This is a genomic window from Rhizobium sp. K102, from assembly GCF_022385315.1.
GTDB classification, from domain to species: domain Bacteria; phylum Pseudomonadota; class Alphaproteobacteria; order Rhizobiales; family Rhizobiaceae; genus Rhizobium; species Rhizobium croatiense.
In genome coordinates this window covers 287,833-400,790 of the sequence record NZ_CP092435.1, presented here as the reverse complement: position 1 = coordinate 400,790, position 112,958 = coordinate 287,833, and the positions used below count along the sequence as shown (strand labels likewise).

At 61.4% G+C, this 112,958-nt stretch carries 106 protein-coding genes and 7 pseudogenes (2 of these 113 only partly in view); 59 read left to right on the top strand and 54 right to left on the bottom strand.

Annotated elements, in window-relative coordinates; all coding sequences use genetic code 11:
- The 7 genes from MHI61_RS05835 to MHI61_RS05805 form a co-directional block, all read right to left on the bottom strand.
- A protein-coding gene (locus MHI61_RS05835) for a Ku protein (protein WP_239789578.1) crosses the window boundary here: on the bottom strand, positions 1 to 485 show its 5' portion. Its footprint begins 415 nt before the window's first position; 485 of the gene's 900 nt are visible here — the first part of the coding sequence; its start codon is at positions 483 to 485; its stop codon lies off the left edge, out of view.
- A 229-nt stretch (positions 486 to 714) separates the two neighbouring features.
- Positions 715 to 1,773, bottom strand: a complete 1,059-nt coding sequence (gene ugpC, locus MHI61_RS05830; RefSeq protein WP_239789577.1) for a sn-glycerol-3-phosphate ABC transporter ATP-binding protein UgpC — start codon at positions 1,771 to 1,773, stop codon at positions 715 to 717.
- Positions 1,774 to 1,777: 4 nt separating this feature from the next.
- Positions 1,778 to 2,608 (bottom strand): carbohydrate ABC transporter permease, encoded by an 831-nt coding sequence (locus MHI61_RS05825; RefSeq protein WP_183843764.1) that lies wholly within the window; start codon positions 2,606 to 2,608, stop codon positions 1,778 to 1,780.
- A gap of 4 nt (positions 2,609 to 2,612) precedes the next feature.
- A complete protein-coding gene (locus MHI61_RS05820) occupies positions 2,613 to 3,548 on the bottom strand; it encodes a sugar ABC transporter permease (protein ID WP_239789576.1) in 936 nt (311 codons plus the stop codon).
- Between the two features lie 206 nt (positions 3,549 to 3,754).
- A complete protein-coding gene (locus MHI61_RS05815; protein WP_239789575.1) occupies positions 3,755 to 5,014 on the bottom strand; it encodes a sugar ABC transporter substrate-binding protein in 1,260 nt (419 codons plus the stop codon).
- A 33-nt stretch (positions 5,015 to 5,047) separates the two neighbouring features.
- Positions 5,048 to 6,217, bottom strand: coding sequence for a PLP-dependent transferase (locus MHI61_RS05810; protein WP_239789574.1), 1,170 nt, complete (start codon positions 6,215 to 6,217; stop codon positions 5,048 to 5,050).
- Positions 6,214 to 6,936 carry a FadR/GntR family transcriptional regulator gene (locus MHI61_RS05805; protein WP_239789573.1) on the bottom strand — a complete coding sequence of 241 codons (723 nt, stop codon included), beginning with the start codon at positions 6,934 to 6,936 and terminating at the stop codon, positions 6,214 to 6,216. Before MHI61_RS05805 ends, MHI61_RS05810 begins: the two co-directional genes overlap by 4 nt.
- Positions 6,937 to 7,141: 205 nt before the next feature.
- Here MHI61_RS05805 and MHI61_RS05800 point away from each other — a divergent pair, with 205 nt between their 5' ends.
- On the top strand, positions 7,142 to 8,209 hold the full coding sequence (locus tag MHI61_RS05800) for an acyltransferase (RefSeq protein ID WP_239789572.1): 1,068 nt from the start codon (positions 7,142 to 7,144) through the stop codon (positions 8,207 to 8,209).
- A 494-nt stretch (positions 8,210 to 8,703) separates the two neighbouring features.
- Here the strand turns inward: MHI61_RS05800 and MHI61_RS05795 are convergent, their stop codons facing one another.
- The 8 genes and pseudogenes from MHI61_RS05795 to MHI61_RS05755 form a co-directional block, all read right to left on the bottom strand.
- Complete coding sequence (locus tag MHI61_RS05795; protein WP_239789571.1) at positions 8,704 to 10,362, bottom strand: iron ABC transporter permease; 1,659 nt, start codon at positions 10,360 to 10,362, stop codon at positions 8,704 to 8,706.
- 55 nt (positions 10,363 to 10,417) lie between these two features.
- Positions 10,418 to 11,410, bottom strand: a complete 993-nt coding sequence (locus MHI61_RS05790) for a Fe(3+) ABC transporter substrate-binding protein (RefSeq protein ID WP_239789782.1) — start codon at positions 11,408 to 11,410, stop codon at positions 10,418 to 10,420.
- 291 nt (positions 11,411 to 11,701) lie between these two features.
- Positions 11,702 to 12,034: a hypothetical protein gene (locus MHI61_RS05785; protein WP_239789570.1), complete on the bottom strand. Its 333-nt coding sequence runs from the start codon at positions 12,032 to 12,034 to the stop codon at positions 11,702 to 11,704.
- Between the two features lie 26 nt (positions 12,035 to 12,060).
- Positions 12,061 to 12,603, bottom strand: a complete 543-nt coding sequence (locus tag MHI61_RS05780) for an ATP-binding cassette domain-containing protein (protein WP_239789569.1) — start codon at positions 12,601 to 12,603, stop codon at positions 12,061 to 12,063.
- A 255-nt stretch (positions 12,604 to 12,858) separates the two neighbouring features.
- Positions 12,859 to 12,999 (bottom strand): hypothetical protein, encoded by a 141-nt coding sequence (locus tag MHI61_RS05775; protein ID WP_239789568.1) that lies wholly within the window; start codon positions 12,997 to 12,999, stop codon positions 12,859 to 12,861.
- Positions 13,000 to 13,438: 439 nt separating this feature from the next.
- Positions 13,439 to 14,074 carry an adenylate/guanylate cyclase domain-containing protein gene (locus tag MHI61_RS05765; protein WP_239789567.1) on the bottom strand — a complete coding sequence of 212 codons (636 nt, stop codon included), beginning with the start codon at positions 14,072 to 14,074 and terminating at the stop codon, positions 13,439 to 13,441.
- A 235-nt stretch (positions 14,075 to 14,309) separates the two neighbouring features.
- Positions 14,310 to 14,861: pseudogene (locus MHI61_RS05760) on the bottom strand (cytochrome c).
- 78 nt (positions 14,862 to 14,939) lie between these two features.
- Positions 14,940 to 15,049 (bottom strand): annotated as a pseudogene (locus MHI61_RS05755) (four-helix bundle copper-binding protein); the annotation flags it as partial.
- A gap of 36 nt (positions 15,050 to 15,085) precedes the next feature.
- Here MHI61_RS05755 and MHI61_RS05750 point away from each other — a divergent pair.
- Positions 15,086 to 15,399, top strand: a pseudogene (locus MHI61_RS05750) (cytochrome b/b6 domain-containing protein); the annotation flags it as partial.
- Here MHI61_RS05750 and MHI61_RS05745 read toward each other — a convergent pair.
- Positions 15,382 to 15,822: a YqaA family protein gene (locus MHI61_RS05745; RefSeq protein ID WP_239789781.1), complete on the bottom strand. Its 441-nt coding sequence runs from the start codon at positions 15,820 to 15,822 to the stop codon at positions 15,382 to 15,384. The pseudogene MHI61_RS05750 and the gene MHI61_RS05745 sit on opposite strands and share 18 nt — an antisense overlap.
- Positions 15,823 to 15,971: 149 nt before the next feature.
- Here MHI61_RS05745 and MHI61_RS05740 point away from each other — a divergent pair, with 149 nt between their 5' ends.
- From MHI61_RS05740 to MHI61_RS05705, 8 genes are all read left to right on the top strand, one after another.
- Positions 15,972 to 16,379 carry a hypothetical protein gene (locus tag MHI61_RS05740; RefSeq protein WP_239789566.1) on the top strand — a complete coding sequence of 136 codons (408 nt, stop codon included), beginning with the start codon at positions 15,972 to 15,974 and terminating at the stop codon, positions 16,377 to 16,379.
- 92 nt (positions 16,380 to 16,471) lie between these two features.
- Positions 16,472 to 16,699: a hypothetical protein gene (locus MHI61_RS05735; RefSeq protein WP_239789780.1), complete on the top strand. Its 228-nt coding sequence runs from the start codon at positions 16,472 to 16,474 to the stop codon at positions 16,697 to 16,699.
- Positions 16,696 to 18,162, top strand: coding sequence for a TolC family protein (locus tag MHI61_RS05730; RefSeq protein WP_239789565.1), 1,467 nt, complete (start codon positions 16,696 to 16,698; stop codon positions 18,160 to 18,162). The genes MHI61_RS05735 and MHI61_RS05730 overlap by 4 nt, the downstream gene beginning before the upstream one ends.
- A 14-nt stretch (positions 18,163 to 18,176) precedes the next feature.
- Positions 18,177 to 19,523, top strand: coding sequence for a copper oxidase (locus MHI61_RS05725; RefSeq protein WP_239789564.1), 1,347 nt, complete (start codon positions 18,177 to 18,179; stop codon positions 19,521 to 19,523).
- A gap of 34 nt (positions 19,524 to 19,557) precedes the next feature.
- Entirely contained in the window at positions 19,558 to 20,037 is a 480-nt protein-coding gene (locus MHI61_RS05720; protein ID WP_239789563.1) for a plastocyanin/azurin family copper-binding protein, read from the top strand.
- Between the two features lie 22 nt (positions 20,038 to 20,059).
- On the top strand, positions 20,060 to 20,347 hold the full coding sequence (locus tag MHI61_RS05715; protein ID WP_239789562.1) for a copper-binding protein: 288 nt from the start codon (positions 20,060 to 20,062) through the stop codon (positions 20,345 to 20,347).
- A gap of 55 nt (positions 20,348 to 20,402) precedes the next feature.
- A complete protein-coding gene (locus MHI61_RS05710) occupies positions 20,403 to 20,861 on the top strand; it encodes a DUF411 domain-containing protein (RefSeq protein WP_239789561.1) in 459 nt (152 codons plus the stop codon).
- 150 nt (positions 20,862 to 21,011) lie between these two features.
- Positions 21,012 to 21,587, top strand: a complete 576-nt coding sequence (locus tag MHI61_RS05705; RefSeq protein WP_239789560.1) for a hypothetical protein — start codon at positions 21,012 to 21,014, stop codon at positions 21,585 to 21,587.
- Between the two features lie 173 nt (positions 21,588 to 21,760).
- Here the strand turns inward: MHI61_RS05705 and MHI61_RS05700 are convergent, their stop codons facing one another.
- Together MHI61_RS05700 and MHI61_RS05695 are read right to left on the bottom strand one after the other, a co-directional pair.
- The gene (locus MHI61_RS05700) at positions 21,761 to 22,576 is read right to left on the bottom strand and encodes an endonuclease/exonuclease/phosphatase family protein (RefSeq protein WP_239789559.1); all 816 of its coding nucleotides are present in this window, start codon (positions 22,574 to 22,576) and stop codon (positions 21,761 to 21,763) included.
- Positions 22,577 to 22,670: 94 nt separating this feature from the next.
- Complete coding sequence (locus MHI61_RS05695) at positions 22,671 to 24,134, bottom strand: phosphatidylserine/phosphatidylglycerophosphate/cardiolipin synthase family protein (RefSeq protein ID WP_239789779.1); 1,464 nt, start codon at positions 24,132 to 24,134, stop codon at positions 22,671 to 22,673.
- A gap of 165 nt (positions 24,135 to 24,299) precedes the next feature.
- On the opposite strand from MHI61_RS05695, the gene MHI61_RS05690 reads away from it, so the two are divergent.
- The 4 genes from MHI61_RS05690 (at position 24,300) to MHI61_RS05675 (ending at position 28,806) form a co-directional block, all read left to right on the top strand.
- A complete protein-coding gene (locus MHI61_RS05690) occupies positions 24,300 to 24,941 on the top strand; it encodes a UdgX family uracil-DNA binding protein (RefSeq protein ID WP_239789558.1) in 642 nt (213 codons plus the stop codon).
- 142 nt (positions 24,942 to 25,083) lie between these two features.
- On the top strand, positions 25,084 to 25,359 hold the full coding sequence (locus MHI61_RS05685; RefSeq protein WP_239789557.1) for a DUF2934 domain-containing protein: 276 nt from the start codon (positions 25,084 to 25,086) through the stop codon (positions 25,357 to 25,359).
- Positions 25,360 to 25,680: 321 nt separating this feature from the next.
- Positions 25,681 to 25,860 (top strand): hypothetical protein, encoded by a 180-nt coding sequence (locus MHI61_RS05680; RefSeq protein WP_239789556.1) that lies wholly within the window; start codon positions 25,681 to 25,683, stop codon positions 25,858 to 25,860.
- Between the two features lie 222 nt (positions 25,861 to 26,082).
- A complete protein-coding gene (locus MHI61_RS05675; RefSeq protein ID WP_239789555.1) occupies positions 26,083 to 28,806 on the top strand; it encodes a response regulator in 2,724 nt (907 codons plus the stop codon).
- Here MHI61_RS05675 and MHI61_RS05670 read toward each other — a convergent pair.
- A pseudogene (locus MHI61_RS05670) lies at positions 28,778 to 29,141 on the bottom strand (hypothetical protein). The gene MHI61_RS05675 and the pseudogene MHI61_RS05670 overlap by 29 nt on opposite strands.
- A 174-nt stretch (positions 29,142 to 29,315) precedes the next feature.
- Between MHI61_RS05670 and MHI61_RS05665 the strand changes: the two are divergent.
- Genes MHI61_RS05665 through MHI61_RS05655 form a run of 3 tightly spaced genes read left to right on the top strand, consistent with a single transcriptional unit; the run spans position 29,316 to position 30,709 of the window.
- A complete protein-coding gene (locus tag MHI61_RS05665) occupies positions 29,316 to 29,630 on the top strand; it encodes a hypothetical protein (protein ID WP_040111419.1) in 315 nt (104 codons plus the stop codon).
- Between the two features lie 56 nt (positions 29,631 to 29,686).
- Complete coding sequence (locus tag MHI61_RS05660) at positions 29,687 to 29,977, top strand: DUF3175 domain-containing protein (protein ID WP_064685727.1); 291 nt, start codon at positions 29,687 to 29,689, stop codon at positions 29,975 to 29,977.
- Positions 29,978 to 29,983: 6 nt separating this feature from the next.
- The gene (locus tag MHI61_RS05655) at positions 29,984 to 30,709 is read left to right on the top strand and encodes a glutathione S-transferase (RefSeq protein ID WP_239789554.1); all 726 of its coding nucleotides are present in this window, start codon (positions 29,984 to 29,986) and stop codon (positions 30,707 to 30,709) included.
- 9 nt (positions 30,710 to 30,718) lie between these two features.
- On the opposite strand, the gene ligD is transcribed toward MHI61_RS05655, so the two are convergent.
- The 6 genes from ligD to MHI61_RS05625 form a co-directional block, all read right to left on the bottom strand.
- Entirely contained in the window at positions 30,719 to 31,597 is an 879-nt protein-coding gene (gene ligD, locus MHI61_RS05650; protein WP_239789553.1) for a non-homologous end-joining DNA ligase, read from the bottom strand.
- Complete coding sequence (locus tag MHI61_RS05645; RefSeq protein WP_239789552.1) at positions 31,594 to 32,601, bottom strand: DNA topoisomerase IB; 1,008 nt, start codon at positions 32,599 to 32,601, stop codon at positions 31,594 to 31,596. The genes ligD and MHI61_RS05645 overlap by 4 nt, the downstream gene beginning before the upstream one ends.
- A 15-nt stretch (positions 32,602 to 32,616) precedes the next feature.
- Complete coding sequence (gene glgX / locus MHI61_RS05640; protein WP_239789551.1) at positions 32,617 to 34,773, bottom strand: glycogen debranching protein GlgX; 2,157 nt, start codon at positions 34,771 to 34,773, stop codon at positions 32,617 to 32,619.
- A gap of 99 nt (positions 34,774 to 34,872) precedes the next feature.
- On the bottom strand, positions 34,873 to 35,667 hold the full coding sequence (locus MHI61_RS05635) for an SDR family oxidoreductase (RefSeq protein ID WP_239789550.1): 795 nt from the start codon (positions 35,665 to 35,667) through the stop codon (positions 34,873 to 34,875).
- 363 nt (positions 35,668 to 36,030) lie between these two features.
- Positions 36,031 to 37,248, bottom strand: coding sequence for an MFS transporter (locus MHI61_RS05630; RefSeq protein ID WP_239789549.1), 1,218 nt, complete (start codon positions 37,246 to 37,248; stop codon positions 36,031 to 36,033).
- A 127-nt stretch (positions 37,249 to 37,375) separates the two neighbouring features.
- Positions 37,376 to 37,858, bottom strand: coding sequence for a GNAT family N-acetyltransferase (locus MHI61_RS05625; RefSeq protein ID WP_239789548.1), 483 nt, complete (start codon positions 37,856 to 37,858; stop codon positions 37,376 to 37,378).
- Between the two features lie 446 nt (positions 37,859 to 38,304).
- Between MHI61_RS05625 and MHI61_RS05620 the strand changes: the two genes are divergently transcribed.
- A complete protein-coding gene (locus MHI61_RS05620) occupies positions 38,305 to 39,120 on the top strand; it encodes a transglutaminase-like domain-containing protein (RefSeq protein ID WP_239789547.1) in 816 nt (271 codons plus the stop codon).
- A 187-nt stretch (positions 39,121 to 39,307) separates the two neighbouring features.
- Here the strand turns inward: MHI61_RS05620 and pcaF are convergent, their stop codons facing one another.
- The 3 genes from pcaF to MHI61_RS05605 are packed head-to-tail and all read right to left on the bottom strand — an operon-like array spanning position 39,308 to position 41,917.
- Complete coding sequence (gene pcaF, locus MHI61_RS05615; protein WP_239789546.1) at positions 39,308 to 40,513, bottom strand: 3-oxoadipyl-CoA thiolase; 1,206 nt, start codon at positions 40,511 to 40,513, stop codon at positions 39,308 to 39,310.
- 10 nt (positions 40,514 to 40,523) lie between these two features.
- Positions 40,524 to 41,213 (bottom strand): CoA transferase subunit B, encoded by a 690-nt coding sequence (locus MHI61_RS05610; RefSeq protein ID WP_239789545.1) that lies wholly within the window; start codon positions 41,211 to 41,213, stop codon positions 40,524 to 40,526.
- Positions 41,210 to 41,917, bottom strand: a complete 708-nt coding sequence (locus MHI61_RS05605) for a 3-oxoacid CoA-transferase subunit A (RefSeq protein WP_239789544.1) — start codon at positions 41,915 to 41,917, stop codon at positions 41,210 to 41,212. The genes MHI61_RS05610 and MHI61_RS05605 overlap by 4 nt, the downstream gene beginning before the upstream one ends.
- Before the next feature lie 258 nt (positions 41,918 to 42,175).
- Here MHI61_RS05605 and MHI61_RS05600 point away from each other — a divergent pair, with 258 nt between their 5' ends.
- From MHI61_RS05600 to MHI61_RS05520, 17 genes are all read left to right on the top strand, one after another.
- The gene (locus MHI61_RS05600) at positions 42,176 to 42,934 is read left to right on the top strand and encodes an IclR family transcriptional regulator C-terminal domain-containing protein (RefSeq protein ID WP_239789543.1); all 759 of its coding nucleotides are present in this window, start codon (positions 42,176 to 42,178) and stop codon (positions 42,932 to 42,934) included.
- A 209-nt stretch (positions 42,935 to 43,143) separates the two neighbouring features.
- Positions 43,144 to 44,070 (top strand): ArsR family transcriptional regulator, encoded by a 927-nt coding sequence (locus MHI61_RS05595; RefSeq protein WP_239789542.1) that lies wholly within the window; start codon positions 43,144 to 43,146, stop codon positions 44,068 to 44,070.
- A gap of 210 nt (positions 44,071 to 44,280) precedes the next feature.
- The gene (locus tag MHI61_RS05590) at positions 44,281 to 45,789 is read left to right on the top strand and encodes an alpha-N-arabinofuranosidase (RefSeq protein ID WP_239789541.1); all 1,509 of its coding nucleotides are present in this window, start codon (positions 44,281 to 44,283) and stop codon (positions 45,787 to 45,789) included.
- 214 nt (positions 45,790 to 46,003) lie between these two features.
- On the top strand, positions 46,004 to 47,908 hold the full coding sequence (locus MHI61_RS05585; protein ID WP_239789540.1) for an ABC transporter substrate-binding protein: 1,905 nt from the start codon (positions 46,004 to 46,006) through the stop codon (positions 47,906 to 47,908).
- Positions 47,909 to 48,025: 117 nt separating this feature from the next.
- Entirely contained in the window at positions 48,026 to 49,030 is a 1,005-nt protein-coding gene (locus tag MHI61_RS05580; protein WP_239789539.1) for an ABC transporter permease, read from the top strand.
- Between the two features lie 3 nt (positions 49,031 to 49,033).
- Entirely contained in the window at positions 49,034 to 49,891 is an 858-nt protein-coding gene (locus tag MHI61_RS05575) for an ABC transporter permease (RefSeq protein ID WP_239789538.1), read from the top strand.
- A 1-nt stretch (position 49,892) separates the two neighbouring features.
- Entirely contained in the window at positions 49,893 to 50,882 is a 990-nt protein-coding gene (locus tag MHI61_RS05570) for an ABC transporter ATP-binding protein (protein WP_239789537.1), read from the top strand.
- Entirely contained in the window at positions 50,879 to 51,691 is an 813-nt protein-coding gene (locus MHI61_RS05565) for an ABC transporter ATP-binding protein (RefSeq protein WP_239789536.1), read from the top strand. The genes MHI61_RS05570 and MHI61_RS05565 overlap by 4 nt, the downstream gene beginning before the upstream one ends.
- 96 nt (positions 51,692 to 51,787) lie before the next feature.
- A complete protein-coding gene (locus tag MHI61_RS05560) occupies positions 51,788 to 52,135 on the top strand; it encodes a helix-turn-helix domain-containing protein (RefSeq protein WP_239789535.1) in 348 nt (115 codons plus the stop codon).
- Positions 52,128 to 52,631, top strand: coding sequence for an SRPBCC family protein (locus MHI61_RS05555; protein ID WP_239789534.1), 504 nt, complete (start codon positions 52,128 to 52,130; stop codon positions 52,629 to 52,631). Before MHI61_RS05560 ends, MHI61_RS05555 begins: the two co-directional genes overlap by 8 nt.
- 263 nt (positions 52,632 to 52,894) lie before the next feature.
- Positions 52,895 to 55,504, top strand: a complete 2,610-nt coding sequence (locus tag MHI61_RS05550) for an AMP-binding protein (protein WP_239789533.1) — start codon at positions 52,895 to 52,897, stop codon at positions 55,502 to 55,504.
- Positions 55,505 to 55,612: 108 nt separating this feature from the next.
- Positions 55,613 to 58,615, top strand: coding sequence for an AAA family ATPase (locus tag MHI61_RS05545; protein ID WP_239789532.1), 3,003 nt, complete (start codon positions 55,613 to 55,615; stop codon positions 58,613 to 58,615).
- A 130-nt stretch (positions 58,616 to 58,745) separates the two neighbouring features.
- Positions 58,746 to 59,906 (top strand): YcaO-like family protein, encoded by a 1,161-nt coding sequence (locus MHI61_RS05540; protein ID WP_239789531.1) that lies wholly within the window; start codon positions 58,746 to 58,748, stop codon positions 59,904 to 59,906.
- A complete protein-coding gene (locus MHI61_RS05535) occupies positions 59,827 to 60,660 on the top strand; it encodes a TfuA-like protein (RefSeq protein WP_345774851.1) in 834 nt (277 codons plus the stop codon). The genes MHI61_RS05540 and MHI61_RS05535 overlap by 80 nt, the downstream gene beginning before the upstream one ends.
- Before the next feature lie 42 nt (positions 60,661 to 60,702).
- Positions 60,703 to 61,923 carry a hypothetical protein gene (locus tag MHI61_RS05530; protein ID WP_239789530.1) on the top strand — a complete coding sequence of 407 codons (1,221 nt, stop codon included), beginning with the start codon at positions 60,703 to 60,705 and terminating at the stop codon, positions 61,921 to 61,923.
- A 19-nt stretch (positions 61,924 to 61,942) separates the two neighbouring features.
- Positions 61,943 to 62,416 carry a hypothetical protein gene (locus tag MHI61_RS05525; RefSeq protein WP_239789529.1) on the top strand — a complete coding sequence of 158 codons (474 nt, stop codon included), beginning with the start codon at positions 61,943 to 61,945 and terminating at the stop codon, positions 62,414 to 62,416.
- Positions 62,417 to 62,445: 29 nt separating this feature from the next.
- The gene (locus MHI61_RS05520) at positions 62,446 to 62,799 is read left to right on the top strand and encodes a hypothetical protein (RefSeq protein ID WP_239789528.1); all 354 of its coding nucleotides are present in this window, start codon (positions 62,446 to 62,448) and stop codon (positions 62,797 to 62,799) included.
- Positions 62,800 to 62,833: 34 nt separating this feature from the next.
- Here the strand turns inward: MHI61_RS05520 and MHI61_RS05515 are convergent, their stop codons facing one another.
- The 3 genes and pseudogenes from MHI61_RS05515 to MHI61_RS05505 form a co-directional block, all read right to left on the bottom strand.
- Positions 62,834 to 63,730 carry a GGDEF domain-containing protein gene (locus MHI61_RS05515; RefSeq protein ID WP_239789527.1) on the bottom strand — a complete coding sequence of 299 codons (897 nt, stop codon included), beginning with the start codon at positions 63,728 to 63,730 and terminating at the stop codon, positions 62,834 to 62,836.
- Positions 63,731 to 63,908: 178 nt separating this feature from the next.
- Positions 63,909 to 66,025 (bottom strand): annotated as a pseudogene (locus MHI61_RS05510) (carboxy terminal-processing peptidase).
- 510 nt (positions 66,026 to 66,535) lie between these two features.
- Complete coding sequence (locus MHI61_RS05505; RefSeq protein WP_096769658.1) at positions 66,536 to 66,781, bottom strand: hypothetical protein; 246 nt, start codon at positions 66,779 to 66,781, stop codon at positions 66,536 to 66,538.
- A gap of 38 nt (positions 66,782 to 66,819) precedes the next feature.
- Between MHI61_RS05505 and MHI61_RS05500 the strand changes: the two genes are divergently transcribed.
- The 4 genes from MHI61_RS05500 to MHI61_RS05485 all read left to right on the top strand — a co-directional run bounded on the left by MHI61_RS05500 (position 66,820) and on the right by MHI61_RS05485 (position 69,406).
- Positions 66,820 to 67,140, top strand: coding sequence for a hypothetical protein (locus MHI61_RS05500; RefSeq protein ID WP_239789526.1), 321 nt, complete (start codon positions 66,820 to 66,822; stop codon positions 67,138 to 67,140).
- A gap of 448 nt (positions 67,141 to 67,588) precedes the next feature.
- A complete protein-coding gene (locus MHI61_RS05495; RefSeq protein ID WP_239789525.1) occupies positions 67,589 to 68,362 on the top strand; it encodes a hypothetical protein in 774 nt (257 codons plus the stop codon).
- A 472-nt stretch (positions 68,363 to 68,834) separates the two neighbouring features.
- On the top strand, positions 68,835 to 69,101 hold the full coding sequence (locus MHI61_RS05490) for a DUF1488 domain-containing protein (protein WP_222140704.1): 267 nt from the start codon (positions 68,835 to 68,837) through the stop codon (positions 69,099 to 69,101).
- A 38-nt stretch (positions 69,102 to 69,139) separates the two neighbouring features.
- On the top strand, positions 69,140 to 69,406 hold the full coding sequence (locus MHI61_RS05485) for a BON domain-containing protein (RefSeq protein ID WP_239789524.1): 267 nt from the start codon (positions 69,140 to 69,142) through the stop codon (positions 69,404 to 69,406).
- Positions 69,407 to 69,528: 122 nt separating this feature from the next.
- Here MHI61_RS05485 and MHI61_RS05480 read toward each other — a convergent pair whose 3' ends face one another.
- From MHI61_RS05480 to MHI61_RS05470, 3 genes are all read right to left on the bottom strand, one after another.
- Positions 69,529 to 69,852 carry an ATPase inhibitor subunit zeta gene (locus MHI61_RS05480; RefSeq protein ID WP_239789523.1) on the bottom strand — a complete coding sequence of 108 codons (324 nt, stop codon included), beginning with the start codon at positions 69,850 to 69,852 and terminating at the stop codon, positions 69,529 to 69,531.
- On the bottom strand, positions 69,849 to 70,139 hold the full coding sequence (locus MHI61_RS05475) for a hypothetical protein (protein ID WP_239789522.1): 291 nt from the start codon (positions 70,137 to 70,139) through the stop codon (positions 69,849 to 69,851). Before MHI61_RS05475 ends, MHI61_RS05480 begins: the two co-directional genes overlap by 4 nt.
- An 865-nt stretch (positions 70,140 to 71,004) precedes the next feature.
- Positions 71,005 to 71,220 (bottom strand): hypothetical protein, encoded by a 216-nt coding sequence (locus tag MHI61_RS05470; protein WP_096477652.1) that lies wholly within the window; start codon positions 71,218 to 71,220, stop codon positions 71,005 to 71,007.
- A gap of 614 nt (positions 71,221 to 71,834) precedes the next feature.
- On the opposite strand from MHI61_RS05470, the gene MHI61_RS05465 reads away from it, so the two are divergent.
- The 3 genes from MHI61_RS05465 to MHI61_RS05455 all read left to right on the top strand — a co-directional run bounded on the left by MHI61_RS05465 (position 71,835) and on the right by MHI61_RS05455 (position 73,131).
- Entirely contained in the window at positions 71,835 to 72,053 is a 219-nt protein-coding gene (locus MHI61_RS05465) for a hypothetical protein (RefSeq protein ID WP_239789521.1), read from the top strand.
- Positions 72,054 to 72,163: 110 nt separating this feature from the next.
- On the top strand, positions 72,164 to 72,472 hold the full coding sequence (locus tag MHI61_RS05460; protein WP_239789520.1) for a hypothetical protein: 309 nt from the start codon (positions 72,164 to 72,166) through the stop codon (positions 72,470 to 72,472).
- 347 nt (positions 72,473 to 72,819) lie between these two features.
- Positions 72,820 to 73,131, top strand: a complete 312-nt coding sequence (locus MHI61_RS05455; RefSeq protein WP_239789519.1) for a hypothetical protein — start codon at positions 72,820 to 72,822, stop codon at positions 73,129 to 73,131.
- Between the two features lie 52 nt (positions 73,132 to 73,183).
- Here the strand turns inward: MHI61_RS05455 and MHI61_RS05450 are convergent, their stop codons facing one another.
- A complete protein-coding gene (locus tag MHI61_RS05450) occupies positions 73,184 to 74,464 on the bottom strand; it encodes a CHAD domain-containing protein (protein WP_239789518.1) in 1,281 nt (426 codons plus the stop codon).
- A 205-nt stretch (positions 74,465 to 74,669) separates the two neighbouring features.
- Between MHI61_RS05450 and MHI61_RS05445 the strand changes: the two genes are divergently transcribed.
- Positions 74,670 to 75,200, top strand: coding sequence for an NUDIX hydrolase (locus MHI61_RS05445; RefSeq protein WP_345774850.1), 531 nt, complete (start codon positions 74,670 to 74,672; stop codon positions 75,198 to 75,200).
- Positions 75,201 to 75,424: 224 nt separating this feature from the next.
- On the opposite strand, the gene MHI61_RS05440 is transcribed toward MHI61_RS05445, so the two are convergent.
- From MHI61_RS05440 to MHI61_RS05430, 3 genes are all read right to left on the bottom strand, one after another.
- Entirely contained in the window at positions 75,425 to 76,105 is a 681-nt protein-coding gene (locus tag MHI61_RS05440) for an NmrA family NAD(P)-binding protein (RefSeq protein ID WP_345774849.1), read from the bottom strand.
- 111 nt (positions 76,106 to 76,216) lie between these two features.
- Positions 76,217 to 77,110 carry an arginase family protein gene (locus tag MHI61_RS05435; protein ID WP_239789517.1) on the bottom strand — a complete coding sequence of 298 codons (894 nt, stop codon included), beginning with the start codon at positions 77,108 to 77,110 and terminating at the stop codon, positions 76,217 to 76,219.
- An 18-nt stretch (positions 77,111 to 77,128) separates the two neighbouring features.
- Complete coding sequence (locus tag MHI61_RS05430; protein ID WP_239789516.1) at positions 77,129 to 77,506, bottom strand: VOC family protein; 378 nt, start codon at positions 77,504 to 77,506, stop codon at positions 77,129 to 77,131.
- 222 nt (positions 77,507 to 77,728) lie between these two features.
- On the opposite strand from MHI61_RS05430, the gene MHI61_RS05425 reads away from it, so the two are divergent.
- Entirely contained in the window at positions 77,729 to 78,289 is a 561-nt protein-coding gene (locus MHI61_RS05425) for a GNAT family N-acetyltransferase (RefSeq protein ID WP_239789776.1), read from the top strand.
- A gap of 115 nt (positions 78,290 to 78,404) precedes the next feature.
- On the opposite strand, the pseudogene MHI61_RS05420 reads toward MHI61_RS05425, so the two are convergent.
- Positions 78,405 to 80,367, bottom strand: a pseudogene (locus MHI61_RS05420) (elongation factor G).
- A gap of 589 nt (positions 80,368 to 80,956) precedes the next feature.
- Between MHI61_RS05420 and MHI61_RS32770 the strand changes: the two are divergent.
- From MHI61_RS32770 to MHI61_RS05405, 4 genes are all read left to right on the top strand, one after another.
- A complete protein-coding gene (locus MHI61_RS32770; RefSeq protein ID WP_345774848.1) occupies positions 80,957 to 82,555 on the top strand; it encodes a hypothetical protein in 1,599 nt (532 codons plus the stop codon).
- Complete coding sequence (locus tag MHI61_RS32765) at positions 82,531 to 83,418, top strand: AAA family ATPase (RefSeq protein ID WP_345774847.1); 888 nt, start codon at positions 82,531 to 82,533, stop codon at positions 83,416 to 83,418. The genes MHI61_RS32770 and MHI61_RS32765 overlap by 25 nt, the downstream gene beginning before the upstream one ends.
- A complete protein-coding gene (locus MHI61_RS05410; protein ID WP_239789515.1) occupies positions 83,415 to 84,713 on the top strand; it encodes an McrC family protein in 1,299 nt (432 codons plus the stop codon). The genes MHI61_RS32765 and MHI61_RS05410 overlap by 4 nt, the downstream gene beginning before the upstream one ends.
- 142 nt (positions 84,714 to 84,855) lie before the next feature.
- Entirely contained in the window at positions 84,856 to 85,155 is a 300-nt protein-coding gene (locus MHI61_RS05405; RefSeq protein WP_239789514.1) for a hypothetical protein, read from the top strand.
- A gap of 96 nt (positions 85,156 to 85,251) precedes the next feature.
- On the opposite strand, the gene MHI61_RS05400 is transcribed toward MHI61_RS05405, so the two are convergent.
- The 6 genes and pseudogenes from MHI61_RS05400 to MHI61_RS05375 form a co-directional block, all read right to left on the bottom strand.
- A complete protein-coding gene (locus MHI61_RS05400; RefSeq protein ID WP_239789513.1) occupies positions 85,252 to 86,622 on the bottom strand; it encodes an alpha-glucosidase/alpha-galactosidase in 1,371 nt (456 codons plus the stop codon).
- A gap of 24 nt (positions 86,623 to 86,646) precedes the next feature.
- Complete coding sequence (locus MHI61_RS05395; RefSeq protein ID WP_222140685.1) at positions 86,647 to 88,314, bottom strand: ABC transporter ATP-binding protein; 1,668 nt, start codon at positions 88,312 to 88,314, stop codon at positions 86,647 to 86,649.
- Between the two features lie 10 nt (positions 88,315 to 88,324).
- Positions 88,325 to 89,461, bottom strand: coding sequence for an ABC transporter permease (locus MHI61_RS05390; RefSeq protein ID WP_239789512.1), 1,137 nt, complete (start codon positions 89,459 to 89,461; stop codon positions 88,325 to 88,327).
- Position 89,462: 1 nt separating this feature from the next.
- Positions 89,463 to 90,470, bottom strand: coding sequence for an ABC transporter permease (locus tag MHI61_RS05385; RefSeq protein WP_040111638.1), 1,008 nt, complete (start codon positions 90,468 to 90,470; stop codon positions 89,463 to 89,465).
- Between the two features lie 176 nt (positions 90,471 to 90,646).
- Positions 90,647 to 92,735, bottom strand: a pseudogene (locus MHI61_RS05380) (ABC transporter substrate-binding protein).
- 125 nt (positions 92,736 to 92,860) lie between these two features.
- Positions 92,861 to 94,327, bottom strand: a complete 1,467-nt coding sequence (locus MHI61_RS05375; RefSeq protein WP_239789511.1) for an alpha-glucosidase/alpha-galactosidase — start codon at positions 94,325 to 94,327, stop codon at positions 92,861 to 92,863.
- 244 nt (positions 94,328 to 94,571) lie between these two features.
- Here MHI61_RS05375 and MHI61_RS05370 point away from each other — a divergent pair, with 244 nt between their 5' ends.
- Positions 94,572 to 95,414, top strand: a complete 843-nt coding sequence (locus MHI61_RS05370) for an AraC family transcriptional regulator (RefSeq protein ID WP_077995015.1) — start codon at positions 94,572 to 94,574, stop codon at positions 95,412 to 95,414.
- A gap of 24 nt (positions 95,415 to 95,438) precedes the next feature.
- Here MHI61_RS05370 and MHI61_RS05365 read toward each other — a convergent pair whose 3' ends face one another.
- Positions 95,439 to 96,500: a methyltransferase domain-containing protein gene (locus MHI61_RS05365; RefSeq protein WP_239789509.1), complete on the bottom strand. Its 1,062-nt coding sequence runs from the start codon at positions 96,498 to 96,500 to the stop codon at positions 95,439 to 95,441.
- A gap of 198 nt (positions 96,501 to 96,698) precedes the next feature.
- On the opposite strand from MHI61_RS05365, the gene MHI61_RS05360 reads away from it, so the two are divergent.
- The 6 genes from MHI61_RS05360 (at position 96,699) to MHI61_RS05335 (ending at position 101,234) form a co-directional block, all read left to right on the top strand.
- The gene (locus tag MHI61_RS05360) at positions 96,699 to 97,016 is read left to right on the top strand and encodes an XRE family transcriptional regulator (RefSeq protein ID WP_239789507.1); all 318 of its coding nucleotides are present in this window, start codon (positions 96,699 to 96,701) and stop codon (positions 97,014 to 97,016) included.
- On the top strand, positions 97,017 to 97,277 hold the full coding sequence (locus MHI61_RS05355; protein ID WP_010032482.1) for a hypothetical protein: 261 nt from the start codon (positions 97,017 to 97,019) through the stop codon (positions 97,275 to 97,277).
- Between the two features lie 11 nt (positions 97,278 to 97,288).
- The gene (locus tag MHI61_RS05350; RefSeq protein WP_009987796.1) at positions 97,289 to 97,528 is read left to right on the top strand and encodes a hypothetical protein; all 240 of its coding nucleotides are present in this window, start codon (positions 97,289 to 97,291) and stop codon (positions 97,526 to 97,528) included.
- Between the two features lie 260 nt (positions 97,529 to 97,788).
- Positions 97,789 to 100,350, top strand: a complete 2,562-nt coding sequence (locus tag MHI61_RS05345; protein WP_239789506.1) for an FAD-dependent oxidoreductase — start codon at positions 97,789 to 97,791, stop codon at positions 100,348 to 100,350.
- Positions 100,351 to 100,515: 165 nt separating this feature from the next.
- Positions 100,516 to 100,899, top strand: coding sequence for a type II toxin-antitoxin system RelE/ParE family toxin (locus MHI61_RS05340; RefSeq protein ID WP_097606618.1), 384 nt, complete (start codon positions 100,516 to 100,518; stop codon positions 100,897 to 100,899).
- Positions 100,896 to 101,234 (top strand): helix-turn-helix transcriptional regulator, encoded by a 339-nt coding sequence (locus tag MHI61_RS05335; RefSeq protein ID WP_097606619.1) that lies wholly within the window; start codon positions 100,896 to 100,898, stop codon positions 101,232 to 101,234. The genes MHI61_RS05340 and MHI61_RS05335 overlap by 4 nt, the downstream gene beginning before the upstream one ends.
- Before the next feature lie 62 nt (positions 101,235 to 101,296).
- On the opposite strand, the gene MHI61_RS05330 is transcribed toward MHI61_RS05335, so the two are convergent.
- Complete coding sequence (locus tag MHI61_RS05330; protein WP_097606620.1) at positions 101,297 to 102,034, bottom strand: phosphatase PAP2 family protein; 738 nt, start codon at positions 102,032 to 102,034, stop codon at positions 101,297 to 101,299.
- 159 nt (positions 102,035 to 102,193) lie between these two features.
- Between MHI61_RS05330 and MHI61_RS05325 the strand changes: the two genes are divergently transcribed.
- The gene (locus MHI61_RS05325) at positions 102,194 to 102,739 is read left to right on the top strand and encodes a hypothetical protein (protein WP_239789505.1); all 546 of its coding nucleotides are present in this window, start codon (positions 102,194 to 102,196) and stop codon (positions 102,737 to 102,739) included.
- An 8-nt stretch (positions 102,740 to 102,747) separates the two neighbouring features.
- On the opposite strand, the gene hutH (MHI61_RS05320) is transcribed toward MHI61_RS05325, so the two are convergent.
- The 5 genes from hutH (MHI61_RS05320) to MHI61_RS05300 all read right to left on the bottom strand — a co-directional run bounded on the left by hutH (MHI61_RS05320) (position 102,748) and on the right by MHI61_RS05300 (position 107,425).
- Entirely contained in the window at positions 102,748 to 104,238 is a 1,491-nt protein-coding gene (hutH, locus tag MHI61_RS05320) for a histidine ammonia-lyase (protein WP_239789503.1), read from the bottom strand.
- Positions 104,235 to 105,011 (bottom strand): ATP-binding cassette domain-containing protein, encoded by a 777-nt coding sequence (locus tag MHI61_RS05315; protein WP_040111353.1) that lies wholly within the window; start codon positions 105,009 to 105,011, stop codon positions 104,235 to 104,237. Before MHI61_RS05315 ends, hutH (MHI61_RS05320) begins: the two co-directional genes overlap by 4 nt.
- A gap of 25 nt (positions 105,012 to 105,036) precedes the next feature.
- Entirely contained in the window at positions 105,037 to 105,741 is a 705-nt protein-coding gene (locus MHI61_RS05310) for an ABC transporter permease subunit (protein WP_239789501.1), read from the bottom strand.
- Positions 105,742 to 105,751: 10 nt separating this feature from the next.
- A complete protein-coding gene (locus tag MHI61_RS05305; RefSeq protein ID WP_239789499.1) occupies positions 105,752 to 106,477 on the bottom strand; it encodes an ABC transporter permease subunit in 726 nt (241 codons plus the stop codon).
- Between the two features lie 105 nt (positions 106,478 to 106,582).
- On the bottom strand, positions 106,583 to 107,425 hold the full coding sequence (locus tag MHI61_RS05300; RefSeq protein WP_239789497.1) for a transporter substrate-binding domain-containing protein: 843 nt from the start codon (positions 107,423 to 107,425) through the stop codon (positions 106,583 to 106,585).
- A 191-nt stretch (positions 107,426 to 107,616) separates the two neighbouring features.
- Between MHI61_RS05300 and hutC (MHI61_RS05295) the strand changes: the two genes are divergently transcribed.
- On the top strand, positions 107,617 to 108,372 hold the full coding sequence (gene hutC, locus MHI61_RS05295; protein WP_239789496.1) for a histidine utilization repressor: 756 nt from the start codon (positions 107,617 to 107,619) through the stop codon (positions 108,370 to 108,372).
- Between the two features lie 31 nt (positions 108,373 to 108,403).
- Here the strand turns inward: hutC (MHI61_RS05295) and hutC (MHI61_RS05290) are convergent, their stop codons facing one another.
- Together hutC (MHI61_RS05290) and MHI61_RS05285 are read right to left on the bottom strand one after the other, a co-directional pair.
- Positions 108,404 to 109,126 carry a histidine utilization repressor gene (gene hutC, locus MHI61_RS05290; protein WP_239789495.1) on the bottom strand — a complete coding sequence of 241 codons (723 nt, stop codon included), beginning with the start codon at positions 109,124 to 109,126 and terminating at the stop codon, positions 108,404 to 108,406.
- Between the two features lie 61 nt (positions 109,127 to 109,187).
- Positions 109,188 to 110,534, bottom strand: a complete 1,347-nt coding sequence (locus MHI61_RS05285; protein ID WP_239789494.1) for a formimidoylglutamate deiminase — start codon at positions 110,532 to 110,534, stop codon at positions 109,188 to 109,190.
- A gap of 122 nt (positions 110,535 to 110,656) precedes the next feature.
- Between MHI61_RS05285 and hutI the strand changes: the two genes are divergently transcribed.
- Complete coding sequence (hutI, locus tag MHI61_RS05280; RefSeq protein WP_239789492.1) at positions 110,657 to 111,919, top strand: imidazolonepropionase; 1,263 nt, start codon at positions 110,657 to 110,659, stop codon at positions 111,917 to 111,919.
- On the top strand, positions 111,916 to 112,958 hold the 5' portion of the coding sequence (hutH, locus tag MHI61_RS05275; protein WP_239789490.1) for a histidine ammonia-lyase. 493 nt of this gene lie beyond the right edge of the window; only the first 1,043 of its 1,536 coding nucleotides appear in the window; its start codon is at positions 111,916 to 111,918; its stop codon lies off the right edge, out of view. Before hutI ends, hutH (MHI61_RS05275) begins: the two co-directional genes overlap by 4 nt.

Sequence of the window (112,958 nt, the reverse complement as noted above, 5' to 3'; positions counted from 1 at the left end):
AGCCCTTTGCCAAGGGGGCGGATGAGAAGCGTCCGCAAACGCCGAAACAGCACCGTCCGGGCGATGGCCGCGACCTTGGCCTTCTTCATGCCATCCCTCAGAAGCTTGAAAGCGTCGCTGCCCATGGTGTCGGGGGCCAGATAATAAGGCTTGTCGAAATAGACGTCGTCGACCTCGTCCCAAGGAATAAACGCCTCCACCTTCAGCGTTTTGTCGCTTTCGGGAACGGCGGCGGCGACCTCCTCGGGCTCGAGGACAACGTAGCGGCCATCTTCGATCTCGAAACCTTTGACCTGGTCCTCGCGTTCGACCGGATCGCCGGTCTCACCGTCCACGAATTCTCGGCGCACCCGATTGCCGGTCTTCCTGTTCAGCGTGTGAAACGCAATCCGCTCGGATGTGGAGGCGGCGGTGTAGAGCGCCACGGGGAAAGCGACCTCCCCGAACTTGATAAAGCCTTTCCAATTCGCTCTCGGGGCAACCATTTCGCACGCGCTCCCTGCCGCAACCAGTGCGAGTCAACCGAAATCACTTTACGATTGGTTCCGAATCAAAACGAATCAAATTTCAATAGCTTAGCCAAAATGATTCACGCGCTTTCCGAGTCTCGGTCATCCCCTTGAATCTGATCGATCTTTTTCACGCCGGCTGCTTTATACGACGGGAACAACAAGGAGATAGGCAGCCTGAGGAGCAGTTTTGATCCTCGACTGCTCAATCGACGCGTCGTCCTTCGTCATCGAACACATGCAGATATTGTGGCGGGAAGGCGACGTTGACCTTCGGCCCGGCCTTCAGCGCTTCGCGATCCAATGTGAAGATCTTGAAGGGCAGGCCGTGCAGGGCCAGGTGCAGGATAATGCCGAAGCCGGTGGGCTCGACGAGCTCCACATCGGTGGCAAGCCCCGCCCCGTCATTCGTCATCAGCACATGCTCCGGCCGGATGCCGAGCGTCACCTTGGCTCCATCCGCCAGCGGCAGCGGCTTTGCAAGCGGCACGATCGTACCGTCCTTCAGCCTCACACCACCTGCTTCATAGGTCGCGTCGAGGAAATTCATCCCCGGCGAGCCGATAAAGCCGGCGACGAATAGGTTGGCGGGGCGGTCGTAGAGTTCCAGGGGGCTGCCGACCTGCTGGACGACGCCGCCATGCATGGCGACGATCCGGTCGGCCAGCGTCATCGCCTCGATCTGGTCATGGGTGACATAGATCGAGGTCGCCTTCAGCTCCCCATGCAGTTTCTTGATTTCGGCGCGCATCTGTTCGCGCAGGCGCGCATCGAGATTGGACAGCGGCTCGTCGAACAGGAAAGCCTTCGGCTGGCGGACGATGGCGCGGCCCATGGCGACGCGCTGGCGCTGGCCGCCGGACAGCGCCTTCGGCCGTCGTTCGAGCAACGGATCGAGGCCGAGCTTGGCCGCGGCGGCGGAGACGGCGCTGGCGATCTTCTCCTTCGCCGTTTTCCGGAGCCTCAGGCTGTAGCTCATGTTGCCGGCGACGTTCATATGCGGATAGAGCGCGTAGGACTGGAACACCATGGCGATGTCGCGATCCCTGGGATGCCGTTCGTTCACTCTGGCGCCGGCAATGCGGATTTCACCTGATGTGACATCTTCGAGCCCGGCGATCATGCGCAACAGCGTGGACTTGCCGCAGCCGGAGGGACCGACCAGCACGACGAATTCGCCGTCCCGGATCTCAAGGTCGACGCCGTGCAGCACCTGCACATGGCCATAGGCTTTGCGGATATTCTGGATATCGATCGATGCCATTTGTTTAACCCTTGACCGCGCCGGCCGTCAGGCCCTGGACGAGATAACGCTGGATGAGCAGGAAGAAGAGGCCGGCCGGAATGAGCGCCATGACGCCCGCCGCCATCATCTGCCCGAAATCCACCGAGAATTTCGAAACGAAGGTGAGAAGCCCGACCGGGAAGGTCGCCGCGTCGTTGCCGTTGATCAGCATCAGCGCAAAGAGCAACTCGCTCCAGGCGGCCGTGAAGACGAAGCCGAGCGTCGCGGCGATGCCGGGCAGCGTCAGCGGCAGAATGATCTGGCGGAAGGCGGTGAACTGCGTGGCCCCGTCGATCATCGCCGCCTCTTCCAAATCCCTGGGGATGCCGTCGAAGAAGGACTGCATCAGGAAGGTGGCGAAGGGCACGTTGAAGGCGGTGTAGACGATGACCAGCCCGGTCAGGCTGTTGGTCAGATGTAAGGGCGACAGGATCTTGAAGATCGGCGCGACCAGCATGACGAGCGGAAACATCTGGGTCAGCAGCATCAGCGCGACGATCCAGTATTTCGCCCGGAAATTGAAGCGCGACAGGGCATAGCCGGAGAGCGAGGCGCAGACCGTCACGGTCACTGCCGTCGAGGCCGAAACGATCAGACTGTTCTTGAAGAAGGTCGGAAAGGCGCTGTGCTGCAGCACGAAGGCATAATGATCCCAGCTCGTGCGCGACGGCCACATGCGCACGCCCTCGCTATAGAGCAGGTCGTTCGGCGTCACCGAGACCTTGAGCAGCCAGAACAGCGGGAAGAGCGCGAAGGCGATGTAGCAGAGGATCGCCAGGCGGTGCGCGATGGTGGGAAGGATGGATCGTCTCATGGTCTCAATCCTTGTTCAGCAGCGTCTGCCTGAGCAGGATGATCAGCATCGAATAGGCAAGCAGCAGCACCAGCAGGACCAGCGCGATCGCCGAGGCATAACCGAAATCGAGCCGCTTGAACGCGGTCGTGAAGATGTAGCTCGCGACGATTTGCGTCCGGTCGGCCGGCCCGCCATTGGTCATGACGACGATGAGATCGGCGAAATTGGAGATCCAGACAGTGCGCAGAAGCACTGTGATGGCGATGGTCGGCGCCAGAAACGGCAGGGTGATCGAGCGGAAGCGCTGGAACCAGCCGGCGCCGTCGATCGACGCCGCCTCATAGAGATCGCGCGGGATCGCCTGCAGGGCCGCCAGCAGCGTGATGGCGAAGAAGGGAATGCCCCACCAGACATTGGCGATGATCGGCCCCCACATCGCATAATTGGGATCGGACAGGATATTGCCCGGCTCATGCATCAGCCCGAGGGCGAAAAGCCAGTGCGGGATCGGTCCGATAACAGGATTGAACAGCCAGGCCCAGTTGAGGCCGGCGAGAAAGGACGGCACGGCCCACGGCAGGAAGACCAGCGCCTGGGCGATCGCCCTGCCCTTAAACGGCTTGTCGAGCAGCAGCGCCAGGATGAGCCCGAAGACGAACTGCAGGACCACGGAGGCGCCGGTCCACCAGAGCGTGTTCCTGAGCGCGCCGTAGAAGGCTGCATCCGTAGAAAGCTCGCGGAAATGATCGAGCCCGATGAAGCCGCCGGAAAAGGGATTGAGCAGCTGGATATCGCGGAAGGCGTAGGAGACACCCAATGTCAGCGGCACCAGCATCACCGCGATGATCAGGATCAGTGACGGGGCGCTGTAGAGATAGGGCTCCGAAGCATCGGCAAGACGACGCAGCCACGGCCTGCGGTCGCGACGCATGTCGAGCATATCGGCGGAAATGGTCATCAGTGCGTAATTTCCATTGTCTACCCGGTTGAGAATTCTCGCGCGGCTGATGCTTCTGAAAACTGGGCGGCTGCGGCCCCCTCATCCGACCCTTCGGGCCACCTTCTCGGGAGAAGCGATGGAGAGGTCGCGGCACATTCCCTTCTCCCCACCGGGGAGAAGGTGCCGGCAGGCGGATGAGGGGGCTGCAGCCGCCCCCTTCCCCGCTACTTCTTGCTCAAAAACTTCTGCTGCGCCTTGGTCAGATAGTCCGCCCACTGGTCCGCCAGATCCTTCGCCGAGATGTCGCCGAGCAGGGCCTGCTGCGAGGTCTTGATCGCCAGCGAATCCTTGAAGAAGGCGAACTCCTCGAGGTAGGTCGGCATGACAGTCGGCACCGTGTTCGGGTCCGCCAGCTCTTCGAACCAGCCCTTGAACTGGTCACCGGCATAGAAGGGATCCTTCTCGGCCGACGTATAGGCCGGCAGGGCGCCGATGCGCTTGTTCCACTCGAGATTGCCTTCCGGCCCTTCGAGTGTTGCGATCAGCTTCCAGGACAGGTCCTTGTTTGCGCTCGTCGAAAACATCGACCAGCCGCCGTAACCGATGGTCGGGAAGGACTTGCCGTCAGGCCCTTTCGGCAGCGGCGCAACGCCGAAATCCTCCTTCTTCATGCGCTCGGCAATGGCGATCAGCGCATCCGGATCCTGGTCGAGGAAGGCGCAGGTGCCGGAATAGAAGCCGGCGACGACTTCGTTGAAGCCCCAGTTGACGCTGTCCTTCGGCGCATAGCCCTTCTTGTAGAGATCGACCATCCATTCGATGCCCTTGGCCCAGCCGGGGCTGTTCATCGTCGAGGTGCCGTCTTCGTTGAAGTATTTGTTCGAGCCGGCCATCGAGGCGGCGAAGATCATCCAGCCGTTGAGGCCGCCCGGCCCGCCGCGCATGCAGTAGCCGTATTTGCCCGGCAGCTTCGAGACTTTTTCGGACGCGGCAGTGAATTCGTCCAGCGTCTTCGGCGGCTCGGCGACACCAGCTTCCGAGAGCAGCTTCTTGTTGTAGAACATCGCCCTCAAATAGAAGCCGTAGGGCAGCATATAGGCGGTGTTCTTGACGTCGCGGCCGAGTTCGAGGGCGCGCGGCGTCAGCTCCTTGGTGTGCTCCCACTTTTCGAGATAGGGCTCGAGGCTTTCGAGCATGCCGTTATTGGCATAGAGCGACAGCCAGGTATCGGGCATTTCCATCACGTCGGGCACGTCGCCGGCCGACACCATCGTGGCGAACTTCTGGAAGGCTTCGTTCCAGGGCAGCGAGATGATGTCGACCTTGGTGCCGGGATTGGCGGCCTCGAACTTGCCGACGATCGATTTCAGCGTTTCGGTGCGCTCCGGGCTGGTGATGACTTCGACCAGCTTCAGCGTCGTGTCGGCAAAGGCCGTGCCCGCCATCAGCGAAGCAAAGAGCGTCGAGATTATTAGTTTTTTCATGCTCAGTTCCCCCTTTTCGGTTTCTCTCGGGTTTCAGGATTGCGAGGCGGCGAGCGCCTCCTCGATGTCCCTCCACAGCGCCTCGGTTCCTTCGAGGCCGACATGGAGGCGTACGGATCGCGCATGGATGCCGAAGGTTTGCGCGGAATTCGGCTGTGCCTTCTGCTGCAGCACCACCTCGCCCGGTACGATCAGGCTTTCGTGCCCACCCCAGCTTACACCCAATTTGAAGAGCTTGAGGTGATCGGCGAAGGCGCGGATATCGACGCCTTCGCGAAAGATGAAGGAAAACAGGCCCGAGGTGCCGTTGAGCCCGGCCGGCAGGCGGTTGGCGAGGCCGGGATGGCAAACCGTCTCCACCACCTCGAGCCGCTGCAGGCGCCTGGCGATTTCCAGCGCCGACGCCTCATGCGCCTTCATGCGCAGCGGCAGCGTGCGCAGGCCGCGGATCAGCAGCCAAGCGTCGAAGGGCGAAAGCTTGCCGCCGAGATAGGGATAGGCCTCGGCCTTGATGCGGGCGATCATCTCCTTCGAGCCGGCGACGATCCCCGCCACCACATCGCTGTGGCCGCCGAGATATTTCGAGGCCGAATGGATGACGAGATCGACGCCGAGCGTCAGCGGCCGCTGGAAGAACGGGCTCGCCCAGCTGTTGTCGATCATCGAGACGACGCCGCGGCGCTTGGCCAGCGCTGCGAGCGCGCCGACGTCATGCGCCTCCATCACCCAGCTCGTCGGGCTTTCCAGGTACAACAGCTTAGCGCCGGGCAGCGCTCTGGCGACCGCCTCCTCGTCGCGCCCGTCGACATAGGTCACTTCGATCTTCATGCGCTTCAGGATGCTGCCGAACAGGCGGAAGGCATCAGGATATACATGTTTGACGGCGACGATGCGGTCGCCCGGCTCGACGAAGCTCAAAACACTCGACGAGATCGCCGCCATGCCGCTGGCAAAACCCAGCGCATCCTCCGCACCTTCGAGCTTGGCCAGCATTTCCTCGAAGGCGCGCACCGTCGGGTTCAGCCCGCGCGTATAGGTCGGCCGCACCTTCTCGCCACGATAGACGGCAATCATCTCGTCATAATCGGAAAAGGTGAAAAGCGATGTCTGGAAGATCGGCGGTACGACGGCATCGGCGAAGTTGCCGTCGTCATGCGCGGTGATGATGGAGACAAAATCGAACGGGTCAGCGCCGCTGCTCATTTGGACATTTCCTTGATGTCTTCCTCGACGATATCGAGAATTTTCAACGTTTCGGCGCGCGCCGCCTCGGCATCTCCGGCAGCGATCGCGTTGAAAAGTGTGCGGTGAAAGGGAAAGGACCGGCGGGCGAAATCTTGCCGGTCGAAGGGGTGCTCCCAGAAGCGCTCGAAAGTCTCGCGCATCTGCTCGAGCAGCTGGCGAAACAGCGGATTGTGGGTGGCGTCGTAGACGGCGAGATGGAAAGCGAGATCCTCCGGCCCGGAGGTACCCTTCTCCAGATGCACCCGCTCCATCGCGTTGAGTTTCTCCTCGATCACGACGAGATCCTTTTTCGTGCGCCGCCTGGCTGCGACCATGCCCGCCTCGCATTCGATGCCGCGGCGCACTTCGAGCGTCTGCAGCAGTGCGTCGCGCAGATGCGCCGCATCAAAGGACAGCGGCATATGGATCGTTGCCCGGGACACCGGCTTCAGCAGATAGGTGCCGCTGCCCTTGCGCGTCTCGATGACGCCGAGCGCCTGAAAATGGCGGATCGCCTCGCGAATGGTCGAACGCCCGACGGCAAGTGCGGCCATCAGCTCACGCTCGGCCGGCAGCCGGTCACCCGCCTGCAGGCGCGCGTCTTCGACATAATCCGCCAGCGCATCTGTCACCTGACGTGCGCGGTCGATCGCCGGAAGCGGCCGGATCACCGGCCTGTCGCTACGATTTGCCTTCATGGTTCCCCATTTTCTTCTCAGGCAGTCAGATCTAAAATTGGTCTGACATCTTAGCATTTCGCAAAGTTGGGAAGGCGTCAAGGGCTGTTTCGCCGCGACCTCGTCGGGGCAAGACCCGGCACCGGCTTTACGCGCGGCTTGTTCCTCTTGCGCCCGACCGGGCTCTGCCGGATGATGATCATTCGATCGACGGAACGGGTGGGAAATGGCGGCGGATCGGATCAGGGCACTTGATGGCATCAGGGCAATCGCCATCTTTGGAGTGTTCTACACGCATTTCGTCGACGATAATTCCTTGCTCGGTGATCTGGCGGTGCGAACGTTCTTCGTTCTGAGCGCTTTCCTGATCACCGGCAACCTGATCGAGTTGCGTGATGCCAAGGGGTTCACCTACCTTGCGGCGCTGCAAAATTTCTACGCGCGAAGGGCGGCAAGGCTTCTGCCTACCTATTACGCCCTGCTCCTGGGGCTTGCCGCGCTCGACCTGGTCACGATCCAGGACGGGCTTTTTTATCACCTCGCATTTCTGTCGAATATCTGGTTCGCAATGGGCATGAATTGGAACCCGTGGGTGCTTGCCCACACCTGGACCTTGTCCGTCGAATGGCAGTTCTATCTCATCTGGCCGCTCATCGTCCTGAGCTGCACAAATAGATTGGTGGCGCTGGCGGCCGGAGGCGCCATCGCCATTGCGGTGGCATTCTGGCTCGCCTGCTTTGTGACCGGTTATTACGCCGAGCAAGTGGTCTTGTGGCCGCCCTTCTCGTTTGATGCGCTCGGCGTCGGAGCCTTGGCGTTCTTCTTTTCGGGCGTGCTGGCACGGCCGTCTCGAATGCGCCTGATTGCAGTAATCCTGCCAACAGCGCTGTGGGGTGCACTGCAACTCGTTGAGACAAGCGACCCTAGGCTGCTCGTCGTCGTCAAGTTCCTCCTGCAAGCTCTTCCGCTTCTGCCGATGGCAATCCTGATTGCCGTAACGGCATCAGGTACCAGCCCGGTTCTCGATCGTATTCTCGGCTTCCGGCCCTTGGCCTATCTCGGCCGCATCAGCTACGGGTGTTATCTCTACCACTTTCCGATGCTCTGGCTAATGATGCAGATTCTGTGGTGGGTGTTCGATTATCCGCTGGAGCGGGGATTCATCGAACTGGTCGTCGTCGCGATCCCCACGATCGCTTTTTCCGCTTTGAGCTGGGAAATGATCGAACGGCCGATCCAGAAATGGCGAACCGGCAGCCACCAAAAGGCGGCGCAGGCCAAAAAGGCCGCATGAGTTCAGGTATCTCTCACTGAAGCGATGGGGTTGCTCCCAGGCTCCGAATCGTCAGCGGCCAGATCGTTCAAGAGCGCATCAGCATAACGGCGGGCATTGTGTCCTCGATCATGCCATGAGATGCTCCGAAGGGTTGTGGCAGCATAGGCTGTAAAACATGCGCGACTATCTGAAAAGCCAGGACTTTCATCGGCATATGCGTTTGCTGCTGGCGTCGCGATTTCAGACCGGCCTGTCGCTACGATTTGCCTTCATGGTTCCCCAATTTTCATCCAGGCAGTCGTTGAATTGGTCTGACATCTTAGCATTTCGCAGACGATGACAGCCGTCAAGTCGGCGACGTAATGCCGGCCCTTCACTTCCTTTTGTCTGCCAGAAACGCGCACGTACCTTCATTCTCGGAGACAATCTTCGCTGCCCTCGCAGGCGGACTGACCGTAATTCCGAAACAGGGTGTGCAATTTTCCGTCTGCCTGAAGGCAGTGGTCGGCCGTCTAGCGGATACGTCCGATCCGCGACAGCAGAATGGCCGGCAGAATGCCGATCAGCACAATGGCGAGCGCGGCAATCGAGGCCTCCTCGTAAGTGCCTCTCGCAGCCTCTCCATAAAGATGCGTTGCGAAAGTCTCGACATTGAGTGGCCGCAGGAGGAGCGTCGCCGGCAGCTCCTTCACACAATCGACGAAGACCAGCAGGGCGGCAGCCGAGATTGCCGCCTTCGAGAGTGGCAAATGCACGTATCTCAGCGTGCCTGCGTTAGATTGGCCCAGCGAACGCGAAGCATGATCAAGCGACAGGGAAATGCGCGAGAGACCGGCTTCTATGCCGCCGGCGGAGATGGCCAGAAACCGCACGATAAGCGCATATATGACGGCAGTACCCGATCCCATTAGGAGCAGGCCAGTCGACACGCCAAACAAGGAAAGCGCGGCGCGATCGATAAACTGATCGAGTCCGGCAAGGACGGTTAGCACGCCGATGGCGACCACGGTCCCGGGAGCAGCATAGCCCATCGTGGAACAGCGAAGGAGCCAGGAGGACGGCTGGCCCGGGCGCAGGCGGGTCGCGTAGGCAGCGAAAAGCCCAAGGATGACGATCGCGGTTGTCGCCAGGGTGGCGATAACAAGCGTATTCACGGCCTCATCGATGATGCGAGGGGATATGCCGGCGAACCGATAGCGTTTTGCCGCTTCGATCAAGAGATAGAGCGCGGGCGCGGCGAAGCCCAGGATGACCGGCAGAAGACCGCCGAGAAACAGCAGCATGCCCTTTCCGAAGGATACCCGCCGCGGTTGGAAACGCCGCATCCGCCGTACATCGATCGAGTAGCGCTGCTTGCGTCGCGCCCATCGCTCGACCGCAACAATCGCGACGACGATGAGAAGAAGGGCAAGCGCGATCTGCGACGCTCCCGATAAATCGGAGCGGGTGATCCAGGTCGTGTAGATGGAAACGGTTATCGTCCGGACACCGAGGAATTCGGCGGCGCCGATATCGTTCAACGTTTCCATCAGAGCAAGGCTGATACCCACGGCAACAGCCGGGCGCGCGAGCGGCAGGGCGATCCGCCAGAAGACCGCGCGGCGAGATGTGCCGAGCGTGCGTGCGGCGTCGACGAGATTACCGGATTGGGTCAGGAACATCGCGCGGGTCGGGATGTAGACATAGGGGTAGAGCACGATTCCGAGAAGCAGGATGCAGCCGGCCATGGAACGGACGTCCGGAAGGCGAAACTGGCGCGGGCTCTCGTAGCCGAGCAGCCAGCGCACGGCATCCTGCACCGGACCGATCGGATGCAGTATATCCAGATAGGCATAGGCGACGATATAGGTCGGAACGGCAAGCGGCAGAAGCAACATCCATTCCAGAGCACGCCTGCCGGGAAAATCATAGGCCGTCACCAGCCATGCCGTCGTCGTGCCGACCACGGCAGTGATGACCCCGACGCCGGCAAGGAGGATGACGGTGTCGAGAAACGCGACCGGAAGGATGGTCGAGAAAAGATGTCCCCAAAGACCAGCCGAGCCCTTCGAGGCTTCGACAAGCAATCCCCCGATCGGCAGAATGGCAATGAGGGCGATCGTAACACCAATTGCCAGCCATGCGCTGCCAGGGCGCTTTGCAGAGCGGGCGGGCGCCTGGCTGGGAAACATCACTCGATCCATTCTCGGGAAGGAAGGCGCCTCCGAGCGGCGCCTTCCTTGTTTTTTAGTTGTCGAAGCCGACCTTGTCTACGAGTTCGCTTGCCTGCTTGCGATGGCTGACGATCTCGGACAAGGGCTTGCTGTCTATCTTCAGCTCGCCAAAGGATGCGATGATCGGATCGGCCGCGACGCCCGCCTTCACAGGATATTCGTAATTGGCCTCGGCATAGATCTTCTGCGCTTCGTCAGAGACGAGATATTCGAGAAGTTTGACGGCCTCAGCCTTGTTCGGTGAATGCTTGGCGATTGCCGCGCCGCTGATATTCACTTGCGTCCCGCCGTTCTTGAAGGTCGGCAGGACGACCTTGATGGCGTCGCCCCATTTGACCTGCTCTTCACCACCCTTGCCGGATCGCATCAAGCCAACATAATAGGAGTTGGCGATACCGATATCGCAAATACCGCCGAGGATATCCTTGGCCGCATCGCGATCGCCGCCGGCCGCCTTACGGGCGAGGTTGTCCTTGACACCCGTCAGCCATTTCTCGGCTTCTGCCGCGCCGTAATGGGCGATGTAGTCAGCAAACAGTGCCGTATTATAGGGGTGTTGACCCGAGCGTATGCAGATCTTGCCCTTCCATTTGAGATCGGCAAGCTCCTCGTAGTTGAATGTGCTGATGTCAAGATCCTTGGACGCATAGAGCACGCGGGCGCGCATCGAAAGCGCAAACCAGTTGCCCTTGGCATCACGCAGCTGTTCCGGGATAGCCGAGTTCAGCACAGATGATTCCACCGGTTGCGTTACGCCTTTATCGACCAGATCGACAAGGTTGCCGGCATCGACGGCCATCAGGATGTCAGCTGGCGAGCTGGCGCCCTCGGAGGCGACACGCTCTGCGAGGCCGTCCTTCAGGAAAATGGTATTGACCTTCGTACCGGTCGATTTGGTGAATGCCTCCAGAAGAGGTGCAATCAGAGCCGGTTCTCTCGTCGTGTAAAGGTTGATTTCTGCGGCAGCGGCGATGCCAGGCGACATCAGCGCCGAAGCAAGCAGCATGGATGTGAGGATAGAGCGCGAATTCATTATGTCCCTCCGCGAATGAATGCGTATTGCTTGCAGCAGTTCATGACCATGAAAGTCAAGTTTTCCCTGGAGGTTGAATCCAAATATCACGGAAACTTGATGAGGAGGTCAGCAGGATGCGCTCACAGTGAGCTTCAAAAAGCCAGCAGCCGCTCGGGGAGGATTGAGATCTCGATATTCTCCGCATCAACGGGCAACCGCTCCAAGGCTCTCGCCTTAAGCGGCACCTCAAGGCGATCGACCTTCAACGTGATCTGCTCGAATTCACCATGCAGAACACGATTTCTCGATACGAGCGGGGATTCCCGAGCCGGGGGACAGCGCAACAGCATGCGGCCGGATATAAACGGTCACAGAGCTTGCCGGCGGACGATCGAGCGTATAGGCGAAGTTACCGATCGCGGTCTCGATCCATCCGCCGCGGTAAACGCCGGGAACTTTGCTGGACGCGCAAAAAAACTCTGCCGCATAGGCATTCGTCGGACGGTCGTGAAGATCATAGGCGGAGCCGGACTGGACAATTTCACCTGCCCGCATCAGGACCACCTGGTCGCCGACAGAAAGTGCTTCCTGGGGATCATGCGTCACGATGATCACAGTCGTGCCAAGTGCCCTCAACAGGCTCAAGGTGTCGCTGCGTACCTTCCCGCGCAGACCCTGATCCAGATTGGAAAGGGCTCGTCCATCAGGACGATGCTCGGCCGGGGCGCCAGGGCGCGGGCGAGCGCGACACGCTGCTGTTCACCGCCGGAGAGGGTGTGCGGATAGCGATGCGTCAGATGTTCGATTCCGACCTTGCTGATCATCTCCTCTGCCCGCGCGGCTGCTTCGCCCTTCGGAAGTCGCTTGAGACCGAAGAGGACATTGTCCCGTACAGTCAGATGCGGAAAGAGAGCATAGTCCTGGAAGACGAAGCCGACGCCACGCACCTCCGGCTCGACGAAAGTGGCCGAACTTGCGACTTCGCGACCTTCGAGGACGATGCGGCCGGATTCCGGTATCTCGACACCGGCGATCATGCGCAGGAGCGTAGACTTGCCGCAACCGGAATGGCCCACGAGCGAAACCGCGTCTCCGCGCCGAATATGAAGAGAAAGATCGCGCACGGCTGCAGTGATGCCGAAGCGACGGCTAACATTTTCCAGTCGTACTGCGATTTCGCTCATTTCAGCTTTCATGCTCGCCGGCGGGTTCCAGTGCAAGTCCTGAGGCACCCATAGATCATAGAGACACGAATTGGGACAAGCGCGATCTGTCCCTCAAATGCGGCGAGATATTCGCTGTCTCGTGCTTCACACGCTCCTGGAGGGTTAGAAGTGACGCCGGCTGGCATCGCGGGCCGGAAGGCGGAGGAGACCCCCCGCTCTGCTGGAACGACTTCTGCCGGTCATGCGCGCAGTCAACTCAACTTGATCTCGCTGTCATTTCGAATATCCGCCGTGCTCGTCATAGATCTCGATCTGGCCGGGGTCGAGAACCTGTGTCACCTCCAGATGCGCCGCGAGGTGGATGAACCTCAGCCGCGACCGGCTCGCCTCGGCCTTAGCGACAAGGAACTCCAAGTGCTGTTTCCGTAATGGTCCTGTTCCTGAACGCGGCATCGAGTTTCCGCTCGGCGTCGACGAAGATCCTGCCTTCCGCAGACGCTCGGGCCTGCATCAGGAGCAGACACGCAAGCGCGGAAATCGCCAATCTGAAGACCCTTGCCGCTCGTCTCGAGTCATGGCTCGCATGAAACGACGGCGTGCTGCCGTCGAAGGGCGAATGGAAGGCGCTGGCGGAGGATATCGGCGTATCGCCGGAAGCGCTCTATCGGGAACTGTCGAAACGACGCCGTTCCTTTGTACGATTCGGAACATAACCTGCGGCCACCGCGCAAGCACGGTGGCGCAGGCGATCAAGACGGCCGATCCTGAGGCTTTCGCCAGCATCGACCTTGCGGCCAAGGTTCAAACGAAGAACGATCCAATCGCGATCAATTCTGCCATTCAGGCCTAGGCGTCACCGCGGCAACTCATAGGTCTGCGGTGAACGTCGATACGCTTCTTCACACTGCGGCGAACAAAACCACGGCCCATCGGGGGCGGCGCGCCTGTAGGATGAATAGGGTGCATGCATCTTGCACACCGGATCGATCCAGGCCGGGTCGGCCGACGGAGCGAGCTCGATCTCGAAGAGAGGGACTTCATCGGCTACCGATCTAAGCGCCACCATTCCGAGATCGCGCACCAGGATGCCTCGGGCGGCGGCCGCCTCAGCAATGGATTGGGTGGCAAGCAACTGACCCGGCGATGCGAGCGCAGCGATTCGCGCGGCAATATTGACCGTGGATCCAAAGAGATCGCCTGCTCTGCAAATGACAGGCCCATGGTTCAGCCCTGCCCGAGTGAGCGGGAGACGCGGTTCCTTGCGGCATGCCTGCAACAGCGTTCCGAGCACCTGGATCGCCGTTTCCGGCTCAGGGAACGAGAGCATCGCCTCGTCGCCGATCCATTTGATCGGAGGTGCATAGCCACTGAGGGCGTCGCGCACCATGTTCTCGAACACCTCGAGCACATCGAGCGCGGCCGCGTCACCATAAACATCCGCAATCGCACTGAATCCGGCGATATCTATGAACGCAACGGTGGCCAGCATTTTCGCCGCATCCTCTCGCTGCCTCGCATGGCTCTGCATCACCGCTCCTGCTGACGCTTGTTGGCTCCATCAAAGAGCTCGAACCAAGGCACCCTGGAAAGCTCCGAATATCGTCCCACCGATTATCGAAGATATCGGGATCGAACTCAACATGAGAGCGGCAATCCGACGTCGAGCCAGCCTAGGCGGAAGCTTGAAGAAGGCGCGCAAATGCCAGGTTCCAAGCGTTCGCCGCTCATTCCATTCTGAATCTGGCGGCAGGTCGTACAGGTCTGGAGCATGAGGTGAAACGCATGCTCCGCCGGCATCGCCGAGAGTGCCTGTTCGTTGCGGACGTGGGTGCCGATCGGCCCGCCGCCGATGGCCTCGCCCGGCTTCGTCCGCATGTCGGCCGTCATCGGTCCTGGATTTTTTTCGCGGCGGCGTCGAGCGCGACGGCGTAATCGCGCAGGTCGTTCGCGATGCGGTCGAACCGCTCCCGTTCCTCGAGGATGTTCGGCCTGGCCTTTGACTGCGCGCTGGCGGCCTCGGAGGCGAAATGTCCGGAGAGAACGACGCCGGACTTTTCGCGGATGGTATCGGCTGCCAGTCTGAACTCGGCAGACTTGTGGCTCGTCGGATCTTTGAACATGCCGGAGATCGTCTTCGCTGCGGCCGCCATGGCCTTCATGTCCGCCTGCGGGACGGCGACGACGTCCTCCGCAGCCGTCGACGAGATGGCAGTCATCAGGACCGCTCCCGCGAAGGAGAGCAGTCCGAGCCCTTTCCAGTGATCAGCCTGCCTCATCGACCCGCCGTCAGTGTACGATGCGTGCGCGGGTATCGGTTGTCATCTGGGCAGGAAGAGGCGAACGCCCCTCCCCGGTTACGCCGCCATCTTGCGGCAGCTCTCGGCACAGCGACGGCAAGCCTCGACGCAGCTCCGCATGTCGCCTATGCGTTCGCCGTTCTCGGCGCACATATTTCAGCGCATTCCCGGCAGATCTCCGCACAGGCCATCATCAGCCTGAAGTGCTGCTGGGCGTGCGGCTGGTTCTTCGTATCATGCAGCCACGCCAGATAAGCCCGCCCAACACGTGGGCCGCGCGGGCCGCAACGATGCTTCACCATGCATTCTACGCAGCAATCATCGGGCAAGCCTGCATGGGATTTCTCGCAAGCTACTTCTGGTTCGGGATCGCGCCATACCACGTCATCGGCTCCAGGATCATCCTGGCGATGGTGAGCTCCATTTCGCTGCGGCGGCCTGGCACACGCTGGTTGCCCGAGACGATACCGTAGACCGGATGCTGCTGCCGTGCCGGAAGTCAGCTGGCAATTTGTAGAGTCGCTAGTGTCAGCACGACGTAGCGCCCCGTTTTTGCGACGAATACCAGGATCGTGAAGGCTAGCAGCGGCTCCTTGAGGACTCCCGCGACAACCGTGAGAGCGTCTCCAAAGACCGGCATCCAGGAAAGCAGCAGCGTCCACTTCCCGTATTTCCTGTACCAGCGGGACGAACGTTCGAGCGCTTCCTCGCCCACTGGAAACCAGCGCCGATCCCGGAACCGTTCGATGCCGCGCCCGAGAAACCAGTTGACGATGCTTCCAAGCGTGTTTCCGACGCTGGCGACGGCGAGCAGAACCAGGACTGGGAACTTGCCCGTGAGAAGAAGGCCGACCAGCACGGGCTCGGACTGCATCGGCAGTATCGTCGCCGCACCGAAGGCGGCAGTGAACAGGCCCGTGTAGGATGCAAGATCAATCATCATCAAAAATGAACGGCTCCTATTGACCTTGCCACCGTTGGAAGCCCCAGCTTGTGCACCACCTGATGATCGCCACATAAAGGCCTCGAACATCAATGACACAAGAGTTGCAGTTGAAATCGGACGGCTTTGCATGTAGTCCGAGGAGCATGGGCAAGATGTACCGGATCACGTTGAGCAGATTGCTCGTGATGATGCGGCTGGTGATCATCGTATCACTGGTGGGGTACTCGCTGTCGAACGCCAACGCGGCGATGCATGGCTCCTTTTTTCCCGAGATCAAAGTCGTGTCCACGGACGTGATGCCTTCCCATGAAGGTCACGACATGGCGGCGGTGGCCGATCATGATCATTCGCATGGCGACATGTCTCATGATGGCGATGGCGCGTCGAAGCTCGTCAAGCAGGAATGCTGCAAGGACTTCTGCGGCGGCTTTGGCATCATCTGCGAAGGCCCCGACGTCGGCGGACCCGTCGTGACCTCGATTCGGCAGTTCGCCGACGATCGTACGACCCTCGGCGAACTGCCGGATCTCCATCGTCCCCCGAATATCTGATTAGAGACGCACCCGCGTGATCGGGTCCATGTCGGTCGCCTGCCTGAATTCAGGCGGGTGCCGTAGGCTATCTCTTATTCGGAAAATTCATGATGAAACCCTCGCTTTTTGTGGTGGGGCTGCCGCTTGTTGTCGGCGGCTGCGCATCCATGCTTCCTCCCGACGTGGTGGCTTTCCCCGCCGCGATCGAAGAGCCGTCTCCCCGCCCGGTCACATACCGGTCGCCGATCTCGGGCTACGTCGTCAGGCAGCCGGTCGATCCAAAGCCATGGCGCAGACAGAACGATCTGCAGTCTCCAGCGAAGGGAGACGCCTCATGATCGGCCTCGGAAAAATCGTCACGGTGCTGGCGTTCCCGCTGATCCTGAGCGGCTGCGTCACGAGCGCCGAATATTCAAGCAAGCAGGCAGGTTTTGCTTCCGTTGCCGACAAGACGGCGATGGTGACCACGAAGCAGACGGTCTGGGTACAGAACCAGAGCCAGGCCCGCTCGGCGGCTGCGCAGGTCAAAAGCCTGCTCGCACAAAAGAAGCCGCTCGGCGTCGAGACGGCGGTCCAGATCGCCCTCTTGAACAACAAGGGCCTGCAAGCCGCCTACGCCGATCTCGGCGACAGCGCCGCCGACGCCTGGCAGTCGACAATGTTCATCAACCCGACCATTTCCATCGGCATGACGGGAATAGGCACCCCGGAACTTGAGGCCTTCAAGACCATCGAGGGGATGATCACGACGAACATCTTGGCGCTCGCGACGAGAAACCGGGACATCGCGATAGCCGACACCCGCTTCCGCCAGGCGCAGTTGACAGCGGCCGTGCGAACGCTGCAGGTCGCCGCCGACGCGCGGCGTGCCTGGATCGGTGCGGTGGCGGCCTGGGAGAACGTCGGCCAGCTCCAGCGAGCCCAGGCTGCGGCAGACGCCGCTTCGGAGCTCGCGGAGAAGCTGGGCGAGACAGGCGCGATGGCCAAGGGCGCCCAGGCCCGCGAGCACGTGTTCGTCGCCGAACTCGCCGGAGAGACGGCGAAGGCCCGACTGGCGGCACGGCTTGCCAAGGAGGAGCTGACCCGGCTCATGGGCCTGTGGGGCTCGGACCTTGATTACCAGGTTCCGAACGACCTGCCGCCGCTACCGAAATCCGTTGTCAAACGGGACACTATCGAGGCCGAGGCTCTTAAGAACCGCATCGACCTTCAGGTCGCGAAGCTCGAACTCGAAGCCACCGCCAGATCGTACGGCCTCACCGAGGCGACACGCTATGTCACCGACCTCGAAATCCTGACCGGCTTTGAAACGGAACGGGAAATTGAGGACGACGAGAAGAAGACGGAAACGACAGCCCAGGTCGAACTGGAATTCGCCATTCCGATCTTCGACACCGGCAAGGCCCGGATGCGTAAGGCCGAGGCGGCCTACATGCGGGCTGCGAACCTGCTTGCGGAAAAGGCCGTCAACGTCCGCTCGGAGGCGAGGTCCGCCTACGAGGCCTATCGCTCGAATTACGACATCGCCCGGCACTACCGCAACAGCGTGGTGCCGCTGCGCACGAAGGTCGAGGAGGAATCCCTACTGACCTACAACGGCATGATCTCGAACACTTTCGAGCTGCTGACCGACACGCGCGACAAGATCAACTCCATCCTGCTCTCCGTCAACGCAAAGCGCGACTTCTGGCTCGCCGAAGCCAATCTCGCACCAGCGATCCATGGCGGCGGCGCGACGACCGCATCGGCAGAGACCGAAGTTGCCGCTGCCTCCGAAGGCGGCGGTGGCGGCGGCCATTGAGAAAGGAACTCACCATGTTCAACAGACGACAACTGTTCGGTGCCAGCGCTGCCCTGCTGGCGGCAGGCGCCTGGACCAAGACGTCGGCCATGGGCCTGCCCGACGCGCCGACAATGGACTCGGCAGACATGCAGCCGCCGCTCCATCCGACCTCGGGACCGGACTATCAGCCGGTGGTCACCCTCAACGGCTGGACCCTGCCCCACCGGATGAACAATGGCGTCAAGGAGTTCCATCTCGTCGCCGAGCCGGTCGAACGCGAGATGGCCGAGGGCATGACGGCCTATCTCTGGGGCTACAATGGCCAATCGCCGGGACCGACAATCGAGGCCGTCGAAGGCGACCGCGTCCGCATATTCGTTACCAACAAGCTGCCGGAGCACACGACGATCCACTGGCACGGCATGATCCTGCCGTCCGGCATGGATGGCGTCGGCGGCCTGACGCAGCCGCACATCCCCGTTGGGAAGACCTACGTCTACGAGTTCGATCTCGTGAAATCAGGCACCTTCATGTACCACCCGCATTCCGACGAGATGGTACAGATGGCGATGGGCATGATGGGCTTCTTCGTCGTCCATCCGAAGGACCCGACGTTCATGCCCGTCGACCGCGACTTCGTCTTCCTGCTCAACGCCTACGACATTGACCCCGGCTCCTACGTGCCGCGCGTCATGGAGATGACCGACTTCAACATGTGGTGCTGGAACAGCCGCGTGTTTCCGGGCATCAGCCCGCTGGTCGTCTCGAAGAACGACAGGGTGCGCGTGCGCGTCGGCAATCTGACGATGACCAACCACCCCATCCACATGCATGGCTACGACTTCGAGGTGACATGCACGGATGGCGGCTGGGTGCGACCGGAAGCACGCTGGCCGGAGGTCAGCATCGACATCCCGGTCGGTGCGATGCGGGCCTACGAGTTCGACGCCAAATATCTCGGCGACTGGGCGATCCACTGCCACAAGTCGCATCACACGATGAACGCCATGGGTCACGACATCCCGACCTTCATTGGCGCTGACAAGTCGAAGGTCGCCGAGAAGATCAGGAAGCTGCAGCCGGAATACATGCCAATGGGCACCAAGGGCATGGCCGACATGGGCGAAATGGAAATGCCCATCCCCGAGAACACCGTTCCGATGATGACCGGCTGGGGCAAGTACGGCCCCATCGAAATGGGCGGCATGTTCTCGGTCGTGAAGGTCCGCGAGGGCATCTCGGCGGACGACTACGCCGATCCGGGCTGGTACGAAAACCCGCCCGGAACGCAAGCCTGGGAGTGGACCGGCGACCTGCCGGACGCGACCAAGGCCAATGACGCGAAAACGCAAATCACTACGAAGCCCGTCAAAGGATGACGGCCCCATACCTCTCAACTGCAAAGGAACAGAAATGAAGAAACTTCTAATCGCAGCCACACTCACGGCCCTCGCTACGCCCGCCCTCGCCTCCGGGAACCATGCCGGCGGCCACGGTGAAAAAATGGCGGTCGGAGAACCAGGCGACAAGGCCAAGGCGACCCAGACGATCCGCGTCACGATGAAGGAAACCGACGACGGGAAGATGTTGTTCACGCCCGCGGTCTTCAAAGTTCGCAAGGGGCAGACGGTCAAGATCGAGATCAAGAACGCCGGCACCATCGACCATGAATTCGTGCTCGATCAGGAAGACAAGATCCTGGAGCACAAGAAGGTCATGGAGAAGTTCCCGGAAATGGAACATGCCGACCCCAATTCGATCCGCCTTCCGGCCGGTCAGTCGGGCGAGATCGTCTGGAAGTTCACCACGGACGGTGAATTCAAGTTCGCCTGCCTGATTCCTGGCCACTACGAAGCCGGGATGCATGGCGACGTCAGCGTCGCCGGAAAGTAATCGAAACCAAGGAGCCACGAACATGAAAACTGTAATGATCAAAATCGGTGTCGCCGCCCTGCTCTCCGCCAGCGCGGCCTTCGGGGCTTTCGCCCAGGAATTCACCAAGGGCGTCGTCAACAAGGTCGATGCCAAGGCGAAGAAGGTCACCATCAAGCATGAAGACCTGAAGAACCTCGACATGCCCGCGATGACGATGGTCTTCCGCGTCGAAGACCCGGCTCTGCTCGAAAAGCTGAAGGAAGGATCGAACATCGATTTCGTTGCCGAACGCGTGAATGGCAAGCTGACCGTCACCGAAGTAAAATAACGTGCGGCTGCCGCCCGGACCCAGCCGGGCGGCAGCACTTCAAGGAGTGGAGGCCATGCACAGAAGAAGCTTTATCGCGATCGCGGCGTCCGTCCTCGCGCTCCCGGGCGGACGGGCCATCGCCGGCCCGGCGAAGATGACGGTCTACAAGGATCCGAACTGTGGCTGCTGTCATGAATGGTCGAAGGCGATGGCTGCGGCAGGCTTTTCTGTCGACGCCCGCGACACCGACGACCTCGCAGCGGTCAAGGCGCGGCTGGCTGTGCCCGCCGATTTGGAGGGCTGCCACACCGCCGTTGTCGAGAAATACTACCTCGAGGGACACGTGCCGCTCGCGGCCGTCCAAAGACTGCTGCGGGAGCGACCGCCGCTAAGCGGGCTGGCCGTGCCGGGCATGCCGCCCGGTTCATTGGGAATGGGCGAGGACCCACAGGCTTCATATGACGTCCATGCGATCCCCTCAGGGGCCGGCGCAAGTTACGTGTTCATGGAAGTCCGCCCCGGAAAGGGTTGACGCTGCAAAGGGCGAGCCAGTCCGCCTCGAAGCCCCCGCCTCAACAAGAGTTCAGATTCGCGCGCTCAAGTTTCAGCATGGCTGGCTTCGCTTGTGCCTTTCAGCATGCCATGAGATGCTCCGGCGCGAGAAATGGCCCCGGACAGAAGCATGCGCGACTATCTGAAAAGCAAGGACTTTCACCGACATATGCGGTCGCTGCTGGCCTCGCGATTTCAGGAACTCGGCTGGGAATCGCAAGCGACTGGCAGATGCAGTTTTGTCCGTGGCAGAAGGATTTTCTGGTTACAGATATCCCAATATTCGAACGGCCTGATCGGCGCCAAATTTACCATCAACATGACCGAGGGCTCCGGCGCCGCCAGCGACACCCGGATATTGCGTCACCTGAACGACGCGGATCGAGCCGCTGGCAAAGCTGTGGAAGAGCGCATCTTCGCGCGCCTTCCCAGGCCGGATCCCGATCCAGACGTTGACGTCGTCGGCGACAACGGCCAAACCGTATCGGTAAAACTCGGCGATCTGGCCAAGGCAAACCCCAGACAATGGGATGGCCCTTTCGACGTCTGGCTGCCTTACTTCAGCAAAACCGATCTCGACGATTGGGCTGCCTTCCTCCTGCCGCGCCTCGACCGGCTGGTCGCGTCATCCTCGCCTGAAATGACCGATCCGTTGCTATGGGCTCAGCGGTTTCGCAAACTCGTTGGTTTTCTTCGCCGGAAATAAGCGATACGCACCGACGGTCACACCCCGTCTCACCCACCTGAATAAATGCCACCACCGATCAACGACCGCGCTCCGTCCCGTGGCGCGGAGAAGAGGGTTTCAGTGGTCATTATCAGCGAGACGGTGCCGCGGCTGCCCCTTCATCCGAGACACCGCGGACGCGACAGGTTTTTCTAACCGGCCACCGGCTTCAGATCCACCAGCGCCTTGATCGGCAAATGGTCCGAGGCGATGCGCGCCAGCGGCGTGTCATGCGCTTCCACTTCGGTGATGATCCCCTTGCGGTTGGCGATGATGCGGTCGAGGGCGAGCAGCGGCAAGCCGGCGGGAAAGCTGGGTACCGCGGGCGGCAGCTCTCCGAAGGCGGATTGGAAAGTGTTGAGCGAGGAGCGGTCGCCGAGCCGCCATTCGTTGAGGTCGCCGAGCAAGATGGTCGGCATTTCGTGTCTGTCCTTGATCAGTTCGACCAGTGTGTGGGCCTGCTGGGCTCTGTTATGGCGCAGCAGGCCGAAATGCGCGGCGATGATGCGCAGCACGCCGCCCTCTTCCAGCTCGATCTCGGCGACGAGGGCGCCGCGCGGCTCCAGCCCCGGCAGCTTGACCTGGTGCACGTCATGCACCAGCCCTTTCTTGAAGAGTACGACATTGCCGTGCCAGCCATGCGCCTTTGCCATGCCGGCGATCGGCACCGGGATCAGTCCCGTCTCCCGCTCCAGGCGGCCGAGGTCGAGAATCCCCGTGCGCTCGCCAAAACGGGTATCGGCCTCCTGCAGCGCGATGACATCGGCACCGATTTCGTGAATCACCCGGCTGGTGCGTTCGGGATCGAAGCGGCGGTCGGTGCCGACGCATTTGTGCACATTGTAGGAGGCGATCAACGTTCCGGCGCTTCGCGGCCTTGCCTCCATATGCGCCGCGTCGAGCCGCTTTTTCCTGCTCCTGATCGAGGCGAGGATACTGGCGGGAAGACTGTCTTTCCTGGCGTGCATCGGGCGGCGCACTTGTTCCGTTGATCAAAGGGCTACTCATTCCGCAGTATAGGCGGCCGAGCCGAACTTGCCACGTCAGAACGCAAAAAATCCGTCAAAGATAGGGCGAACCGAGCCACAGCACCTTCTCGATCAGCCGCATCGGGAAGGGTCGCGCACGCAAGCCCTCCAGCGTCACCAGCGTCGCCGCTTTCAGGGTTTCGTCGATATGCTCGTCGATCTCGGCAGCAAAGCCCTCGTTCAGCACCTCGAGATCGACCTCGAAATTCAGTCTCAGCGAGCGCGGGTCGAGATTGGAAGAGCCGACATAGGCCCAGGTGCCGTCGATGGTCAGCAATTTCGAATGGCTGAAGCTGCCGGTCGAGCGCCAGATGCGGCAATAGTTCTTGAGGATCTGATCGAATTGCGCCGTCATCGCCCGGTCGACCAGCATGAGGTTGTTGACGTCAGGCACGATGATATCGACATCGACGCCCCGGCGCGCCGCCGTCACCAGGGCACTGATCAATTCGCGGTCCGGCAGAAAATAGGGCGACATGATACGGATCGATTGGCGCGCGACGGAAAAGGCGCCCATCAGCATCTTGTGGTTGGTTTCGACGCTGCGATCCGGCCCGGAAGCGACGACGCGCATCAGGATGGGATCGCCGGGGTTGCGCTGCGGCGGTTCGATGCGCCAGGCTTCACCGTTCAACAGCTCCTCAGTGGTGAAACGCCAGTCTTCGGCGGCAAGGTCGAAGAGGTCGGCGACGACAGGGCCGGTGACGCTGAAATGCGTATCATGGGCGAAGCTTTCGCCCGTCGCCTCTTCGCTGAAGCCCGCCCTGATATTCATTCCGCCCGTCAGCGCAATACGGCCGTCGACGATCAGGATCTTGCGGTGGGTGCGCAGATTGGCATAGGGCAGCCGCAAGCCCATGATGACGTTGCCGTTGAAAACGGCGACGGTGACCCCGCCCTCTTTGAGATAGCCGAGAATGCTCGGCACCGAATAACGCGCGCCGACCGCATCGATCAGCACCCGCACCGCAACGCCGCGCTTGACCGCCGCAATCAGCGCGTCGGCGATGCGCAGCCCGATCGCGTCGCGGTCGAAAATATAGGTTTCGAGCAGGATGCTGCGGCTCGCCTCGTCGATGGCTGATTTCATCGCCGCATAGGCCTCGTCGCCGGTCTCCAGCATGTCGATCGCATTGCCCGAGGTCAGCGGGTTGCGGGTCACCCGGTCGCCCAGCGTCTGCAGCGCCGCAAAGCGGCGGCCGAACTGGCTGATCACCGTCTCGGCCTCGGCGTCGAAGGTCTCCAGCCCGTCGATGCCGGGCGCAAGCAGCAGGGCGTCGCGGCGAATGCTCAGCGATTTGCGGCGGATGCGGTTGATGCCGGCAATCGCATAAAGCAGCGCGCCGACGATCGGAGACAGGATGATGACGCCGACCCAGCCGATCGCGGCGCGCACTTCCTCCTTGGTCATGGCGGCGTGGATCGCCGCCGCAGCCCCCATGGCGACCGAAACGACAAAGAGGATATGCGGCCAGTAGGTCGACAGGAGATAGAACATCGCTGGCCAATATAGCTGCGAAACGGCGGCGTTCAATTGCGCCGGCTCTCTCCCATGGCGCGAAATTTCTCGCGCGTTGCCATTCTTCCGCAGGCGGCGCCGGCTCGGACGCGGGAACAATCCCCGTTGCGAGCGATTGATCCCGAGGAAACGAGGATCGCGATCATGAATATCGCCGCAAACCTCGGCCCGGCCTTGATGCTCGAAGTCGCGGATGCGGACAGCATTGCCAAACTGCGCCATCAGGCCGAAGGCTGCACCCGCTGTGACCTCTACAGGAACGCCACGCAGATCGTCTTCGGCGAAGGCTCAGACAAGGCCGAGATCGTTCTTGTCGGGGAGCAACCGGGCGACCGGGAAGATATCGCCGGCAGGCCTTTTGTCGGCCCCGCCGGCCGTCTGCTCGACCACTGTCTCGAAGAAGCCGGTCTCGATCGCGAGCGCTGCTACGTCACCAATGCGGTCAAGCATTTCAAATTCACACCGCGCGGCAAACGGCGCCTGCATGCCAAACCCAATGCCGGCGAGATCCGGCGTTGCGCCTGGTGGCTCGGCGCCGAACTCAACATCCTGCAGCCGAAGCTTGTCGTGGCGCTGGGCGCAAGCGCGCTCTACGCACTGCTTGGACCGAAGGCGAAACTGACGCCGGAGCGCGGCCATATCTTGCAGCCGAGGAACCATCCGCCCGTTCTCGTCACCATCCATCCTTCCTTTCTCCTGCGCATCCGTGACGACAAGGAGAAGCACCAACAGCGCCAGGCGTTTGTGTCAGATCTGCACAAGGCGGCGGAATTTCAGTCTCGATGAATGCCGATTCTCAACTCTGATATGCTGCGACGCGAAATATTTAGGGTTGTAGGCCGATTTCGCTTGAAACAGCGGCCCTCCTCTGGAACCATCCGGGCAGTATCGCGTTCGAACGACGGCATTATGTGACTGGAGATCAGCGATGGCAGAAACTCGGGAAGAGTGGATCAAGAAACGTGCATACGCCCTCTGGGAAGAAGAGGGCTATCCAACAGGGCGAGATTCCATTCATTGGGAACAGGCACGCCACGAGCGCGAAGCGCTCGAAGGCTCTGCTACCTCGTCCAACGGCAAGGAAGCCAAGCCCAAGGCCAAGCGCGCCGTAACGGCCCCGAAGAGTGCTGCAACCGGCGCCAAGACGAACGGCGTCGTCACGCCGACGCCCAAGCGGACGGCGAGCCGCAAGACGGCGTCCTGAAACACGGCATACCGAACACTTCAATCGAAGGGCGTCGTCGCGACGCCCTTCGGCCTTTCTTTGTCATATGCCTGAATTAGTTGTGTTTTATGAAGGTTCGGAGGTGGGCTATTCCATGCGGGGGTGAACAGAGGCCGGATGACGCTGCAAGCTTTGAGGCTTCCAGAAGCTGACCTCCCGCCCGATCGTCGGGAACAAGCCCGTACCAGGGCTGTTTGCGTCGAAACCGGGGAAATTATCATGACTGACGGCCCTGCCGTGATCCTTGCCTTGCCCGTTTCCGCAGCCTGCGGCCGCTCCTTCACCGTGGTCGTATGAGATATGGAGATCTCGCTCCTGCTCGTCGCCGCGCTGCTCTATCTCGGTCTCGCCCTCGGATTGATCATTGTCGTCGACAGGCTCGTCGGACTGGTTTTCCGCGATCACCGCAGGCCGCTGCAACTGCCCTCATTCGACATTGGCCGCGCCCTCGCAGCGTCGCAAAAATTCTACCGAAAATAACCGCCCGAAGACGGGCCGCGTCAACGGTGCAAAAGGTTGAACGGCCAGCGGTTAATGATATTTCGACACTACCCTTTTCCTGCCCTCGCAAGCTGCTATCTTGACGGTTGGACGAGCTGAACCCCTGCAGCCGCGCCTCTTTCAGACGTGCGAAGGGAGGCTGCAGGACTTTCAATTGCTGGCGCCCCCGCCGGCGCGGCGGGCGACAAGAAAGCGTTTTGAATGCGAAGCTTCGGCAACGGCTGGCCGAGAGGCGGCGGCGAAATCGGCGAATTGCTGCGGCATCCGGCCTTTGACGCCGTCGGTCTCGGACCGGTTGAAAGCTGGCCTTCTTCTCTCAAGCACATCGCCGAAATGGTTTTGAATTCGCGCCAGCCGAAATTCGTCGCCTGGGGTCCCGATCTCGCCTTCCTCTACAATGACGCCTATGTTCCCGTTTTCCCCGAGCGGCATCCCGCCGCACTCGGAAGACCTTTCCACGAAGTCTGGGCGGATATCTGGGAGCAATTCTCGCCGATCGTCGCGAGCACGCTCAGCGGCAGCCCGCAGCTCTTCAAAGAGCTGCTCATTCCGATGCGCCGCGACGGCCGCACCGAGGACACCTGGTTCACCTTTTCCTATACGCCGTTGCGCGACGATGACGGCACCATCGCCGGCATCCTCTGCGCGACCCTCGACGTCACCGACCAGGTGGCGGCCAAACGCGGCGAGAAGCTGGCGCTGGAAGAGCTGCGCGCCAAGTCGGAGGCGCTTGCCGTCGTCAATCGGGCGGGTGCGGCGATCACCGTCGAGCCGGACGTCGAACGCCTGACACAGATTGTCGTCGATGCCGGCGTGACGCTCACCGGCGCCGAATTCGGCGCCTTCTTCTACAATGTCGATGATGGCGGGGGCGGCAGCTATATGCTTTACGCGCTCTCCGGCGTCGACCGGAAGAACTTCGAAAAGTTCCCGATGCCGCGCAATACCAAGGTCTTCGCGCCGACCTTCGGCGGCGAAGGCATCGTGCGCTCCGACGACATCCTGCTCGACCCGCGCTACGGGCAGAACGCGCCGCATTCCGGCATGCCGAAGGGGCATCTGCCGGTCAGGAGCTATCTTGCCGTGCCGGTGAAATCGCGCGACGGCAGCGTCATCGGCGGCCTGTTCTTCGGCCACGGCGAACCCGGCCGTTTTTCCCAGGCGGCAGAGGCAAGCCTCGTCAGCCTCGCCGGCCAATCGGCCGTGGCGATCGACAATATCCGGCTCTTCCGGGCCGCCAAGCTCGAAATCGACCAGCGCCGCGACATGGAAGATCAGCTGCGCAAACTCAACGAAATGCTCGAGGGGCGCGTCGCAGCCGAGATCGCCGATCGCCAGCAGGCCGAAGCGGCACTGCAGCAGGCGCAGAAGATGGAAGCGATCGGCAAGCTCACCGGCGGCGTCGCCCATGACTTCAACAATCTGCTGCAGGTGATCTCGGGCAATCTGCAGCTTCTCGGCAAGGACGTGGCGGAAAACGGCCGGGCCAAGGAGCGCATCGCCAATGCGCTCGTCGCCGTCGAACGTGGTTCGCGGCTGGCTAGCCAGCTCCTCGCCTTCGGCCGCCGCCAGCCGCTGGAACCGAAGGTCATCAATATCGGCCGTCTCGTCACAGGCATGGACGATATGCTGCGCCGCGCGCTCGGGGAGGAGATCGAAGTCGAGACCGTCGTCGCTGGCGGCCTCTGGAACACCTTCGCTGATCCGCTCCAGATCGAGAACGCCCTGCTCAACCTTGCGATCAACTCGCGCGACGCGATGAATGGCGCCGGCAGGTTGACGATCGAGGTCGGCAACGCCTTCCTCGACGATTCCTACAGCCGCACCCATCCTGAAGTGAAGGCCGGCCAATATGTCGTGCTCGCGGTCACCGATACCGGCTCCGGCATGACCGAGGAGGTGAAGGAGCAGGCCTTCGAGCCCTTTTTCTCGACGAAACCGGAAGGCAAGGGCACCGGTCTCGGCCTGTCGATGGTCTACGGCTTCGTCAAGCAGTCCGGCGGCCACGTAAAGATCTACAGCCAGGCCGGCGAAGGCACGACCATCAAGCTCTATCTCCCCCGATCGTTCCGCAGCGAGGATCACGTCAGCGCCGCCGACACCGTGCCGGCAACCGGCGGAACCGAAACCATCCTTGTCGCCGAGGATGACAAGGGTGTTCGCACCACGGTCATCGAGATGCTGTCGGATCTCGGCTATTACGTCTTGAAGGCCAAGGATGCGCAAAGCGCGCTGACCGTGATCGAGAGCGGCGCCCATATCGACCTGCTCTTTACCGATGTCGTCATGCCCGGCCCCTTGAAGAGCCCGGAACTTGTGCGCATGGCACGCGCGCGTCTGCCCGACATCGCCGTGCTCTACACATCCGGCTATACGGAAGATTCGATTGTCCATGGCGGCAGGCTCGATCCCGGGCTGGAGCTGCTCTCCAAGCCCTATACGCGCGAGGAGCTGGCCCGCAAGATCCGCCATGTGCTCACCGACCGGCCGCGAGGCGGCCGACCGGCAGCCGACGCCGCCGCGCTCCATTCAACGCCTGCCGATCCAAGACATGCCGAGACTGCCGGAAAGCTGAAGCTGCTGCTCGTAGAAGACGATGCCTTCATCCGCATGGATACCGCGGAGATCCTGCAGGATCTCGGCTATGACGTCATCGAGGCCGAGAGCGGCGAACAGGGCGCGGATATCCTTGGGCATACCATCGTCGACATCGTCGTCGTCGATGTCGGCCTGCCCGGCATGTCGGGTTCGACCTTTGCCGCCAGAGCGCGGGAAGTGCTTCCCTCGGTCGGTCTGGTCTTTGCCACGGGCGACAGCGACCTGCCCGACGCCAATCGTTTCTCCGGCTCGGTGCTGCTGACGAAACCTTTCGACAGCGCCGCGCTCGACCGGGCCGTCACGACCGCCCTGCAGCAGCGGCTCTAAACCTGTCGAACTCCGGATATTTGTCCATCAGATCAGCCTCGTTAGCTCGATCGAAATCGCTTCTGCAGGATCCAGGCGGCCACCGTCGTGATGACCGTCATCGTGATGGTTGGCACCATCGTGATAGACAAGAATACGCGCGCCGCTCTGGCTGACCAGCACGGCATCACGGTTGAAACCCCTCTGCAGCAGCCAGTCGCGCGGCGCCATCGGGCGGATATCGACCTCATAGGAATGGCCCATTCCTTGAAGCTGACAGTGTAGGTGACCGGCGATACCTGGCCGTTCACGTCGATCATGCCGGTTCCATCGGCTTTGACGAGGTGTTTTTCCATGTTCTCGGCTCCTTGCTATATCAGGACTATGCAGGTTTCCCCTCGAAAGCCTGACAAAACCGGCGTTTGTTCCGAAATCCGGGGCAATGACCTTCGAGGGAACTTTTGCGCTCCGCACCGGTTGGATTCTCCTAAAAACGCATTCCATCGCTTTGCAAACAACAGGAGGCGAAGATGCCGCGAGGAGACAAATCCGACTATACCGACAAGCAGAAGCGCAAGGCCGAGCATATCGAGGAAAGCTACGAGGATCGCGGCGTTTCCGAGAAGGAAGCTGAACGGCGTGCCTGGGCGACGGTCAACAAGGAAAGCGGCGGCGGCAATAAATCCGGATCCGGCCGCGGCAAGAAGGATACGCATGAATCCTCAGAAAAGGGCGGCCGCGCCGGCGGCGCTGCATCGGCGGCGCGCTCGAAAGAGGAGCGGTCCGCCTCGGCCAAGAAGGCGGCAGCGACGCGCAAACGCAACGAGCACCACAGCCACCACTAAGGATGGCGGAAACGACGGCGGCCTGCGCCGCCCGTATCCTGCCAGAGGATTTCGCCATGGCCAAATCGAAGAAGAAATGGTCGCAGGATGTCACCGAACACAGCGACGCAATGGACCTGAAGGAAGGCGTGTTCAAATCGGACGATCCGAAGAAGATTGCCCGCTCGGTCAAGCATTCGGCCGAGGAGAGCCATCGCCGCAAGTCGAGCCCGTTTCGCGCGGCCATGTCGATGCTGACCTTCTACATCAACCGCGCCGGCGACCAATTGACGAAAAAACGGCGGGCCACCCTTGAAGAAGCCAAGGACGAACTGCGAAAAGACTTCGGTCGTAAACCGAAGGATTAAGCTGAGATGGACTATGAGCTTTATTATTGGGACGGCATCCAGGGGCGCGGCGAATTCGTCCGGCTGGCACTGGAAGAGGCCGGCGCCGATTATGTCGACATTACCCGTGACCCCGGCCGCGGCACCGGCGCCATGTTCGAGATCCTGGAAAGCGAAAGCGAAGCGCATATTCCCTTCGCGCCACCCTTCCTGAAGGATGGCGATCTGATTATCCCGCATGTCGCCAACATCCTGTTTTATCTCGGCCCGAGGCTGGGGCTGGCGCCTGGGGATGAAGGCCTTCGGCATGTCGCCAACGGCCTGCAGCTGACTGTCACCGACTTCGTCGCCGAGGTGCACGACACGCATCACCCGATCGACATGGGGCGATATTACGAAGAGCAGAAGCAGGAGGCGAAGGCCCGCTCGGCGGCCTTTATCGGCCAGCGCATTCCGAAGTACCTTGGTTATTTCGAGCGTGTGCTGCGGCAAAACCCCGATGGTTCCGGCCATCTCGTCGGCGACGCTCTAACCTATGTCGACCTTTCGCTCTTCCAGGTGATCGAAGGCCTGACCTATGCCTTTCCGAAGGCCATGGCCAAACGCAAGGCGGACTACCCCGCCCTTCTGGCCCTGCATGCTGCGGTGGCAAAGCGGCCGAACATCGCCCGCTATCTCGCCTCCCCTCGCCGCCTCGCCTTCAACGAGCAGGGGATTTTCAGACATTATCCCGAACTCGACAGCACGGAATGAGCGGGCCATTCATTGCAGCGGCACGGCTGCATCGAAGAAATCACCCCAGGGATCGCGCGGCCTAGTCTCCAGCCGCTGCGGCACATTGGCGAGAGTGAAGGCGGCCGGACCGCTGAGTTCCTTCAGGTCGGACCAATCGAGCGGCATCGACACCGGCGCACCCGGCCGCGCCCTGGTCGAATAGGGCGCGACCGCCGTGCTGCCGCGGCCGTTGCGGAGATAATCGATATAAATATGCCCACCGCGTTTTGCCTTCGTCGCGGTTGCCAGATATTTCTCCGGCGCGTCGGTCGACATGCTTTCGGCAAGCGTATGGGCGAAATCCTTCACCTCGGCCCAGCCAGCCTTCGGCGCAAGCGGCGCCACCACATGCAACCCCTTGCCGCCGGAGGTCTTGACGAAGGCGGCAAGCCCGCGGGCTTCCAGCCGCTCCTTTACGTCAAGCGCTGCCGATGTCACCGCGCTCCAGGCCACGTCCTCGCCGGGATCGAGATCCATGATGATCATATCGGGTCTTTCCCAATGATCGGTCGTCGTGCCCCAGGGGTGAATTTCAAGTGCGGCCGATTGCACCAGCGCGACAAGCCCGTCGAAATCGGAAATGCGCAGCAGTTTCTCGCCGTCCGCGTCCTGCGGATCGGCGATCTCCTCGATATGGGAATTCATGCCTTTCCAGCCGTGTTTCTGGAAAAACCGCTGGCGGCTTTTAATGCCGTCCGGCAGGCGCAACAGCGCCAACGGCCGGTTGACGAGATAAGGTGCCATGAAACGCCAGACAGCGGCGTAATAATCCGCCAGCTTCTGCTTGGTCACACCCTCGTCCGGCCAGTAAAGCCGGTCGGGATGGGTCAGGGATACGTCCGATGTCGGCGGGTTTGCAGCGCTCATTCCTCGATCTCGCGTGTCAGGAAATCAAGTAGCCTGTTTTCTTCCGCCCGCAAGCCCCGCAGCGGCTCGTTGCGACCCTCGATCACAGGATGGTCATTGCCGGCGAGCGCGATGATCGCCGGATGGATGTAGCTCGAGCGTGAAATTGCCGGCGTATTGTGCAGCGCCTCGGCCGCCGCCTCCGACATTTCCTTGACCGTCGGCCGCCCGCCGCCGGCAATTCTTTCGCGCGCCATGCCGAAGGCCGCCAGCGATCCTGCCCAGGTGCGAAACGTCTTGGCGGAGATCGGAATGCCCGATATCTCGGCCAGATAGGCATTCAGCCGGCCGGAATCGACCGGTTTCAGCGCCCCGCCTTCATCCTTCCAGACGAACAGCTGGCGGCCGGGCAGATCGGCAATCTCTTCCAGGATCTTCTGCAGCCTGGGATGCTTGAGGCTGCGCTGGACGCGCTTGCCGCCCTTGGCGCGGAACTTCAGCTCGATCCGCCCGTCAACGATCTTCAGGTGCCGCTTCAACAGTGTCGTTGCGCCATAGGTGCCGTTCTCCCTGACATAGGCCTGGTTGCCGACCCGCAGATGCGCCTCGTCGAGCAGCGTCGTCAAAGCCGCCAGCACGCCTTTGACATCCTCCGCACCGGTATCGAGATGGCGCAGCACGGTGCGGCGGATCTTCGGCAATGCTCGGCCGAATTCGATCAGCTGGTGGAATTTTCCGGCGCTGCGGAAGCATTGCCACTCCTTGTGATAACGGTATTGCTTGCGCCCGCGCGCATCGATGCCGGTCGCCTGGAGATGACCGTTCTCGTAGAGACAGATCCAGACATTCTCATAGGCCGGCGGCAGGCCGAGCGCGCCGATGCGCGCCCGCTGCAACTCATCGGAAAGCGTCGTGCCATCAGGCATCACATAGCTGAAGCCCTTGCCTTTCCTTCGTCTGCGAATGCCCGGTTCGGTATCGCTGACATAGATGAGGCCAAGATCGGTGATGGCTTCGGCATTCATGCTGTTGACGACCTGCTATTTGCCGCGGCGACCAAACTGGAACCACCGGCGCCGCTGGGCCTTGGTCGCCCCCTCCGGCGGCTGGGTCTGTCCTTTCGGCGCAAACACGGCCAGGCTCTGGGTGTAGACCATGAAGGGATTGTCCTGATCGTGCACATCGAAGGCGCCGGTCTCCGCTCCGGTATCGAGAACCCGGGACCACTTTTTCAGGCCGTTCACGACAGGCAGATGAACTTCGCAGTCACCGCCGGCGTTGAAGACCAGGAAGAGGTCGTCCATCGCCTCGGTATCCGGCGCATGCGCGCTTTTCGAGAGGTAGACGCCGAGCACTTGCAGTCCGTCGTCGTTCCAGGCCCCGTCATCCATGAAACTGCCGTCCGGCTTGTACCAGGCGATCTCGATGCGCCCGTCCTCGCTGGTCTCGCCGGTCAGGAACCGCTCCTGCCTGAGGACCGGATGGGCCTTGCGGAAGGCGACGGCCTGCCGACAAAAATCGAGGAAGGGATCATCGAGGCCATCCCAATCGGTCCAGCCGATCTCGTTGTCCTGGCAATAGGCGTTGTTGTTGCCGCCCTGGCTGTTGCCGAGCTCGTCGCCGGCCAGGATCATCGGCACGCCCTGGGAGAGCATCAGCGTCGCCATCATGTTGCGCCGCCGCCGCGCCCGCGCGGCGTTGATATCGGCGTTATCGGTGGCGCCCTCGGCGCCCATATTGTCGGAATGATTGTCCGAATGGCCGTCTCGGTTGTCCTCGCCGTTCGCCTCGTTGTGCTTGCCGTCGAAGGAGACGGTGTCCATCAGGGTGAAGCCATCATGGGCCGACAGAAGATTGATCGAGGAGGTCACCCCCCGGTCCGAATGGTTGAATTGCAGCGCCGAACCGGTGATCCGCGCCGCCAGCTCCGACACCATGCCGCCATCGCCCTTCCAGAAACGGCGCACGTCGTCCCGGAACTTGTCGTTCCACTCGCGGAAAGGGTGCGGGAACCCGCCGACCTGATATCCGCCTTCGCCGATATCCCAGGGTTCGGCGATCAGCTTCACGCCGGCCAGGATCGGGTCCTGGCGGATGGCGCCGAAGAACAGGCCCTGACGGTCGAACTCCAGATCCTGCCGGCCGAGCGTGCTGGCGAGATCGAAGCGGAAACCGTCGATATGCATGACCCCGACCCAATAGCGCAGGCTGTCGAGCACCATGCGCATCACCATCGGGTTGGCGACGTTCAACGTATTGCCGGTGCCTGTGGTGTCGAAGGTGTGGCGGGGATCATCGGGGGAAAGGATATAATAGCTCGCATTGTCGAGGCCGCGGAAGGACAAGGTCGGCCCCTTCTCGCTGCCTTCGGCGGTGTGGTTGTAGACCACATCCATGATCACTTCGATGCCGGCGGCATGGAACTTCTTCACCATGGTCTTGATTTCGGTGATCTTGTCGCCGGACATGTAGCGCGATTGCGGCGCAAAGAAGCCGAGCGTCTGATAGCCCCAGTAGTTGCGAAGGTTCTTCTCCAGGAGATAACGATCGTCGAGGAAATACTGGATCGGCAGGAGCTCGATCGCCGAGATGCCGAGCTTGACGAGATGGTCGATGATCGGATCGCTGCACATGCCGAGAAAAGTGCCGCGCAGCCGCTCCGGCACCTTCGGATGAGTCATCGTCAGGCCGCGCACATGCGCCTCGTAGATGATGGTGTCGGGCCAGGGACGGCGGATCGCCTCTTCACCGGCCCAATCGAAGTCCGGATCCTGCACCACGCTCTTGACCGTGAAGGGCGCACTGTCGCGGTCGTCGAAGGAAAGATCGTCCTCGCCGATCCGGTAGCCGAACAGCGCGTCGTCCCATTTCAATTCGCCCGTTACCTGCTTGGCATAGGGATCGAGCAGCAGCTTGTTCGGATTGAAGCGATGACCGGCCTGCGGGTCATAAGGCCCATGGGCGCGATAGCCGTAGACCGTGCCGGGGCCGACGCCGGCGATATAGCCCGACCAGATGTCGCCCTCGCGTTTCGGCAGCGGCAGCCGCGCGATCTCTTCCACTCCGTCGGGAGAGAAGAGACAAAGTTCGATCTGTTCCGCATGGGCCGAGAAGACGGCGAAGTGGGTGCCTGAACCAATATATTCCGCCCCGAGCTCCGGTTTGAGGAAGTCGAGTTCCGAAAATGAAAAGCTCATGGTGCCCCGCTTGAAAATATGGCCAAGCGGGAAACGTGACGGCGGTTCGAAAGTTCCCTTGCGAGGGAAAAGGAAGAGAGAACCTCCGGGGAGAATGACTTATGGCATCAGCTGACCGCCATTGACCTCGATGATCTGCCCGGTGATGTAGCCTGAAAGCGTCGGCGAGGCGAGAAACAGATAGGCGCCGACGCAGTCCTCCGAGGTGCCGACGAAACCCATCGGGATCGACTTGCGCTGCAGCTCCATCTGCTCGTCATCGGTATAACGCTCGTGGAAGGGAGTGGCGATGACGCCCGGCGCCACGGCGTTGACACGGATCCTGTCGGCGACGAATTCCTTGGCATGGCCGCGGGTGATCGTCGAGACGAAGCCCTTGGACGCCGCATAGAGGATCGCGCCATTGCCGCCGCCGTTGCGGGCGGCGATCGAGGTGGTATTGATGATGAAGCCGCCCTGCTTTTTCAGCCAGGGATGGGCCGCACGCGTCGCCGCCAGCACTGAGCGGGCGTTGAGATCCATGACCGCGGCATAATGCGCGTCGGTATATTCCGAGGTCGGCTTGCGCCCCAGCATGCCGCCGGCATTGTTGATGATGCCGTCGAGATGACCGAAGGTCTTCGCCGTCTCTTCGACGACGCGCTCCGTCTCGCCTTCCCGCGACACGTCGCCCTGGATCAGATGCACGGTGCCGCCGGCCGCCCGGATCTCCTCGCCAAGCTTCTCCGCCGGCTCGCGGCTGGCATTATAATGCACGCCGACCTTGGCGCCCTGCGCCGCAAAGGCGCGGGCGAGTGCCGCCCCGATGCCGGTCGAGGCGCCGGTGATCAGCACGGCCTTGCCGGCGAGATCCGGCAGTCTGATGGATGCGAGCAATTGAGCAAGTTCTGCCATGGCTAGGACAGCCTCCCGAAAACAAAGGACATAGGTGATGAAACAGACAGGGGAAGTCTATCAGCCGAAATCGGCGAAGGGCAATGCACGAAAGCGGGAGATTTGTATGGAGGGGGATGTCGTGGCTGGCCGGTGCGGGCCGACCAAGACCCCTCCCCAACCCCTCCCCACAAGGGGGAGGGGCTAGCGTGCCGCACCACTTCAGGTAACCCTCCATCGTACCAATTCGTCGAACGGTAACAGCCCGCAGGACCACTCCTTTTGATCACTGCCGGGGACCGCAGTGTAGCCCCTCCCCCTTGTGGGGAGGGGTTGGGGAGGGGCGTTGGTCTCGCAGACCTCCTCGATCGGAATGGAACCTCATCAAGGAGCCACACCCAAGGCCGGCTGCGGCTTCTGGCGAGCCAGCGGCGGGAAGGCCAGCGCGATCGCCGCCGCTCCGAGGCCGACCGTGGCGGAGCCGATGAACAGCCAGGAATAATTGGCGAAGGTGTCGAAGATCCAGCCGCCGATCAGGGGGCCGAAGGCCATGCCGAGACTGGAGAGCATCGTCGCCGCGCCCAAAACGGTGCCGATGATGCGCTGGCCGAAATATTCCCGCGCCAGCACCGCATAGAGCGGCATCACGCCGCCATAGGCGCTGCCGAAAACAATGGCGAGCGCATAGAATTGGGTCAACTCGCTGACGAAGAGATAGGTCGCCAGCGCCGCCGCCTGCACTGCGAGGCCGGCGACCAGCACCGGCTTCACGCCGATCCGGTCGGCAAGGCTGCCATAGAGAAGCCGGCCGCCGAGACCGGCCAGGCCCTCTACGCTGTAGATGCTGACGGCGGCCATCGGAGCGACGCCGCAGATCGTCGCGTAATTCACCATGTGGAAGATCGGCCCGGAATGGGCCGCACAACAGGCAAAGAAGGTGAGGCCGAGTACGATGAATTGCGGCGAGCGGAAGACCTTCGAAAGCTGGGGCCGGGCGCCCTCCGTGGCGAACTCGGTGCCGGCATCGGCGGTTTCGGCAGGGGGGCGCTGCCTGACCAGCAGGGCGGCCGGCACCAGCAGCACCCAGGTTGCAATGCCGATGATCAGCATCGCGGGCCGCCATTCATAGGCCGAAATCAGCCAGCGCGCGAAAGGCGAGATTGTCATCGGCGCGACGCCCATGCCGGCGGAGACGAGCGACACGGCAAGCCCGCGATTGACGTCGAACCAGGCGGTCGTCGCCGCGATCATCGGCGCGAAGAAGGCGCTGGCGGCCAATCCGACCAGGAGTCCGTAGGTCAGCTGGAATTGCATGAGCGTCTCGGCGCGGCTCGCGAGCACCAGCGCCAGGCCGAGCAGCACGGATCCGATCATCACTACGATGCGCGGCCCGAAGCGGTCGCTGGCCGCACCCCAGAGGAAGCCGCCGAAACCCATGACGATGAAATTCAGCGTCATCGCGCTGGCAATGCCGACATGCGACCAGCCGGTCGCGCTCGCGATCGGCTCCTGGAAAATTGCCAGCGAGAACATCGCGCCGATTGCCACGCAGGACATCAAAGCGCCGACGGCGACAATGACCCAACGATAGGGAACACTCATGGCTTCCAACCTCCATGCCGACAGTGATCGCAACGATGCGGCCGCCTTGCCGCATTTCGCCTACGATCAATGACGTTTGGAGCGCCGCGAATTCGACACCGCCCTCCCATCTTTTTTCCGTACAATCCTACAGGGTGCGGAACATCACCAGTGCGTCGACATAACGCTCGGTCGGATGGAGGAAGACGCCGGGAAGCCGGCCGACGATGTCGAAGCCAAGCGATTGCCACAGCTCGACGGCGCGGCGATTGCTGCTGACGACGAAATTGAACTGCATGGCCCTGAAGCCTCTTTCGCGGGCACGCTCCAGCGAATGCTCATGCATGCGGCGGGCGACGCCACGGCCAGCCGCCGCGGCATCGGTCATATAGCCGCAATTGCAGACATGGCGCCCGCCGCCGGCCTGATTGGCCTTGATGTAATAGGTGCCGAGGATGACGCCACCCTCTTCCGCGACGAAGGTCTCGCGGTCCGGCCCCATCCAGTAGGCGAGCGCATCGGCTTCCGAGAGATCGCGGTCGAGCGCATAGGTCTCGCCGGCACGGATCGTCGGGCCGATGATCCTCCAGATGGCACTTCGGTCGTCGTTATTTGCAGGTCGGATCAGCATGCCCGGTTTCTATCGAAGCCTGATCTGGCGCGCAACCGACCCGGATCTGCCGGCACGTGCCGGAAGCCCCACGCGTAACCAGCCTCAGACCTTTTTCGAGTACGCGAGTGCAATTGCTATCGCCTGCCTGGCGCAGATGACAACACCGCCAGCGACTTTCGCGCGGCTCCCGAAAGCTCCGGTGCCGTGATGCCGCGATGCTCGCCTGAGATGCACCGCGGCCGGACGAACCAGCGCTCAAATCTCCGCAACGCGGATCAAACACCCGATTGAACGCTGTGGCAGAACAGGCGAACCGGCATCTGCCCCACAGGAGGTTGCAATATGAACGTCAAAATCCCTTCCAACCATTGCGAGCACGACGACCGCGCTCAGCATCGCAAGCTTCAACATTACACGAAGCATCACTCTTCAGCGCGCCCGGGCGCCATTCCGCACTCCTCGATATGCTGCCGTCCGATCCATCGGGGGTCGCCCGCACGGTGCAGGCTCTGCTGATCTACGAACACGCCGCAGAACCACTCTATGGTTACAAGGTTCCTGACGCGCGCCGCGCCGAAAGCCATATCCGCCCGATCGAGAAGATGGTTGATGCGTTGCTGGCGCTTGACGATCGTCCGCTCTCCTGTGCCCGAGCGCCCGGGAAGCGCCTGGTCGGCATTTGCCGCCACTACATGTTACTGTCCATCGCAATCCTTCGCCACCACCGCGTTCCCGCTCGAGGCCGGGGAGGGTTCGGCGCCTACTTTAATCCCGGCAAATTCGAAGATCACTGGGTTTGCGAATACTGGAGCGCGAGTGACGGACGCTGGGCGCTGCTGGACAGCCAGCTCGACGAGGTTTTCATCCGCAAGCTCGGAATTGGCTTCGACATCCGTGACGTTGCACGCGACCAGTTCTTGACCGCGTCCGACGCCTGGCGCAGATGCCGCACCGGAGAACTCGATCCGAACTTGTTCGGCATCGAGTTCGCGCAGCTTCGTGGTCTGTGGTTCATCGCTGGTAACCTGATCCGCGACCTCGCCACCCTCAACGGTCGCGAAGTCCTGCCCTGGGACGTTTGGGGTGCACAACCCGCACCAAATTCAACGCTTTCGGACTCCGAACTGGATTTCTTTGACGAGATCGCCTTGGTTGCGGCCGATCCGGATGCAGACTTCGACGCGTTGAACCGGCGTTTTTTCGAAGATACGAAACTAAGGCTGCCCGGAAGCGTCTTCAACTCATTGCGCGAGCGTCATGAAAGAGTGTTAGAGGGCTGAGACGCCGCGCGGAGTATCACACGCTGCCCCGGCGAGTACCCTGGCTCTCCTGCTACCATTCTGCCCTGGTGCATCGGCCAAATGGGACATCCGGTCCCAGGATCTGCGCCTGTGATAAGGTGGGTATGGCGCTGGAGCGCCGGAGTTGGGGATGTGGCGGTCTCTCGGGATCTGACGTACCGTGCTCTCAAACCCTTTCCAGTGCGATTGCGATCCCCTGCCCGACGCCAATGCACATCGTCGACAGCGAATATCGTCCGCCAGTCTCATGAATCTCGAGCGCCGCTGTGCCGGTAATGCGGGCGCCCGACATGCCCAAGGGATGGCCGAGCGCAATGGCGCCGCCATTGCGGTTGACCCGCTGGTCGTTATCGGCAATGCCGAGCGCGCGCAGCACCGCTAGGCCCTGGCTGGCAAAGGCTTCATTGAGTTCGATGACGTCGAACTGTTCCTGGCTCAAGCCGAGCCGGGCCATCAGTTTGCGCGAGGCCGGGATCGGCCCGACGCCCATGACACGTGGCGGAACGGCGGCGGAGGCGCCGCCGAGGATGCGGGCGATCGGCGTCAGTCCGTATTTCCGCGCCGCAGCTTCCGAAGCGACGATCAGTGCCGCCGCGCCATCATTGACGCCTGAGGCATTGCCGGCGGTGACCGTGCCCCCCTCTTTCTTGAAAGGCGTCGCGAGTTTCGCCAGCGTCTCCACCGTCGTCGCACGCGGATGCTCGTCCTTGTCGACGACGACGGGATCGCCCTTGCGCTGCGGGATGGTGACGGCGACGATCTCCTTCGCCAGCCGGCCGCTCGCCTGCGCGGCGGCGGCCTTGGCCTGGCTGCGCACCGCAAAGGCATCCTGGTCCTCGCGGCTGACATGATAGTCCGCGGCGACGTTCTCGCCGGTCTCCGGCATGGAATCGACGCCGTATTGTTTCTTCATCACAGGGTTGACGAAACGCCAGCCGATCGTCGTGTCGTGGATTTCGGCCGCCCGCGAAAAGGCCGTCTCGGCCTTCGGCATGACGAAAGGCGCGCGCGACATGCTTTCGACGCCGCCTGCGATCATCAATTCGGCCTCGCCGGCGCGGATGGCGCGTGCGGCCGTGATCACCGCATCCATTCCGGAGCCGCACAGCCGGTTGATGGTCGTGCCCGGCACGGCGATCGGCAGGCCGGCCAGGAGCGCCGACATGCGCGCCACATTGCGGTTGTCCTCACCCGCCTGGTTGGCGCAGCCGAAGATCACGTCGTCGACGGCTTCCCAGTCGACGGCGCCGTTGCGCTGCATCAGCGCCTTCAGCGGGATGGCGCCGAGATCGTCGGCGCGCACCTGCGAGAGCGAGCCGGCGAAGCGGCCGATCGGCGTCCTGATATAGTCGCAGATAAAGGCTTCGGTCATGGCTTTTCCTTTAGAGTTTCGGAACGACGAGATCGGCAACCGGCCCCTCGATATGCAGCGGCGCACCGGTCATCGCCTGCAATTCCTCCTCAGACATCGCGGCCAGCTTCTCGCGCAGGACGAAACGCCCATCGACGATGTCGATGACGGCGTGGCTCGTGTAGACGCGGGTGATGCAGGCGACACCGGTCAGCGGGAAGGTGCATTTCTCCACCAGCTTCGGCTCGCCCGTCTTGGTGACATGCTCAGTGATGACGCAGACCTGCTTGGCGCCGTGCACGAGATCCATGGCGCCACCGACAGCAGGCACGCCCTTGCTGCCCACCCGCCAGTTGGCGAGATCGCCATTCTGCGCGACCTGATAGGCACCGAGGATGGCGACGTCGAGATGGCCGCCACGCACCATGGCGAAGCTGTCGGCGTGGTGGAAGAAGGCCGCGCCCGGCTTCAGCGTCACCGCCTTCTTGCCGGCATTGATCAGATCCCAGTCTTCTTCACCTTCCGCCGGCGGCTCGCCGAAATTCAGGATGCCATTTTCGGTGTGGAAGATCGCTTCACGGCCGGGCGGCTGATAGCGGGCGACCATTTCGGGAAAACCGATGCCGAGGTTCACATAGGCGCCGTCGGCGATATCCTGGGCGGCGCGCCAGGCGATCTGCGCATTGGTGAGTTTGATGTCTTCTCTGATATCGACGGTCATACGTAGGCCACTCCGGCTCGAATGAGCTCTTCTTCCTGCTGCGGATTGGGAACGGCAACGACGCGGTCGACGAAGATGCCGGGGGTCACCACATGCTCGGGATCGATGCCGCCGGCGGGCACGATCGATGAGACCTGGACAATGGTCTTCGCCGCCGCCATGCACATCAGCGGATTGAAATTGCGGCCGGCCTTGTTGTAGGTGAGGTTGCCGTGAATGTCGCCGACCGCAGCCTTGACGATGGCGAAATCGGCCTTCAGCCAGCGTTCCTGCACGTAGTGGCGGCCGTCGAATTCGGCGATGACCTTGCCCTCGGCGAGTTCGGTGCCATAGGCCGTCGGCGTGTAAAAGGCCGGAATGCCGGCCCCGCCAGCGCGGATGCGCTCGGCCAGCGTTCCCTGCGGTACCAGTTCGAGCTCGATTTCACCGGCCAGATATTTGTCGGTGAAGGCGCGCGGATCCGACGAGCGCGGGAACGAGCAGATCATCTTTCTGACCATGCCGGCATCGATCATCGCCGCGATGCCGATGCGGCCGTTGCCGGCATTGTTGTTGATGACGGTGAGACCCTTGCAGCCCTTGTCGATCAGGGCGTGGATCAATTCGATCGGCGCGCCCGAACCGCCGAAACCGCCGATCATGACGGTCGCGCCGTCACCGATCTCGGAGACGGCCTCCGCCGTGCTCCCGACTGACTTGTCCATGCCGGATTCTCCTTGGCTCGATCGGGTGGGCAGCTCGCCATCCCGTCTCCTGTTCAGAGATAAAGCGCGGCAGGGGCATACCGCAAGATACTTTGTGCGGTATTTGACATTTGTTCTTATATCGCACAATGAGGAGCGGTCAGGCGTTGCCCAGCAATCGATCCAGTGAATCGATTGCAGCGACGAATGCCCGAAGCGCAAGCGAAGGGCGGAGCGATACAAATTTACTTAGCCAAGCCCCAACCACAGGAGCCCCCCATGCGCGAAACGGATTTCGTCAGCGGCTTTGCCCGCGGTCTGAAAGTCATCGAAGCCTTCGGCGAGACGCGGCAGCGGCTTTCGATCGCCGAGGCCTCGAAGCTGACAGCGCTCGACCGCGCCACCGTGCGCCGGTCGCTGCTGACGCTCGCCGAACTCGGCTATGCCGATTATGACGGCAAGTTCTTCACACTGACGCCGAAGATCCTGCGGCTCGGCCATGCCTATCTCTCAGCGACGCCGCTGCCGGCGCTCTTGCAGCCGCATCTCGATCATCTCTCGGAACGCGCCGGCCAGAGCGCCTCGGCCTCCGTGCTCGACGGCATCGAAATCGTCTACGTCGCCCGGGCCTCGCAGCGACGAGTCATGTCGATCAATCTCACCCCGGGCAGCCGCCTACCGGCCTATTGCGCCTCGATGGGCCGCGTGCTGCTTGCAGCCCTTCCCGAAAGCGAGGCGCGCGCCATTCTTGCCCGCAGCGAGCTGAAGCAAAACACTGCCAAGACCAAGACCGATCCCGAGGAACTCATTGCCGAATTCCGGCGCGTGCGCGCGGAAGGCTATGCGGTCATCGATCAGGAGCTGGAGATCGGCCTCTGCTCGATCGCCGTGCCCGTGGAAAACGACCGCGGCGAAACGGTCGCGGCAATCAATATCGGCGCGCCGGCCGCCCTCGTCCCGGCAGCGGAGATGAAGGACCGCTATCTCATGCTGCTGAAGGAAACACAGGCCGCCTTGCGGCCGCTCTTGCACCGGTGACGGTGCGGGCGAGGACGCGGCCGCGGTCGGTGGGCATTGACCCGCGCCCTGCCCTTTCTGTGGGACCTGAGAACGGAAACGCATGCGCTGGCCGTTGAACCTGCAATCAATGATTTATATGCCGTCATTGATGAATGGAGGCACGCCCCCTTCCCACTTGATGTATCATAATTTCCGATATACATCATTTCATCGGAATCATTGGGGGAATGATGGAACGTTCGTTTTTGACGATTGCCGCCGGTGAGAATAGTGAGGCGATCCGCGCACTTTCTGCCCCGGCGCGGATCGAGATTCTCAAGCTGCTCTGCGCCAAGGGGCCGATGAATATCAACGATATCGCGCGCGCTTTGTCCCTCCCCCAATCCACGGTCGCCACCGGCATTCAGATTTTGGAAGACGCACGGCTTGTCGACTCGCAGTTGGCAAAAGCGCGGAAGGGGAACCAGAAGATCTGCTCGGCGATCTACAGCGAGATCCTGATCAGCTTCGAGGAAAGCGCGGCGCAACGGGCCAACAATGTTATCGAAGTCGAGATGCCGGTCGGCTTGTACACCAGTTGCGACGTCCATGCGCCATGCGGCCTTTGTTCCACCGAAAGCGTCATCGGCCCCCTCGACGTGCCCGACTATTTCCTTGACCCACAGCGCATGCAGGCCGGGCTCGTCTGGTTCGGCCGGGGCTATGTCGAATATAAATTCCCCAACAATGCCAAGGTGTTGAACAAGGATATCCGTGCCATCGAGTTCTCCTTGGAATTATCCTCGGAAGTGCCTGGCACCAATCCGGACTGGCCCTCCGACATCACGCTCTGGGTCAATGGCATGGCGATCGGCACCTGGACGTCGCCCGGCGATTACGGCGACAAGCGCGGCGCCTTCACGCCCGCCTGGTGGAAGCTCGAAGGCTCGCAATATGGGATAATGAAGACCTGGCGCATCTCGACGCGCGGCACCTTCATCGACGGTGTCGCCGCATCGAATGTCACGCTGGGCGATCTGGCGCTCGGCCAGCATTCCTCGATCCGGCTGCGCGTCGGCATCGCCGAGAATGCCGGCCATACCGGCGGCGTCAACATTTTCGGCCGCGGCTTCGGAAATCACGGCCGCGACATCATCATGCGGCTGCACGTGTGATCAATCAATATCGGAAATTTTGATTTAAAAACGCCGCTTGTTTTCCGATTTTGCGATGGATGAAATACGACAACATGCTGTAATTACATAATTTTTATCGAAAAATGAATTAGTATGATAAAAGATGCAGCTCGGTTGACAGAACGACATTCCTGATATCAAGTTAGGAGCAAGAAAACAAAATTCCTGATACATAAACGGGAGGATCCGTTGAAGACGAATGTCGTTGCCCACCGCGATTTCCGCATCGCGACCATTGACGCCAGGCTCTACAGTTCATTCCTCGAGCATCTCGGCAGAGCGATCTACGGCGGCATCTACGAGCCCGGACATCCGACAGCCGATGAAGACGGCTTTCGCCGCGATGTCCTCGATCTCGTCCGTGATCTCGACACGCCCTACTGCCGTTATCCCGGCGGCAACTTCGTCTCGGCCTATAATTGGGAAGACGGCGTCGGCCCGCGTTCGGAGCGCCCTGTTCGTCTCGACCTTGCCTGGCGCACCCGCGAAGCCAATCAGATCGGCGTCAACGAATTCGTCGACTGGTGCAAGAAGGCGAACACCAAGCCGATGCTCGCCGTCAATCTCGGCTCACGTGGCCTCGACGCCGCCCGCAATTTCCTCGAATATTGCAATCATCCCGGCGGCACCTACTGGTCGGATCTGCGCCGCAAACACGGCTGGTCCAATCCGCACGATGTCAAATTGTGGTGCCTCGGCAACGAGATGGACGGCCCCTGGCAGGTCGGCCACAAGTCGGCTTATGAATATGGTCGGCTCGCGGATGAGACGGCCAAGGCGATGCGCGGCTTCGACAAGTCGCTCGAACTCGTGGTCTGCGGCTCGTCCAATTCCGATATGAAAACCTATCCCGATTGGGAGGCCCAAGTCCTCGAGCAGTGCTACGACAGCGCCGATTATATCTCGCTGCATATGTATTTCGCCAACCGCGAGAAGAACACGCTGAACTATCTCGCCCGCGCGACCAAGCTCGACCGCTACATCACCACGATCGGCGGCGTGATCGACTACATCAAGGCGAAAAAGCGCTCGAAGAAGACGATCGGCATTTCCTTCGATGAATGGAACGTCTGGTATCATTCCAACCAGCAGGACAAGGAGATCCTGGCGCGTGACGAGTGGCCGGATGCGCCGCATCTGCTCGAAGACGTCTATAATTTCGAGGACGTGCTGCAGGTCGGCGGCATTCTGAACACCTTCATCCGCCGCTCCGACCGGGTGCGCATCGCCTGCATCGCCCAGCTCGTCAACGTCATCGCCCCCATCATGACCGAGGATGGCGGCGCTGCCTGGCGCCAGACGATCTATTATCCCTTCTACTACGCCTCCAGATATGGCCGCGGCACGGCGCTTCAGCTCGTCGTCGACGGCCCGACCTATGACAGCGACGAGGAGAACGAGGTTCCCTATCTCGACGTCTCGGCCGTCCATTCGGAGGATGGCCGGACGCTCACCTTCTTTGCCGTCAACCGCCATCCGGACACAGTGCTCGATCTCGACGTGCGGTTGGAAGGTTTCGGCGGCGCCCGGCTGATCGAACAGGTGGAGATGAGCCATGGCGATCTCGAAGCCGTCAATACGGCGCAGCGGCCGGAAACGGTCGTGCCCGCCAAGGTCGAGAGCGCAAGGGTTGAAGACGGACGGGTGCGGGCGGCGCTGAAACCGCTGTCCTATAACGTCATCCGGCTGTCGGTGTGAATTAGATGGTTAGAACATGATGTCTTCCGAAAACCGCTGATGATTTTCGGCATCATGCCTCTGGGATATTCGGTTCGGCTGCGAGGAGGCAGGCGGACTGGAGAAATGGTTTGCTGAAGACCTGGAAGTTCCCGGGCTTCTGCGAACCGGCAACCGCGACATGCCCCTGCGTGCCCCAGCGGCCGCGGCATGATCGCTTTCAAGGGAGGAGTTCATGCAAAAGTGGAAGAGGTTTGCATTCGGCTTCGTGCTGGCCACCATCGGCCTGACCGCAGTGGCCGGAGCCCAAGAATACACCTCCTTGCCGCGCAAGGAGACGCTCATCGTCGAAAATCCGGAAGGGACGATCAAGAATCCCGGCTGGTTCAACATCTGGGTCAATGGCGGCGGCGGGGTTTCGACCGGCCTGCAGCAGCTGACCATGGATACGCTCTGGTATATCGACCCGGAACAAGGGCTTGGCGGCGCGAGCTGGGACAATTCGCTCGCCGCCGACAAGCCGCAATATAATGCCGACTTCACCGAGATGACCGTGAAGCTGCGCAAGGGGCGCTACTGGAGCGACGGCGTGGAATTCACGGCCGATGACGTGGTCTATACCGTCAAGACGCAGATGGAACACCCCGGCATGGTCTGGAGTGCGGCCTTCACGGTGCAGGTGGCAAGCGTCGAGGCGACCGATCCCCAGACCGTCGTGTTCAAGCTGAAGAAGCCGAATTCGCGCTTCCATTCGATCTTCACCGTGCGCTGGAACGGCGCCTGGATCATGCCGAAGCATGTATTCGAGAAGGTGGAGGATCCGCTTCGCTATGACTTCGCCAATCCAGTCTCGCTCGGCGCCTACAAGCTCAAGGCGTATGATCCCCAAGGCCAGTGGTATACCTGGGAGAAGCGCGAGGACTGGCAGCGGACATCGCTTGCCCGCTTTGGCGAGCCGGGCCCGAAATATGTAACCTATGTCGATCCCGGCCCGCCGGATAAACGGACGATCGCTCAGCTCGAGCACAACCTCGATATCATTCACGACAATACGCCGGAGGGCATGTTCACCCTCAAGGAGAAATCCAAGTCGGTCGAAACCTGGTTCCCGGGCTTCCCCTTCGCCCATCCGGATCCGACACTTCCGGCCGTCATCTTCAACACGCAGAATCCGCCCTTCGACAAGGCCGATGTGCGCTGGGCGCTTGCCCTGTTGATCGACATTAAGGCGGTCGACATGGCGAGCTACCGCGGCGCTGCCACGCTTTCGGCGCTTGGCGTACCGCCTACGGCGGCCACGATGAAGGACTATCAGGCGCCGATGCAGGATTGGCTGAAGGACTTCGAAATCGATACCGGCAAGCGCAAGATCAAGCCTTATGACCCGACCATCGGACAACAGATCGCCGATATCCTGCGCAAGCAGCCGAAGTTCAAGGATCAGATCCCGACCGACCCACAGGCGATCAGCAACGCCTTCGGCTATGGCTGGTGGAAACCGGATCCGCAGGCGGCGACCGAGCTTCTCGAGAAGGCCGGCTTCAAGAAAACCGGCGGCAAGTGGATGACGCCTGACGGCCAGCCGTTCCGGATCCGTATGACGGTCGAGGGCGATACGCGCTCCGTCTTCACCCGGGCCGGCACGCTGATCGCACAGCAATGGGCCGCATTCGGCATCGACGCCAAAGCCGTGCCCGCCGCCAAACTTTGGCAGACGGCGCTGCAGCCCGGCGATTTCGATGTGGCGATCGCCTGGAGCGTCGAGACCTGGGGCGGCGATCCCGACCTCTCCTTCTTCCTCGAAAGCTGGCACTCGCAGTTCGTTGCCAAGAAGGGTGAAAACCAGCCGCCACGCAATTGGCAGCGCTGGTCTAATCCGGAGCTCGACAAGATCATCGAAAACATCCGCGGCATCGGCGCGGACGATCCGAAGGGCATCGAGCTCGGCAAGGATTATCTGAAGCTGGTCGCCCGCGAAATGCCGACGATCCCGCTGATGTCCTATAACGTCTTCACCTCGATGGATACGACCTATTGGACCGGCTATCCGACGATCAAGGACCCCTATACGGATCCGGTGCCGAACTGGGCGAATTCGAGGCTGATGATGGTCAAGCTGAAGCCGGCTCAACCGAAATAAACCTCCCAACGCCGGCGCGGGAGCCATCGCGCCGGCCCCCTCATCGGCGGGCATGTGCCCTAGCTGCCATGCTCGTCGATCCTTTCCAGAAAGGAACCAGAGAGGAAGCTCCGCCTTATGACGTCCTATCTGCTCTTTGTGCTGAAGCGGTTCGGTCAGTTTCTGCTCGTCGTCTTCCTCGGCGTGACGATCACCTTCTTCGTCACCCACCTGACCCCGATCGATCCGGTCGAAGAAAGCATAGGCGCCATCACGCAGATGGGTCAGTCCGACCCGAATGCGATCGAATTGATGCGCCAGTCGCTTCGCGAGCTTTACGGCATGGAAGGCACGATCTGGCAACAATATCTGCACTTCTGGCTGCGGCTTGCGACAGGCGATCTCGGCCCCTCGCTCTCGGCCTTTCCGACCCCCGTCTCCACCATCATCCTGCGCTCCCTGCCTTGGACGATCGGGCTGATGACGGTCGCCACGCTGATCACCTTCGTGCTCGGCAATGCGATCGGCGCGCTCGCCGGCTACTACAGGAAGAACATGGTGCTCAAGGGCGTCAGCCTCGTCTTCATCGCGCTGCTGCCCATTCCCTATTATATTCTCGCCTTCGTGCTTCTCATCGTCTTCGGCTATCTCTGGCCGGTGCTGCCGATCACTGGCGGCTACGAGATGAACACCAATCTGGACCTCTCTTTCGCGCTCGTCCTCGACATCCTCGAACATTCCATCCTGCCCGCCCTGTCGCTGATCCTCGTCGGAACCGGCAGCTGGCTGATCGGCATGCGGGCGCTCGTCTCCAACATCATCACCGATGATTACGTCACCTTCGCCGAACTCGGCGGGGTGCCGAAGAACAAGATTCTCCGCTCCTATATCGCCCGCAACGCCATGGTGCCGCAATTCACCGGCCTTGCCATGTCGCTCGGTGCCATCTTCAACGGCACCGTCATCACCGAAATCGTCTTCGGCTATCCCGGTATCGGCAATCTGCTGATCGAAGCGGTGCATGCCGGCGACTACAGCCTGGTGCTCGGCCTCAGCGCCCTCTCGATCGTCGGCGTCGCCGCCGCCGTCTTCATCATCGACGTGCTGAGCCCGCTGATCGATCCGCGCATCAAGGTGGAATAGGCCATGTTTACCATCATCCGCGACCTCTCACGCCACAATATGGAATTCCTCTGCGGCCTGCTGCTTTTTGCCGTGATCGTTGGGCTGGTCATCCTGTCCTATTTCTCGCCCTATGGCTCGACCGACATCTATCTCCTGCCGCCCGACATGCCGCCCGACGGCGAATACTGGCTGGGCACGACATCGCGCGGCCAGGACGTTTTCTGGCAGCTGACGACCGGTCTTCGCAACACGCTCTATTTCGGCATCGGCGTCGCCTTTCTCTCGCGCATCATCTCGCTGGTCGTCGGGCTGGTGGCCGGTTATGCCGGCGGCGCAGTCGACCGGGTGCTGATGGCGATCAACGACAGCGTCATGGTGATCCCACAATTTCCGCTGCTGATCCTGTTCTACTTCGTGCTGAAGGACAGCATGACCTGGGCCGCACTGATCGTCATCATGGCTTCACTCGGCTGGTCCTATGACGCCCGCTTGATCCGCTCGGTGGCGATCGGCCTGAAGACCAGGCCGTTTACCACCCAGAGCGTCTATTCCGGCATGACGATGCGCAAGATTCTCATCGAAGAGCACCTGCCCTATGTGCTGCCGATCGTCTTCGCCACGACGATGAACAACATGATCTGGTCGATCGGCATGGAGATTACGCTCTCGGTGCTGGGGTTCACCGACATCGAAACGCCGACCATGGGCATGATGATCTACTGGGCCAACGCGCATTCGGCGCTGATCTCGGGCATCTGGTGGTGGGTGGCCGCCCCGGTCGCCGTGATCGTCATCCTCTTCCTGGCGCTCTTCCTGCTGTCGATGTCGATGAACGAATACAATGATCCGCGCAGCCGGCTCAACCGGATGGGAAGTTAGTATGGATCCTTTGGTCGAAATCCAGAACCTGAAAGCCTACTACCGCGCCTTCCTCTACGGCGTCGATCGAGAGGTGCGGGCTGTCGACGACATCAGCCTGACGATCGGCCGCGGCGAGGTCTATGGCGTTGCAGGCGAATCGAGCAGCGGCAAAACGACGCTGATCAAGACGATCGCCGGCGCCATCCGGCCGCCGCTGAGGGTCGTATCGGGCAACGTCAAATTCCATTTCGCCGGCGGCACTCAGGATATCTATGCGATGACGCCGGAGGAGCGCATGGCGCTGCGCTGGCGGCATCTGTCCTATATCATGCAGGGCTCGATGAATGTGCTCAATCCGGTGCGCCGGATTCGCCATTCCTTCACTGACTTCGCCTTTCGCCACATGCCGGTCGGCAAGCAAGTGTTCTTCGAAAAGGTCGCCGCGCATCTGCAGCGGCTGAAGCTCGATCCGCATCTGCTCGACGCCTATCCCCACGAACTCTCCGGCGGCATGCGCCAGCGCACCACCATCGCACTCGCCACCATCCTGACGCCGGAATTCATCATCGCCGACGAACCGACGACCGCGCTCGACGTCATCGTTCAGCGCGACGTGCTGTCGATGATCCGCGACATCCAGCGCGAGATGGGCTCATCCTTTCTGTTCGTCACCCATGACATGGGCGTCCACGCCACTGTTTCCGACCGCATCGGCATCGTCTATGCCGGACGCCTCGTCGAGGAAGCGCCGACCGCCAAGCTCTTCAGCATGCCGCTCCACCCCTATACCCAGCATCTGGTCGGCAGCCTGCCGCGCATCGGTGATGCCTCGACGCGACCCTCGCTGGAGGGGCGCCCGCCGAATCTTGCCATGCCGCCGGAAGGCTGCCGTTTTCACCCGCGCTGTCCGAAGCGGATGGATATCTGCTCGCAGAAGGTGCCACCACTCGTTACCGTCGAGCCGGGGCGGCGCGTCGCCTGTTTTGCAGTTACGGGAGATCAGGTTTGACGGCTCTGCTTCACCTCTCGCATGTCACGAAAGTCTACCGGCAGGGCGGCATGCTCGGCCGGCGCCTGATCACCGCCGTCAAGGATGTCAGCTTCGAAGTCGGGGCGGAACCGGAGATCCTGTCGATCGTCGGCGAATCCGGCTCGGGCAAATCGACGATCGCGGCTATGATCCTCGGTCAGACCGAACCGACGGAAGGGCGACTGGAGTTTTCCGGCAAAACCGTCTCCATCCATAGCCGATCCGAACGCAAGGCTTTCATGAAGGAGGTCCAGCCGGTTCTGCAGAACCCGTTCGAAGCCTTCAATCCGCTGAAGCGGGTCGATCGCTATCTCTTCGAGACCGCCCGCAATTTCTCCGCCTCGGGAAAGCGGCCGGACCGGAAGGAGGCCGAGCGCATGGCCGATGCCGCGCTCCATCACGTCGGCCTCACCCTCGAAGAAGTGAAAGGCCGCTTTCCCCACGAACTCTCCGGCGGCCAGCTTCAGCGCGTCGCCATTGCCCGCGCGCTGATCCCGCAGCCCCGCCTGCTGGTCGCCGACGAGCCAGTCTCCATGGTCGACGCCTCGCTGCGCATGGCGATCGTCAACTTGTTCGGCCGCCTGAAAAACGAACTCGGCCTTTCGATCATCTACATCACCCACGACCTCGCCACCGCCTATTACATCAGCGACAACATCATCATCATGCGCAAGGGCGAAATCGTCGAACGCGGCCAGGCTCGCCCCGTGCTCGACAATCCGCAGCATCCCTATTCGCGGGCGCTGAAGGATGCGGTGCTGGCGGCGGATTTCAGCGCGGCGGTGTGAGCGCGGGTAGCCGACATCGGCTCGGCTTAGATACAGCGTCTGATTTGGGGCGAACGCTTGCGCTTCCTGCACAAGCAGGTTAAAACACTGAACTAGATGGTTCAGTATGTAAGTTCTCCCCTCGACCTCTCGTTTGCGGCGCTGTCCGATGTGACTCGCCGCGGGATCATCGATCAGCTGGGGCGGGGGGACGCGTCGATCACCAGTCTCGCGGATCAGTTCCAGATGACGCTGACCGGCATGAAGAAGCACGTCCAGGTTCTCGAGCGGGCCGGGCTCGTCCTCACGCAGAAGGTCGGACGGGTAAGAACCTGCAAGCTTGGGACACGCGGCCTCAAGGCGGAGGCCGAGTGGATCGAGGCCCATCGCAAGCTCTTCGAGGCCCGCTTCGAAGCTTTGGACGAAATCATCAGCGAGATGCAACAGGAGGGAAGCGATGACTGAGCAAGTTAACGATGCAGGTGGCGCTGAGAATCGCACGTCGGTCGAGCGCAGAGGCGATCGCGAACTCCTGGTAACCAGGACATTCAATGCGCCACCGGTCACGGTTTACAGGGCGTGGACCCAGCCCGAGCTCTTCCGGCGCTGGTGGGTGCCAAAATCGGTATCCGGTATTTCGCTCGTCTCGTGCGAGATGGACGTGCGTACTGGCGGCAAATATCGGCTGGAATTCGGCGCCGGCGGTTCGGACACCATGGCCTTCTATGGCAAGTATCTCGAGGTGGTGCCGAACCAGCGCATCGTCTGGACCAACGACGAGGGGGAAGAGGGCGCAATCACGACCGTGACCTTCGAGGACCAAGGCGGGAGGACGCTCCTGACTTTCCACGAAGTCTATCCGTCCAAGGAGGCGCTCGAGGAAGCCCTGCAGGGCTCGGCCGTCGCATTGCCGGAGCAGTTGGAGCAGCTCGACGAATTGCTGTCCAGCATAGGCAAATAACCCGAGTGGAGAAAATCGCCTCGAGAAAGCGTCTGCTCCTGGAAAGAGACTCCACCGCGCTTTCTCGCCGGAGCGAGGCGCCAGACATTAATCCTTACTCCAAATGTTCAGGTGCCCGGCAGTCCTAACGGCCGTCTTGAGGGGGCGATGCCGCCTTCTCGCGGACGAGCTTGAAATTGCGTTGCGCAGCCGAAAATTAGTTGACCGCAGTTATCAAGGATTATACGCGCTTCGGCCAGTTTTCTGCCATTCGAAGCGCGAGCATGACCCCCGCCGACCTGTTTCCTGAAATCGCTCGCGCCGATCAGCGCCCGGCCCTTATCTCCGCCGACGGACGGACCCTCTCCTATGCCGACCTCAATGCCCGTACGCTGCGCTTTGCCGAGCGGCTGGGACGCGGGGAAAAGCGGCTTATTGCGATTTCGGCTGACGTTTCGGAACATGTGATCGTCGCCTATCTCGGCGCGCTGCGCGCCGGCCATGCAGTGGCGATGCTGCCGCCCTGCGATGACAGGCTGCGGCAAGAGTTTCTGTCGGCCTTTCGGCCTGATTTCACCTACCGCCCGGCCGGCGGCCGCTGGCGGCTCGTCCGGGAAAGCCGGCCCGGGCAAAGCGACGCGCCGCTGCATCCGGATCTCGCATTGCTGCTGATGACCTCAGGCAGTTCCGGGCTCGCGAAAGCCGTGCGCCTGTCCTATGCCAATCTTGACGCCAATGCGCGTGCGATTGCCGGTTATCTCGAACTCTCCCCTGCCGACAGAACCGCGCTCGTCCTGCCGCTTCATTATTCCTACGGCCTCTCCGTCATCCATTCCCACCTCGTTGCCGGCGGCAGCATCTTCATTCCAGGCGTCTCCGTGGTGAGCGAGGATTTTGCAAGACTGCTCGGCGAAAGCGGCTGCACTAATCTTTCGGGCGTGCCCTATTCCTATGAGCTGATGGAAAGGACGCGCTTCCGAAGCCACGAGCTGAAGGCGCTGCGCTTCATGACGGTGGCCGGCGGAAGGCTGGCGCCCGAACTTATCCGCATCTATCGCGACCATATGCGCGCGAACGGCGGCCGCTTCTTCGTCATGTATGGCCAGACCGAGGCGGCCGCCCGCATCGCCTTCGTGCCGCCGGAAAGCCTGGCCGACAATGAGGAGCGGATCGGCATCGCCATTCCCGGCGGCAGCCTCAGCCTCGTCGGCGATGACGGGCATCCGCTCGACCGACCTGACGTTGCCGGAGAACTCGTCTATGCCGGCCCGAACGTGATGATGGGCTACGGCGCCGATCGCGCCGATCTTCAGCGGGGCGCCGAGGTCGCGGCATTGAAGACCGGCGATATCGCCATGCGCGACGAGGACGGTTTCTTCCGGATTGTCGGCCGCAAGAGCCGTTTCGCCAAGGTCGCCGGGCTCCGGATCGGCTTCGACATCATGGAACAGGTTCTGGCCGAGGAGGGAATCGCGGCCGCCGTTGTCGGTGACGATCACGGTCTGCAAGCCTATGTGACCGACGCCGCTTCCGCCGATCGGGCGCTAGGGATACTCGTCGAGGCGAGCCATCTTCCGGCGAGCCTGGTCTCCGTCAGGGCGCGACGAGAGCTCCCGAGGCTTGCCTCCGGCAAGATCGACTATGCCGGCCTCCGCGACGAGATGCTGGCGACGCGCGAGACGAGGCGAGCCGCGGCGGTCAGCGTGCTCGATGCCTATATCAGCGTCTTCTACCCTCACAGCGTGAGCCGCAGCGACAGCTTCGTCTCGCTCGGTGGCGATTCCCTCCGCTTCCTGCAATTGACGATGGAACTCGACAGACTTGGCATCGAGCTGCCGGAAGGCTGGGAGCAGACGGCGATCGCCGAGCTCGATATCAGCCCTCAGGTTGCACGGACTTACATCGCAGAGGTCAGGGCGCTGCCGACCGATCTGGTGCTGAGGGCGATCGCCATCCTGCTCGTCGTCACCCATCACGAAATGCTCTGGCCCATTCCCGGCGGATCGGGCGTGATGCTGCTCCTCGTCGGCTTCAGCCTGGCACGTTTCCAGTCGGGCCATTTCCTCGCCGGCAATTTTCGCCAGGCGCTGCGGCCGGCAATCCATGTTCTCATTCCCTATTTTCTCATCGTTGCCGCCTATGGGCTCGCCTGGCGCACAGTTCCCTGGGCCTCGGTCACGCTGACCGGCAATTTCGGCTATGCCGAGCCGGAGCGCCTCGAGATGCTTCCCTATCTCTACTGGTTCATCGAAGCCTATGCGCAGATGCTTCTCGTCTTCTCGCTGATTTTCGCCCTGCCTGCGGTGCGAAGGCTGGCGCGATCGCAACCCTTCGCCTTCTCGCTCGCCCTCCTGGCGCTGGCGGTCACGGCGCGGTTTTCTCTGCCGCTCCTCTTCGATATCGGCAGGCGGCAGATTTTCACCATCTACTGGGGCCTGCATCTCGGCATGTTCGGCTGGTGCGCGGGCATCGCCGACAAGAAGATGCAGCGGATCATCCTGACGGCGCTTGCCGCCGCCGTGCTTGGTTATCTCGCCTTCTGGGAAACGCTCTGGATCGGAACGACGGTGAAATATCTGACGATCTTCGCAGCGCTTCTCGCCCTTCTCTACCTGCCGCGCATTCACTTGCCCGTGCGGCTGGGGCGTCTCGTGACGCTGATCGCCGTCTCGGCCTTTCCCACCTACCTGCTGCACCGTTTCGTGCCGGAACTGCTGATGCCGCAGACAGCGGCCGTGCTACCGGCTCCCCTCTTTCATCTGCTGGCGATATCAGGTGGCCTGGCGCTCGGCGTCATCGCCAACAAAATCGCGGCCGACCTTCGCAATCTGCTTGGCGGGATAGCAATGGCTCGCGGCACGGGCGGACGTACGGTGATGGCGGAGCCTGTCTGAACCGCAAGCGAACAGCAGAATATATTAGCAGCACCGCACGAAAAGCTTGCATGCAGGCATTAAATCGGATGTCCTGAGCATGGCTTCAGTGGTGTTGGGCGCCCCGCTATGAAAACCCTCGACGCACGAATTCGGTTTACAGGTGAGCGGCGACAGGTCACGGCCCTTTTCTATGACATTGTCGGTTCCACCGAGCTCTTGTTGCGCAGCGAGCCGGAGAAATTCTTCCGGTCTGTCTCGGCGTTACATCAGAGCGCCGAAGCGGTCATCAGGAAACACGGGGGATTTCTTCATCAGCGGCTCGGCGATGGCGGATGCTGCTTCTTCGGCTATCCCGAACAGTCCGAGGATGCCGCCGAAAGCGCGGTGCGCGCTTCTCTGGAACTGCTGCGCGTCGCGGCCGGAGCCGAGACCACTACCAAGGCCAAGGGACGCCGGCCGTTCCGGCTGCGGATCGGGGTCGCCACCGGGCTTGTCGTCTTCTCCACGCAAGGTGATGAGATCGTCGGCACGGCGCCGGTTCTGGCGGCCCGGCTGCAGGCCGAGGCCGACCCCAATTCCGTCCTTGTCGCCGATTCGACCGTCCAGCTCACCCGACAGAAATTCGATTACAGCCTTCTGCGGGAGGCAAGGCTCAAAGGCTTCGAACATCCGATTGCGCTGTGGCGCCCGCAGGAGCGCGACCAATCGGCCCCGGAACCATCGCCGTCCCAGGGCCAGGACAGGCCGATCCGCGGCCGGGAAAAGGAGCTTGCCGCCCTTTCCAGCGCCTGGAATTCGGCGCTCGGCGGCAAGGGAAGCCTGATCGCCGTCGTCGGCGAGGCCGGCATCGGCAAATCCAGGCTGGTCGGCGAATTCGCCGAAAGTCTGCGGCAGAGCGCGCATGAGACCGTGGTCTTTCAATGCGGCAGGCGCCTGGAGAGCCAGCCGCTGCATCCATTCGTTTCGTTTCTCGAGAGGCTGGCCGCCGAACCCGCGGTCCTGAAGGATGGCGACAACGACGCCTTCATGCGGGCTCTTCAAGCTTCCGGCCGACAGCTCGATGCATCCGTCGCCGACACCATCCTCGCATTCACCGCCGAGCGCTCGCCGGCGACGTCACGCAATATCCGCGTCTCCGATCTCTCCGGGCGCGCCTTCAGGCGGAAGGTCATCGAGGCCGCCGCCGACATTCTGACCTGCAAGGCCGCCGGTCTCCCGACACTCCTCATCTTCGAGGATGTGCACTGGGCCGACGACATGACGCTGGAACTGATCGACAGGCTGGGATCGCTGGCGGCCGGGCTTCCGATCCTGGTCATTCAGACATCGAGAATCCGACGATCTCTCGCGGTTGCCAGCGAGATCGAATTGCCGGGGCTGACAGCTGCGGCGGTTCGCGATCTCGTTGCCTCGATCTGGCGGGAGCATCCCCCGCCCGGCCTGTCGGATTTCATTCTCGACCAATGCGACGGCATGCCGCTCTATGCGGAAGAACTGGCCAGCTTCTTCCGCGGCAGGCAGCCCTTGGGCAAATCACTCTCGGAATGGAAAGGGCTGCTCAGGGAAGGCGGCGTCACCTCGCTCAACGATCTGCTGTCGGCCAGGCTCGCTGCGACCGGTTCGGCACGCCGAGCGGCGCAATTTGCCAGCGTCATCGGCCGCGAATTCAGCATCTCGCTGCTCACCTACCTCCTCGAAGGAGTCAGCCGCCGCAGCGTCGACGTCGATATCGAGCAGCTTCTGTCGCAAGGTATCATCGAGCGTTCGACCACCTCGCACGGCTCCTATCAGTTCCGGCACGTGCTGGCGCAGGAAGCGGCCTATAGCAGCCTACTCAAGAGCGACCGGCGCCGCATCCACCGGCGGATCGCCGATCTCCTGATCGGTGAAGGAAAGCCCAGCCTGCCGGCGGCAATCGCCGCCTGGCAGTGTGCCGAGGCAGGCCTGCATGACGCGGCCGCCCGATTTGCCCTGGCGGCGGCGGAGGCAAGCGCCCTCCGCTCGGCAATGCAGGAGGCAAATGTCTCGCTCGAACTCTGTGCCGAGGCGGTCGACAGCCTTTCCCGGCGCCACCCCGACCGCACCGAACTCGCGCTCAGCCTGTTCGAACTTCAAGGCGTCGTCGCAAGCGCGCTCGAAGGCGAGGGATCGGAGAGCGCGCGGCGGGTCTATGCCCGCGCCATGCAGCTTCTGCGCAAACAGCCCTCGGCCGTGCGCGTCAAACATTTCCCGGTCTATTGGGGATGGTGGTTCACCGCCCCCAACATTCTGACCCAGCAGTCACGCGCGCGCATTCTCATCAGCGACATGCAAGCCGTCGAGGATCGGGAGACGAGGCTTCAATCCTATCACTGCGGCTGGGCGACGAGCTTCCACGCCGGCGAGCACGGCTTTTGTCTCGACTGTGTCGCCAAGGGCCTCGCGCTCTACGATCCGGAAAGCGCGGTGCGCAACCGGGCCTTCTTCGGCGGACATGACGCCAAGGTCTGCGGGCTCGGCGAGAGCGCCCTTTCCTACCTGCTGCTCGACGAAGCCGAGGCGAGCGAACATGCGATCGGACAATGCCTGGAATGGGCAAGCGCCACCGATCACGCCGGCAGCATGGTGCATGCGCTCTATTACGCCATGGTGCTTGCCCGCTGCCAGGGCCGCTATGACGACGTCCATGCGCTCGGCGAACAGATGTTGTCGCTCGCCGAGCGGCACGGGCTGGCGGCAAGCCAGGCGCGGGCCAACATGTATTGCGGCTGGGCGGAACTGATGACCTCGTCCGCAGCCGGCGGCGAAGAGCGTTTTGCCGGCGGCTTGGCGCTTCAGCAGCAATTGGGCACCGACGACAATTTTTCCATGCACAGCGACATGCATGCGCAGGTGTTGCGGCAACGCGGCCGGTCCGCCGAAGCCCTGGCGACCGTCCAGAATGCGATCAATGTCGGGCGCAGCAGCGGCCAATCGTTCTGGCTTGCCGAACTCTACCGCCTCAGCGCCCAACTGAGGGGCGATCTGAGCGAACCGCCCTCATCGATCAGACGAGACCTGACACGTGCCATCCAGATTGCCGACGGACAGAAGGCCGCCTGGCTGGCGAAAAGAGCAAAGCAAAGCCTGGACGGACTGCCGCGGCCCTAGAACAGGATGATTTTAGGCCCGGTCGGCCTAAAATCTGAATCCTGTTCTAAATTAAAGAGTTAGAGCATGATGTCGTCCGAAAACCGCTCACACTTTTCGGCATCACGCTCTAGCAGAGATGAAGGATGTGATGGACGAAGCGACGCTCGATAACATCCTTGATATCGTCTTGAAGACCGCGGTCCCCTCGCATCCCGATCCCCGGCAGACGGTGCAGCGCATCCTTGCGCGCAGACAGGATTATGGCATCACCAGGCTGGGTTCGATCACCGGGCTCGATTGGATCGGCATCCCGGTTGTCCAGGTCGTACGGCCGCGCTCTCGCTCCGTCGCCGTCAGCCAGGGCAAGGGGCTGACCCTGCCGCTGGCGGCGATATCGGGCCTGATGGAATCCCTGGAAGGCTGGGCCTCGGAACGGATTGCGCCGGAGCGCATCTTCAAGGCAAGCCTGCGCGCCATGAACGCACAGGAAGACTGGTCGCATCTCGGCATCGGCCGGGACGAGGAGATGCTCTCCTGGATTGCCGGGCTGGATCTCCTTTCGAGGCGGCAAGTGGCCGTTCCGCTTGCCCTCGTCGATACCGCCTATATCGTCCCGTCGCCACATCCCCATTGGATCGCCCGCGACACCACGGGCCTCGCCGCAAGCACGAGCCTGCAAGGTGCTGTCCTGCATGCCTGCCTGGAGATCCTGGAGCGGCAGGCCCGCTGCACGGCGATGAAGACCCCGCATTTCTTCGACCGCTTCCAGATCGACGCCCGGTCGGTGCAATCGCGAAACGCCGGCGACATTTTGCGGCAGCTCTGCAAGGCAGGTTTTGTCGTCGGCATCTGGCAGATCCCGGCGCCGCACGCCCTGCCGATCTACTGGTGCCACGTCATGGAAGATGCCGGCAGAGCCCCCTTTGCGCCGCTGCCGGCCGAAGGTTTCGGCTGCGATATCAGCCATGATCGCGCGCTGACCAGCGCCTTGCTGGAAGCCTGCCAGTCCCGCCTTGGCGTCATTTCGGCGACGCGCGATGATATCAGGACGGAGCTTTATAATTATGCCGACGCCGGGGAACTGGCCGCCTGGCGCCTGCAACTCGCAAAGGCGGGCCGCTCCTTCCCCAAAGACTGTTCTGCGGCCGAAGAACGATCCCTTGCGCCAGTCATCGAGGCATTGAAGCTCGCCGGCGCGCATGCGGCCGTCCTTGTGGTTCTTCATTCGGATGACCGCATCCCGCTTCACGTCGTCCGGGTCGTTGCGCCGCCGCTGGAAACGAATCCGGAGGCCGATCTTGCGGGATGACATCGTGGTTTTTCTCGGCCCCACCCTCTCTGAGCCGCAAGCCCGGACCTATCTGGATGCGATCTATCTTCCTCCTGTCGGCTGCGCGGATGTCGTGCGCGCAGTGGCCAAATATGCGCCCGCGGCGATCGTGCTGATCGACGGCGTCTTCGGGCAGCTGCCGGCCGTCCGCCACCAGGAAATCCTGTGGGCGATGGCCCGCGGCGTGCGCATCTACGGCGCCGCCAGCATCGGCGCGCTGCGGGCCGCCGAACTCGCGCCGCAGGGAATGATGGGCCACGGGCTGATCTATCGATGGTACCGGAGGCACCTGCTCGCCGACGATGCCGACGTCACGGTGCCGATGGCGCCCGCAGCACTCGGATCACGCGCCCTCGGTGACGCCCTCATCGACATCAGGCTGACGCTCAAGAAGGCCGTACGCATCGGCATCATTCAAAGACGGCTGCGATGCGAGCTCGAATCCTTGGCGCGCGCGCTTCACTTTAGCGAAAGATCCTTCCCGAAGCTCTTGGCGGCGGCCGAAAACAATTGCGGCGCCGCGGGCGAAATCGAAGCACTAAAGGCCTGGCTGCAAGCCGGAGCGGAAAGCCGAAAGTGCCGCGATGCGGTAAATCTGCTGACATATCTCGCCGATCAAAAGATCAACCGGTTGAATGAAGACATTCATTTTGCATTTGAACTTACGGAATCATTCGCCCGCGACATGGATTACTACAACATCCTCGATATTCTATTGCAGAAAGGCACGTAGTACTGGTATAGTCGACGATCGCTTGACGTTGGGCAACGAGCGGTGGGGGCAGCATTGGATGCCATCACGCATAACGAGGGCGCAGGCCACGGGGCAGCTCCAGAGCGGCCGCTCGGGACACGTTTCCTCGTCTTTCCCCAGCCATCCTTCATTCCCGGGTACGAAAAGCCCGAAGTGGTGTGGATCGGGCCTTCGGCAGGACCGATCCTGGCGGGACCATCCGACGCCCGCATCTATGTGGCAAATCCGATCGAGGCGAAATTACCCTACGCCGCGCCTTATATTCCGCCCTATCCCGGCCTGCTGCAGCCGCCGGCCGAGCCCGGCCCCGACGGCCATTTCGATCATATCCTGCCGGGCTCACCGGCCTTCCTTGCAACCCACAGCTATGCCTGCACCCGCCGCGTTCTCGACATCTGCGAGGGCTATCTCGGCCGCTCGATCGTCTGGTTTTTCCAGCCGACGCTGGAACGGCTGGAAATCGTCCCCCGCATCCCGGATTGGCAAAACGCCCAGTCCGGCTTCGGCTTTCTCGAGCTCGGCGAAAGCGAGGCGCAAAGGCCGGCCTCCTGTTTCGCGCTGAATTTCGATGCGGTCGCCCACGAATTGGGCCATCTCATTCTGCTGAGCGAACTCGGCATCCTCGAAGGCGACGGATCGGCCTGCGATTTCTTTGCCTATCACGAAGCGATCGCCGATTTCATCTCGCTGCTCGGACTGCTGCACTTCGACACGGCGCTCGACCGGCTGCTGCGCCGCACCAGCGGCAATCTGCTGCTGCACAACGAACTCGACAAATTTGCCGAGCTCAGCGACGAGAAGCAGCTGAGATCGCTCAACAATTCGCTTCGTATCGGCGATGTCAGCCAGGAAGTGCACGACCGCTCAAAACCCTTTGCAGCAGGCCTCTTCGACTGCCTCGTTGAGATCTATCAGTCGCTGCTCTACGAACGCGGCGTGTCGGATATCGATCCGAGGCGCTTCAGCGACCTGCGCCAGCAGATGGCGCCGGCGCTGATCGAAGAAGGGTTGCGCGGCCACAGAGCCTCTTACGAGCTGACCCATTTCGCCGCGAAGGCCGCCCTGCAGGAAGCGCGCGACATCATCGGCGAAGCGCTCATTCGGTCCTGGAAATACCTCGATCCCGACAGCCTGTCCTTCGAAACGGCGGCCCTGGCCTTCCTCGAGGCGGCGAGCCGCGGGCGCGGGATCTCCTATCTCGACCAGCTTGACGATTGCATGAGGTGGCGCGGCATTCTCTAACCAACGACGGGAGGCATCGATGACAGACGAAAGCGTTCCAGCACCCTCACTTTCTGGGCGCCGCTATAAAGCGGATGAGATTATACTTTACGGCATAGATTTGAATGACGCTAACGGCATCGCCCATCTGGATGTCGGGCTTGTGAGTAAAGCAGAGCTGCAAATTAAGCTGCATGCCGGAAGAGTAACCGGCTACACAGTGCTTGCTTATGGCTACGCTTTCGAGGGCCATTGCTACAGGCTGGATTCAACCCGCATTTTTATTATCACCGGCCCAGATGCCGAGGAGGCCAAGGGCTGCGGCTTTGACAAAAATCTGGGTTACCAAATGTGGCGGATCACCGCATCTGAACAAATCCTCGAAATTACGACGGCCTTTGGCGACGCAAGGAGCCTCATTCTGGATTCGCAGTTGCCAGGCAAGAGGTCGCCTAGTTCCTACGCCATCACCCTGAGAATGGCGCATCGCAATGGTCGCCTCAATAACGAGTAGGTCGAGTCTACAGCAACGGGAGGGCAATTATGCCATATAAGGTTGATGTTTACATTTCGAAAGCCTACGCTTCGCTCACAGTGAAAGACTGGCTTAGCGATAGTCCCTGCGTCGACACTAAGACGGGTACGAAACTCGAGAAGGTTGCCGTAAATCACCCGACTACCTTCTATGTACTGATCGGGCACAGTAACGGCGTGGGCGGCGTCACCGTTTACGAAACGGTGCCAAATGTCGATCCGGTGCCCTCCGATTACGAAATTCCGCTTGAACTCGATGAGACTGGAACAATCACGTTTCCTAAACCAAAGCGCGTGTTGCAAAGCGATCTCGACGCCCTGAGACGCAAAGGTAAATGCTCTGCAACCAATCGCGGGCAATAAACGCGGGAAGTAGCGCGCTCGAACGCCAATAACCCTACGCCGCTCGCACCCTATCGCGGCCACTCATCTTGGCGGCATAGAGCGCCTCGTCGGCGCGCCGATAAAGATCCGAGACGCTGTCTGACGGGAGGCAGGCGGCGATGCCGGCCGAGCAGGTGTAGCTGAAGTCGGGCGAGTTGGTGAGCGGCCGGGAGAAGCGGATCACCGTCAGCATGCGCTCGATCATGGCGATGGCGTCCTCCTGGCCGGTTGCCGGCATGACGAGGAGAAATTCCTCGCCGCCGACCCGGCCGAAACAATCGTTGCGGCGCACATTCTGATGGATGCGATGGGCGAAATCGCGCAGCACGAGGTCGCCGGCGTGGTGGCCGAGCCGATCGTTGATGCGCTTGAAATTGTCGATATCGAAGACGGCAAGGCAGCCGCTGCCGCCACCCCGGGCGGCGGCCAGCATGTCGTCGACGCGGGCCATGACGAAACGGCGGTTGGCAACGCCGGTGAGCTCGTCGGTATAGGACGCCTTGATCGCCTGATCGCGATCCTGCCGGACCGTCCGGCCCTGCGCCTTGAGCCGGGTGATGTCGCTGGCGATGCACAACATCCAGCCGTTCTGCTGGACCGTCTCCGTCATCCACAGCCAGCGGCCGTCGCTGAGATCCGTCTCGAAGGCGCGATAGCCGATCTTGCCGCGGCGCGACTGGGTCGAGCGCAGCCACGCCTCGAAATCATCGGTCCGAAGGACCGTGCCCCGGTTCAGCTCGAAATTGCGCCGCATGAGATCCGGCCAGAGCGGCGTCTCATCCGGCTCGATGAAATAGGCCGAACGAAAGGCACTGTTGGCATATTGCAGCCGGTCATCCCCATCATAGACCGCAATCAGCGTTTCAGTGTGTGCGGAAAGGCTGAGAAGCTGTTCGACGAGCGCGTCCATACCGAACCCTATCTGGTTACCCTGGCATGACATGGCGCAGAAATCTTAACGGGAAAGAGCCGATTGCAGCAAGCAAAGGCGCTACCGGTGATTACGGAAACGTCAACACGGCCGCCGCGCCCGATCGTGACCGGGCATCGGCGGCGATCTGAACTGCAGCCCCCCGGGAGCAGGCCCCCTATTTCCCTTCCGTCTTTTCCGTTTGTTTTGTCACGGCGTTGACGCCGCCGTGCTGCAAATCCGCCCCGTCTGCAACAATGGCGGCCGCCTCGTCGAGCAGGACGTCCTTTGCCTTCTTGCGGGCGTTTTCCATGGCGATATCGGCGCTCAGGCTGCGCTCGTCCGATTGCAGGCCGTCATCTCCGGTCGGATCCTCGCCGTCGCTCGCCTCGGCCCGATCCTTGAACCGCTTCTCGCGGGCCGCCGCTTCCTTGCGGCGCTCGGCTTCGTTCAGCGACACGACGCCTTTTTCGCGCTGCGCCTTCAGCTCGGCAATGTCCTCGATCAGGCGCTGGAAATCCGGATCGCTCTTGACCCTGGAATCATGGCGGCTTTGCAGGGCCGGCAGCAAGGCGGTGATATCGCCTTCCGGCGTATATTTCGCCGGCTTGATCTCAGCCCATGGCAGGGCATTGTCATAACTGGTTTCGCCGAAGTTGCTGGGATCAGAGAGCCCAGGCAGGCTGATATCGGGGTGACGCCGCGCAGCTGCGTCGTGCCGCCATTGACCCGGAAGAACTGCGAAATCGTCACCTTCAGTTCACCGAGCTCGGGCTTGCTGTTGTGAACCACCTCGTCGAGATCGACGACCGTCTGCACCGTGCCCTTGCCGAAGCTGGGTTCGCCGATGATGACGCCGCGCCCATAATCCTGGATGGCCGCGGCGAAGATCTCCGACGCCGAGGCCGAACCGCGGTTGATCAGCACGCCCATCGGGCCCGTCCAGGCGGGGGCTGAAAAATCCGCGCTCTTCACCACGATCTTGCCATTGCTGGCGCGCTGCTGAACGACCGGGCCCTTGCCGATGAAGAGGCCGGTGAGATCGATCGCCTCGTCCAGCGAGCCGCCGCCATTGTTGCGCAGATCGAGGAGAACGCCGTCGACATTCTCCTGGTTCAGCTCTTCGAGAAGCTTGGCAACATCGCGGCTTGCGCTCTTATAATCCTTGTCGCCTTTGTTCTTGGCATCGAAATCCTCATAGAAGACCGGCAGGGTGATGATGCCGATCTTGCGCGTGGCGTCGCCCGCCTTGACCGACAGCACCGTCTTCTTGGCGGCCTGCTTGTCGAGGCTGATCTTATCGCGCACCAGGCTGACGACGCGATGCGTGGCATCGGCGCCGGCGTCCGCCGGCAGAATGTCCAGGCGCACGACGGAGCCCTTCTTGCCGCGGATCATCTGCACCACCTCGTCGAGGCGCGTGCCCACCACTTCCTTGATCGGCCCGTCCTTGCCCTGGCCGACGCCGGTGATGCGGTCGCCGACGGCAAGCTTGCCGGAGAGCTGCGCCGGCCCGCCGGGCACGAGCTCACGGATCGTCGTGTAATCGTCGCGCTCCTGCAGCACCGCGCCGATGCCGAAGAGCGAAAGCTTCATCGAGACATTGAAATCGGCCGAGGCGGCCGCGCCGAAATAATCCGTGTGCGGATCGACCGCGTTCGAATAGGCATCCATGAACGACTGGAAAACATCGTCGCTCTTGAACTTGTAAGCGCGCTCGAGCGTGTTTTCATAACGCTTGTCGAGCGTTTCGCGAATGGCCGCATCGGTCTTGCCGCCGAGCGTCAGCCGCAGCCAGTCGCTCTTGACGCGCTTGCGCCAAAGCTCATTGCTCTCGGCCTCCGACTGCGGCCAGGGCGCCTTCTCGCGCAGCACCGCGTAATCTTCCTTAACGCTGAAATCGAAACCCTGCTTCAACAGGCTGCGTGCATAGCTCATGCGGTCGGCAACGCGCCGTTCATAAGCATTGAAGATCGCAAACGGGATCTTCAAATCCTTTCGCTCGATCGCATCGTCGATCTTGCTGCGGTCCGCCATGAACTTGTCGATATCGGCCTGCAGGAAGAGCATGCGGTCCGGATCCAGCGACTTGATGAACCCATCCATCACCCTCGCCGACAAGGCGTCATCGAGCGCCACCGGCTTGTAGCTGTAGCGCGACAGAAACTGCGCGCTCAACAAAGCCGCATCCGCCTGCCGCTCCAGCGGCTTCAAAACAGGCGGCGGTGCAACTTCAGCATATGCGGACGGCGCAATTGCAAGAAATGCACCAAGAAAAACGTAGGCTATGCGCATTCAGCGTGGATCCAATTCTTATGCTGCTCTGTCGATGGGTGATTTAGGTGGCGCAATTATGGTATTTTGGCAAGCAGCTGGCAAACGGGATGCGTCTGGGGAGCCATTTTAGTATTCGGCCGGGAGGCGGCCACATCTTACCGGCCATGGTGATACCGTGCTGCTCCTTGCGTCCCCCGTCCGAATTGGGACTGCGCAGCAGTCCGCGCTCCAACAATGAGTTTAAGGTCGCCGACGTCATAAACTTGACCTTTTGCGGCCGCTCCCCGAATTGGTCGCTCTTGCGTCGATGATGGAGGCATCGCAATGCGTCCATTAATTCGCGTCCCGTGGAAACAGGTCGCCTTCTTTGGCGAGCTTCAAGCCTCTGATCTGGGCGGTGTCGGCGTAATTGTTTTCGCAGTTAGCCTGGCACTGGTAGAAATATCGGAAATTGTCGCCCTACGGTCCCTCTGCTGCGCTCGAAGGATCCAGAGACAGCGGCCAAACAGTCGCATTGGCACCACCGCCTCACGACTTCCGGCGCGTCAGCGGATATGCCTCGGCTTCATAGAGTTTGCGCATCTGCAATCCATCGAAGCGCGCCTCCTCGACTTCGAGCACGGATCCGCGAAGGAGAGAGGCCGGCATGTCCTCGATCGCAAAGCGAAGAGCTTCGGCGACGGAATCGAACCTTTTGTAAGCGAGGCTGCTTTTTCTCTTGATTGTCTTGCACGGGTAAAGCCCCGCGCCGGCACTATAGTCGAAAACGGTCATAACCTGATCCTTGCGATTGGAGCGATTGTCGAGGACAGTTGATCATCACCGTCCTGTCTGCGGTATCAACGGAAAAAGAAGTCAGGCCAACCGTTCCAGCAGACTCCATGTTCTGGCTTGGAACGCCTGAACATGCTTCGGCGGCACGGCGGGTGGTATTGATCATTATGACACTCTCAGTGCGGCTGCCGGACGAACACATCTACAAACCGCTCCAGCAAGTATGGCGAAGTTCGCAACTTTCGCAAAATCAGGGTTCGCCAAGCAACCGACGCAGCCGGGAGGATCAGGTAGCCGAAAGGCTGAAAACGTGCAATCTATATAAGGGTTTGATCAGCCTCCTTCAAGGCACCACGTGAATAGCAAAACCTTGCTTGCCAAAGGCGGAAATGAAGCCCAGGGTGCGATGTCGGCTGCAACTGGTCAGGGCGCTGCCGCCTGAGGGACATGCGCGCGCCCTAGCCCCGACAAGAGGAGGACGCGATGACGTCCCGATCCTCACATGCCTGCTTCCTGCTTTATTTCCAGAAAATCCTCCTGAACGCCAACGGCGAAAGCAAGCACAATCCATGCAATCGGGAAGTCCATAGGGCTTTTCCGATGGTTCACAAAAGACGGCAGCTTCATGGCTCGTCACTTGTCGGTCGCGAGATATGTCCGACGCCCATTTTTCCTGAGAAAGCTCCCGAGAAAAAGCCAAGGCTCTGGTAGCTTCGCACCGTATCTTTCTTTCCCGCTTTAACCATCAGCATTGTATCTCGGAATTCGGACCCGGAGATCGCAGATGCAGGCCTTTGGAGACAACTCATGCGCCAATCATATTACAGGGCGCTGGCCCTCACGATGACCGTCCTCCTGCAATTTGCATCGGGACTCAGCTCCTCGGCGTTCGGCCAGACCGCAAGGCCGGTGCCTGAAAATGCCCAGGCAAGCCGCTACGGCTCCGGCTGGACATGCAATGGTGGTTTTCGAAGGCAGGATGACACCTGCTTCGAGGTGCAGCTTCCCGACAACGCGTTCCTGACGAACTCCTCCTTTGGCAATGGCTGGGATTGCCATTACGGCTTTCTCGAGAAGGGGGATCGGTGCCTCGCTGTCCAAATTCCGACCAATGCATATCTCGACCCATCTTCCGGCGACCGCTGGAGATGCCTGCGTGGATACCGTCAAACCAATGTGGGTTGCGACCTTATTAAAGTCCCGGAGAAAGCATTCCTGTCCGATACCACCACAGGATCCGGCTGGGAATGCGAAAGAGGTTATCGCGCGACACAACAAGCATGCCTCAAACTCGAACTCCCCGCCCACGCCTATCTGACAACCGGCGGAAATGAGTGGATGTGTGATAGAGGCTTTGAAAAGAAGGATCAGGCGTGTGTCGCCGTCCAGGTTCCGGAGAATGCCATCTTCGTCGACACGCCCTACGGGCAAAAATGGAAATGCGACCGAGGCTTCGCGACGAGGAGCAATCAATGCCTGCAGGTCAAGCCTCCCGAAAACGCACATCTTAACTCGGCGGGCAACGGCTGGGACTGCAATCGTCCGTACCAGCTTCGCAGTGGTGTCTGCATGAGCGATTAAAGATCAGCGGAAGTCCACTGTCCGGCGCCTCCCTCGCTCTCAAAATGGCTGATGATGTTTTCCGCCGGCGGCAAGTTCGATGCAATCATCTCCAGCATGGCGGCGACGGCCAAGCCCGAGGAGATTATCGCCTTCAGCGATTCCTACAGAATTAAGCTGAGGTAAGCGCGCTGAATAGCGGGAACCATTGTCACCGCCTCAAGCGCAGACGGCAGATTCTAGCCACCCGGCCCCTACATTGCAATTCGAATGCCGCGCCCCATATTTCTATAGGAGCGGATCTGCGAAGGTGCAGCCGTTCGCGGGAATTCGGGCGCCCGCAGGAGGATGATGGTGTTTCTGCATCAGTAGCACACCGGCAGTTTGACCAGCCTTGCCGCGCCTCAGGCGAGACCGGCTACTCCGTCCCCAACAGCATGTTCTTGCTACAGTCCGAATGGATTGGGCATTACTGACCTCCGGGAGAGAATGCGTGACACTCAGCTTTCCCAATAGAAGCCGTAGTTTTGATGAGAGCCGGAATGCGGTCCGCTTCTCCGGTTATGACGGCATGTTCGAAGTGCGGTTTTTAGTCGAAGCTAACGCCTTGCGGACCGCGAGCCAGCCCGGCCGCTCCGAGGACGAGTGCCTGAGAGCCTTCGACATGGCGCGCGAGATCATTCTGGAAGCGGCCACCCATGCCTACGGCCGCGGCGGCAAAGACCGATATACTCTGACGGCGCAGGATATCCGCCGGTAGACTTTTACACCCGGCGAGGCCGTGCAGGAGCCGAACCCATGTCAGTCGACAGAAAACATCTCAGTGTCGCGGGCCGCGTGGCGACCCGCTGTCCCGACCAGGGCGATCTTGAATCGGCCGTCTACAGCGCGCTCGCCCATGCCGGCGATCTCGACCCCAGCTATATCTTCGTCACCGCGCGCGGCCGCGACATCCCGCTGGCCGGATGGGTGCATTTGAAAGCGGAGGTGTCACGGGCTGAGGAGATCACACTGGGAACCAACGGCGTGCGCAAGGTTCACAATGAACTGTCGCCGGATTTATGAGGCAAGTCCGTCCGGCATTATTTCCATGGCGCGGCTGCGTCGTATTCCGGTCCGGCCGCTAGCCAACCCGGGACCTAGCCAAACCCGGGACAGCTTTCGCTAGCGGCAGATGGATCTCCCGATCATAAAGAGGGTTGCCGGGTGATATCCTGCGTGGCGGCAGCGCTCAAAGCCTCCATGCGCTCCCGCAAGGCTCTTTCATCGAGATCATTTCCGGTCGAGCGCAAATCTGCAAGGATTTTGGCAATCACGGCTTCATCGTCAGCCCCTGACATCCTGAGATCGACGATCTCTCCGACATAGGCTTTGACATCGGCAGCGCCTGTCATGCCGCAGACCCAGATCGCCAGTAGACGGTCGCGGCGCGATCGCACCTTGAAGGCCATTTCCGAATTCAGGAAATAGATCTGCTCCAGCGCTTTCTCACGGTTTTCGATGGCGTTCATCGGGACGGCTCCTGCGTCGCATTCGTCGCTGCCAAGAGATCAGCGAGCACCGTCGGCTCCATCCGGACGATCCTGCGCAAGCGGTTGCCCTGCGCAATCGACGGCAGATGAATGTAGGTTGCGGTGCGGCGGTAGGCAAGCAACGACAGGCCCTCGATCCGCTCCTCATCCTGAGCGATCTTGTAATCGCCGGCCGGATGCATCTCACCGACAAGATCGGGAAGCGCGAACGGGGCGGAGAAGTGAACGATGGTGTCCGTCGTGCGTGTGGATGATAGGTCGGACATGGTGAAAGGCTCCAGTTGAAGGCGGTGAGCCAAGGCCCGCTAATACTTCCTAAAGGGCATTGGCATGGCGATCGGAATTCGGAGCGATGATGGTCTTCAAGTCTCTGACACGGACGAGAGCCACAGGGGCCAAACGACGATAGGGGACTCCTACGCCCCAATTGCGTCACAACTAGGACAAAATCCTAGAATGAAGGTTTTATTCAGACTCGATTGGTCAAATTTAAAATATTATTGGTAGAATATGTAAATTAAACTAGCCATCCAATAAAGCCGTATTCGCCTTTTTATTGCGCTATTTTCATGAAATACAAGATACCGCCATTCAAAAGATCGGATTTTGCAGAAATATACACTACCTTCGCCAGGCTGCTCGCCAAGCAGGACGTCGGCCGCGAAAGCGCGTCCCGCGCGAACGGCAGGCTCATGACTTCATGAAAAAAGAGGCATCTAAATGTCGAGACATAACAACGCCAAGCCCCTTACCGCCAGTGACCGCCACGACTTCGGCGCTAACGCAAAGCGTCCGGACGGCAATCCCTCCGCGAAGGAATTGATCGCCCATGCCGTCGCGGCACGCACGGACCTCGCAGTGCCGTCCGAGGAAGCGCGCGCAGTTCGGGAACTGCCTGAAGCAAAGAACCCGCGGCATCGGTTCACAAAGCCCCGAAGCACTGAGGCCGATGATAGGAGTTCTGGCTGTCCGGGATCTTCCTACAATGGGAGAACTCGAGCAGGCGCGGACCGATCACAGCAGGAAGATCGCCACCCGGGAAGCCGAAAGGCGTGCCGAGGAGCCTGACGAAAAAGCCGGGGAGTGAACAAGGATTAGACCCGCCGACCGCCCCCGTGGGCGGCGGCTGGCTCAGCGCTCCAATCGGATCGACGCCTGAATCAGATCCTGATGGAAGCAATGGTTGCGCAAATCCTCTGTCAACTTGACCAGCCTTTCCCTGGCCAGCCCGGCAGGCTCGCCTCGCGCCAGCATTCCGTCGATCAGGCCCTGCTGCGCGCAAATCATCTGCCGGTCGACAATCACTTGCCGGCGCGCGAGTTCCAGGTCCTTCGGGGAATAGGTCATAAGAGACTATATCACACAGGCGGCGATAGTAGGATTCAATTCGGGTGCCGCCCCGGTACTATCGCGGCCGCCAGGTTGGTTGTCGCTGAACGAGCTAAGACAGAGCCCACGCCTCTCCTCGCGACCGACTGGCGCCAGCACGCAAAACTATAGGGGCGCCTGGCACAGCGTTCGTCGCTTTTGCCTTGGATAAAGCGCAATAAAGGCGCATGTTTGCATATCGGCAGCCAATGAAACGGGCGCTGCCGATCAAGGGGTGGCTCCCTTCGCCCCAATCAAAGGAGGACAAGATGTCTTCCACCCTCAAGCGCTCTTTCCATACCGTGGCTTACGGCGACTTCTTGTTCAGGGCTTCCATCTTGGCGAGCTTCGCCGTCATCATTAGTTTAATTTTGAGGGGATGGTTATGGTAGTAATCATCACGACTGGAACTGCTGCGAAACGCGACGAGAATTGGCGGCTGCGGTCCATCCTCAAGCGAGCGGACTACGCGACGACAGATCTTGCGGCTTCAGAAAACGGCGACCATCACGAAGAGGTGATGGTGATAAGACGCATCAGGGCGGCGACGATCCCGGCGCCCGCCTACCCCTCTTCGAGGCGGCGGAAGCTGCATGCCGATCCTGAAGCTTTGGCATCATGGGAAAACGAAGGAGGCGCCACGCGAGCTGTGCACCCGCCTGCGGACAAGAAAAATTGATGACGCCGCGAGGCGATTCAGCGAGGAACGTTCTTTGGCGCTGGTGACTATCGAACCGGGAAACGATGATTGCGAGAATAACTACATTCGAACGCATAAGCCTGACCGCTTCCTGCTACCCCGGAATATTTAGTTTGCCAGCCGCATTGATTAGGCGCAGGATGCATCTTCAGTAGCTGTTTCTCAGGGCGCTACTGCGTGAAGGTCGGTTGTTGCCTTCGCCCCAAATTGAAGGAGGACAGCATGTCTTCCAATCTCAACATACCTGTGCGGACCTCTGACCTGGCTGTATTGCAAGGCGTCCTCGACGACGCCGGATACGATTCCACAAGTAGCCTCGCAGATCCTAAATATTACAACATCGCGGTCAAATTGCTGTTCAATCTTTATAATGATGGAATGACCTCGCCCGCCGCCCTTTCCATCGAACTCAGCCGGCACTTTGGAAAAACACCACTGCCCTCGAAATCATCCGCGGAGTTCGAGAAAAATCGCAAGTTGATACAGGGGATCCGTTCAGCCGTCGTGGTTAAGTCGCCCACCGGCGCGTGAACAGACACTTGGTGAGTTACTAATTCGACGAAGCCATTGCCCCGGATGGCGGGTTGCATGTCGGAGCAGTTCGAACAGCTAGACGAGTTTCTCATTGCCCTCGGCGCAAGCGTCGGAGGCGCAGGAAATCATCGACGCTCCGTGCCATGAACTACCTGCAACTCAGCGGACACGGCGTCGGATTGCCCCCCGGCCGATGAATCTGCTGCCTTGATATATCATCGGGGTCGCCCGGCAGAGCGACCAAGCCGTTCACTCAAGCCCCTTGCTGCACTTACCGAAACCATAAATCGCCGACAGTGCGCCGGGAAGCGGCACAATGATGGGCACCATCAGAGGAGGCTGGAATGCCGGAAGCACCAAAAGAATTTGCAGCGAGCGCAAACGGAGACAAATGGTATCTCGGACATAACGGAACTGCGGACGAGCATATCGTGATCCATCACGCCAACGACGCCTCCGGCGGCACTGAGACGAGATGGCCGATTTCGAGCTTTCTGAAGCACTTCGGCGATCATCCGCAAGGTCAGGCTCTTCGCGAGGCACTGCGCGATGCCGGATCTGCTGAACAGGAAGCACCAAGCGAACATACGCCCGTTGCGCAGAAACCGGTGATTTCTTTCCCTTGGTCTCGCAATATGGACCGCCTCAAGGATTGACCCTCACCTTAAAGCGTTCTTGGGGCGCGCGAGCTATCGAAGATGCGTCCTGCTATCTCCAGAAACGCTTGCTGTCGAGAACGTCATCGAGAGATGCTTGCGCTCGTTCGATCAGGGCGTCCTTGTCCGCATGGGAAACGACAGAATCTTTCGCCGGATGTCCGGACAGACCGTGCTTGTCCAAAACCTCCGGGCCAGTTACCAGATCGTTCAACGCGCCCAGATCGTCCTGAAGCGCTTCCATGGCCGCAAGAAATTTCTTATGCCGACGGACGCCCCGCGCGTCGTCGAAGAGTGAGGCGAAGAACTCGGCGGCGTATCTGAATCCCTTCGCATCCTTGCGAACCTCGTGTCTGTGGTCGTCGTCAAGCGTCGCCAAGGAGCCGCCGTCCTTCTTCAGCCGCTTCCGCTGCTTGTCCAGCACACGTTCTGCGAAGTCCCGAGCGCTGGGAATCGCCGCTGACGCCGTGCCGTTGCCAGGAAGGTAGTCGCCGCACTCCAGCCAATCGAACAGGTCGAGCATCAAGGTCCGAGACCGCGCAGAATTCAGAGCATCGATCGCGTCGCGGTAAACACTTTCCCGAGCCGACTTGAGCTTAAACACGAGATCAGGGTCCGTCGCTTTCGTCAGAAGGACGTCGACGTTGCGCGCCTCGCCGAGTATGACTGCTAGCCAGCGCAGCTCGTCCTTCAGCCGCAGCGGCTCGTTTCCGGGAATGATTGGCTTGAACAGCGAAAAAGCCGAACGGAGACGACGCAGCGCCACCCGCGCTTGATGAAGCGCCTCCGGGTTGCGCCGATGAAGGAGAACCTCTTCATTCAATCGGAAATGGCGGAAACACGAAAGCGAGATGGCTCGAAAGGCCATGGCGGCATCCATATTCCGGTCAAGATCGACACGCTCCGACTTGAACGCTGTCTTCTGCGCCTCGATTAGGCCGAAGCCTCGCTCTGCCTTCGACCGGACGCCGATCCTGAACCCGGCGACGGCGCCGATTTTCCTGGCGAACACGAACAAGTCGTTGGAGCTGCCGTCCTTCAGCTCGATCTCAGCTTCGAGGAAAGGAGAGAGCCGGTCCCCCGAAACAGCTTGTCCAGCATCGACGGCGACCTCGATCCGAGAGCCATTTTCTTCCACTTTCCAGAGCCGTCTTTCGCAGACCGCGTCGAAGAGAGGTACAAGCTTCAGCTCGCCACCAAACTCTGCCAAAAGCGGGCTTGTGTGGTCGAGGACGGGTTCGTCGTTTTCGACGGGGGTCTCCCATTCCGATCTCGCAAAAAGAGCACTACTGGGGCCAGTAGCCTTTACCGTTTGCGTTCTCGCGGTCTCCACCTTCCGTATGCGAAGGGTGTAGCCATTGTTCCAAAGCCTGCGATCGGCGGCATCGAAGTAACAGAGCTTTGCTGGACAACCTCAGCGGGTTCGCCCAGGAGATCGGAACCAATCAAGGCATCGAAGGCTTCATGTGACAGATCAAGTTTGATTTCGGTTTCTGACGACATGATGAACTCCTCCTGCTTGACGACGAACTTCCAACGTGGATCTGACTGTCATAGTACGGTGTTACTGCGACCTGATGAAAAATAGAAAGAAATCTAAAACGGCTATGCTCGCAAACGACAACAAGTCCCCGAGCGGCGATCTCGCCCGCGAAATTGCGCAGGCGGGCGCGATCTGTTATCGCAGGGCCGACGGCGGGCGACTTGAGGTGCTCATGGTCGGGAGCCGTCGGAACGGCAGATGGGGCGTGCCGAAAGGACATCTCGCCGCCGGCGAGAGCAGCGACCTCACCGCGAGCCGCGAGTTGTTCGAAGAAGCAGGCGTCATCGGCAGTGTCGACAAAGCGGTATTTGGCTCTTTTACCTACCGGAAGGACAGCACCCCGCATCGCTACCATGTCGCCGTTCACCTTCTCGAGGTGACGGGTATTTCGGACGACTATCCGGAGAAAACGATCCGCAAGAAGGCCTGGTTCCCGCTTGACGCTGCGGTCACCGAAGCATCTCAGCCGGGACTGAGGGCGCTGATGGTGAAACTTGCCAATTCGAGGCGTGTTCCTTCCTTTTGAAGGGTTCCCTTGCGGGCTGGCTTTCCCTTTCGACCATCAGGACGCGTCACGATGAGCCGCGACGAGCTTGCCTATGTAGGTCTGGAGCGAGATCGATCCTCGAATTGGATCCTCGGGATATTCGGGACCGTCAGCGGTGAGAGCCGTCATCCTTGCATATGAGTGAGCCGCCGGTTCGGAGAAGCCCAAGCTGCGGTATGCGTCTTCCCAGGTTTCACGCGGGATCACGTCGAGGCGAACCGCCCGGCCGAGTGCGGCAGCGAAGGCTGCGGCGACATCATTGGGGAGTTCCGTTCCGGCCCCTCTACCGGGTATAGGCCGTCCTGTTCAATCGGCGCCCGCAGGAGCCGCGCGGCCACCCTTCCCAGATCCTCCGGCGCGACCATCGGGAGCTTGAGGTCGGCAGGGAGCATGGTCGATAGCACCCCGTCCTTCATGACAGGTTCCAACATCGTATCCCAATTGCTGTAATAGTAGGCTGCGCGGATCACACTGGCAGGAATCGGCTGGTTCCTCAGGCCCACTTCCAGTTCGTAAAGGACGTTGAGATCGCCGCATTCTTTGCCCGGCTGCGCGCCCAGGGTTGATTGCGCCAAGAGCTTCTCCAGTCCGGACCCTTCGATCGCCTCCAGCAGGCAGCGCACGGTCTCGCGTTCCTCCCGATCCGTATCGCTCGAGATGTCAGCGTTCGGGTTCAGTAGGAAGGCCCGCTTTCCGCGGCGGAACACCTCACGCAGCGAGACGACGTCGTGGACGTCGGCGACGGCGACCTCCGCGCCCCGCTGTTGCCATGCGCCGGCCCTCTCACGGTCTCGCGTGACGATGGTAACGGCCTCGCCCTCATCGAGCAGTGTCTGCGCCACGGCGGAACCGACGTGGCCTGTCCCGCCAACAACGACGTACATTATCCAGTCTCCAGCAATGAGGCGCATAACGTTTCGCCCCGTTCAAAGGTTCCTTGCCGCAGCAGATGCAATTCACCGACGCGGAGCGCGCCTGGAGCGGTGCTCCCCCTGTTATGGCGCTGCTGTCGCCAGCGCGGCGGCTAGCACATTGGCCAGGCCGCGTCCGGCGCTGCCGTCGTCATCAAGGCGCGGGTTATAGATGGTGATTTCGATGCCGACCGCTTTGCCGCTCGCCAGGGCAATCCGAAGCGCGACCTCCAGCTCGTCCCACGATAATCCGCCCGGCACGCGGAAATCGACAGCCGGCATAATGGCGTCGTCCAGGCAGTCTGCGTCGAGGTGGATGAAGAAGCCATCCAGTTCCGCTCGCGTCAGGTGATCGACCGCTTGGCGCGCAGCGGCCTCGATGCCGGCCTTGCGCAGGGCGGGAAGGTCAATCGCCTTGAGCCCTTCAGGAAGCGGCTGGCTTCCGTATTCCGCCTGATCCTCGTGATCGCGATATGCGAAGGCGACAGCGTCTTGAGGCCGAACCAGAGGGCCGCGCCCTTCGATGTCGGTCAGCAGCGGCGGGCCGTAGCCGGTGACGAAGGCGAGGTCCATCGAGGCGCCCTCGCCATTGGGCTCCGCCTCGGGCTGAAAGAAATCGGCGTTGCCGTCGATGAAGAACAGGCCATAGCGGCCGCGGCGTCGAAACGCGAGCATCGAACCCAGCAAGATCGTGCAATCGCCGCCCAGCACCACCGGAAACTCGCCCGCGTCAAGCACCGCTTCCACCGCGTCGGCGAGCTTGGGCGACCACTCCGCAATTGCTCTGGCGTTCAGGGTGCCGGTTTCGGGGTCGGGCGTAGGGTCCTTCGCGGGCACAGCCAGTCGCCCGGCGCGGCGCGCGTGGATGCGCTCAGCAAGGCCGAAGTCCAGGAGTTGGTCGGGCAAGCGTTCCACACCCTCGGTCGCTAGACCCAGCGTGGAAGGGGCTTCGAGAATTGCATAGGGCAAGGTCGGCATGGGCGCCTCCGTTGGCGGCTATTTCGCGGAGTAGGTCACTGCTTCGATCTTGTGCCCGTCCGGATCGCGGACGAAGGCCCCATAATAGTTGGCGTCGTAATTCGGTCGCAGCCCCGGTGCGCCGTCGCCGCTGCCACCATGTTTCAGGGCTGCGGCATAAAATCGATCGACCATCGAACGGTCCTCGACTGCAAAGGCGATATGGGTGCCGTTGCCCACGGTCGCTGGTTTTCCGTCAATCGGAACCTGGACGCTGAAGTGAAACGTGCCGCTGCCGTAACCCAGTCCGCCCTCGTCTTCTGCCAGTGGCAGAATGCCGACGATCGGCAGGACAGCGTCATAGAAGCGCTTCGAACGCGCGACATCATTCGTCCCCACCGAGACATGGTGGATCACAGCTACCTCCGCTTGAGCGTTAACCCCATAACCGCGGCTTTCAGTCGTTGTTCCCTTGAGGCCGACTATCGCTTATCCCCGGAACGAAGTCGCTCCAGATATCCAGATGCGGAAATCGACGTCCCGCGCCATCTGGGTTACGATGCGTGGCTGAGAACGGGTGTAGGCACCTAGTCGGACTACCTAACTTAGGAGGCCAGTGTGAGCCCAACAGTGAGATTTATGGCCGCGGCCGAGGAAGATCTTGCGGTCGATACGATCTTGTTGGCGTTTGCAGGCGATCCTATGGCGCGATGGACCTGGCCCAATGCACACCAGTACCTTGCGGCCATGCCGCGAATGATCCGGGCGTTCGGGAGCAGCGCCTTCTCCAACGGAAGCGCCTTTTGCACCGACGGTTACGCCGGGACGGCGCTGTGGCTGCCGCCCGGGGTGCATTCTGACGAGGAAGGACTTGGTGCGGTGCTCGAAAGCACCGTTGCGCCCTCTCTTGCCCCCGAAACCGCGGTCATGTTCGAGCAGATGGCCACGTACCACCCGAAGGGACCACATTGGTACCTGCCGCTGATCGGTGTCGACCCGGCCCATCAAGGCGAAGGTCATGGGGACGCCTTGATGGTGTACGCACTCGCAAGGTGCGATCGCGATCACGCACCAGCCTATTTGGAATCCTCGAACCCGCGCAATATCCCGTTCTACCGGCGCTACGGTTTCGAGCCGCTCGGCGCGATCCAGGCCGGGTCATCGCCGACGCTCGTCCCGATGCTGCGACCGCCCCATTAAGCTCGGTTCGATCCGACAGCGCTTGAGCGCCTTGAAAGGAACGAACCTTTGGCACGCATTGCCATGTGAGCAAATCCCTGGGCTCTGTGAACGGGCATGAAGTGTGGCGAACGTTTCAGTGTGCGTTGCCCGGTTTCTCCTTTGCCCTCACAATGGCGTCCGCTTCCTTGCCGTATAGTTCCTCGAAGTGATCGAAGGTCTTGGAAAAATAACCAATGCCCTGCGTCGCCGAGCGCAGCGATCGCGCCAGATCTTCAAGTGCGCCGCCCGGAACGAGCGCCCGGAAGATGTCCCATCCCTTGGCGGTTTCATCACGGTCGAAGCCGAGAACCTGACCGTTGAGAGCGGCGACGATCTGGACAAGGCTGCCTGAATAGACCGACGGGATGTGGAACTCCGTGCGAAAGACCGGCTGCATCAGGACGGGCGATCCTTCGGAAAGCGCCTGTCGCACCCCCATTCTCGACGCAGTCCGGAAGGCGTGTTCCGAACTGTCGACGGCATGGTGCTGACCATCCAACAGCGTGACGCCGACATCGATGACTTCGAAGCCTGAGCGGTCCTTTCTCCATCGCTTCGCGCGCGCCCGCTTCGACGGCGGGGAAGTAATTGCGCGGAACGGCGCCGCCCTTGACGGTTTCGCCAAAGGTGAAGCCCTGGCCGCGCTCGTTGGGGTGAATGCTCAACTTCACATCCGCGAATTGCCCGGCACCGCCGGTCTGTTTGCGATGGCGGTAATGGACCTCCGATGGTTTCGCGATCGTCTCGCGGTAGATTGGGCTGGGCGTTCGGTCGGTCACCGAGATGTGAAAGACTTCCGACAGCGTTCGGCAGAGATCCCGCAGATGCACCGGACCTTGGGCGCGGACGAGTTGAGCGCCCGTGCCTTCCTCATGCAAGACTTTCAGGCCGCGATCCGTCTCGGACAGTTTCGCCAGCGTTTCGGAAAGTTTGTTTTCATCGCGCTCGCTGCCCGGAACCAGGGTCCTTTCAAGCATCGGCGTGGGTGGTTCCGTCCACTCAGGCGGGGCGACCACCGCGCCGGAGGCCAACAGCGAAGGGACGGGCAGGTGGTCGGATTTGACCGTCGCGAAGACATCTCCCGGCGCCGGCAGAACCGCCGAATTGGACCGCCCATTTGCGAGATTTTGCACGGCGCCGAGGCCGGAGCCGCCCAGTGATGCGCCTTGCCGCAGGCCCTCGCCAAGGGCGCGCACGAGCACCGTCTTGCCGACATTCTGGCGATGATAGGCATGGAAGCTCACGGCCACGAGCTTGCCTTCATCGACAGTTCCCGTTTGAGCGAGACGCTGCCTGAGAATCCCGACCGGCGGCGCCTCGTGGCGCAGCGCCTTCATCAGCCTCATCATGCCGTTGCCGTGACTTGCAGCACCGATCAAGACCGGGATAATTCTGTTTTCCCTGAGAACCCGGGATGAAATGGCATAGAGCGCGTCACTGGATGGCTCGCGGTCCTCGATCAGTTCCTCGAGAAGCCAGTCATCAAATTCGGACAGGTGTTCCAGGAGCTCGGTGCGCGCTTCGTGCTCGCGTTCGGCCGTGCTTTCGGGGATTGCGATCAGCGCCGAAGGCTGGCCTTCCCGGTAGCGCCACGCCCGCTCCGAAATCAGATCGCAACTGCCTATGATCCTGTCCCCCTTGCGGATCGGGATCTGGCGAAGCAACAGCGTGTGGCTGGCGTAGTCTTGAAGCGCGGCGATCACGTCCCTCAACCGCCCTCTCGGTTCATCCATCCGGTTGACGAAGAGGATGCAAGGCGTCCCCGAGGCCTCGATGATCCTGAGATAGGGCGCGGCGAGCACAGCCTCCTCGGGTGCCGATGAAACGCACAATATGCAGGCGTCGCTGGCAAGAAGCGCGTGCTGCGCATGCGCCAACGCTTCGTTGGGTCCTGGCGCATCCAGTGCACACCACGCCTCGTTTCCGAAGGTGAACTCTGTGAGGTTCAATCCATAAGGGGAGCTGGATTTTCTCGGCGTCCCCTCCAGCGAACCGAGCTTTTCCACGACTGTCGATTTTCCGGTCTGCGAGGGTCCAAGCACGGTAAAGCAGCGCATCGGCATTCCTCCAACTGCCAAACACAATCTTCAACCATCATAGGATGCCCTGAACCGCTGCAAGGCGCCAGAGGTGTTCGGTTTGACAGCTCTTTGACCTGGACTTGCGTTTACCGTCGTGTGTTCTGGGCGGTCCGAAGCATTATTTCTCGCCCGCTTTATGCAGTGCTCGGTGGATGGTGGAAAAGCGCGGTCATTGGGCCAAGCTACTTAACGACCATAACCGGGTGAAAACTTCCAGGATAATTGGAGTTGGTCGCCTTGAACAGATTTGAACCTTCCGCCCATTATCCCCCATCGAGGGAATGTTGATACTTCAGCGGTTTTCCGAACAGCAAATGTTTCTGATTCATGCTCATTTACTGCAGAGCCCCCGTGTTTAGGAAGGTGACTTCCAACTGCTGTTCTGCGCGTAAAGTGCGGAAATCCGCCGCGAGAAGTGGTTCACTGAATCACCACAACGCCGTTTCGAGGGATGATCTCAAAATAGGAGCTTCACAAATGTGTGCAACCTGGGTGAGAAACACTTAGGAGGTTTTATGCTACCACCCGCTACAGATCGTAAGGATTAGCAAGGTGGGAGCATGAGATGCAAGAGGCAGAGTTTAGGCGTTGGCTTCAAGATGGCGGTGCTGTCGCGGAGGACGCAATAAACACCCGCATTTACGCAGTACGCACGATCGAGCGAAACTTGAAAGAGTTGGGCTCGCCACACGACACATTGGAAGCCGCCTATCGTTTTGATCAGTTTGCACAGTTGCGGCAGCGGATCGCGGACATGCGGACCGAGGAAGCTGTCACCCGTCAAGACTACCGCATCTTGATGCCACAATCCTTGAAACCTTTGAATCGCCTTTCCAGTTGGCGCTCGTGGCTTGGCTTGTACGGGCGCTTTTTGAACGGCGAAGTTCGTGCGCCTCGCGATGCTGACCGGATCAGACAGTACGTCCTAGATCACTACATCGAGCCCGCTCGCGAGCGAGATGATCCGAGCGTCGATGTGCTCGTCAGGGACGTGAACACAGCGCTCGGATTAAAGGACGCATGGCCGAATATCAGCCAATCACTGAACGGCTCGACCTTTCAGGAATTCGCTGACGTCGCGGCTCCAGAACGGATCGGTGCAGACGCGAGTTCTGCAACGGTCTTCCGATTCCATTTCGATCGATGGGAAGAAAGGGAAACTGACAAAAGTTTCGTTCTGTTCGATCGCGAAGGCGCTGAGTTTGTCCCAACTAGAATGCGGAGCCGGGTGGATGAACGAATTGCCTTCCGCGTGAAGCCTGACGGGGCGACAAACGAGGCCAGCCACGCTGTTGCATTCGACAATCTGATTGATGTTGCCCGTGCGATGTTGATCGAACTTCTTCCAGTTAGGGTGCGTCCGATTAGCGGCGGAAACGCTAACTACCTCTCTTATGGCGTTGGCAAACTGGTGCGTTACGAGCTGGACCCTCAGATTGCCCAAGACCTGGGAGTTCCGCCGCGTGGAAACGCAAAGGAAAAGCTATCGGAGATTAGAGCGGCAGCGCCCCCAGCAGCGGACCCGACGAATCTGATCCTTTATGGGCCTCCGGGCACGGGTAAAACGCACGAAACGGCGATCGAAGCCGTGCGGCTGTGCGGGGAGCCCGTACCGTCGGATCGGATGGAGTTGATGACTACCTATCGGCGCCTGCTCGAGGCGGGACGGATAGAATTTGTGACGTTCCACCAGTCGATGTCGTACGAAGACTTCGTTGAGGGCCTGCGTCCATCAAAAGGGGCTGATGACGCTTCGATAGGTTTCGAGTTGAAGCCAGAACCTGGCGTGTTTCGTCGCATCGCACGCCGAGCTGAAACGAGCACTGGGCCTGGTGACGTGGCCTATTCGCTGGCAGGACGGCAAATTTTCAAGATGTCGATCGGCGCTGCAAACAATCCCGATGATGCTTATCTGTTCGAAGAAGCCGTTGCAGGCAGCTACACGCTGCTGGGCTACGAGGACATCGATTGGTCGGATACCAAATATGCGGATCGCAACGAGATCATCGACGCGGTACGAACCCATGGTGTTACCTCTAATGAGGATCCGACCGCAATGAGCGGTCGCGTGCAGATGCCATTCATCTTCCGCAACGGATTAAAAAGGGTGATATCATCATCGTCTCGAAAGGCAACGGCTTGTTCCGGGCTATTGGCGAGGTGACTGGTGACTACCAGTTTGCTCCTCGCGAAGGTGGCGACTATGGACATCGCCGAGCCGTGAGATGGCTGTGGATCGATCGGGCTGGCCTGCCCGTATCGGAGCTTTATGCTCGCAACTTCACAATGAAGTCGATCTATCTTCTTACGCCTTCGGAAATTAACCTTCGTGCCCTTGAGCGCTATGCGACCAGCCAACAAAACGTTGGACGTGGAGCCCCGGAGCCATTTGTCCTGATTATAGATGAGATCAACCGAGCCAACATTTCTAAGGTCTTCGGCGAGCTGATCACACTGCTGGAGCCCGACAAGCGGCTTGGCAAGTTGAACGAACTGAAGGTAAGATTGCCTTATTCCAAGGATCCATTCGGAGTTCCTTCGAACCTGCATCTTCTAGGCACGATGAACACGGCCGACAGGTCAATCGCTTTGTTGGACACGGCATTAAGAAGACGCTTCACCTTCCGAGAACTGATGCCAGACCCAACGAAGCTGGGTGTCGTAGATGGTATTGATCTTGCAGCGTTGCTCACAACGTTAAATGAGCGGATTGAGTACCTGTTCGATCGGGAGCATCAGATCGGCCACGCATATTTTATGAGTTGTACGTCCAAGGCCGAGATTGACGACGTCATGCGCAACAAGATCATCCCGCTGCTGTCAGAGTATTTTTACGATGACTGGCAGAAGGTCTCGATTGTCTTGGGCGATGCCGATAACCGAGAGGGCGATCGACAGGGCAAGTTCATGAACAGGCAGCAAATAAGGGCTCCCAAAGGAATGTCCGATGAAAACGACGATGCATCCTTACGTTATCGTTGGACTGTTCGCGGCGAGTTCTCGTATCAGGACTTTATGGCAACATGATCCGGCGCACGATCCATGAATGGGGCTCCATCTCGTATGGCAGCACGAACCGGGAAATTCCTGTCGATGCGGCCGATAGGCTTGCTGCCGTTGCTAGGGCGTCTTCTTTTGCCGGACGCAACGGTGGCCAAGTACTAGAGCACGGCAGAAAGGCGCTTCGAGCCAGAGGGATCGTGGGTGTAGTTGCCGCGAATGGTTGTTCCCTTGAGATTCTGCCGAAAATCGACGCTAAACCGCCCGACGGGAATAGCGAAATTGGAGCAGTGCGCCAACGCCTTGTTCATATGCTTGCCGTTGCTCTCGATTTGAGACTGGATGCCGGTGCCCTCACCCAGCTTCATTGGCAACGAGAATCGCTGCTTGAAATCCTGATCAACCTTTTTTGCCAGAAACTCACGAGCGCCCTGAGACAAGGCATGCCACGGCGATATCTCGAACACCATGAGGATTTGCCTTCAGTTCGCGGCAGGCTCGATCTAACGCGGCAATTCACTACCCTTGCGGGGAACCCCTCGTTCCTCGCATGCCGTTTCGACGCGCTGACGAGAGATATTGCTCTCAATCAAATAATGAAGGCCGCAGTCCGGAGCTTGGCGGCGATTTCAAGAACCTTTGCCAATCAGCAGTGTTTACGTGAGCTTGGGTTTGTCTATTCGGAGGTGACCGATCTCGAAATTTCGTCGCTGAGGTGGGACGAAGTCGTATTGGACCGCACGAACAGTCGATGGGCCGAGCTGTTAAGCCTGGCCAAGATGCTACTAGGGCAACGTTTTCAGACGACTTCGGAAGGCAAAAGCGGAGGCTATGCATTGCTTTTCGAGATGAACGCGCTCTTCGAGGAGTACATCGCTCGCATGCTCAAGCGGGCCTTACAGGATACCGCCCTTAAGGTCGTAGCGCAGGGCGGACGGCTATATTGCTTGGAAAATGAAGTCAAGAAACGACTTTTCCAAACCAGACCGGACATCCTGATCAAGCACGGGGACGATGTGGTGCAGATCATCGACACCAAGTGGAAAACTATCATCAGTGCCGCCGACGATCCGAAGCAGGACATTTCTCAAGGAGACGTCTACCAGATGATGGCATACGGGCAGCTATACAAATGCTCTCGTTTGACGCTCCTGTATCCACATCATGATGGGCTTACTCCCAGAGACGGTGCCCATTCGACCTTTGAAGTAAGTGGCGGGAATCATTCTCTCGAGGTTCGGGCAATTGACATCGGGACAGATACCGACTTGCTGGATCGCCTCAGAGCGCTTGTGTTCTCACCTAGCGCGGGAGCAGCTTAGCTAGAGTTCGCGGTGGATATGTTCTGCCCCCTCAAAGAGCCGAAGGCCGACTTGTCCGAAGGACGATCCCGCAAAAGTGTGGGTTGACCGCTCTCAATGACGAGGCAACACTCCTACCAGCAGCAAGGCAGGAGGAAAATCGATGGACGACCCAGACCGCTGGCGCAATATGGCAACCGCACCGAAGGACGGCAGCCGGATTCTGGTGACGATCCGGGCGTCCGAGCAGGGGCCGGCGGAAGTTGATCTCGCCTACTGGTCGCATGGCGATCAATTCGCGGGAGAAGGCTGGCGCGCCTCGGATTCTTCGCCGGGCCACATCATTGAATATGCCGAGCCGGAGCTGAAGTGTTGGATGCCGATGCCTTCGGCCAATCGCACCTCGATGCCCTCGCCCTGGGAAGGCGAAGACGACGAGCAGCTCGATGGGTCTGGGATTTAAAACCTCCCGCGATTGATGCCGAGTTGCATCTCCAGATGAAAGCCCCGCGGTTGTTGCCACCGCGGGGCTCCTTGATGCCCGACCAGGGAGAGGCGGTCAGGCGGCCTGGACTTTTTTCGTGGTGCGGGCCCATTCCGGCAGCCAGTCGCCATGGCTGGCGAGCAGGTCGTCGACCAGCGACCAGATCTGGTCGAGGTCGAGTTCGGCGGCCGTGTGCGGGTCCATCATCGCGGCGTGGTAGATGTGCTCGCGATTTTCCGTCATCAGCGCCTGCACCGTCAGCTCCTGCACGTTGATATTGGTGCGGATCAGCGCGGTCAGCTGCGGCGGCAGGTCGCCGATGAAGGTCGGCTGGATGCCTGAGGCGTCGACCAGGCAGGGCACTTCGGCGGCGCAATTTTCCGGCAGCGAGGTGATGCAGCCATTGTTGCGGACATTGCCGTAGATGACGGAGGGTTCGCCGGTCCAGACCGAGTTGATGATCGAGGAGGCATATTCCTTCGACGGCTGAACCTCGATCTTGTCGGCGCTGCGATAGGCCTCCGCCTGGCCCTTCCAGCGCTCGATCTGCTCGATGCAGCGCTTCGGATATTCATCGAGCGGAATGCCGAATTTCTCGATCAGGTCGTCGCGGCCCTCCTTGATGAAATAGGGGGTGTATTCGGCGAAATGCTCCGAGCTTTCGGTGACGAAATAGCCGAGCCGCGTCAGCATCTCGTAGCGCACCTTGTTCGGGCAGCGCGGGTTCCAGCCGGGTTTCGGCGCCCTGCCCTCGCGATAGGCGCGCGAAAGATCGGGATAGAGGTTGCGGTAGGAGCCGTCGGCCTGGCGATGCTCGAACTTGAGATAGAAGGCCATATGGTTGATGCCGGCGGCGCGGTAGCGGATTTCCTCGTAGGGAATGTCGAGATCGTGGGCGAGCTCCATCGCCGTGCCCTGCACCGAGTGGCAGAGGCCGACCTGGCGAATGGTCGGGTATTTCTCGGCGATCGCCCAGGTGTTGATCGCCATCGGGTTGACGTATTGCAGCATGATCGCTTGCGGGCAGACGGCGAGCATATCCTCGCAGACCTTCCAGAGATGCGGCACGGTGCGTAAGCCCCGCATGATGCCGCCGACGCCGAGCGTGTCGGCGATCGTCTGGCGCAGGCCGTATTTCTTCGGCACCTCGAAATCGGTGACGGTGCAGGGCTCATAGCCGCCGATCTGGAAGGCGACGACGACGAAATCGGCGCCTGATAGCGCCTTGCGCTGGTCGGAATAGGTCTCGGCCTTGGCCTTGACGCCAAGCGTCGAGATCAGCTTGTTGACGACGATGGCGCTTTCTTCCAGCCGCTGCGGATTGAGGTCCATCAGGGCGATCGTCGCGCCGGAAAGCGCCGGACGCTGCAGCACGTCGCCGATGATGTTCTTCATGAAGACGGTGGAGCCAGCTCCGATGAACGTGATTTTGGGATTTGCAGCCATTATAACCTCCGGCATGCGGGTCAATCATGCTACCTCGAAAGCGGCCTTGACGAGCCGTTCGGTGTAGGCGGTCTTGGGATGGGATAAAACTTCGTTGACGGGACCTTCCTCGACGATCTTGCCATGCTGCATGACGATGACGCGGTGGCAGAGCGCCCTCACAACCTTGAGATCGTGGGAGATGAAGAGGTAGCTCAAGCCCCGCTCGTCCTGCAGCTTGCGCAAGAGTTCGATGATCTGCGCCTGGACCGAGAGGTCGAGGGCCGATGTCGGCTCGTCGAGCAGGATGAATTCCGGCTCCAGCGCGATGGCGCGGGCAATGGCGATGCGCTGGCGCTGGCCGCCGGAAAATTCATGCGGGAAACGCGAGAGGATATTGCCGGGCATGCCGGCTGATATCAGCGCCTCGCGCACCCGGTCCTGCCGCTCGCCCCTGGTCGCACCCAGCCGGTTGACGACGAGGCCTTCCTCGATGATCTGGCCGATCGTCATGCGCGGGTTGAGCGATGAGAACGGGTCCTGGAACACCACCTGCATGCGGGCGCGCAACGGCCGCATCTCGGCGCGCGACAGCCCGTGGATCGGCTGGCGGTCGAAATGGATCTCGCCGGCCTGCGGCGTGTTCAGCCGCAGGATCGCCTGGCCGAAGGTCGTCTTGCCGGAGCCGGATTCGCCGACGAGGCCGAGCGTCTCGTGACGGCGCAGCGAGAGACCGAGACTGTCGACGGCGACGAGCTCACGCATCTCCGGTTTCAGGAAAGTGCCGTGGCGCATCATGAAGCCGACGCGCACACCCTTGGCGTCGAGGATGATATCCGATCCCTCCGGCAGCGGATTGGCCTGGCCGCGCGGCTCGGAGGCAAGCAGATGTTTGGTATAGGCGTGCTGCGGATTGGCAAACAGCGCTTCGGTGACATTGTGTTCGCGCACCTCGCCATGCTGCATGACATAGACATAGTCGGAGAACTGGCGCACCACCGTCAGGTCGTGGGTGATGAGGATGACCGCCATCCCCAGTTCCTTCTGCAGGTTGCGGATCAGGTTGAGGATCTGCGCCTGCACGGTGACGTCGAGCGCCGTGGTCGGCTCGTCGGCGATCAGCACGTCGGGATCGTTGGCGAGCGCCATGGCGATCATCACGCGCTGGCGCTGGCCGCCGGAAAGCTGATGCGGATATTGCTTCAGCCGCGCGGCGGGATCGGGGATCTGCACATGTTCGAGCAGTTCCAGCGCCCGCTTTTCCGCTTGCCCGCGGCTCATGCGGCGGTGCACGCGGATCGCCTCGACGATCTGGCTGCCGATCGTATAGATCGGGTTCAGCGAGCTCATCGGCTCCTGGAAGATCATCGAGATGCGGTCGCCGCGCAGCTTGCGGCGCGCCCGCTCGGAGAATTTCAGGATATTGCTGCCGTCATAGGAGACCGTCGATTTGTCGGAGACGACAGCGCGCTTCGACAAGAGCCCCATCACCGTTCTGGCAGTCACCGATTTGCCGGAGCCAGATTCGCCGACGATGGCGATGGTCTCGCCGCGATAGAGCTGGAAGGAGACGTCCTTGACGGCTTCGACCATGCCGTCCTCGACCTTGAAATTCACCGCCACGTTGCGGGCATCGATGATCGGCACATCCGAGCGGCCGTCATGATCGTGGCGGACGGGCGGGGCGAAGGAATTGACCAGGGAAAGAGCCATATCAATCACCTCAATAAGGGTCGACTGCGTCGCGCAGTCCGTCGCCGAGCGCATTGAAGGCGAAGACGGTGACGAGCACGAAGCCGACGGGAGCGAGAATCCAGGGATAGGAGCCGATGACCGAATAGGTCGCCGTATCCTGCAGCATCAGCCCCCAGGAGATCAGCGGCGGCTTGACGGCAAAGCCGAGGAAACCGAGGAAGGATTCCAGGAGCACGACGCTCGGTATGTGCAGCGTCACCGCGACGATGACGTGGCTCATGACGTTCGGGAAGATGTGCTGGATGATGATGCGCCGGTCGGTGGCGCCGACCGCCATTGCCGCCCTGACGTAATCGATGCGGGCGAGCGCTAAGGTCTTGCCGCGCACCTCGCGTGACATCTGCGCCCAGCCGAGCGCCGACATGACGAAGATGACGAAGGCGAGGAAGACATTGGTCGGCGCCGTCACCGGGATCAGCGAGGTCAAGGCGAGATAGAGCGGCAGCTGCGGGAAGGCGAGCACCAGCTCGACGAAGCGCTGCAGCCAGACATCGAAGGTGCCGCCGAAATAGCCGGAAACCATGCCGACCGTCGTGCCGATCAGGGTGACGATGAAGACGACGGTCAGCGCAATCATCAGCGAGATGCGCGAGCCGATGATGGCGCGCGACAGCACGTCGCGGCCGAACTTGTCGGTGCCGAGGAAATGCACCGGCTGGCCGTCGGTCGATCCGAAGAAGTGCCGGTTCGCCGGAATAAGGCCGAACAGCTTGTATTCGGCGCCCTTGACGAAGAAGCCGAGCAGCCTCGGATTGTCGTAATCCATGCCGACGATCGGCTGGAAGGTGACCGGGTCGAGCTCCTCGCTATCCGACAGCGCGTAGACGCGCGGCTGGAAGACGAAATTGCCGTCCTTGTCGTGGAAGCTCATCACCTGCGGCGGCGCGAAGCCGACATCGGTCGCCTTCGGATCCATCGGCGCGAAGAAATCGGCAAAGACCGCCATGAGGATCAGCAGCCCGACCAGGATGAGCCCGGCCATGCCGGTCCAGGAGCGCCTGAGCCGGCGCCAGACGAGCGCCAGATAGCTCTCGCTGCCGTGCGACGGCTTCTTGACCGCAAGTTCGGTGGTCGGGGGCGTGGCGGACGAGTCGAAAGCAAGCATCTCAGGCTCCTCCGTATTGACGGACGCGCGGGTCGAGCAAGGCGAGCAGCATGTCGGCGATGATATTGCCGACGATCAGCGTTGCCGACAGCACCATCATGAAGGTCGCGGTGACATAGACGTCGCCGATCGCCATCGAGCCGACGATCGCCGGGCCGACGGTCGGCAGCGCGAAGATGATGGCGGTTTCGATCTCGCCGGTCAGCATGTAGGGCAGCACGACGCCTTGATACATGACGAGCGGATGCAGCGCGTTCGGCACCGCATGGCGCATCACCACGGCGCCGCCGGAAAGCCCCTTGGCCTTGGCCGTCTCGACATATTGGGCGTTCAGCGTATCGAGCAGATTGCCGCGCATGACGCGCATATTGTAGGCGAGCCCGCCGAAGGTGGCGATCGCCACGACCGGCCAGACATGGCTGAGGAGATCGACGAATTTCGCCCAGGACCAGGGCGCCCCGCCATATTGCGGCGAGAAGAAGCTGCCGATCTCCGTCACGTCGAACTGGAAGACCAGGAGATAGACGATGATCAGCGCCATCAGGAAGCGCGGCACCGTCATGCCGAGAAAGGAAATTCCCGAAAGCAGGCTGTCGATCCAGCTGTACTGGCGCGTCGCCGCCCAGATGCCGAAACCGATGCCGAGCACCGAGGCGAAGATGTGGCAGACGAGCGCCAGAAGCAGGGTCCGCGGCAGGCGTTCGCCGACGACGTCTGCGACCGGCTTGTTGTAGAACATGCTGTAGCCGAAATCGCCGCGGGTGACGATGCCGCCGATCCAGTTGACGTATTGCACGACCATCGGCTTGTCGAGGCCGTGCTCGACCCGGTAGGCCTGCGCCTGCGCCTCGGCCTGAGCATAGGAGGCGCCGCCCTGGTTGATCAGCTGGGAGCGGATGTAATCGGCGTAGTCGCCGGGCGGAGCCTGGATGATCGCGAAAGTCACCACGCTCAGGATGAAGAGAACGGGGATCGCGGAGGCTATGCGCACGAGCAGGAATCGTAACATCAGACGGTTCGCTTCTCCTTGCCGCCAGTCGCTCCTCGTCAGCGCGGCCGGCTTGTTGGTCATATCAGGCCGCGCGCGGCACGCGCGGCCCGAATTTCGCTTCAGCTGGGAGGGAGCCTTTCCCGCGCGTCGCACACTCTGCGACGCGCTTTAGCTTCGTTACCAGGCGACCTCAATCAGTTGCCCGGGCCCTTGTCGCCGGGTTTGCCGGGCAGCTGCTCGGGGAACAGCTCGTATTTGCCCTGCTTGTCGGCGGCCACCCACAGGCGTTCGCGGATGACCGAGTCTTCGGCCCAGTTGAACATCATGATCGGCGTTCCCTGCGGCACATTCGAGAAGCGCTTGTTGACGATCAGCGCGCCCGGATATTCCGTCAGACCGACCGTGTTGACGTGCTCGGTCGAGATCTTCTGATACTGCTTCATCAGGTCGACACGCTCGTCATTGTTCTGGCTCGTCCTGAACTTGTTGACGACGTCAATGAGCTCCTTCTCGAACGGCATCAGGTCGACTTGGTCATCCTTGCCGGCGCGGTGATGCCAGCTGGTGCGCGGGCCGACCGGGGCAAGCTGCTCGGTATTCTGCACCACCGACGACAGTTCCGTGGTGTTGCGCTGGATCAGCCAGTCGAAGCGGCCGGCATAATGCGCATCGTCACGCTTGGCGCCGTCGAGCGCATTGATGACGATCTTCAGCCCGAGCTTTTCCATCTGGCCGACGACACCTTCGGCAAGGCTCTTGTCGGTCGTGTACTGATTGTTGATCAGCATGACGATTTCGACATCCTTGCCGCCGGCCGTGCCGGCCGGGAAGTTCACGATGCCGTTGCCGTCGGTATCCTTGAGCCCTGCCTTGGCGAGTTCGGCCTTGGCGCCGTTGAGATCGAAGGGATAGTAGACGGTGGAGGTGCGGTCGTAGAAGCTGGTGCCGGAGGAAAGCCCGCCCGGATAGATCGCCGTGAACGGCCCCTTGACCAGCGAGTCGCCGATCGCCTTGCGGTCGAGCGCCATGGTGACGGCCTTGCGGAAGTCCTCGTTGCGGTTCAGCTCGCGGATCGCCTGGCCGCGCTCATCCGGGTTGCCCCAGCCATTGGCGGAGAAGTTCATCCGCAGGTTATAGCCGATCAGGCGCGGCCCGAAAGCGAGACGGGCCGGCGCGGTCTTTTCGGCGGCCCGCTTCAGCGAGGCGACGAAGTTTTCCGGCTGCTCGAGGTTGGAGAAGTCGGCGGAGCCTGCAACGGCCTGCACGTCGCGGTCGGCCCAGGTCGAGAGCTTGTAGTGCAGCTCGTTGAGATAAGGCAGCTGGTTGCCCTTCTCGTCGACCTTCCAGTAATACGGGTTGCGACGCAGCACGATGATATCGTCGGAGCGATATTCCACCGGCACCCAGGCGCCCATCACAGGCATGTTCATATATTCCGGCGGGAAGGCGTTCTTGAACTGGTCGTAGGTGTTCTTCGAATATTTCGGATGCTGCGGTTTCAGGATATGCGACGGACCCGGGCAGAAGTTCGGATAGGCCATCGTGTAGAGATATTGTTTCGGGAAGGCCTCCTTGAAGGTCCATTCGACGGTGTAGTCGTCGATCTTCTTCAGCGTCGTGCCGACGCCGAAGGCCTCCGGCGAAGCGCCGCCGCCGAGCGGCGAGACGTTCGGGTCGATGACCTCGTCCTCCCAGTAGAACATGATGTCGTCGGCGGTGAAGGGCACGCCGTCCGACCACTTGGCGCCTTCGACCAGGTGCATGGTCAGCTTATGGCCGTCTTCGGACCACTCCCAGCTCTTGGCGAGGTTCGGCAGCGGCTCGGTGTCCTGGGCCTTCACCTGGAACAGCGGCGCGGTGCGCGTCAGGCATTCGGACAGGCCGATATCGATGCCGCCCCAGCCCTGCGTCTGGCCGGCGCCGTAGTTCCAGCCTTCCGGCCGGCCGCCGATGACATGGCGCATCGTATCGCCGTAGACGCCGGTGCCGTCGGGCATGTTGCCCGTCTTGAAGACCAGCGGCTCCTTCGGCAGCCGATCCTTGACCGGCGGCAGCTTGCCGGCGGAAACGAAATTCTTCGTGACCCAGTCCGGCTCGTGATATTCGGGCAGCGCCTTGAACTCCAGAATGGAGTTCGCGCGCGACATAGTTGATCTTGCCTTCGGCCGGAAATTCCGGCGGCACCGGCGGCACGGTCGGTTCGGAAGCATGGGCATGCAGCGCCAAGACCGAGACGCCGAGCGCCAGTCCGGCCAGAATGCCTGCTTTGCGGAAATTCATCATCGTTTCTCCCTCTTGTTCCGGAGCGCGGGGGCAGCCGGCTCCTTTCTCCTCGAACGGCGTGAAGGCGGGCCCGATGTCATGGATTTCCCTCCCGGAAACCCATGACGACCCATCCTTCACGAAAATCAGACGGCGTGTTTCAGCGCCGCCTTTTCCGCGCGCAGCTCCTCGATCGAGCGGACGTTGCGGCGTGCGGCCCCAGCCCAGTCGCGGGTCTGCACCTTCGATTTCGACAGCCGCTCCTTGGCGGCCGGCACGGCATCGGCATATTGCGGCAGCCAGCGCGCCTGGGCAACGACCATCTCGTCGACCATCTGCCAGACCTCCTCGGGTGTCGAGACGGCGCCGACCAGCGGATCGTGCAGCACCGCGAGCTTCAGAAGGTCGATGTCGCCGGAGATCGCCGCGTGCACCGACATGCGCTGGACGTTGATCGAGGCGATGCAGGTGGCCGCACAGGCTTCCGGCAAGGTGACGCCCGAAACCATGTTGATGCCGAAGCGGTCGACGAAACCGGGCGATTCGATGATCGCATCGGCCGGCAGGTTGGTGATGACGCCATTGTTCTTGACGTTGAAATGGCCGCGATAGACCCGGTTCGTCTCCAGCCCTTCCAGAATATGGCTCGCATGTTCGTTCGAGCGCTTGGCCGGATCGATCGGCTTGGAGGCGGATTCCAGGAATTGCGGGAATTCCGTCTCGAACCAGTTGCGCGTCTCGGTGGAGTGGCGGAGATAACCGCCGGTCTCGCCGTGAATCCAGTCGGACATGTCGATCCAGCGGGTGATTTCCTCCGGCCGCTTGCGATACCAGGGCAGGTATTCCGAGAGGTGGCCGTTGCTTTCGGTGGAATAGACGCCGAAACGCTTCAGCACGTCGATGCGCAATTTCTCCTGCTGCGAATAGACGGGATGCGCTTCGAAGGCGGCGATGAGCTCATCCTTGCCGATCTTGCGGCCGTTGAGGCGCAGGTCGATGAACCAGGTCTGGTGGTTGATGCCGGAGCAGACATAATCGAGTTCGCTGAGCGATTTCGCGCCGAGCACCTCGGCGATCTGTTCGGCGCCGTGCTGGACGCCGTGGCAGAGGCCGACGGTGTCGACCTTGCCGTATTCGATCGCCGCCCAGGTGTTCATCGCCATCGGATTGGCATAGTTCAGGAACTTCGCGCCCGGCTCGGCGACCTCTCTTATGTCCTTGCAGAAATCGAGAATGACGGGGATGTTGCGCTGGCCGTAGAGAATGCCGCCGGCGCAGATCGTATCGCCGACGCACTGGTCGATGCCGTATTTCAGCGGAATTCGGATATCGTCGGCATAGGCCTCGAGGCCGCCGACGCGCACGCAGCTGATGATGTAGCGCGCCCCTTCCAGCGCCTGGCGCCGGTCGGTCGTCGCCGTCACCTTGGTCGGCAGTCCGTTCGACTCGACGATGCGGTCGAGGATCGCCTTGATCATTTCGAGATTGTGTTCGCTGAGATCGGTCAGCGCGAATTCGACGTCGCGGAACTCCGGCACGCACAATATGTCGGTGAACAGCTTCTTGGTGAAACCGACGCTGCCCGCACCGATGATAGCGATTTTGAAACTCATGATCTTCACCTCGACCCAATGGAATGCTAGAGAAAAGACCGGTTATGGAGGATCAGGCCGCATGCGGCGCAAGCGGTTGAAAAAGCCGTAAAACCTGCCTGTTTTCCTCCCGGCCGCTTTGTCGGCCGTCGTCTCCTCTTCTTGTCGAGCGGGATTATGCCCGAATCCGGCGGGCCGACCAGAGAAGGATTATGCTTTCAGGGGTAATTTTGTGCTGCAGGATTTGATCGCCAACGGACAGTCGATGAGGACGGTTTCGCTGCCCCGCGGCCGCCAGCGTCTGCACGCCATGCCGACCAGCGCCGGCTATGAAGTGCGGGAGAACGAAACCTATGACTGGGACGGTCGACGGCGCGGCCAGACGCCCTTCACCGTGCTGCAGCACACGATCAGCGGCAGCGGCCGGCTGCGCTACCTCAATCGCAATTATCGCCTCCAGGGCGGCGACACGCTCTTGGTGCTCGTCCCGCACAATCACCGCTACTGGCTGGAGAAGGGCGAGCGCTGGGAGTATTTCTGGATCTCGATGAATGGCGAGGAAACCCTGCGCATCCATCAGCTGGTGCTGTCCACCGCCGGCCCGGTCTTGAAGCTGCAGCCTTCGACCATCGATCATCTCGCCGATTGCAGCCTGCGCCTCGTCAAGGGCGCGACCTCGCCGGGGGCCGCCTCGGCGATCGCCTATGAAGCGGCGATGGCGCTCTATGACGACGTCTTCAATTCGCCGGCCTTTGCCGCCGAGCTCAGCCTGATGCAGCCGGTGATCGACCATATCAACGCCAATCTCGACAAGCCGCTGCCGGTCAATGAACTTGCCGCCATCGTCGGCCTCAGCCGAGCCCATTTCTCGCGCAGCTTCGCCGAGAGCGAAGGCGTGCCGCCGGCCGAATTCGTGCTGCAGCAGCGGCTGCAGCGCGCCGTCAAGCTGCTGACCAAGGCGGACTTCCTGCCGGTCAAGGAAGTCGCCATCATGTGCGGCTTCGAGGACGCCAATTATTTCTCAAAAGTCTTCCGCCGCGTCTACGGCACCAATCCCACCGAATTCCGCACGACCGGCATGTATGCCAGCATCGGCCGACCGAAATAACGCCGGCCGCCGCGCAGCCGGTCCTCAGGCGCGGACTTCGAACACCATGTTGAACGGCGTTTCGGTCGCCCGGCGGAAATGCTTGAAGCCGGCGTCGAGCGCCACCTTGCGCAGTTTCATTTCCCCCGCCTGGGCGCCGAGCCCAAGCCCGACCTCCTGGGAGAGTGATGCCGGCGTGCAGATCATCGTCGAGGCGCCGTAATAGACGCGCCCCACCGGATTGAGATTGTCCTTCAGATGATCATGGGCAAAGGGCTCGACGATGAGCCAGGTGCCGTTCGGCGCCAGCGTCTCCTTGACATGCCGGCCGGCGCCGACCGGATCGCCCATGTCGTGCAGGCAGTCGAACATGGCGACCATATCATAGTCGCGTCCCGGAAATTCGGCCGCCTTGCCCTGCTCGAAGGTGACGCGGTCGGCGACGCCGGCCTCTTTGGCGGCGGCCTTCGCCCTTTCGATCGACGGGCCGTGATAGTCGAAGCCGGTAAAACGCGAGGCGGGATAGGCCTGCGCCATCAGAATGGTCGAGGCGCCGTGACCGCAGCCGACATCGGCGACGCTGGCGCCGGCTTTGAGCTTCTCCTCCATTCCGGCAAGCGCCGGAATCCATTCGTTGACGAGATGGCTGTTATAGCCCGGCCGGAAAAACCGCTCGGTGCCACGGAACAGGCAGGTGCTGTGTTCATGCCAGCCGAGACCCTTGCCAGTGCGGAAGGCTTCGGTGACCTTCGGCTCGTCCATCCACATGGATTGCACGACCTCGAAGGCGCCGACGAAGAAGGCCGGGCTGTTTTCCTCGGCAAAGACCATCGCCTGTTCCGCCGTCAGGCTGAAACGATCGGTCTTTTCATCATAAACGATGTAATCCGCGGCCGCCTGGGCGCTCAGCCATTCCCTGACATAGCGCTCCTTGATCCCGGTCTTGGCGGCAAGCTCTTCAACGCTCACCGGCTTCCCGTCGGCCATCGCCTTGAATAGCCCCACCTTGTCGCCAAGCACGACCAAGGCCCCCGACATGGCAGCGCCGACATCGCCGACGAGGCGACCGACAAGCGCGTCGAGTTTCTGCATATCTGGCTCACGCATCGTCACCTCCCGGGCGTGATAAAGGAGCCCTAAATTAGGCTTTAATGAAATGCAGTCAATCGACCCTCCCTATCGCCCAATGAGGCTAGATATCCAAGGTCGCAGCAATTTCATCGGCTTGCTTTCTTCGGGCGCGCTCACATCTTCATAGGGCTGCCCCAGAGCCAGATCAGAAGTCTCAATGCCAGGTGGATATTCATGCTGTCTCCAGCCCAGTGCCGTGCCGCGCGTGCTCTCATCGCCTGGTCCAAGCGGGATCTGTCCGCAGCCTCTGAGACAGCCAAGGCGACGATTGCCGGTTTCGAGGCCGGAGAACTTTCCCCTGACGCGCGAACGCTGCAGCATATCAAGCGCGCTCTTGAAGACGCCGGCGTGCTTTTCATCGCGGAGAATGGCGGCGGCGCCGGCGTTCGCTTGGCAAAACCGGCATCGGCTTCTATAGACACGAACGAGACCGAGACGGTCCAATATGAAGAATATCTCAAAAACGACGCCCCTCCCGGCGCTGGCGGCTGAATGACGAAGAAGCAGAAGTTTGAACACTCCGAACTGGCTGGAGAATTCACCGATGACGGCATCACCGTGCTCGTCGATATCTTTCGAACCGCCGGCAGCAACGAGGACTGGACGATGGAAGTCGTCACCCAGTCGGAGGACCTGATCCGCTGGGACGAGCCCTTTGCGACCGATCGGGAGGCTTTCGACGAATTCCTCGCGGTGGTGGCACGCGACGGCATCCGGTCGCTTCTCGAAGACGAAGAGCCTTCCGTGCATTGAGGGATAGCCCCGTGAAAAGCATCAATGATCTCGTCGCCTCGGCGAAAACCGTCTGCGACCGATACCGCGCCGGGCGGATGGAGCGCGAAACCGTGCGCGAATGGGTGCTCGGACTGGGCGCCTATCCATCGCCGCATGGCGACCGCGTGCGCGAAGCGGCCGAATGGTTCCGCCTGCACAATCGCGAGCCTGTGTCGGAAGACATCGTGCTGGTGGATATCGACCGGCTCAAGGCGATTTCAGCGCCGTGACGAGGAAGCGCTTTGCTTCAGCGGCGATCCGGACTAGCGCAATTGCGCCGTTACTCGGCGGCGTAGGACCAATGACGATCATGAGCCTTAGGCATAATGCCCTCATCTCAGCTTCCATGCGAAGAGGCCTGGGGGTTTTGCGGCTTCGGTAAACGTGACACGCTTACGAGGCTGACATGGCTTCTGGATCTCATGCGTGAAGCGCAAACCAAGCGCGGCTAGCTTATTTTAATTCGTGCCATAAGTAGAAGGAACAGCACGTGGCAGCATTTCCGGAAAAGGCAAAGGTCGTCATCATCGGGCTCGGCGGCATCGTCGGCGCCTCCATCGCGCATCATCTCGTCGAGCGCGGATGGGACGATATCGTCGGCATCGACAAGTCGGGCATACCGACCGATATCGGCTCGACGGCCCATGCCTCGGACTTCTGTTACACCACCAGCCACGACTATCTGTCGGTCTGGACCACGCAGTATTCGATCGATTTCTACGAGAAGATGGGCCACTACGCCCGCATCGGCGGCCTCGAAGTGGCGCGCGCCGGCGACGATGCCTGGATGGAGGAAATCAAGCGCAAGCTGTCCTCGGCACGCGCTTTCGGCACGCGCGCCCATTATGTCAGCCCTTCCGAGATCAAGGAGAAGTTCCCGCTGATCGAGGAAGATCAGGTGATGGGCGGCCTGTTCGATCCGGATGCCGGCCTCGTCATCCCGCGCTCGCAGACCGTCGCCGGCAAGCTAGTCGATGCCGCCGAAAAGGCCGGCAAGCTGCAGGTGTTCGGCAACACGCCGGCCAAATCGCTGATCGTCGAAGGCGGCCGCATCAAGGGCGTCGTCACCCATCGCGGCACCATCATGGCCGACCACGTCATCGTCTGCGCCGGCCTCTGGGGGCGCCTGATCGCCGAGATGGTCGGCGAAGACCTGCCGGTCATGCCGGTCGATCACCCGCTCACCTTCTTCGGCCCCTATAACGAGTTCGAAGGCACCGGCAAGGAAATCGGCTTCCCGCTGCTGCGCGACCAGGGTAACTCCGCCTATATGCGCGACACCGGCGACCCGGCGACGACCGAAGGCGGCCAGATCGAGTGGGGCTATTACGAAGCCACCAATCCGCGCATGTGCCATCCGCGCGAGCTTCTCGAAAAACACGAAGCACGCCTTTCGCCGTCGCAGCGCGACCTCGAGATGGAGCAGATCATCGAGCCGCTCGAGCGCGCCATGGAACTGACGCCGATCCTCGGCGAACTCGGTTATAACGAAGGTCATTCCTTCAACGGCCTGCTGCAGGTTTCCGCCGGCGGCGGCGCATCCTGCGGCGAGAGCCAGAAGGTGCGCGGTCTTTGGTACTGCGTTGCCATCTGGGTCAAGGACGGCCCGGGTTACGGCAAGCTGATCGCCGACTGGATGACCGACGGCCGTACCGAAATCGATCACAACAGCATCGACTACGCCCGCTTCTATCCGCATCAGCTGACGGAAGAATTCATCGAGGGCCGCTGCTACGAAGCCGCTCAGAAGATCTATTTCCCCGCCGTTCACACCCGCGAGCCCTATCTGTCCGGCCGTAACGCCAAGCGCTCCCCCTTCTACGAGCGCGAAAAGGAGCTGGGCGGCTACTTCATGGAGCTCGGCGGGTGGGAGCGTGCGCACGGCTACGCCGCCAACGAGCACCTGCTGGAGAAATACGCCGACCGCGTGCCGGTTCGCGAGAACGAATGGGACAGCCGCCATTTCTGGCGCGTGTCGAATGCCGAGCATCTGGCGATGAGCGAGGATTGCGGCATCGTCAATCTCAGCCACTTCCACATGGTCGATATCGAGGGACCTGACCATGTCGAGCTGATGGAATGGCTGTGCGCCGCCAAGATCGGCGGCGATGCCAACATCGGCAAGGGCGTTTACACCCACTTCCTCGACGACGAAGGCATGGTGCGCGCCGACTTCACCGTCTTCCGCATGGCCGACCGCTGCCGTCTCGTCAACGGCGCCGATGCCGGCCCGCGCGACCTGCACTATATGAAGCGCGTCGCCCAGGACCGCGGCCTCGACGTGACGATCACCGACGTCTCGGAAAAATTCGTGACGGTCGGCATCTGGGGTCCGAACGCCCGCGACACGCTGAAGAAGGTCGTGGCCGATCCGGCCGGTCTCGATCAAGAAAACTTCGCCTTCGCGGCGATCAAGCCGATCGAAATCGCCGGCAAGACGGTCACCGCCTTCCGCATCTCCTATGTCGGCGAGCAGGGCTGGGAACTGCACATGAAGTACGAAGACGGCCTCGCCGTCTGGGATGCACTGCGCTCGACCAGCGTGATGGCCTTCGGTGTGGAAACCTATGCAAACTCGCGCCGCATGGAAAAGAGCCTGCGCCTGCAGAACGCCGACCTGCTGACCCAGTACAACCTGATCGAAGCCGATCTCGCCCGTCCGAAGGTCAAGGAAGCCGATTTCCGCGGCAAGGCAAAACATCTCGAATACAAGGCGCGTGAGCACCAGCCGGCCATGCTCTGCACGCTCGTGATGACCGAGAATACCGACAAGTCGGGCGTCAAGCGTTATCCGCTCGGCAACCTGCCGGTCGTCGATCCCGCCACCGGCGAGGTCCTGGTCGACGAGCTCGGCCGCCGCTCCTACACGACCTCGATCGCCTACGGCCCGACGGTCGGCAAGAACATTGCGCTCGCCTACCTGCCCTGGTCCCATTGCCAGGTCGGACGCAAGCTGAATGTCGAATACTTTGCCGAGACCTATCCGGTGGAAGTCGTCGGCGTCGGCTACAAGCCGATCTATGACCCGGAAAACCTGAAGCCGCGCACCTAAGCGCTCAAGCACTTGTGGCGCCGCAGGGATGGGGCGCCACAAACACTGACCCGCTTTTTCCTCAGATGAAAGCGGTATCGATGAGGCGAGAAAGCTCCCACACTTAATGTCCTGCCAGCGAATGCGGCTTGACACATTATGAGTCTTTACTCATAATTGCATCAGATGGAAAATCTACCCCGCCCTACCCGACCGCTCCTTTGGATAGCGTCGAGCCGCAAAGACTATGCGGAGTTTCCGCCCAAAGTGCAGGAAGCTTTTGGCTTTGAGCTGTTTCTGGCACAGACGGGGCAACACCCTCCATCGGCAAAGATGCTCAAGGGACTCGGCAATGGTATAGTGGAGCTGGTCGAAGACCACGACAGCGATACCTACCGCGCCGTTTATACGGTTCGTTTTGAAACGGCCGTTTATGTGCTGCACTGCTTCAAGAAGAAGTCCAAGCGCGGCATCAAAACCCCTCAGAGCGATATCGAGCTGATCAAGCACCGGTTCCGCGACGCGGAAGCCCATTATGCAGCCAAACAAAATGAGGAGCGCAAGCGATGAAAACCGAACATGTCGAGGTTCATGCCGGCCACCCCAACATCTTTGCGGAGCTGGGGCTACCGGACGCCGAAAACCACTTCTTGAAAGCGCAGATTGTGGCGGCCCTGCACCGCCTCGTCAACGAGCGCAAACTCAACCAGGCCAAGGCCGGAACCATTATGGGCATCACTCAGCCGGAAGTGTCCCGCCTCTTCCGGGGGCATTTCCGGGAATACTCCGTTGAACGCCTCATGAGCTTCCTGACAGCTTTCAACCAGGACGTTGAAATTGTCGTAAGGCCTCATGCCAAGGCCGGAGAAGCCGGCAACATAACCTTCAATGCCGTCACGGCTTAACGAGAACGGCCCCGGCCGAGATACTCATTATTCGTTGGCAGGCGGCGTCGAATGTAGAGGCGCTACCGCCTGTCGCCGTTTCCGGCTTCAGCGGCATCATCGGGGGCTCGGCTCGGAACGAAGCGTTTCGAGATCAGCCAGCAGCCGAGCGCCCAGAGCGCGCCCGCACACCATCCGGCGAAGACGTCGGTGGGATAGTGGACACCGAGATAGATCCGGCTCAATCCGATGATGACGGCGAGGAAAACGCCTGCTGCCATCACGAAAATCCGCGTCGAGCGGTAACGCTGCGTGCGTGCGACCAGGGCGCCGAGCGTCAGATAGGTCACCGCCGAGACCATGGCGTGGCCGGAGGGAAAGCTAAGGTCGCTGACTTCGACGAGATGCGGCACGATATCGGGCCGCGGCCGCGCAATGAGGATCTTCAGCGTCGTGCTCGCCAGCCATCCTGTCAGCACCGAGGAAAAGATGAAGAGCGCTATCGGCCAGCGCCGATCGAGCAGGAGATAGACGGTGATGAGAACCGTCAGCAGCGAGAGAACGGTGACACCGCCGAGACTGGTGATATCGTCGAAGGCATGCGTCAGCCAGCCGGGGCCGACCGGCACGGCAAGATCGTCCGCCCGGCGCAGCGCCAGCAGGATGGCCTCATCGAAGCGGAATGTCTCGCCCTCGAGAACCTCGCTCGTCAGCCGCTGCAGCAGGAACAGCCCGCCGGCGATGGATGCCATGGTGATCAATGTCAGCGGCTCATATGCGCTGAGTCTCGCCAAAAATCCGCGTCGTTGAACCTCACTCATACCTGCCGTCGAACTCCCTTCTGATACGCCGATACCCGCCAGATCGGCAAGGCGAGCCGCAAATTCAAGACCTTGCAGCATTTGCAGGCATCCCGGTAGCAAAAGCTCAACCTTCTTTTGCTATGGCTGGAGCCGGTTGTCCTGGGAGAGGTTTCGGCGATGAAAATTCTGACCGCGATGGTTCTGATGGCAGCCGTCCTGCCGCCGGTCTCCGCCTTCGCAGAGACCGAATGGATGGGCGGCGCGAGACAATGGTCGGTCGGCTTTGCAAATGAAAGCCCGCATCCTTATTGCCGGCTGCTGTGGAACAGCGAGATCGGCAAAACCATGGAATTCCGCCAGAGCGCCACCGAAACCTTCTGGCTGGTGACAAAAAACACCTGGGACATTCCGGTCGGCACCAAGACCGAGGTGACGCTGATCGATCGCGACGTGACGAAAGTGATCGCCGCCGAATTCTTCGACAAGACCACGCTTCGCCTCTGGCCGATGGGCAGCAAGGGAAGCGCCGGCCTGAAAAAGATCATCAAGAATTCCTTTGCCGGAACCCCTGACGTGCAACTGACCTTTGCCGGCGACGAAGGCGACTGGACGCTGCCGCTCTCACGGGTGGATCAGCTCTATCCCACCTTCTCTCAATGCCTCAAGCGCCTCGAAGACGGCGAGCCGGCCAAGCAGGATTCGGCAACGAGTAAACCTTTCTGACAGCTCGCCTAAACGGCTGGCGGCGCTGTCTCGCGGATCAGGCTGCGCACGGCCTCGATATCACCGTTCAGCGGCCGCTCGTCGCCATAATGGGAGATGCACTGGCGCACCGCCTGATAGACGAGATCCGTGCCCGCCGCCCGTGGTGCCGTCGCCGCCAGGAAATCATGCGCCTGGGCAGCCGCCATCAGTTCGATCGCCAGGATATATTCGGCATTGTCGATGACGGCTTGCAGCTTGCCGGCGGCGGCTGTCGGATGGGCGAGGAAATCTTCCTGCAGGCCGGAAGTCAGGCCGCCGTCCATGGCCGCGGGCGCGGCAAGCCGGCGGTTCTCATTGCAGAGGGCGGCTGCGGTATATTGCGCGATCATCAAGCCGGAATGGCTGCCGGCATCGCTCGCCAGAAACGGCGGCAGGCCGCTGACCAGCGGATTGACCAGCCGATCCGTGCGCCGTTCGCTGATCGCGCCGATCTGCGCCAGCGCGATGGCAAGGCCGTCGGCCGCCTGCCCGAGCGCGGGCGCGACCGCATGCGCCTCTGAGCAGACGATCGGATTTTCGGGCGTACCCGAGACGGCGGGATTGTCCGTCACCGAGGCAAGCTCCTGATCGGCGATGCGAGCGGAATTATCGAAGACATCGCGGGCGGCGCCATGAGCATGCGGCACCGAGCGAAGGCTGAGAGCATCCTGCGTGCGCCGGCCGAGGGCGGCAGCGACAAGGCCGCTGCCCTGGAGGCGGGCTCGCAGTGTGGCGCCGACCTTTTCGATCCCGGCCGATGGGCGCAGTGCGAGCACCGCCTCGTCGAAGGCGGCGATCTGGCAGCCTGCCGCTTCCAGCGTCAGTGCCGCGATGGTGTCGGCCCAGTCGAGCAGCCGTTCGGCGCGCAATAGCGCCGTGGCGGTGAGCCCGGTGGCGCAGGCCGTGCCGTTGACGAGGCTCAAGCCCTCCTTGGCGCCGAGCACCAACGGCTGAAGGCCGATCGCCGCCAGCGCCTCACGGCCGTTCATGCGCCGGCCGGTGAGCCTGGCGCTGCCTTCGCCGATCAGCACCAGTGCCGTATGGGCATTGTGAGTGAGATAACCGGCCGAGCCTTTCGACGGCACGTCGGGAATGCAATCATGCTCCAGCAAAGCTGTGAGATACTCGACGATCTCGCGCCGCACGCCGGAATGGCCATGGGCGAAATTGGCGATCTGCGCGGCGATGATGGCGCGCACCTCGCGGGATCCAAGCAACGGACCGACGCCGCAGGCATGGCTGAGCACGATGCTGCGCGACAACAGGCTCTGCGAGGCCCGGTCGACGACCGTATCGGCGAGCGCCCCGACGCCGGTATTGACGCCATAGGCGCGAACGCCGGTTTCGACGATACGCTCGACGATGCGGCTTGCCTGCTCAACCCGCGCCCAGGCGGCCGGCGACAATGCGAGCGCTTCCCCTGCCCCGACGCGCGCGACATCGCGCCAGGTCAGCACTTGATCGATGGTGATCGTCATTGGCCTGTTCCGAAATGGCCGATGAACTGGCGGAAGGCGGGGGTCGCGCCTGTTGTGAACATTTCATCCGGCTTGCCGCTGCTTTCGATCAGCCCCTCGCGCATGAAGACGACGCGGTTCGAGACATTGCGGGCAAAGCTCATCTCATGGGTGACGACGAGCATGGTCATGCCCTCCTCGGCAAGCGCGCGCATGACACGCAGCACCTCGCCGACAAGTTCCGGATCGAGCGCCGAGGTCGGCTCGTCGAAAAGCATCACCTTCGGTTTCATCGCCAAAGCACGGGCGATCGCGGCGCGCTGCTGCTGGCCGCCGGAGAGATGGGCGGGATAGGCGTGACGTTTGTCGGCGATGCCGACCTTTTCGAGCAGCGCTTCGGCCTCGGCGATGCAGTCGGCGCGCGGCCGCTTCAGCACATGGATCGGGCCTTCGATGACGTTCTGCAGGATGGTCATATGGGACCAGAGATTGAAGGACTGGAACACCATGCCGAGTTCGGAACGGATATGGTCGACCTGCTTCTGGCTCGCCGGCCTTGTCTTGCCGTTCTTGTGAACCATCTCGATGTGCTCGCCATCGACCCAGATCTCGCCGTCGCTTGCGGTTTCGAGCAGGTTGATGCAGCGCAGAAAGGTCGATTTGCCGGAGCCGGAGGCGCCGAGCAGCGAAATCACATCGCCATCCTCGGCATCGAGGGAAATGCCGCGCAGCACTTCGTGCGTGCCGAAGCTCTTGCGGATATTGCGGACCGAAAGTCGGGTTACGCCTGGCATGGTAGCTCCAATCAGGTCAAATCGCTTACGCCCTCAGCGGCTGCGGGGCCGCGCGGCGGTGTCGGGAGAGCGAATATTCCAGCAGGGCCATGCCCTGCAGGATGATGAAGTTGAGGACGAGATAGATGATTGCGGCGCAGAGGAAGACTTCCATCGTCCGGTAGGTCTGCGAGATCAGCCGCTGGGCGACGCCGGTGACCTCCCAGACGGTGACGAGGCTGGCGAGCGCCGTCGATTTCATCATCAGCACGATCTCGGTGGAATAGGCCGGCAGCGCGTGGCGGAAGGCGATCGGCGCAAGGATGCGCCGCACCATCAGGAAGCCGGACATGCCGATCGAGCGCGCCGCCTCGATCTCCTTCGGCGAAACGGCGCGAATGCCGCCGCGAAAAATTTCCGCCGTGTAGCCGGCCGTGCAGAGCGCCAGCGACAGCACGGCGCAGACCATCGGCTCGCGCAGGAACGGCCAGAGGAAGGAATAGCGGATGACGCCGAACTGGCCGAGGCCGTAGAAGACCAGGAACATCTGGATCAAGAGCGGCGAGCCGCGAAAGACGAAGATATAGCCCTTGGCGAAACCCGACAGATAGCGGTTGCCGCTGACCCGCATCGTGACGATGACGAGCGCCAGCAGGCCGCCGAAGAAGATCGACAGCGAAAACAGGATCAGCGTCGTCGGCACGGCTTTCAGCAGCGTTACCATGGTCGAGGCGAGAAAGGTGAAATCCATCATCGCCTCCTTACGCCTGGCCCATGGCGGAGGCCGGCATGCTGCGATTGGCGCGGCGCTCCGCGCCGTTGAAGATGCGGTCGGAAAGGCTGGTCAGGACCAGGTAGAGGCAGCCGCCGGCGATGAAGAACAGAAAATATTGCCGGGTCGAACCCGCCGCCACCTGGCTGGTGCGCATCAGCTCGGCAAGACCGGTGACCGAGATCAGTGCGGAATCCTTGAGGCTGAGCTGCCAGACATTGCCGAGGCCGGGAATGGCGAAGCGAAGCACCTGCGGGATGATGATGCGACGGAAGCGCATGCCGCGATGCATGCCGATCGCCGAAGCGGCTTCGAGCTCACCCTTGGAAATGGCGAGGAAAGCGCCGCGGAACACCTCCGCCTGATAGGCGCCGGAGATGATACCGACGGCAAGCGCGCCGGCGGCAAAGGAGGGCAGGCCGAGAAAGCCTTCGTAACCCATCGCCTTGCCGATCGAGGTGACGGCCGAGGAGCCGCCGAAATAGATGAGATAGATGATCAGCAGTTCCGGCACGCCGCGAAACACGGTCGTATAGACATTGCCGAGCGCCACGAAGAGGGGATTGCCGGAGAGCTTCGCACCCGCGACGATCGCGCCCAGCACCGCGCCGATCGCCAGCGCCGTCGCGGTGACGGCGAGCGTCATCAAGGCGGCGAAAATAAGCAGCGCGCCCCATCCCGTCGAGCCGAAGCCAAGCAGTTCCAAACTTGCCATATCGTCCGTTCCCCGTCCGCGGCAGTGTTTTGTGGATTGACAATAACACGCAGTCCCCGGCGATGAAGCCGGAGACCCGTGTCTGCGGCCGAAGGGCCGAAACGCTTACTGCTGGGGGCTGACGTCCATCTTGAACCACTTCATCGAGAGGTTCTTGACCGTGCCGTCGGCAAGCGCCGACTTGATCGCCACGTTGAGCTTGTCACGCAGATCCGTATCGGCCTTGCGCAGTCCGAGGCCTTCACCCTCGCCCCAGATCGGACCGGCGATCTCCGGACCGGTGAAGGCAAGCGCGCCGTTGGCGGCCTTGAAGGCATTGGCGAAATAGACGGCGTCATCGAAGCCGAGGTCGATGCGGCCGTTCTGCAGGTCGAGGTCACGGTCGGCACCGGTCTTGTATTCGCGGATCTCGGCAATATCGCCGAAGTTGTCATAGACGAACTTGGCATAGACGGTCGCCGCCTGGATGCCGATCGCCTTGCCCTTGAACAGTTCCTTCAGCGCGTCGATCTCCTTCACGCCGGTCTGGCCGGGCGTCATCTTGATCGTGGCGCCGGTGCCGGCGGCATTGGCCAGCGGACTGTCCTTGGCCGCGGCGAAGGCAGCGGGCGTGGCGGCATAGGGGATGGTGAAGTCGATGATCTGCCTGCGCTCTTCAGTGATCGACAGAGCATCCATGATGACGTCGAACTTGCCGGCATTGAGCGCCGGGATCATGCCGTCCCAGTCGGAAGCGACGAGCGTGCATTCGATCTTGGCGCGCTCGCAGAGCACCTTGGCAAGCTCCGGCTCGAAGCCGCCGAGCGTGCCGTCGGCATTGGTGAGGTTCCACGGCGCATAAGCGCCTTCAAGCGTGATGCTCGCCTTCGTCCAGTCCTTGGCAAAGGCGGGGGCGGCAAAGGCGGAAAGAGCGGCAACGCCGCAAAACAGGATGGCGCTAAATTTCATTGATGAATTCTCCTCTGGAGTTGAAACAGACCTTGCGGCACCGCCGATCTCCGCCGGCTTGCCCTTTCCGTCCTATTTTCGTCTCCAGGACCGATTGGGAGGTTGTATATGGTACCATATGAGAAAATTTGTGATATGCAAGAGGAAAGTCGATTATGTGGCAAATTGAATCCGTGCATAAGGAATAGGCAATGAAGCGGTCCGGCGAGATGAAGCGCGACCTGGCGGGAAATGACAGCACGCCGCTCTATGCCGGCGTCAAGCAGGTGATCCTCGATCGCATCCACAGCGGCGAATGGCCACCGAAATACCGCGTGCCGTCGGAAAACGAGCTGGTCGTCGAACTCGGCGTCAGCAAGATGACCGCCAACCGGGCGCTGCGCGAACTCGCCAATGAGGGCGAGCTCGTGCGCATCCAGGGCGTCGGCTCCTTCGTCGCCGAGCGCAAGGGTTATTCGGCGCTGTTCGAGGTGCGCAACATCGCCGAGGAAATCGCCGAACGCGGCCATATCCACGAGGCGGCCGTCGTCATTCTCGCCCGGGAAACCGCCTCTCCCGAGATTGCCGACGCCTTGGAACTGGCAATCGGCGCCGCCGTTTTCCACTCGCTGATCGTTCACAGCGAAAACGGCGTTCCGGTGCAGATCGAGGACCGGTTCGTCCATCCGGAGGCCGCACCCGAATATCTCGAGCAGGATTTCACGACGCTGACGCCGAACGCCTATCTGACGGCCGCCGCCCCGCTCAGCGGCTCCGAGCACGTCGTTGAGGCGGCGATGCCGCAGGCCTGGGAATGCAAGCTCCTGACCATTCTGAAGAGCGAGCCCTGCCTGACGATCCGCCGGCGCACATGGTCGGCCAAACAGGTGGTTTCGACCGCCCGCCTCGTCTATCCCGGCTATCGTTACCGGCTCGAAGCGCGCAGCGGCAAGGTGTTCGAAGACTAAAACACCCGTTATCTTGTATATGGAACCTTGCCTATTGTGACGCCGGCGTGAACCGCGCCACCAGCGCGTGACGATCGCCGGGATAGGTGAAGCGCACATGGGTCACCGGGCCGGCGCCGCTCCAGGTGCGGCGCTCCACCACCAGGCAGGCGGCGTTGCGGGCGATGTCGAGGGCGGCGGCCACCTCGGCATTGGCGGAGACGGCGTGGATCCTGTGCTCGGCGGCGCTCCACGGCACCTGGTTGAGCAGCCACGGCCCTGGCGCCACCGTCAGGAAATCGGCATCGGCCGCCTCCGGCACGGTCGCAAGGCTGATCAGCCGCTCCTCCAGGCAGAAAGGCCGTGCGCCGGCATTGTGGATGCAGACCACCTCGACGACCGAGGACGCCACAGGCAGTTCCAGCCGGCGACTGTCTTCCGCCTTGGCCTTGCGGCTCGTCTTCTTCGACACCGCATAGGAATAGGGCAGGTTCAGCGACTGCACCTCGGCCTTGATGTCGTGGATTTCGAGAACCGCCGATTGCGCCTGCGGCTGGGTGACGAAGCTGCCGGATTTCTTGCGGCGCTCGATCAGGCCGGCCTTGGCGAGCTGGGTCAGCACCTTGTTCACCGTCATCCGCGAGACGTCATACTGGGTGGCGAGATCGACCTCGAAGGGGATACGGTGACCCGGCGGCCATTCGCCCGAGACGATACGGCCCTCGATGTCGCTCAGGATGCGCTGATGCAAGGTGGGGTCCCTGCTTTGATTCATCGCCACGTTCCGATTTGGTTTCCCGATCTAGATCGAATGCTCCACCGTGAAAAGTGCTTTTTCAGCCAGCCAGCAACTCACCCATCGCAGCAAGGAAGCGGCGGTCGATGGCCTCACGCTTGAGATGACGGCCGCCTTCCACCTGCTTGCGGCCGCGCGCCCAGACGCAATCGACGGAAATTCCGCCGGCAAACAGCCAGTGATCGAGGATCTGGTCGCCGGAAAGATAAGGAACGGCGGCGGCATCGAGCGAAACGAGATCGGCGTGATGGCCTTCGGCGATGCCTGCCGGGGCTTTGAGCGCCGCGCCGCCGCCGGCAAGCGCCTGGTTGTACAGCGCAAGCGCCGTTGAGCCGCCGGGCGCAGCCACGACATTGCGGGCGCGCAGCGCCAGGCGCTGCGAATATTCGAGCTGGCGCAGTTCTTCCGGCAGGGAGATCCGCACGTTGGAATCCGAACCGATGCCGTACCGCCCGCCTTCTTCGAGGAAAAGCGGCGCGGCAAAAGCGCCGTCGCCGAGATTGGCTTCGGTGATCGGGCAGAGACCGGCGATCGCGCCGCTTTTCGCCATTCGCCGCGTCTCGTCCTCGGTCATATGCGTCGCATGGATCAGGCACCAGCGCTGATCGACCGGCATATGGTCGAGCAGCCATTGCACGGGCCGCGCTCCCGACCAGGCGACGCAATCGTCGACCTCCTTCACCTGCTCGGCGACATGGATATGGATCGGGCCGTCGCCCGCCATTGGCACGAGCGTCGCCAGTTCCTCTGGTGTTGCGGCGCGCAGGCTGTGCGGCGCAAGCCCGAGCTCGGCGCCGTCGAGCCGGCCGGTCACGCCACGGCATCCCTCCATCAGCCTTTCGAAGCTTTCGAGCGAATTGATGAAGCGCCGCTGGCCGTCGATCGGCGCCGTACCACCGAAACCGGAATGGGCATAGAAGACCGGCAGCAAGGTCAGGCCGATGCCGGTCTCCTGGCTCGCCGCTCCGATGCGTTCGGCAAGCTCGGCGATATTGGCATAGGCCGCGCCATCCCTGTCGTGATGGAGATAGTGGAATTCGCCGACGCGGGAAAAGCCTGCCTCCAGCATCTCCGCATAAAGCTTGGCCGCAACCGCCAAGACATGCTCCGGCGTCATCGCCAGCGCGAATTTGTACATGACGGTGCGCCAGCTCCAGAAGCTGTCGTTGGCCGGACCGCGCACTTCGGCGAGACCGGCCATCGCCCGCTGGAAGGCGTGGCTGTGCAGATTGCCCATGGCCGGAACGATCAGAGCATGGCGATCATCGCCGGGTGCGGCGGCAACGCCGGCCTCGACCCGGGCGAGGCGTCCGGCTTCGAGCGTCAGCCGCACGTCCTTCCGCCAGCCTTGCGGCGTCAGCGCCGTGCCTGCGTGAAGTATGGTCATGGCCTTTTCTCCCCTTCCGCCGCGCCGCCGATCTTTCTTTTCCAGAAGAGCGCGCAAAATTTCTCTTGTCACCTGCTTATTATGTATATACATGTTTTGGCATAAGGAAAGGCGCAAAGCTGATGACCGGGAACAATTTTTCTGAAGGAACCCCATCCGCCGATACCAGGCCGGTGCTGTGGCGCAACGCCCGGCTGGCAACGCTCGCGCCTGATAGTCCGGGGCTCGGCATCGTCGAAAAGGGTGCCGTGCTCACCGAAAATGGCCGCATCGCCTTTGCCGGCGCCGAAAGCGAACTGCCGGCATCGGCCATCGAACGCTCCGAAATCGTCGATCTCGAAGGCCGCTGGATGACACCCGGCCTAGTCGACTGCCACACCCACATCGTTCACGGCGGCAATCGCGCCCGCGAGTTCGAGATGCGCCTTGAAGGCGCGACCTACGAGGAGATTGCGCGGGCCGGCGGCGGCATCGTCTCCTCCGTTCAGGCGACCAATGCGCTGTCGGTCGAAGAACTTGTCGCCGAAGCACTGCCGCGGCTCGATACGCTGCTTGCCGAAGGCGTGACCACGGTCGAGATCAAATCCGGCTATGGCCTCAACCGGAGCGGCGAAGTGAAGATGCTGCAGAGCGCCCGCCTGCTCGGCCATATCAGGCCGGTCCGTGTCGCCACGAGCTATCTCGGCGCCCACGCGACGCCGGTGGAGTATAAGGGCCGCAACGGCGACTACCTCGACGATGTCGTGCTGCCCGGTCTCGACGACATGTACAATCTCGGCCTTGCCGATGCCGTCGACGGCTTCTGCGAAGGCATCGCCTTTTCGACAGCCGAAATCGCCCGCGTCTTCGACAAGGCGAAAGCGCTCGGCCTGCCGGTCAAGCTGCATGCCGAACAGCTCTCCAATCTCGGCGGCGCCAAGCTGGCGGCCGCCTATGGCGCGCTTTCCTGTGATCATCTGGAATATCTCGACGAGGACGGCGTTGCCGCGATGGCCGCTGCCGGCACCGTCGCCGTCCTGCTGCCCGGCGCCTTCTACGCCATTCACGAAAAGCAGAAGCCGCCGGTGGAGGCGCTGCGCCGGGCGGGCGTGCCGATCGCGATCGCCACCGACTGCAATCCCGGCACCTCGCCGCTCACCTCGATGCTGCTGACGATGAACATGTCGGCGACGCTGTTCGGCCTCACCGTCGAGGAATGCATCGCCGGCGCCACCCGCGAAGGTGCGCGCGCGCTCGGCCTCGTCGGCGAGACCGGAACGCTCGAAGCCGGCAAATCAGCCGATCTCGCCGTCTGGAATATCGAGAGCCTTGCCGAGCTCGTCTACCGCATCGGCTTCAACCCGCTTCATGCACGTGTCTTCAAGGGCGAAAGGAACGGTCGATGACCATCACGCTCCACCCGGGCTCCGTCTCGCTCAAGGATCTGGAAATCATCTATTGGACCGGCGCGCCGGCAAGGCTCGATCCCGCCTTCGATGCCGGCATCGCCAAAGCCGCCGCCCGCATCGCCGAGATCGCCGCCGGCAATGCGCCGGTCTATGGCATCAATACCGGCTTCGGCAAACTCGCCTCGATCAAGATCGACAGCGCCGACGTCGCCACGCTGCAGCGCAATCTCATCCTGTCGCATTGCTGCGGCGTCGGTGCGCCGCTGCCGGAAAATATCGTGCGGCTGATGATGGCGCTGAAACTGGTTTCGCTCGGGCGCGGCGCCTCGGGCGTGCGGCTGGAGCTGGTGCGGCTGATCGAAGGCATGCTCGAAAGGGGCGTCATCCCGCTGATCCCGGAAAAGGGCTCGGTCGGCGCCTCCGGCGATCTCGCGCCGCTCGCCCATATGGCGGCGGTGATGATGGGCGAGGCCGAAGCTTTCTTCGCCGGCGAACGCCTGCCCGGCGCCACAGCGCTCGAAAGGGCCGGGCTGAAACCTATCGTGCTCGCCGCCAAGGAAGGCCTGGCGCTGATCAACGGCACGCAGACCTCGACGGCGCTGGCGCTCGCCGGCCTCTTCCGCGCCCACCGCGCCGCCCAGTCGGCCCTCGTTACCGGCGCCATGTCGACCGATGCGGCCATGGGCTCCTCGGCGCCCTTCCATGCCGATATCCATACGCTGCGCGGCCATAAGGGACAGATCGATACCGCGGCCGCGCTGCGCGCCCTGCTCGAAAACTCCGTCATCCGCCAGAGCCATATCGAGGGCGACGAGCGTGTGCAGGATCCCTATTGCATCCGCTGCCAGCCACAGGTCGACGGTGCCTGCCTCGATCTCCTGCGTTCGGTCGCCCGCACCCTGGAAATCGAAGCCAATGCTGTCACCGACAATCCGCTGGTGCTGTCGGACAACTCGGTTGTGTCGGGCGGCAATTTCCACGCCGAACCCGTCGCCTTTGCCGCCGATCAGATCGCGCTCGCCGTCTGCGAGATCGG

Excerpts from the sequence above, each read along its gene's own strand:
- MHI61_RS05545 (WP_239789532.1), top strand. The coding sequence starts at position 55,613 with ATGAAAACCCTCGACGCACGAATTCGGTTTACAGGTGAGCGGCGACAG.
- MHI61_RS05675 (WP_239789555.1), top strand. The coding sequence starts at position 26,083 with ATGCGAAGCTTCGGCAACGGCTGGCCGAGAGGCGGCGGCGAAATCGGC.
- MHI61_RS05720 (WP_239789563.1), top strand. The coding sequence starts at position 19,558 with ATGAAGAAACTTCTAATCGCAGCCACACTCACGGCCCTCGCTACGCCC.
- MHI61_RS05700 (WP_239789559.1), bottom strand. The coding sequence starts at position 22,576 with ATGCACGCCAGGAAAGACAGTCTTCCCGCCAGTATCCTCGCCTCGATC.
- MHI61_RS05790 (WP_239789782.1), bottom strand. The coding sequence starts at position 11,410 with ATGCTGCTTGCTTCGGCGCTGATGTCGCCTGGCATCGCCGCTGCCGCA.
- MHI61_RS05710 (WP_239789561.1), top strand. The coding sequence starts at position 20,403 with ATGCACAGAAGAAGCTTTATCGCGATCGCGGCGTCCGTCCTCGCGCTC.
- MHI61_RS05825 (WP_183843764.1), bottom strand. The coding sequence starts at position 2,608 with ATGAGACGATCCATCCTTCCCACCATCGCGCACCGCCTGGCGATCCTC.
- MHI61_RS05435 (WP_239789517.1), bottom strand. The coding sequence starts at position 77,110 with ATGCCGACCTTGCCCTATGCAATTCTCGAAGCCCCTTCCACGCTGGGT.
- MHI61_RS05735 (WP_239789780.1), top strand. The coding sequence starts at position 16,472 with ATGAAACCCTCGCTTTTTGTGGTGGGGCTGCCGCTTGTTGTCGGCGGC.
- MHI61_RS05725 (WP_239789564.1), top strand. The coding sequence starts at position 18,177 with ATGTTCAACAGACGACAACTGTTCGGTGCCAGCGCTGCCCTGCTGGCG.
- MHI61_RS05795 (WP_239789571.1), bottom strand. The coding sequence starts at position 10,362 with ATGTTTCCCAGCCAGGCGCCCGCCCGCTCTGCAAAGCGCCCTGGCAGC.
- MHI61_RS05335 (WP_097606619.1), top strand. The coding sequence starts at position 100,896 with ATGAAAACCGAACATGTCGAGGTTCATGCCGGCCACCCCAACATCTTT.
- MHI61_RS05765 (WP_239789567.1), bottom strand. The coding sequence starts at position 14,074 with ATGCTGGCCACCGTTGCGTTCATAGATATCGCCGGATTCAGTGCGATT.
- MHI61_RS05340 (WP_097606618.1), top strand. The coding sequence starts at position 100,516 with ATGGAAAATCTACCCCGCCCTACCCGACCGCTCCTTTGGATAGCGTCG.
- MHI61_RS05555 (WP_239789534.1), top strand. The coding sequence starts at position 52,128 with ATGACTGAGCAAGTTAACGATGCAGGTGGCGCTGAGAATCGCACGTCG.
- MHI61_RS05815 (WP_239789575.1), bottom strand. The coding sequence starts at position 5,014 with ATGAAAAAACTAATAATCTCGACGCTCTTTGCTTCGCTGATGGCGGGC.
- MHI61_RS05540 (WP_239789531.1), top strand. The coding sequence starts at position 58,746 with ATGGACGAAGCGACGCTCGATAACATCCTTGATATCGTCTTGAAGACC.
- MHI61_RS05820 (WP_239789576.1), bottom strand. The coding sequence starts at position 3,548 with ATGACCATTTCCGCCGATATGCTCGACATGCGTCGCGACCGCAGGCCG.
- MHI61_RS05535 (WP_345774851.1), top strand. The coding sequence starts at position 59,827 with ATGACCGCATCCCGCTTCACGTCGTCCGGGTCGTTGCGCCGCCGCTGG.
- MHI61_RS05475 (WP_239789522.1), bottom strand. The coding sequence starts at position 70,139 with ATGTCCGACCTATCATCCACACGCACGACGGACACCATCGTTCACTTC.
- MHI61_RS05370 (WP_077995015.1), top strand. The coding sequence starts at position 94,572 with ATGAGGACGGTTTCGCTGCCCCGCGGCCGCCAGCGTCTGCACGCCATG.
- hutH (WP_239789503.1), bottom strand. The coding sequence starts at position 104,238 with ATGACGATCACCATCGATCAAGTGCTGACCTGGCGCGATGTCGCGCGC.
- MHI61_RS05780 (WP_239789569.1), bottom strand. The coding sequence starts at position 12,603 with ATGAGCGAAATCGCAGTACGACTGGAAAATGTTAGCCGTCGCTTCGGC.
- MHI61_RS05455 (WP_239789519.1), top strand. The coding sequence starts at position 72,820 with ATGCCGGAAGCACCAAAAGAATTTGCAGCGAGCGCAAACGGAGACAAA.
- MHI61_RS05635 (WP_239789550.1), bottom strand. The coding sequence starts at position 35,667 with ATGGCAGAACTTGCTCAATTGCTCGCATCCATCAGACTGCCGGATCTC.
- MHI61_RS05520 (WP_239789528.1), top strand. The coding sequence starts at position 62,446 with ATGCCATATAAGGTTGATGTTTACATTTCGAAAGCCTACGCTTCGCTC.
- MHI61_RS05460 (WP_239789520.1), top strand. The coding sequence starts at position 72,164 with ATGTCTTCCAATCTCAACATACCTGTGCGGACCTCTGACCTGGCTGTA.
- ligD (WP_239789553.1), bottom strand. The coding sequence starts at position 31,597 with ATGAGCGCTGCAAACCCGCCGACATCGGACGTATCCCTGACCCATCCC.
- MHI61_RS05440 (WP_345774849.1), bottom strand. The coding sequence starts at position 76,105 with ATGTACGTCGTTGTTGGCGGGACAGGCCACGTCGGTTCCGCCGTGGCG.
- MHI61_RS05550 (WP_239789533.1), top strand. The coding sequence starts at position 52,895 with ATGACCCCCGCCGACCTGTTTCCTGAAATCGCTCGCGCCGATCAGCGC.
- MHI61_RS05485 (WP_239789524.1), top strand. The coding sequence starts at position 69,140 with ATGTCAGTCGACAGAAAACATCTCAGTGTCGCGGGCCGCGTGGCGACC.
- MHI61_RS05595 (WP_239789542.1), top strand. The coding sequence starts at position 43,144 with ATGATGGAACGTTCGTTTTTGACGATTGCCGCCGGTGAGAATAGTGAG.
- hutC (WP_239789496.1), top strand. The coding sequence starts at position 107,617 with ATGAAGCGGTCCGGCGAGATGAAGCGCGACCTGGCGGGAAATGACAGC.
- MHI61_RS05745 (WP_239789781.1), bottom strand. The coding sequence starts at position 15,822 with ATGATTGATCTTGCATCCTACACGGGCCTGTTCACTGCCGCCTTCGGT.
- MHI61_RS05805 (WP_239789573.1), bottom strand. The coding sequence starts at position 6,936 with ATGAAGGCAAATCGTAGCGACAGGCCGGTGATCCGGCCGCTTCCGGCG.
- MHI61_RS05400 (WP_239789513.1), bottom strand. The coding sequence starts at position 86,622 with ATGGCTGCAAATCCCAAAATCACGTTCATCGGAGCTGGCTCCACCGTC.
- hutC (WP_239789495.1), bottom strand. The coding sequence starts at position 109,126 with ATGAATCAAAGCAGGGACCCCACCTTGCATCAGCGCATCCTGAGCGAC.
- MHI61_RS05495 (WP_239789525.1), top strand. The coding sequence starts at position 67,589 with ATGCGCCAATCATATTACAGGGCGCTGGCCCTCACGATGACCGTCCTC.
- MHI61_RS05620 (WP_239789547.1), top strand. The coding sequence starts at position 38,305 with ATGCTGCCGTCCGATCCATCGGGGGTCGCCCGCACGGTGCAGGCTCTG.
- MHI61_RS05390 (WP_239789512.1), bottom strand. The coding sequence starts at position 89,461 with ATGCTTGCTTTCGACTCGTCCGCCACGCCCCCGACCACCGAACTTGCG.
- MHI61_RS05365 (WP_239789509.1), bottom strand. The coding sequence starts at position 96,500 with ATGCGTGAGCCAGATATGCAGAAACTCGACGCGCTTGTCGGTCGCCTC.
- MHI61_RS05375 (WP_239789511.1), bottom strand. The coding sequence starts at position 94,327 with ATGAGTTTCAAAATCGCTATCATCGGTGCGGGCAGCGTCGGTTTCACC.
- MHI61_RS05395 (WP_222140685.1), bottom strand. The coding sequence starts at position 88,314 with ATGGCTCTTTCCCTGGTCAATTCCTTCGCCCCGCCCGTCCGCCACGAT.
- MHI61_RS05630 (WP_239789549.1), bottom strand. The coding sequence starts at position 37,248 with ATGAGTGTTCCCTATCGTTGGGTCATTGTCGCCGTCGGCGCTTTGATG.
- MHI61_RS05305 (WP_239789499.1), bottom strand. The coding sequence starts at position 106,477 with ATGGCAAGTTTGGAACTGCTTGGCTTCGGCTCGACGGGATGGGGCGCG.
- MHI61_RS05800 (WP_239789572.1), top strand. The coding sequence starts at position 7,142 with ATGGCGGCGGATCGGATCAGGGCACTTGATGGCATCAGGGCAATCGCC.
- MHI61_RS05410 (WP_239789515.1), top strand. The coding sequence starts at position 83,415 with ATGATCCGGCGCACGATCCATGAATGGGGCTCCATCTCGTATGGCAGC.
- MHI61_RS05810 (WP_239789574.1), bottom strand. The coding sequence starts at position 6,217 with ATGAGCAGCGGCGCTGACCCGTTCGATTTTGTCTCCATCATCACCGCG.
- MHI61_RS05355 (WP_010032482.1), top strand. The coding sequence starts at position 97,017 with ATGACGAAGAAGCAGAAGTTTGAACACTCCGAACTGGCTGGAGAATTC.
- MHI61_RS05665 (WP_040111419.1), top strand. The coding sequence starts at position 29,316 with ATGCCGCGAGGAGACAAATCCGACTATACCGACAAGCAGAAGCGCAAG.
- MHI61_RS05680 (WP_239789556.1), top strand. The coding sequence starts at position 25,681 with ATGGAGATCTCGCTCCTGCTCGTCGCCGCGCTGCTCTATCTCGGTCTC.
- MHI61_RS05300 (WP_239789497.1), bottom strand. The coding sequence starts at position 107,425 with ATGAAATTTAGCGCCATCCTGTTTTGCGGCGTTGCCGCTCTTTCCGCC.
- hutI (WP_239789492.1), top strand. The coding sequence starts at position 110,657 with ATGACCGGGAACAATTTTTCTGAAGGAACCCCATCCGCCGATACCAGG.
- MHI61_RS05465 (WP_239789521.1), top strand. The coding sequence starts at position 71,835 with ATGCCGATCCTGAAGCTTTGGCATCATGGGAAAACGAAGGAGGCGCCA.
- MHI61_RS05505 (WP_096769658.1), bottom strand. The coding sequence starts at position 66,781 with ATGACCGTTTTCGACTATAGTGCCGGCGCGGGGCTTTACCCGTGCAAG.
- MHI61_RS05360 (WP_239789507.1), top strand. The coding sequence starts at position 96,699 with ATGCTGTCTCCAGCCCAGTGCCGTGCCGCGCGTGCTCTCATCGCCTGG.
- MHI61_RS05580 (WP_239789539.1), top strand. The coding sequence starts at position 48,026 with ATGACGTCCTATCTGCTCTTTGTGCTGAAGCGGTTCGGTCAGTTTCTG.
- MHI61_RS05285 (WP_239789494.1), bottom strand. The coding sequence starts at position 110,534 with ATGACCATACTTCACGCAGGCACGGCGCTGACGCCGCAAGGCTGGCGG.
- MHI61_RS05480 (WP_239789523.1), bottom strand. The coding sequence starts at position 69,852 with ATGAACGCCATCGAAAACCGTGAGAAAGCGCTGGAGCAGATCTATTTC.
- pcaF (WP_239789546.1), bottom strand. The coding sequence starts at position 40,513 with ATGACCGAAGCCTTTATCTGCGACTATATCAGGACGCCGATCGGCCGC.
- MHI61_RS05585 (WP_239789540.1), top strand. The coding sequence starts at position 46,004 with ATGCAAAAGTGGAAGAGGTTTGCATTCGGCTTCGTGCTGGCCACCATC.
- MHI61_RS05525 (WP_239789529.1), top strand. The coding sequence starts at position 61,943 with ATGACAGACGAAAGCGTTCCAGCACCCTCACTTTCTGGGCGCCGCTAT.
- MHI61_RS05645 (WP_239789552.1), bottom strand. The coding sequence starts at position 32,601 with ATGAATGCCGAAGCCATCACCGATCTTGGCCTCATCTATGTCAGCGAT.
- MHI61_RS05385 (WP_040111638.1), bottom strand. The coding sequence starts at position 90,470 with ATGTTACGATTCCTGCTCGTGCGCATAGCCTCCGCGATCCCCGTTCTC.
- MHI61_RS32770 (WP_345774848.1), top strand. The coding sequence starts at position 80,957 with ATGCAAGAGGCAGAGTTTAGGCGTTGGCTTCAAGATGGCGGTGCTGTC.
- MHI61_RS05570 (WP_239789537.1), top strand. The coding sequence starts at position 49,893 with ATGGATCCTTTGGTCGAAATCCAGAACCTGAAAGCCTACTACCGCGCC.
- MHI61_RS05690 (WP_239789558.1), top strand. The coding sequence starts at position 24,300 with ATGAATATCGCCGCAAACCTCGGCCCGGCCTTGATGCTCGAAGTCGCG.
- MHI61_RS05515 (WP_239789527.1), bottom strand. The coding sequence starts at position 63,730 with ATGGACGCGCTCGTCGAACAGCTTCTCAGCCTTTCCGCACACACTGAA.
- MHI61_RS05425 (WP_239789776.1), top strand. The coding sequence starts at position 77,729 with ATGGCCGCGGCCGAGGAAGATCTTGCGGTCGATACGATCTTGTTGGCG.
- MHI61_RS05470 (WP_096477652.1), bottom strand. The coding sequence starts at position 71,220 with ATGACCTATTCCCCGAAGGACCTGGAACTCGCGCGCCGGCAAGTGATT.
- MHI61_RS05715 (WP_239789562.1), top strand. The coding sequence starts at position 20,060 with ATGAAAACTGTAATGATCAAAATCGGTGTCGCCGCCCTGCTCTCCGCC.
- MHI61_RS05695 (WP_239789779.1), bottom strand. The coding sequence starts at position 24,134 with ATGTTCTATCTCCTGTCGACCTACTGGCCGCATATCCTCTTTGTCGTT.
- ugpC (WP_239789577.1), bottom strand. The coding sequence starts at position 1,773 with ATGGCATCGATCGATATCCAGAATATCCGCAAAGCCTATGGCCATGTG.
- MHI61_RS05655 (WP_239789554.1), top strand. The coding sequence starts at position 29,984 with ATGGACTATGAGCTTTATTATTGGGACGGCATCCAGGGGCGCGGCGAA.
- MHI61_RS05705 (WP_239789560.1), top strand. The coding sequence starts at position 21,012 with ATGCGCGACTATCTGAAAAGCAAGGACTTTCACCGACATATGCGGTCG.
- MHI61_RS05330 (WP_097606620.1), bottom strand. The coding sequence starts at position 102,034 with ATGAGTGAGGTTCAACGACGCGGATTTTTGGCGAGACTCAGCGCATAT.
- MHI61_RS05660 (WP_064685727.1), top strand. The coding sequence starts at position 29,687 with ATGGCCAAATCGAAGAAGAAATGGTCGCAGGATGTCACCGAACACAGC.
- MHI61_RS05325 (WP_239789505.1), top strand. The coding sequence starts at position 102,194 with ATGAAAATTCTGACCGCGATGGTTCTGATGGCAGCCGTCCTGCCGCCG.
- MHI61_RS05310 (WP_239789501.1), bottom strand. The coding sequence starts at position 105,741 with ATGGATTTCACCTTTCTCGCCTCGACCATGGTAACGCTGCTGAAAGCC.
- MHI61_RS05740 (WP_239789566.1), top strand. The coding sequence starts at position 15,972 with ATGGGCAAGATGTACCGGATCACGTTGAGCAGATTGCTCGTGATGATG.
- MHI61_RS05600 (WP_239789543.1), top strand. The coding sequence starts at position 42,176 with ATGCGCGAAACGGATTTCGTCAGCGGCTTTGCCCGCGGTCTGAAAGTC.
- MHI61_RS05625 (WP_239789548.1), bottom strand. The coding sequence starts at position 37,858 with ATGCTGATCCGACCTGCAAATAACGACGACCGAAGTGCCATCTGGAGG.
- MHI61_RS05685 (WP_239789557.1), top strand. The coding sequence starts at position 25,084 with ATGGCAGAAACTCGGGAAGAGTGGATCAAGAAACGTGCATACGCCCTC.
- MHI61_RS05405 (WP_239789514.1), top strand. The coding sequence starts at position 84,856 with ATGGACGACCCAGACCGCTGGCGCAATATGGCAACCGCACCGAAGGAC.
- MHI61_RS05610 (WP_239789545.1), bottom strand. The coding sequence starts at position 41,213 with ATGACCGTCGATATCAGAGAAGACATCAAACTCACCAATGCGCAGATC.
- MHI61_RS05575 (WP_239789538.1), top strand. The coding sequence starts at position 49,034 with ATGTTTACCATCATCCGCGACCTCTCACGCCACAATATGGAATTCCTC.
- MHI61_RS05315 (WP_040111353.1), bottom strand. The coding sequence starts at position 105,011 with ATGCCAGGCGTAACCCGACTTTCGGTCCGCAATATCCGCAAGAGCTTC.
- MHI61_RS05730 (WP_239789565.1), top strand. The coding sequence starts at position 16,696 with ATGATCGGCCTCGGAAAAATCGTCACGGTGCTGGCGTTCCCGCTGATC.
- MHI61_RS05605 (WP_239789544.1), bottom strand. The coding sequence starts at position 41,917 with ATGGACAAGTCAGTCGGGAGCACGGCGGAGGCCGTCTCCGAGATCGGT.
- MHI61_RS05560 (WP_239789535.1), top strand. The coding sequence starts at position 51,788 with ATGGTTCAGTATGTAAGTTCTCCCCTCGACCTCTCGTTTGCGGCGCTG.
- glgX (WP_239789551.1), bottom strand. The coding sequence starts at position 34,773 with ATGAGCTTTTCATTTTCGGAACTCGACTTCCTCAAACCGGAGCTCGGG.